Raw genomic sequence first — 115,343 nt, 5'->3', positions numbered from 1 at the left:
ACCTCGTCGTGGCCGCAGCCGCCCGGCTCGGACTCGACATGGACTACGAGCTCAAACGCATCCAGGTCGAGGTGAACACACCGGTCTGCCGCAGCTCGGCCGAGTTGCGCGCGCGTATCGTCGAGGGCCGGACCGTCGCAGCCGCGGCCGCGCGGGAGGCGCACGCGGGTCTGCTCGCGTCGGGTGTGTCGCCCACGCTCCAGAAGCTCGCGTCCGTGACGGATGTGCCGCGCTACCGGACGATGGCCGAGCGGTACGGACGTCTCGCCGAGGAGCAGGAGGTCTGCGGCTGCCACGTCCACGTCGGTGTCGCGGACCGCGAAACCGCCGTCCTGGTGTGCAATCACGTCCGGGTGTGGTTGCCCACCCTGCTGGCCGCGACGGCCAACTCGCCCATCCATCGGGGCCGCGACACCGGGTACGCCAGTTGGCGGGCGATCATGGCCTCCCGGTGGCCGTGCGCGGGTCCTCCCCCGCGGTTCACGTCGGCGGAGCACTACGACGCGATCGTCGCCATGATGATCGAGAGCGGCAACATCCTCGATCCGGGCATGATCTATTGGGACGTGCGTCCCTCGGCGCATCTGCCCACCGTCGAGATCCGGGTGAGCGACGTGCCGGCGACGGTCGACGAGACTGTTCTCCTGGCGATGCTCGTCCGCGCGCTCGTCGCCACCGCCGAACGAGAGGTCCGGGCGGGCATCACTGCTCCTCCGGTCGCCGACGAGGTCGTCCACGCCGCGTACCTGTGCGCTGCTCGTGAGGGGCCGACCGGACGTGCCGTCGACGTGTTCACCGGGCGGCCCACCACCGCGCAGCAGTCCTTCCGCGCCTTCCTCCGGTACATCGGCCCCCGACTCGAGGAGGCCGGCGACCGCCGGTGCGCGGTGGCGATGTGGGAGGCGATCCTCGCCCGCGGCACCGGGGCGATGCTGCAGCGACGCGCGTTCGCCCGCCGTCACGCCGTCGCCGACGTCGTCGACGCGCTCCACCGGGCGTTCGTCGCCGGACCGTAGACCCCTCCACTGTCCGGCGGAGCCCATCCCACCCCGGACGTCCCCGCGCTCTGATCCCGCGACCTGCCGTTTGGAGCGCCTTCCCTCGGGTATTCGCGACCACACGAGCCAGGACGAGGGAGCACGTATGCGCGCGATGGCCTATCGCGGCCCCTATCGGGTCCGCGTCGAAGAGAAGGACATTCCCCGGATCGAGCACCCCAACGACGCCATCGTGCGCGTCGAGTTGGCGGCGATCTGCGGTTCCGACCTGCACCTCTACCACGGGATGATGCCCGACACCCGCGTCGGTACGACCTTCGGTCACGAGTTCGTCGGGGTCGTCCACGAGGTCGGGCCGTCGGTGCAGAGCCTGAAACCCGGCGACCGGGTCATGGTCCCGTTCAACGTCTTCTGCGGGTCGTGCTTCTTCTGCGCGCGCGGCCTGTACTCCAACTGCCACAACGTCAACCCCAACGCCACCGCGGTCGGCGGCATCTACGGCTACTCGCACACCTGCGGCGGCTACGACGGCGGCCAGGCCGAGTTCGTGCGGGTCCCGTTCGCCGACGTCGGCCCAACGATCGTGCCCGACTGGATGGACGGCGAGGACGCCCTGATGCTCACCGACGCCCTCGCGACCGGCTACTTCGGTGCACAGCTGGGTGACATCGTCGAGGGCGACACGGTCGTGGTCTTCGGCGCCGGACCGGTGGGCCTGTACGCGGCGAAGTCCGCCTGGTTCATGGGTGCCGGCCGGGTCATCGTGATCGACCACCTCGAGTACCGGCTGGAGAAGGCCCGGACCTTCGCTCACGCCGAGACCTACAACTTCGCGGAGTACGACGACATCATCGTCCACCTGAAGAAGATCACCGGTCATCTCGGAGCGGACGTCGCCATCGATGCGGTCGGGGCGGAGGCCGACGGCAACTTCCTGCAGCACGTCACGGCCGCGAAATTGAAGATGCAAGGTGGCTCGCCGGTCGCGCTGAACTGGGCCATCGACGGTGTCCGCAAGGGCGGCACCGTCTCGGTGGTGGGTGCCTACGGCCCGATCTTCAGTGCCGTGAAGTTCGGCGACGCACTCAACAAGGGGCTGACCTTGCGGATGAACCAGTGCCCCGTCAAACGTCAGTGGCCCCGTCTGTTCGAGCACGTCCGCAACGGCTATCTGAAGCCGAACGACATCGTCACGCACCGTGTCCCGCTCGAACACATCCCCGAGGCCTACCACATGTTCTCGTCGAAGCTCGACAGGTGCATCAAGCCGATCATCGTCGCCGACGGGAGTTGAGGAGGATCCGCCATGGCCTACACCGCAGACAAGCCCGAACCCCCGGAGACCCCCGACCAACTGCGCGCCCGCATCCCCGGATGGGGAGTCGACCTGGATCCTCGCGATCGGCCCTCGGTGCCGAAGGAACGCTTCGCACCTGAGACGACCGGCGCGCACTGGGACTTCCCCGAACGCCAGCCCGGGTACGAGACCCGCGAACGCTCGATCGAGCATGCCTTCGTCACCCCGGTCTTCGGCACCACGGCGCCGCTGAAGGGACTGTCCGGCGTCGTGCGCAGGCACGCCTACCGCCGCTACAGCGAAGGCCGCGCCGCGCACTGGCTGCTCCTGATCGGCGCCGACCGCATCGACGTCGCCGAGAGCCGGGTCCGGGCCCTGATGCAGGGCCGTCCCGACAATCCCGTGACCGAGAGCGGGATCCGGTCGGAGATCACCGCGCACGGCGGGGCGTCGAGGCGGCGGAGTTCGCGTGCCGACGTCAACCACCAGTGGCTCGATCCGTTCGTCTCCGGCGCACCGTGGATCGCCGCAGCGGGTCTGGGCGCAGCGGTGGTGGTACGCCGGAAAGGGCGCTCACGGAGGTGAGAACCGGCACGTGGGGAGATCCCGAATCCAGCAACGACGCGTCACCTTTTCGACTCGATAGTGCAAAGCGAGAGTCAAGCAGGGGTGTGCGTCGTTCACGATATGAGACCGTCCCTCTTGTGAAGGACACCTCCGACGACCTCCCCCGGGCCCTCTCTCCCGGCTCCTCCGTCGTCGCCGCGGTCCTTCTCGATGCCACCCCCGACTGGGATCGGGTCGCCGCCGTGCTCGCGCCCGGCAACCACGAGTCGCCCAGTTTCCGGCACCGGGTGGTGGAACTGCCGTTCGGGCTCGATCCGCCGCGCCGCGCCGGGCATCCCGACTCGGATCCGCCGTGGCATCTCGAGCGGGTCGCCCTGCCCGCCCCGGCGACTTTCGAGGAGGTACTCGCCTACGCCCGCACGGCCCCCGACCCCTCGGGTCTCCGGCACCCGCGCTGGGAACTGACCTTGCTCGACGGCCTCGGCGGTGGCCAGTCGGCGCTGGTGATCCGGCTCCGGCATCTCGGCTCGGCACCCTCACCCGGTCAGTCCGAGTCCATGTTGTCGTGGGCGAGATCGGTGTCCGAGCAGGGCGTCGAGTCGTTCCGCACCGCGGCGCACATGTTCACCTCGCTGGGCACCGGATTGATCAACGCCCTGCTCGGACGCACCGGTGACCACGAGGAGCCCGCACCCCGCGCGCCGCGACTGCACGTACTCGACGCGGATCTCGCCGCCCTGCGTCACGCCTGCGAACGCGCGGGCTGCCGCGTGTCGAGCGGGTTCTCCACTGCGATGCTCCTCGCGTGCAGCGAGTACCGGCGGCGGCACGGCCGCTCGATCGACGATCTGCGTGTCGTCGTCCCCGGGCCGGACGGCGGGGCGGTGCCTATGGCACCCGAGGACGAGGCGGACATCCACGCGATGGACACGGTCGATCTCATGCGACGCATCGACATCTCGTTCCCGTCCTCCGCCGGAGCACACTCCGACATCGCCGTCGGTCCGCGGGACGTGGTGGTGTCCACGCTCCCCGGTTCCCACGCGCCGCTCTACGTCGGCGGCGCGAAGATCGAGCGGTACTACGGCTTCGGTGCGGCCGACGGCGCGATGATGACCGCGTCGGCGATGTCCTATCGCGACACCTGCTGCATGGGCCTGGCGGTGGACCCCACGGTCGTCCCCAACCGCGATTCGTTCGATTCGTGCCTGCAGGAAGGGATGCGCGCGGTCCTCGGGGAGTGACTCCCCGCGTCGGTACGCTGGAGGACAGGACCCTCCCCCACCGGAAGGATCGGCCCGTGGAACTTCTGCTCATCCTCGCCGCCGTCGGTGCCGTGGTGTACTTCGTCTCCCGCTCCCAGAAGAGCACCACCCGTCACCGCACCGTCACCCTCGACGACGCCAAGGCCGACGCACGGCAGGCGATCGAGCGTCTCGGCGGCCAGATCTACAACCTGACCGGCACCGACGACGCCTCGCGTCAGGCGCTGGCGGACGCCTCCGAGCGCTTCACCGCCGCCGGCTCCCAGATCGAGCAGGCGAACTCGCCGATGCAGGCGCGTCTCGCGAAACAGACCGCGCTCGAAGGTCTGTACTACATCCGAGCTGCGCGCCTGGCGATGGGCATGGACCCGGGGCCGGAGATCCCAACGCTCGACGGACAGAAGTCCGCCGGCGAGGTCACCGAGAAGCGCACCGTCGACTTCGAGGGCCGCACCATCGCCGCGTCGCCGTCACCGTCCTCCGCGACGCCGAACTACTACCCCGGCGGCCGCGTCGCGGGCCGGCCTGTCCCTGCGGGCTGGTATTCGGAGCCGTGGTGGAAGCCCGCCCTGGTCGCGGGCGCGTGGGGCGTCGGCTCGATGCTGCTCTTCTCGACGATGTTCGCCGGGATGGCCGGTGTCCCCTACGACGCGCAGGCATTCGAATCCGGTGTCGGTGATCCGTCGGCGGAGACAGGTGCCGGCGACGACTTCGGCGGTGGTGACGAGTACGGCGGGGGCGACGAGTACGGAGGCGGTGACGACTTCGGTGGCGGAGACGGCGGCGGATTCGATTTCGGGGGCTTCGATTTCTGAGTCGGATCTGCTGAGTCGGGTCAGCTGAGTCGGGTCAGCTCGGCTGACAGACCGGGCACCAGAACAGGTTCCGCGCCTGCATGACCGAGTGCAGAACGGGAGTCCCGCAGATCCGGCAGGGTTCGCCGGCACGGCGGTAGACGTACGTCCGGGGCCTGTTCTTGGCGTAGGCCGGTGCGCCGTGGTCGTGTTCGGGTCGCACGACGTGCATGCGCCCGTGCTCCACACCGACGTTCATCAGTTCGACGAGGTCGGCCCAGATCGCGTCGAACTCTCTGCGGGACAGCTTGTTTCCCGGACGTTCCGGGTGGATGCCGTGACGGAAGAGCACTTCTGCGCGGTAGACGTTGCCGACGCCGGCGATGACGGCCTGGTTCATGAGCAACGCGCCGATCGCGGTGCGTGATCTGCCGATACGGCGCCATGCCCGCTCGGGATCGGCGTCGGGTCGCAGCGGGTCTGGACCGAGCCGGGCCTCGATCGCCTCGACCTCGCCGGGGGTGAGCACCTCGCACGCCGCCGGACCACGCAGGTCGCTGCCGTGGCGCGCGCCGATCATCCGCATCCGCACCTGTCCGACCGGTTCGCCGAGCGGCAACTCGCGGTCGGTGAACTCACCGTAGATACCGAGGTGCACGTGGACGGCGAGACCGCCCTCGTAGTGGTGGAAGAGATGCTTGCCCCACGCGTCCGCGTGGGTCAGGACGCGCCCGTCCACGGCGGCGGCACCGTCGGCGAACCGCCCCTGCGGACTGGACACCCGCACCGGCGCACCCGAGTACCACTCGTGGTGCAGCCGGGCAAGCCGGTGCAGGATGTGTCCTTCGGGCACGGATCAGGCAGGTGCGCCGGGAACTGCCGGAGCCTCGCCGGTCTTCTCGTACTCGGCGAGGATGTCGATACGGCGCTGGTGACGCTCCTCGTTCGACCACTCGGTCGACAGGAAGGCGTCGACGATCGCGAGGGTCTCCTCGAGGCTGTGCATGCGGCCACCGATGCCGATGAGCTGCGCGTTGTTGTGCTCGCGCGCAAGCTTGGCGGTGTCGACGCTCCAGGCGAGGGCGCAGCGCGCACCTCGCACCTTGTTGGCGGCGATCTGCTCGCCGTTACCGCTGCCACCGAGCACGATACCGAGGCTGCCCTCGTCGGCGACGGTGCGCCGAGCAGCCTCGATGCAGAAGGCCGGGTAGTCGTCGAGGGCGTCGTACTCGAACGCACCGCAGTCGATCGGCTCATGGCCGTTCTTCTTCAGGTGCTCGATGATCTCATTCTTCCGTTCGAAGCCCGCGTGGTCGGCTCCCAGGTAAACGCGCATGGGCCGAGTCTAACGAGACTCGTCCGCTCGCCCGCACGCGCCGTTCGCCGTGCGAGGGGCGGGTCGGAGCACACCCCGCCGGGGGCGGGTCAGAGGGCACCACGCCGGGGGCGGGTCAGAGGGCACCGTAGCGCGGCGGGTGGGTGCCGCTGGCAGTCCGGAGGCCGGGAGCCGTGATGCATCACGGTAGTCCGCGCCCGACCCGAAGCCGAGAACCGAATTCGGAGTGAGCACAAGTCTGTACGGCGGAGCGTTGCGACCTTCGGTCCCGAGCGTGGCGAACCCCGCCCCGGCAGGTCAGCGGCGCATCGCCCAGACCTTCGGGCCGCCGTCCGGCAGCTCCACGACACCGGTAACGCCGAATCCGAGACGTTCGTAGAGCGCGACGTTCGCCTCCGAGGAGGTCTCCAGACAGGCCGCGACCCCCTGCCGCTCGGCCGCGCGAAGTCCTGGTTCGAGGACGGCCCGTCCCAGGCCGCGCCCCTGCGAGGCGGGATCGACGCCCACCGTGGCCAGGAACCACCCTGGTTCGCTCGGTTGCAGTTCCGCGGTGGCCTGCTCGGCCAGTTCGGCGGCGCGGGCACGATCACCCCGCAGCTCCGTCACCCGATCGGAGACGGACGTGAACGCCTCCTCGAGTCCGGTGGAGCCGGGCGTCGTCCAGACGGCCACGGCGTCGACGTCGTCGGAGACCCATACCTCGCCGCAGCGCATGCCGATCTCGGCGAGGAAGAGCCCTTGGAGGTCGCGGACCCGGGTCTCGTGGTCCCGGCCGTCGACGGTGTAGCGGGTGAACGGATAGTCGCGGAACGCTCGTCCGAGCGTTGCCGTCGCCTTCTCGACATCGTGCACCGTCGCCGGCCGGACCACATGATCGTTCGACACGCCGTTGCACTCTACCGAGCGCCACGGCGGTGCCCGGTCAGGAGAAGTCGGGCTCCTCGTCGCGGCTGCGCTTGAGCTCGAAGAAGTGCGGGTAGGACGCGAGGGCAACCACACCGTCCCATACCTTGCCGGCCTCTTCCCCGCGCGGGATCTTCGACAGGACGGGCCCGAAGAAGGCGATGCCGTTGACATGGATCGTCGGGGTACCGACGTCCTGGCCCACCTTGTCCATGCCGGCGTGATGGCTCGTGCGCAGAGCCTCGTCGTAGGCGTCGCTGTCGGCGGCCTCGGCCAGCGAGGCGTCGAGGTCGAGCTCGGCGAGCGACGCGGCGATCACGTCCGCGAAGTCCTTGTTGCCCTCGTTGTGGATGCGGGTGCCCATCGCCGTGTACAGCGGGGAGAGGATGTCGTCGCCGTACTTCTGCGCCGCAGCGATCGCGACGCGCACCGGGCCCCAGGCTTTCGTCATCAGCTCGGCGTACTCCTCCGGCAGGTCGCGCCCCTCGTTCAGCACGGCCAGGCTCATGACGTGGAAACGCGCCTCGATGTCGCGCACCTTCGTGACCTCGAGGATCCAGCGCGAGGTGATCCAGCACCACGGGCACAACGGATCGAACCAGAAGTCGGCGATGTCCTTGCCGGTCGAGGACGCGGCGGTCAGGTCGCTCAAGAGATCTCCTCACAAGAGTTCGTACGGGCCGGACAACTACAAGCATGTTCAACACGGCCCCGTCGACGATTCTTCCTGAACCGGGCCGTAGTGCGGGCGGTAGCCGTAACGTCGGAGCCGGGAAGCAGGTCCGGCACGCATCACAGCGGAGGCACCACGATGTCGGGTGAGGAAACGTTTCTGATCGTCGGCGCGGGTCTGGCCGGCGCCAAGCTGGCAGAGGAACTGCGCGCCCGCGACTTTCCCGGGCGCATCCTGCTCATCGGCGCGGAGGAGCACCTGCCCTATGAGCGACCGCCGTTGTCGAAGGACTACTTCGCCGGACGCACGCAACTCGCCGACTTCACGGTGCACGACGGCGACTGGTACCGCGACCACCGCGTCGAACTGCTGCTCGGCACGAAGGTCACCGCGATCGATCCGGCCGCCCACACGGTGACGCTGCCCGACGGGTCGACGCTCCACTACGACAAGCTCGCGCTCGCCACGGGCTCGACGCCCCGCACGGTCCCGATTCCCGGAGCCGACGCCGAACGCGTGTACGTCATGCGCACCATCGAGGACTCCGATGCGCTGCTCACCGCGATCCAGGGCGAGACCGACCACGCGGGATGGCTGGCCGTCATCGGCGCGGGATGGATCGGCATGGAGATCGCCGCGAACGCCCGCGACCGGGGCGCGGGCGTGGTGGTCGCGGAGACCGCGAAGCAACCCCTGTCCGGTGCCCTCGGCGAGGAGATGGGTGCGGTGTTCGCCGACCTGCACCGCGCGCACGGTGTCGATCTGCGGACGAACACCTCGGTGCGCGAGATCGTCGCCTACGACGGTCGCGCGAGCGGCATCCGGTTCGGCGACGACAGTGTGGTGCCCGCCGACGCCGTGCTCGTCGCGGTCGGGGCGCGCCCGAACATCGAGCTGGCCCGCGACGCCGGACTCGCGGTGGACGACGGCGTGCTCGTCGACGCATCGCTGCGGACGAGCGACCCGGACATCGTCGCCGTCGGCGACATCGCGTCGGCGGAGCATCCGCTGCTCGGCACCCGTGTGCGCGTCGAACACTGGGCGAACGCCCTGAACCAGCCGGCCGTCGCGGCCGCGACGATGCTCGGACGTGAGGCGACCTACGACCGGCTCCCCTATTTCTTCACCGACCAGTACGACCTCGGCATGGAGTATGTCGGGCTCGCGCCCCGCGACGCGCGGGTGGTCACCCGCGGCGACGTGCCGGGACGGCAGTTCCTCGCGTTCTGGCTCGACGACGAGCAGCGGGTCCGGGCGGGGATGAACGTCAACATCTGGGATGCCGGGGACGACCTCCGCGCACTCATCGCCTCCGGGCGGCCCGTCGACGTCGGCCGGCTGACGGACACCACGGTGCCGTTGTCCGACGTCGCTCCGTGAGGGTTCGCCGATCATGATGGGATGGACGCCGACCGACATTCCGTCGTGAGAAGGAGTTCTCCCGTGGCACCACCGAATCTGACCCGCGAGCAGGCCGCCGAACGGGCCGCGATCCTGTCCGTCGACAACTACAGCATCGAACTGGATCTCACCGACGGTGCCGGCGCGCCGGGCACCACGACCTTCCGATCGGTGACCACCGTGCGATTCGACGCGACCGAGGGAGCCTCGACGTTCATCGACCTCATCGCGAAGACCGTGCATTCGGCGACCCTCAACGGCGACCCCGTCGACGTGTCCGGATACTCCGAGGAGACCGGCATCGCCCTTACCGGGCTCGCCGCTCACAACGAACTCGTCGTCGACGCCGACTGCCTGTACACGAACACCGGCGAGGGCCTGCACCGGTTCGTCGACCCCACCGACGACGCAGTGTACCTGTACTCGCAGTTCGAAACGGCCGACGCCAAGCGGATGTTCGCGTGCTTCGACCAGCCCGATCTCAAGGCCACCTTCGACCTGCAGGTCACCGCGCCGCAGGACTGGGCCGTGATCTCCAACGCCGACACCGTACAGACGGCGGCCGCGCAGCCGGGTCTGCACATCTTCCGCACCACCCCGCGGATGAGCACCTATCTCGTCGCGCTCATCGCCGGTCCGTATGCCGTGTGGTCCGACGAGTACACCGACGAGCACGGCACCATCCCGCTGCGCATCTTCTGCCGAGCGTCGCTCGCGGAGTACATGGACGCCGACCGGCTGTTCACCGAGACCAAACAGGGCTTCGGCTTCTACCACGCCAACTTCGGGATCCCCTACGCCTTCGGCAAGTACGACCAGCTGTTCGTGCCCGAGTTCAACGCCGGGGCGATGGAGAACGCCGGAGCGGTGACCTTCCTGGAGGACTACGTCTTCCGGTCCAAGGTCACCCGCTACTCCTACGAGCGCCGCGCCGAGACCGTCCTGCACGAGATGGCGCACATGTGGTTCGGCGACCTCGTCACCATGCGCTGGTGGGACGACCTGTGGCTCAACGAGTCGTTCGCGACGTTCGCGTCGGTGCTGTGCCAGGCCTCGGCCACCGAGTACACCAACGCGTGGACGACCTTCGCGAACGTCGAGAAGTCGTGGGCCTACCGGCAGGACCAGCTGCCGTCGACGCACCCGATCGCCGCCGACATCCCCGACCTCGCCGCGGTCGAGGTCAACTTCGACGGCATCACCTACGCCAAGGGCGCGTCGGTGCTCAAGCAGCTCGTCGCCTATGTGGGGCAGGAGCCCTTCCTCGCCGGTCTGCGCGAGTACTTCCGCGACCACGCCTACGGCAACGCCACCTTCGACGACCTGCTCGCCGCGCTGGAGAAGGCCTCCGGCCGCGACCTGTCGGACTGGGGTGCCCAGTGGCTCAAGACCACCGGCCTGAACATCCTGCGACCGGACTTCGAGGTCGACGACCAGGGACACTTCACGCGTTTCGCGGTGGTGCAGGAAGGTGCCCAGCCCGGCGCCGGTGAGTTCCGCGTGCACCGCCTCGCGATCGGTGTGTACGACGACGACGGCTCCGGCAAGCTCGTCCGCACGCACCGCGTGGAGATCGACGTCGACGCCGCCGAGCGCACCGAGGTCCCCGATCTGGTGGGCGTGCCGCGCGGCGCGTTCGTCCTCGTCAACGACGACGACCTGACGTACTGCTCGGTGCGGCTCGACGAGGAATCGCTCGCGACCGTCATAGACCGGGTCGGCGACATCGCCGAGTCGCTGCCGCGCACCCTGGTGTGGTCGGCGGCGTGGGAGATGACCCGTCAGGCCGAGATGAAGGCGCGCGATTTCGTCGCCCTCGTGCAGCGCGGTATCGCCGCCGAGACCGAGGTCGGTGTCGTCCAGCGTCTGCTCATGCAGGCGCACACCGCGCTGGAGAGCTACGCCGACCCGTCCTGGGCCGCGGAGCAGGGCCGGGCGGACTTCGCCAACCGTCTGCTCGAGCTCGCCCGCGAGTCCGTCGCCGGCTCCGACCATCAGCTCGCGTTCGTCAACGCGCTGACCACCGCGTACCTGTCGCCCTGGCACACCGAGGTGCTCGAGGAGCTGCTGGGCGCCGATCCGGCGACGGTCGGCCTGCCCGGGCTGACGGTCGACACCGATCTGCGCTGGCGGATCGTCCAGGCGCTCGCCGCGGCGGGGGAGGTCGACGCCGAGGGCGTGGAGTCGCCGTTCATCGACGCGGAGGCCGAACGCGACCCGACGGCCGCGGGTGCCCGCCAGGCGGCGGCCGCCCGCGCGGCCCGTCCGCAGGAGGCCGTCAAGGAGCAGGTGTGGCAGACCGTCGTGCACGACGACAGCGTCCCGAACATCACGGCGCGCGCCGTGATCGGCGGTTTCGCCCCGGCCGGTCAGGGCGAATTGCTCGAGCCGTACGTCGCGCGGTACTTCGCGGAGGTGCCGGGAGTGTGGGAGCGTCGTTCGAGCGAGGTCGCGCAGACCGTCGTGATCGGGCTCTACCCGTCGTGGTCGATCAGTGAGCAGTCGGTGGCTGCGGCAGACGAGTTCCTCGCCGGCGACCATCCGCCGGCGCTGCGCCGGCTCGTCGTCGAGGGTCGTGCCGGGGTCGTGCGCTCGTTGAAGGCACGCGCGTTCGACGCGTCCTGACGCGCCGACCTCACCGAACGACCGTGGGCGGTGCCCACATGGGACGCCCACATGAGACGACTGTGGCCCGCCGCCTCTCCTTCGCGGAGTGGCAGCGGGCCACAGATGGTCGTGGGCTCCGGACTAGGGAGCGACCATGGCGTTCGCGATGACGCGGACGGCACTGGTGATGCCGTCGAGCAGATTCCCCTGGCCGAAGGACGACACGGCCGCGGTCACGCCGAGCTGCAGCACCCGGTCGGTGGCGCGGTCGGCGGCGGTGCGACCCGAGCGGATCTCGATGCTCCGCTGGTTCGGGAAGACGGCGACGAGGACCGAGTTGTCGGCGTCCGGCGTCGTCGGCAGCAGGGCGTCGGTCGCCGCGGCCGGATTCTCGTCGTCACCGATGTAGACGGTGAACCGCACATTGGTGATCCGCGTCGCGTGCGTGAGCGTGTCGTCGAGGGTGATGAGGTCGCGGTCCTTGAAGGGCGCACCCGTGAAGGCCTGACCGAGACCGCGCACGGCAGAGATGCGTCCGCTCGCGGTGAGTGCCGCACCGTGCGGCAGGTTCTCCGGCGCGACGACCGGACGCTGGATCACGTCACCACTTGCCACTTGCGGTACCTCCGATCAGCTCCGCCGAGGTCAGAGCGGCATGACCGTGACCATGATGCGGGTATTTCCAGGGATGGGTCGATTCGTCGGTCGCGGTCCACAGGAGCGGTCCGTGCTCCCATTTCCGGTCGAGCGTGTACGGGTCGTCCGACGGCGTGGAGCCCGGGTACTTGCTCAGGACGAAGGACAGCCCACCGAAGACCAAGACGATCAGCAGCGGGATGCCGACGAAGATCAGGGTTGTCTCGAGAATGCTCACAGCCAAACGTTAGCCCAGCCGGGCCCGAAAGGCCTCATACGCCCCGGAGAACGGCCCGATCAGGCCGCGCCCTCCCCCAGATAGGGCAGCCAGGTGGGGTGCAACTCGGGCAGGGTGGCGAGCAGGCGCCAGTGCCGGCCCTTGGGCGGATTCGGCACCACACGCAGGGTCCATCCGAGTTCGGTGAGCAGCTTGTCGGCCTTGCGGTGGTTGCACGGCGCGCAGCATGCGACGCAGTTCTCCCAGGTGTGCTCGCCGCCTCGGCTGCGCGGCACGACGTGGTCGATCGTCTCGGCCTTGCCACCGCAGTAGGCGCACCGGTTCAGGTCGCGGTGCATGAGCGCGGCCCGGGTGAGCGGCACCCGCGCGTGATACGGAACGCGCACATAGTTGCGCAGACGGATCACCGATGGCAGCTGCACGGACCATTCTGCCGACCGCACCAGCGGGGCGAGCGGATCGTCGTGCACGGTATCGGCCTTGCCCCCGGCCATCAGGACCACGGCCCTGCGAGCGGGCAGGGCCGTGAGTGGCTCGTAGGTGGCGTTGAGCAGCAACACTCGACGTTTCAACCAGTCGGGTACCGTCGCGGTGCTGTCGTGCACCACGCGCAGTGTGGTAGCCCCCGGCACCCCTGCAGGGGCGTCCGCGGGCGGGAGTTGTCGATGCGAGCTGCTGCTGTGCTTCATACGACCTCCGAAAAGACTGGGAACAGTGGACCACGGATGCTCCCGAATCGCACCCCGAATCAGCGGACCGGTCCAGGTCGGGCCGGTGAACATCCGGTGACGGTCCCGCCCGGCACGGCTCGTCGGGCGGTGTGCGGTCGGGAGCGGGCACAATGGACGGTCGAGAGGGACGGTGAACGAATACAGATGAGTGACGAGCAGACCTTCTACGAGGCGGTCGGTGGCGCCGAGACGTTCCGCCGGCTCACTGCACGGTTCTACGAGGAGATCGCACGGGACGAGATCGTCCGGCCCCTGTATCCCGAGGAGGATCTCGGTCCGGCCGAACGACGCATGCGGATGTTCCTCGAGCAGTACTGGGGCGGCCCGCGCACCTACTCCGAGGAGCGGGGCCACCCGCGGCTGCGCATGCGTCATCATCCCTTCCGGATCGGGCCGCTCGAGCGCGACGCCTGGTTGCGCTGCATGCACACCGCGATCGCGTCGATCGACGAGAAGACGCTCGACGACGAGCACCGCCGGCAGCTCGTCGACTACATGAACATGGCGGCCGACTCGATGATGAATTCCCCCATCTGACCGAGGTCGGCGCAGCTCAGCGGCCCAGAATCCGGCGCAGGCGGTCCTCCACCTTCTGGGTGAACCGCGCCGCCGGCGACAGGTGACGACGCAGGACGGCGTGCTTGCGCACGTATTCGGGGACCTCCCACAGAGCGGTGGTCCCGGCTCGGAAGAGCGCCGCGTCCCCGGCACGCAAGGTGCGCGGCTCGGAGTCTGCGGACGAGACGATGACCGAGCCCTCCACGATGTGAACAATCTCGTCGACGCCGAAATGCCAGTCGAAGCGACCGGCCGTGCAGTCCCACACGTGTGTGGTGGTGGTGCGGTCGGCGCTGGTCGCCCACTGGCCGCTGCGCGCCACGGGCGCGCCCTCGCGGATCCACGCAGGGTCGATCGGGTCGTCGCGCAGCTCCACGTCGTCCAACCGGACCGCGACGATCGATGTCGTATTCATGCCGTTCGTCCTATCATGCGGGCAGGCCCGGACGGAACGGCCGCGGCCACGTTCGCCCTGCCTTTCGCCCTGTCGTCTGACACGATGAGTCCCGTGGCCCACCCCGCAGCACCGACCTCCGGCCGAGGCGACCCGACGGCGCCGTGGTGGCGCAACGCGGTCTTCTACCAGGTCTATCCCCGCTCGTTCGTCGATGCGAACGGTGACGGCATCGGCGACCTCGCGGGGGTGCGCAGCCGCCTCGGCTATCTCGAACTGCTCGGTGTCGACGCGATCTGGCTCAACCCGGTGATGCGTTCACCGATGGCCGATCACGGCTACGACGTCTCCGATCCTCGCGACATCGACCCGCTGTTCGGGGACATTGCCGATCTCGAAGCGCTGGTCGCCGACGCCCACGCGCGCGGCATCCGGGTGGTGATGGACCTCGTGCCGAACCACGTCAGCGTCGAGCACCGCTGGTTCCGGGCCGCGCTCGAAGCCGGGCCGGGCAGCCGTGAACGCCGGCGCTTCCACTTCCGCGACGGGCGCGAACCGGACGGCAGCGCACCACCGAACAACTGGCCGAGCGTCTTCGGCGGGCCGGCCTGGACCCGCATCACCGAACCCGACGGCACGCCCGGTCAGTGGTATCTGCACGTCTTCGCTCCCGGGCAGCCCGATCTGAACTGGGACGACGAGGAGGTCGTCGAGGACCTCGACAAGACCCTGCGGTTCTGGCTGGACCGGGGCGTGGACGGTTTCCGGATCGACGTGGCCCACGGGATGGCCAAGCCCGCAGATCTTCCCGACCACGAGGGGTGGGAGACCAACGAACTGCTCGGGCACTCCCCCGCCGACCCTCGGTTCAACAATCCCGAGGTGCACGACATCCACCGCCGCATCCGGCGGGTCTTCGACGAGTATCCGGACTCGGTGGCGATCGGTGAGATCTGGGTCGACGACCACGAACGGTTCGCCGAGTACCTGCGCCCGGACGAACTGCATCTCGCTTTCGACTTCCACCTGACGCTGTCGGACTGGGACGCCGACGCCGTCCGCGACGCGATCGAGAAGGGCCTGGCGGCGGTGACGGCGGTGCATGCCTCACCGACGTGGACGCTGTCGAACCACGACGTCGACCGCGAGGTCACTCGGTACGGAGGCGGTGAGGTCGGGCTCGCGCGGGCACGCGCGATGATCCTCGTCGCCCTCGCGCTCCCGGGAGCAGTGTTCGTCTACAACGGTGCCGAACTGGGGTTGCCGAACGTCGACCTGCCCGACGAGGTGCTGCAGGATCCGGTCTGGGAGCGATCCGGCCACACCGAGCGCGGACGCGACGGATGCCGCGTGCCGCTGCCGTGGGAGGGCGAAACACCGCCCTTCGGGTTCACCTCCGCCGGGTCCGCGTGGCTGCCCCAGCCGCCGGAGTGGTCGGCGCTCACCGTTGAGAAGCAACTCGAGGATGCGGGCTCGACGCTCTCGCTGTACCGCCAGGCGATCGAGATCCGTACGGAGCGAAGGCGATCCATCAGCACGGAGCGAAGGCGATCCGAGGGCGGTGGGATCGGCTGGTACGGAAGCCCGGCGGGGGGCCTGGCCTTCCGCCGTTCCGACGGCCTGACCTGTGTTCTCAACGCCGGCGACGTCGCGGTCGATCTGCCTCCCGGCGAGGTGCTGCTCGCGAGTGCGCCGCTCACCGGACACGCACTGCCACCGGACACCGCCGCCTGGTTGGCGTGAGGCTCCCTCAGAGGACGCTCAGACCGAGCCCCCCGCCGCGGCGCAGATAGACCGACCCGAAGCGGGCGTCGAGGCGCATCCAGGTGGCGGACGCCCGGACCCGGACCACCTCGGCGGGATCGATACCCGTCGAGTCGACGCTGTCACGACCGGCACCCGGCACGAAGCCCATCGCACCGAGCGCGAACACCATGCGCATCGGCACCCCCACGGTCGTCCCGGCACCGCTCACCTCGAGAACCTCTTGGGCGAGCAACGACGCCGGCGGTCCCTGCGCGCCGTGCTCGCGGGTGAGCGCGACGCCGCGTTGCGCGAGTGCGACGAGGATCCGTGCCGGCACGTCGTCGACGTGGACGTAGCCGTCGTCGGGTGGAAGTGCGCCGCGCCAGGCGGAATCCATCGCCCAGCCCGGGTCGACCTGGGTGCGCGGTTCGGACCCGGCGAGGAGCGCGGCCCGCAGCGACTCGGCGGCCACGCAGGTGTCGGCCGGAGCCACGGTTCCGCGGACGACGCGTCCGGCGAGCACCTCGAAACCGGTGCGTGTCCACACACCGAGCAATCCGTCGCCGCGGCGGCGCAACCGCACCACGGCAGCCTCGTCGAGACGCGCGGCCCGGGCCAGGAATGCGGCGAGGTCGACGCTGTCGTCGGGGTCGGCGAGCGTCAGGAGGCGCTCTGCACGTCGGATCCGGTCGTCGGTCACGTCGGCCTCGTCAATTGCGGTGCCACCGTCAGTTTCGTTGCCACTGACGCAGGAACTCGCGTTCGTCGTCGCTGAGCCGGCGCAGGCGCTGGGTCTCGATGTCGAACGCCGCGATCTGGGTGGACGCGACCACCGCCGGCGCCGAGTCGACCGGGGCACCGCCCGGCCGCACCTCGTACCCGATCGTGAAGTCGACGGCCCGCACCTTCTCGGTCCACATCAGCACGTCGAGCGGACCGTCGTCGTGGCGCAACTGCCCTCGGTAGCGGACGTGGAGGTCGGCGATGACGGCGCCTTCACGCAGATCGCGAGTGGGGCGGCCGTCGGCGAACAGCCACGGGATCCGCGCTTCTTCGAGGAGGGTGACCATCCGCGCGTGGTTGATGTGCTGGAAGACGTCCATGTCGGACCACCGCACCATCACCTCGGTGTGGAAACCGAACTGTTCGCCCGCACCGCTCACTCGTTACCTCCGATCGGATGCGCGCGTGCGCACCATGCCCCTGATCTGTCGTGCCGCCACCGAGAGGGTGGCGAGGTCCAGACTTCCAGACGCGAATATCTCGTCGAGCGCCGCCCTCGCACGGACGAGTTTGGAGCCGTTGGACGACTCCCAGTCCTCGATCATCTCCTCGGTCGACTCCCCGGGTTCGGCGCCGGCGAGCACGTCGAGGACGAGCGACCGCAACGAGCCGTACAGGTCTTCGCGCAGCGCGAGGCGTGCCAGCGAATGCCAGCGGTCGCCCCGCTCGAGACCGGAGACCGCCGTGAGCAGGCGGTCGACGCCGAGACGCGCGTCGAGGGCGTAGTAGAGATCGGCGACCTCCGCCTCGTCGCGCTGCTCTATGTCGGCGATGTCGATGACGTCGAGCAGCGGGAACTGGTCGAGGAGCCGGAAGACGACGCCCGTGAGCTCCTCCGGTGCTCCTCGTTCGAGGAGCGGGCGGGTACGACGAAGGAAGTCCTCGGCGTGGTGCCCGCGCATCCAGTCCGCGACCCGCGGTGCGAGACGCGCGAAGGCATCGCGGTAACGGCTGATCTCGGCACCGACCGCGAGGGGCTGCGGTCGCGTGGCGAGGAGCCGGCGCGACGCTCGGTCGAGCACGCGGCGGGATTCGAGCAGCAGGTCGTCCTCGATGTCGACAGGCAGCCCGGCGGCCCGGATCTCGTCCCACAGGGCCGGTAGCCCGAAGATGGTGGTGACGGCGGTGTAGGCGCGGATGGCGTCGGTCGCCGTCGCCCCGGCCTCCTCGGCGAGCCGGTAGACGTAGGTGGGGCCGCCGTTGTCGACCGTGGTGTTGGCCAGCATGGTCGCAACGATCTGCCGACGCAGCGGATGCGCCCGGATTCCGGCCCGGAACCGCTCGCGCAGAGCGGGCGGGAAGTAGGCGGGCAGGATCGACGCGAAGGTCTCGTTGTCGGGCAGGTCCGTGGCCAGCAGGTCGTCGACGAGGGCGAGCTTGACGTGGGCGAGGAGCTGCGCCAGCTCCGGCGACGTCAATCCCTCCCCCGCCGCTTCACGACGATCGAACTCGGCCTCGTCGGGCAGGGCCTCGAGGCCGCGGTCGAGTCCACGATCGAGTTCCAGGGCTGCGAGCATCCGACGGTGCACCCCCAGCAGGGACGGCGCGACGACCCGCTCGAGTCCGAGCATGGCGTTCTGCGAGATGTTGTCGGCGAGAACGAGTTCGGCGACGTCGTCGGTCATCGACGCGAGCAGCGGATTGCGGTCCTCCGCCGCGAGTTCGCCGGCGGTCACCATAGCGTCGAGGAGAATCTTGATATTGACCTCGTGGTCGGAGCTGTCGACGCCGGCCGAGTTGTCGATCGCGTCGGTGTTGATCTTTCCGCCGGCGCGCGCGAACTCGATGCGGCCGCGTTGCGTGACACCGAGATTGCCGCCCTCGCCCACGACCCGGGCACGCAGTTCCCGCCCGTCGACGCGCACGCCGTCGTTGCTCTTGTCCCCCACGTCCGCATGGGTTTCCGTCGACGCCTTCACGTAGGTGCCGACACCGCCGTTCCACAACAGGTCGACGGGTGCGCGCAGGATCGCGCGGATCAGTTCGGGCGGTGGGAGTGCGGTGACGTCGTCGGGCAGGTCGAGCACCGCACGCACCTCGGGACCGACGGGCACCGACTTGGCCGTCCGGTCCCACACCCCGCCCCCGGCCGAGACGAGTTCGGTCGAGTAGTCCTTCCACGACGACCGCGGCAGTTCGAACAACCGGCGCCGCTCCTCGAACGACCGCTCCGGATCGGGATCGGGATCGAAGAAGATGTGCCGATGGTCGAAGGCCGCGACGAGCCGGATGTGCCGGCTGAGCAGCATGCCGTTGCCGAAGACGTCACCGCTCATGTCACCGATGCCGACGACGGTGAAATCGTCCGTCTGCGGGTCGGATCCGAGTTCGCGGAAGTGACGCCGGACGCTCTCCCATGCACCGCGCGCGGTGATGCCCATCTCCTTGTGGTCGTAACCGGCGGAGCCACCTGACGCGAACGCGTCGCCGAGCCAGTAGCCGTATTCCGCCGCAACGGAATTCGCGAGGTCGGAGAATGACGCGGTGCCCTTGTCCGCGGCCACCACGAGATACGGGTCGTCGTTGTCGTGACGCACGACCCGCTGCGGCGGGACCGTGTCGTTGCGGGCGGCGTCGAGGTTGTCGGTGATGTCGAGCAGACCGGCGATGAAGCACCGGTAGCACCGCTCGCCACGCTCGCGGACGGCGCGCCGGTCCGCCTCGGCGTCACCGGTCGGACGCGGGGCGTGCTTGACGACGAAGCCGCCCTTCGCACCCACGGGCACGATCACCGCGTTCTTCACGGCCTGCGCCTTGGCCAGGCCGAGCACCTCCGTGCGGAAGTCCTCCCGGCGGTCGGACCAGCGCAGACCACCGCGGGCGACGGGACCGAACCGCATGTGGACGCCCTCGACGCCCGGGGCGTAGACGAACACCTCGAAAGCCGGTCGCGGCTGGGGTAGTTCGGCGATCCGTCGCGGATCGAACTTGAGCGACAACGCCCGGCCGTCCGGGCGCTCGTGCCCGATACCGCCGGCCACGTAGAAGTTGGTGCGCAGGGTCGCACGGATCAACGAGAACAGTCCCCGGAGGATGCGGTCGGTGGCCAGGGCGGTCACCTCTGCGATCGTCGTCGTGAGTTCCTCGGCGATCTGCTGTTCGCGTTCGGCGGAGGCGTTCTCCGGATCGAATCGGGACTCGAACAGCCCGACGAGCAGCGCCGCGGTGTGGGGGGCGCCGAGCAGCACACCTTCGATGTTGTACTGGCTGTACGGAAACTCGGTCTGGCGCAAGTACTTCGCGTAGGCGCGGAGAAGCACGACCTGCTTCCAGGTGAGCCCGGCGCGCAGCACGAGCTGGTTGAACCGGTCGGTCTCGACCGCCCCCCGCCAGGCCACGGTGAAGGTGTCGGTGAGACGATCCGCCAGGGTCGGATCGGCCTCCACGATGCCGTGCTCGATGTCCTCGGGCAGACAGAGTCCGAAATCGTATATCCCGCACTCGATTCCGTCCGATCGGGGCAGCCGGTAGGGCCGCTCGTCGACGACCTCGACGCCGAGGCTCTGCAACACCGGGAGGATCCGGCCGAGGGTGACCGTCTCGTCGGCGATGTACAGGGTGAAACGCAACGACAACGGATCGTCGGAACCCGGACGGTACAGGTGCGTGTCGAGATCGCCGGAGTCGAGCGCTTCCAGACGCCGCAGGTCGTCCAGGGCACGTTCGGAGCCGAAGTCCTCCTTGTACGCCTCGGGCACGACCTCGGCGTACCGCTGCACCAGCAACGGATCGAGATCGCCGGTCGCGGCCGCCGCCTCACCGAGCCGATCGGCCCAGTTGCGGGTCACTTCCGCGAGCATCGCCTGGATCCGCAGGCGGTTCTCCTCGGAGGTGTCCACCTCGCGACGTGCGCGCCCGGAGAAACGGATCGTCACGTGCAGCAACGCGAGGTCACGTTCGGAGACCCGCGCGGTGTAGTCGAGTACGCCGCCACCGAACTCGCGCAACAGGATGTCCTGGATCGCCACGCGCACCTTCGTCGTGTAGCGGTCGCGCGGCAGGTAGACGAGGCACGAGATGTACCGCCCGTAGGTGTCGACGCGGACGAACAACCGCACCTGCCTGCGGATGTCGACCACCGCCGTAACGGTCTCGTAGAGGGTGTCGGTGTCCATGGAGAACAGTTCCGCGCGGGGCACCGTCTGCATGATCTCGAGCATCGCCTGGCCGCTGTAGGACGACAGCTCGACCCGCGCCCGCGCGACGACCTCCCGCACCCGGCGCGAGACCACGGGGATGTCGAGGATGTTCTCGTGCAGAGCGGTCACGGTGAGGACACCGAGGAAACGATCCTCCCCGACGAGCGCGCCGTCGGCGTCGAGCCGGGCGACGCCGACGAAGTACGGATAGACGGAACGGTGCACGGTGGCGGGAAGCGCGCCCTGAGTGAGCACGAGCAGCGGGCGGCGGCACGTGCCGACCTCACCGGGCAGGTCGAGCGGGTCCGCGACCGAGGCATCGGTGCGCAGCACTCCCCTGCCGCTGCCGGGCACGGGCGTCGCGCGCACGTTGTCGTCGCCGCCGTCGGGAACGAAGTCGTAGCGCCGGTAGCCGAGAAGGGTGAAGTTCCCGCCGCTCAACCAGCGCAGCAGTTCGGCGGTCTCGGTGAGCTCGTCGGCCGTGTAGTGCGCCGGCGGATCGGCGGCCAGGCCGTCGAGCGCGTCCGCGAGGTCGCGCTGCAGGGCGTGCATCTTCCCGGAGTCCGACGCCACCTGCCGCACATCGGACAGTACGCGCCGCAAGCCGTGATCGATCTCCTCGAGCGATTCGTCGTCGACGGGCCCGCGCAACTCGATGTGCATCCACGATTCGGCGACTCCACCCGAGGCCCGTCCGCCTTCGTCGGCCAGGCGCTCGAGGTCGCCCTCGGCGGTGCGGCGCGCAGACAGGACGGGGTGGATGACCGTCGCCACCGAGACACCCAGCCGGGACAGCAGTGCCAGCACCGATTCGACGAGCAGCGGCATGTCGTCGGTGACGATCTGTACGGCGACACCCATGCCCTCGGTGCGGCGCACACCGACGACAGCGGTGCCCGGTGCGCGGCGACGACCGAGACGGACGTGCTCGAGCGCGGCCGCGCCGTGGTCCGTGGTGAACTCTCCGGAGCCCTGATAGATCCGCTCGAGGACCGCCTCGGGAGAGGCATCACTGTCCGTTGCATTTGTCTGCACCACAGCCGGATCGGCCATCGACACCCTTCCTGCTCTGTCAGGCGGATACACCGCGCGCCGCGGACGGACTCGTGATCGAGCCTATCCGCGGCGCGCAGTCGGGGGGTCGGAACCGGCGGGTCGGGTAACAGCCGGGCCGGTCGACAGGATGTACCCGCTCAGCCGGTGGGCGTGACGGCGCGGTGCCGGTCGAGCACCGCCCGTACCTCGTCTGTCAACGGCTGCGACGTGTCGGTCTCGGGATCGAAGCCGACGAGCACGGTGTCGGCGACCGCGCACACCACGCCGTCCCGGTCGAGGATCGTCTGACGCACCGTGAACGAGCTCGTGCCGAGACGCAGCACCGTCGTCTCGACCTCGATCGGCGCCGAGGAATCCTTGATCGGACGCAGGAACTCGACGTCCATCTTCCGGAGCACGACGGCATCGCGGGCCGGCAGCTCGCTCCGGAAGAACTTGATGCGCCCTTCCTGCAGGTATTCCACGATTTTGGCGTTGTTGACGTGCCCGAGCCGATCGGAGTCGCCCCAGCGCACCTCGACCGGGCACCGGTAGGGCCGGTGGCCGTTGCGCTCAGTCACGCGTGAGCTTCCGGTGCGTGACGCGGTGCGGACGTGCCGCATCGGCTCCGAGACGCTCGATCTTGTTCGCCTCGTAGGCCTCGAAGTTGCCCTCGAACCAGAACCACTTGCCCTCTTCGACGTTGCCCTCCCACGCCAGGATGTGGGTACAGGTGCGGTCGAGGAACCAGCGGTCGTGGGAGATCACGACGGCGCAACCCGGGAACTGCTGCAGCGCGTTCTCGAGCGACGACAGGGTCTCGACGTCGAGGTCGTTGGTCGGCTCGTCGAGGAGGATCAGGTTGCCGCCCTCCTTGAGCGTGAGCGCCAGGTTCAGGCGGTTGCGCTCACCACCGGAGAGCACACCGGCCGGCTTCTGCTGGTCGGGACCCTTGAACCCGAACGCGCTCACGTACGCGCGCGACGGCATCTCGTTCTGCCCGACCTCGATTAAGTCGAGACCGTCGGAGACCACCTCGAAGACCGTCTTCTTCGGGTCGATGTTCGCGCGGTTCTGGTCGACGTAACTCAGCTTGACCGTGTCGCCCACCTTGACGGTGCCGCTGTCGGGCTCCTCGAGACCGACGATGGTCTTGAACAGCGTGGTCTTGCCGACGCCGTTGGGACCGATGACACCGACGATGCCGTTGCGCGGCAGCGTGAACGACAGGTCCTTGATCAGGACACGGCCGTCGAAGCCCTTGTCGAGGTGCTCGACCTCGACAACGACGTTGCCCAGACGCGGCGGCGTCGGGATCTGGATCTCCTCGAAGTCGAGCTTGCGGTACTTCTCGGCCTCGGCTGCCATCTCCTCGTAGCGGGCCAGACGCGCCTTGTTCTTCGTCTGCCGGGCCTTGGCGCCGGAGCGGACCCACTCGAGTTCCTCGCGGAGCCGCTTCTGCAGCTTCTGGTCCTTCTTGCCCTGGACCTCGAGACGCTCGGCCTTCTTCTCCAGGTAGGTGGAGTAGTTGCCCTCGTAGGGGTGCAGCTTGCCGCGGTCGACCTCACAGATCCACTGCGCGACGTGATCGAGGAAGTACCGGTCGTGGGTGACGGCCAGCACGGCGCCCGGGTAGGACGCGAGGAACTGCTCGAGCCACAGCACCGACTCGGCGTCGAGGTGGTTGGTGGGCTCGTCGAGGAGCAGCAGGTCGGGCTTGCTCAGCAGCAGCTTGCACAGCGCGACACGGCGGCGCTCACCACCGGAGAGATGGGTGACGGGCTCGTCCGGCGGAGGGCAGCGCAGCGCGTCCATGGCCTGCTCGAGCTGCGAGTCGAGATCCCACGCGTTGGCATGGTCGAGCTCCTCCTGGAGCTTGCCCATCTCCTCCATCAGCTCGTCGGAGTAGTCGGTGGCCATCAGCTCGGCGATCTCGTTGAACCGGTCGAGCTTGACCTTGATCTCGCCGAGGCCCTCCTCGACGTTCTCCCTGACCGTCTTCTCCTCGTTGAGGGGCGGCTCCTGCTGGAGGATGCCGACGGTGGCCTCCGGATCGAGGAAGGCCTCGCCGTTGCTGGGCTGATCGAGCCCGGCCATGATCTTGAGAATCGACGACTTGCCCGCGCCGTTGGGTCCGACGACGCCGATCTTCGCGCCGTGGTAGAAGCTCATGGTGACGTCATCGAGGATGACCTTGTCACCGTGCGCCTTGCGCACCTTCTTCATCGTGTAAATGAACTCCGCCATGACCACCAGCGTATCGGTCGACGGTCGATAACCCACATCGTGCGAGCACGACAGGTGGGGGCCGGCACCGAGTCCGGCAGGTGCCGGAGCCTCTGTCAGGGTCGCAACAGCTCCGCGACGAAGCCCGTGGTGTCGGGCAGCGACGCGAACATCGTCTCCGAATGACCCGTCGGGTACGTCTTGAACTGCGCGTTCGCGCCACCGGCCCACAGATTCGCGATCAGCTTGAACGCGAGGGGCGCGGGCACCGTCGTGTCGCGCAGGCCTTGGGCGAGGAACAACGGCCGGTCGTATCCGGCGGTCGGCACGGCGAGATAGTCGGTGAACGCCGCGCGGAACCGGTCGTCGTTCAGCGGTCGGGCGAGGACCTCACCGACGCCGACCTCGCCGTATCGGTCGATCAGGTCGTCGTAGCAGAGGCGTTCGGCGGTGTCGACGATCTCCCGTCCGAGGGGCGTGAGGTATCCGTCGAGGTTCAGGGCCGGATCGGCGTCGCGCAGGCCTGCGAAAATGTAGGCAGCGAAGGCGGTGAGTCCGTCGAGGCCGAGATCGGGGAAGCCCGGGAATCCGAGCGGGAACAGGTACTCGAGGTTGGACGGGGCGCCGGTCGTGAGCGTCCCGCGGAAGTCCAGTTCGGGTGCGCGGGTGGTCGCGGCGTGCGCGGTGTGCAGACCGGTGTGCCCGCCCTGCGACTGACCGATCACGACCCAGCGGTCGGACAGCGACGGTTCGACAGCGCGTCCCGCCCGCACGATGTCGATGACGCTGTTCGCGGCGCTCTGCCCGTCCAGATAGCGGTGCAGCCCGTCGGACCCGAGACCTGGATAGTCGGCTGCCACGACGGCATAGCCCTGCCCGAGCCAGTGGTCGAGATAGGCGGTGTCGCGCGGTGTGCGTGGCAACCGCGAGGGTGCGCACGAATCGTCGAGGCCGACGGTGCCGTGCGCCCACGCGACGACGGGCCACCCCCCCTCTGGAGGCGTGCCGTGGGGAAGGAACAACGTCCCGGTCGCGGTGGTGGGAGCGCCGCTGCGCCACTGCGTGGTGTAGGCCAGGGCCCGCGCCGAGGACGCGCCGGGCAGCGACAACCCGGGCTCGAGCGGGGCGACCTCGACGACGGTCCCCGGTGTGTCGACGACGGCCCCCGGCGCCGGACTCGCATGCACCGCGGGAGGTGCGAGGAGTGGTGTCAGCAGTGCCAGGGCACAGGTGAGCAGCAGAGCCGGGACACGCGTTGTACGGGTCACGTCGTGGACGATACGGGCCGTACCGCCGGTGCGTCCGCATTCGTCCGATTCGCCGGACCGGGATTGAGCGATCCGCAGGACGGGCACCCTCCCGGCATGACATCCCACTCCCACGGATCCGCGCCCGCCACATCTCCCGCGACCCGCACCGGTCGCGACATCGCCCGCGTCGTGGCCGTGGCGGTGAGCGCTCCGCTTGCCGTCGTGGTGTCGTTCTTCGGTTCGGGCGCGGCCGGTGGGACGCCGGTCGCGGAGGCCGCGGGTGGTGCGTTGTCGGCGGATGCCACGGCGGTCGCGCCCGGCGGCCCGGCGTTCTCGATCTGGACCCTCATCTACGCCGGTCTGCTCGCGCTCGCGGTGTGGCAGGCACTGCCGGCGAACCACACCGATGCGCGTCAGCGCGCCGCGGGCTGGTGGATCGTCGCGTCGATGCTGCTCAACGCCGCGTGGATCACGGCGATCCAGTTCGATCAGGTCTGGCTGAGTGTCGTGGTGATCGTCGCGTTGCTCGCGGTGCTCGTCCGGGTGTTCCTGATCTTCACGCGCGTGCTGCCGTCGAGCAGGCTCGAAGCGGTGGTCGTCGACGGCACGATGTTCGTCTACCTGGGCTGGGTGTCGGTGGCGACCGTCGCCAACACCGCCGCTGCCCTGCGTTACGAGGACATCGATCCGTTCGGCTGGGGAGCCGACGTGTGGGCGATCATCGTGCTGGCCGTCGTCGCCGCCGTCTCCGTGGTCCTCGCGACGGCAGGTCGGGGCCGGCTGGCCGTGACCGGTGCGCTCGTGTGGGGTCTGGCATGGATCGCGGTCGCCCGCACGGGTGACGGCGGTCTGGTGTCCACTCCCGCAGCAGTCGCCGCCGTGACGGCCGCGGTCATCGCGGTCGTGGCCACCGTGGTGGCGCGCATCGGCGCCGAGCGCTCCCCCACCCGCACGACAGCAGCCGCCTGATTCCCTCGGACGTGCACATCTCGTCGGTCCGCTTCGGCGTGGCGCGACGAGATGTGCACGTCGGAGCGGGTGCGGTCAGCGACCCTCGCGGTCGCGGCGCGCCAGCTCGGCGAACATCGCGTTGTGTGCCGCGAGATCGGCGTCGTCGTCGCGTTCGGCGGCCCGGTCGACACGGCGCGCCGTGCGCCGGTCGCTGCGCGACCACTGGACGAGCAGGGCGAGCATCACGAGCACGAGCGGGATCTCACCGGCCGACCACGCGATGCTGCCGCCGACCTTCTGATCGGAGAACAGGTCGTAGTTCCACGGCAGTGCCAGGCCGCGGTAGTAGCTCTCGGCCATCACCGTGCCCATGCTCATCAGGGTCACACCGAAGAAGGCGTGGAACGGCAGCGAGCCGAAGACCATGGCCAGCTTCGTCACCGGCTGCAGGTCGCGCGGCGACGGGTCGACGCCGATCACCACCCAGTAGAAGAGATAGCCGCTGAGCAGGAAGTGCAGGTTCATCAGGACGTGCGCGGTGTGACTGTCGATGAACGCGGTGAAGATTCCGCCGAGATACAGGGCGTAGAAGCCGCCCACGAACATGACCGACGCGACGATCGGATGCGTGAAGAATCGCGACGGCGGGCTGTGCAGGAACTCGAGGATCCATTCGCGCGGTCCGGGAGGGGCGTTGCGTCCGGCCGGCTTGAACGCACGCAGGGCGAGGGTCATCGCCCCGCCGAGCGCAAGGAGCACCGGGGCGAGCATCGACAGAGCCATGTGCGCGCCCATGTGCACGCTGAACATCGCCGGCGAGTACATCCCGACGCCCGAACTGGTGGCGACGAACAGCACGAAGCAACCCGAGAACCAGGCGATCGACCGGCCGACCGGCCACGAGTCGCCGCGCTTGCGCAGCGTCCACAGACCGATGGCGTAGGCGGCGGCGAACACGAGAGCAGCCGTGCCGAAGATCAGGTCGAAGCGCCACTGGCCGAAGAACAGGCTCACGAACGACGGCGGTACGTCGAGCTGGTAGCCGAGCTCGACCTCCTGGATCGTCGGTACCGAGGCCGGCGGCGGCGGGGGCGTGCGGCCGAGTCCCACGGCCAGGCCGATGGTCGCGGCGAGGACGAACGCTTCGACGAGGGTGAACCGCACGAGCGCGGACCGGCTGGTGGGGTCGGCTTCGAGGGCCGGAAGCGCCCGGCGTCGCTGAGCCCAGCCGAAGATGCCGAGCAGGATCAGCGCGAGGGTCTTCGCGAGCAGCAACCTGCCGTAGGTGGTGGTCGTCAGGTCGTCGAACGACATGCGGACCGCGGCGTTGATCACGCCGCTGACAGCCATCACGACGAACGCGAGTCCGGCGACGAAGGAGAACCGCCGGGCGGCGACATCGGTGTGCTCCCCTCCCCGCATCGAATGGGCGAGCAGCGCGAACAACCCGCCGGCCCAGACGGACGCCGCGCCGAGGTGCAGCACGAGGCTGTTGGTCGCCATATCGTGCGAACCACCCGACGAGGAGTGCCCGGTCAGGGCGATCGGCATGAGGGCGACGAACGACAGCAGCAACAGATACGGCGTCCACGACCAGCGCACTGCGAGTCGGGTCAGCAGCGCGGTGATCAGCGCGAGCACGGTCGTCCAGGCCCAGGCCAGCGCGACCTCCACCTGACCGAGCGCCGAGAACAGGTTCTCCGGACGGATGGCCTCACTCAGCGGACTGCCGGAAGTGTCGGACAAGGTCAGCGGCACCATCAGCGCCGCTGTCACGGCCCACACCGTCGCCGCGACGCCCGCCGTCCGCACGGCGCGATAACCGCCGACGTCGAGTACCCCGCTCCGCTGCGGGGGCACGAGGAAGGCGGCGAAGAACAGCGAGCCGATCGTGATGACCGTCGCGATCTCGGAGATCGCGCGGACCGCCGGGAGACCGTAGGTGGTGAGCGGACCGGGATCGGGGATGCCGAGCAACACCAGAGCCTGCGCAGCGGACAGTCCGACCGCGAACGCCGCGACGAGGGCGGCGAGGAGGCCGAAGAGAATCAGCAGTGCCGGCGGGTTTCCCCTCATGGGGGCGGGCGCCGGAGGCTGCGCGGGAGACGCGAGCTCGGATGTTGCCATGCCTACCAGGGTAGGACGTTCACGCCATGACCTACGACACGCCGTCGGAGTCCCCCGTCCCCCGTATCCGTGGACGTAACAACGTCGACGGCGTGCTGCAGGGCCACGAGTGTGTCGGCCGCCACCATCGCGTCGCAGTGTGGAAGCGCGGCGGACATCGACCCGGTCGAGGGCGTGAAACCGGACTGCCCGGCCCGGGGGTTGAGCCACACCAGCCGGTGCGCGCGACGCCGGATCCTGGCCAGGACGTGGGCGAGTTCGGTGGGATCGTCGCTGTCCCAACCGTCGGACGCGACGACGACGATCGCTCCGCGCATCAGGTGTCCGTGATGGGAGGCGACCACCTCGGCGAGCGAACCGGCGATGCGGGTGCCTCCGAACCGCGTCCGTACCCGCTCGTTGGCGACGCCGATCGCCTGATCGACCGACCGGTGCCGGAGGACCGGCGTCAGACGCGCAGCTGTGGTGGAGAACACGAAGACCTCAGCCGTTCCGGTGTGGGCGAGCGCACGCACGAGATGCAGATACACCCCGATGTAGGGACGCATGGAACGGCTGACATCGCAGAACACGACGACCTGCCGCCGGCGTCGACCCGGTCGCGTGCGGATCAGCCGGAGCGGCTCGAACCCCGTGCCGCGGGAGGCTGCGATGCTCGCGCGGATATCGACGCGTCCGGTGTGGCGTTGCACCCGGCGGCGGGTGCGACGGATCGCCCAGCGCGCTCCGGCCGCCTCGATCCATGTCTCGAGGAGTGCGAGTTGCGCCGGATCGAGGTCGTCGAACCGCTGATCGGCGATCTCGGCCAGTGCGCTCGCCACCTCGCGCCCCGGGCGGCCGGGTGCCCGCTCCCCCTCTGCGGATTCGACGATCGTCCTGGTGACCCATGGAACGTCGTGCCCGGAAGTGGGAACCCCGATGGGCCGGCTGGGTCCGTCCGGTGTCGACGCCCCCGGCGCGCCTTCGTCCTCGGGTCCCGTGCGACGGGCGTGCGGGTCGAGCGGAACTGGTGCCTCGCCGAACACCCGGTCGAAGACCGTATCGAAGGTGGACAGGCTCTCGTACCGGTCGACGAGGGTGAGCCGCGCGGTCCAGTACAACCGAGTCCGCGTGGTTGGCGGACACGCACGCAAGCCGCGCGTGAAGGTCGCCGCTCCGTCCGCCGGGACCACGATCCCGGCGGACCTGAGCCGGTCGACCAACGCGACTGTGAAGGCGGCGTGATCGACCCCGGGGAGCAGCCCGGCGCTCATTACACTTCGGTGGAGACGAAGCGGGTCAGCGCCTCCCCCAGCGCGTCGCCGTCGTCGGGAGTCTTCGCCAGTGCCGCGAGCGACATCGCCGCTTCGGGCCGGACGAGGTCGGTGACACCGAGCGCGGCGAGGGCCGATACCCAGTCGATGGTCTCCGCGATTCCGGGTGCCTTGTCGAGATCGAGTCCGCGGGCCACCGCGACGAAATCTGTGGCACGTTCGACGAGCGCGAGGTTCGCCGATGGCACCGTGCGACGCAGGATCGCCACCGCCCGGGCGCGGTCGGGGTAGTCGATCCAGTGGTACAGGCAACGTCGCCGCAGTGCGTCGTGCAGGTCGCGGCTCCGATTCGAGGTCAGCACGACAACGGGCGGGCGGGTCGCGGTGAGGGTGCCGAGTTCGGGAATGGTGACGGCGAACTCCCCCAGGAACTCGAGCAGCAACGCCTCGAATTCGTCGTCGGCACGGTCGATCTCGTCGACGAGCAGAACGGCGGGTGTGTCGCCGCGGTGGCGGACGCAGCGCAGGATGGGGCGTTCGAGGAGGTATTCCTCGGAGTACAGGTCGGCTTCGGCGGGAACGTCGCCGCGCGCCTCGGCGAGCCGGATCGCGAGCAACTGGCGTTGGTAGTTCCAGTCGTAGAGGGCCTCGGCGACCGACAGTCCCTCGTAGCACTGCAACCGGATCAGCGGGCTGCCGAGAATCTGCGCGAGCACCTTGGCGGCAGTGGTCTTGCCGACCCCAGGTTCGCCCTCGAGCAACAGCGGTCGCCCCAATGCGACGGCGAGGTGGATCGCGGCGGCGGTGCCCTGATCGAGTAGGTGATCGTGGCTGTCGAATCTGGCCATCACGTCGTCGACGCCGGTGAAGATGCCCGGAGAGGACGGGTCGGTCACGCGACGTCGTCCTTCTCGAAGCGGCTGCGGCAACCCGGGCAGCAGAACCACATCGTCCGGCCCGCAACGACGAGGTGCGGGGTGGACTCGGTGATCGTGACGGTCATCCCGCACACCGGGTCGACGGCCGTCTGCGGCTTCGACTCCGTCTCCCTCGGCACCTCGACGCGTCGACAACTCTCCTCGGAGGGGCGGATGAGGCTGCCGCTGCGCGCGACTCGCACGATGTCGGCCACGATCGACAGTCCGATCTCCGCGGGGGTGCGGGCACCGATATCGAGCCCGACCGGGGTGTGCACGTGGGCACGCTCGTCGTCGGTCGGATCCACCTCGTCGAGCACCGCGGCGCCGCGGGTGTGACTGGCGACCAGACCGATATAGCGGCTTCCGGCGTCGAGCGCCGCGCGGATCACACTCCCCTCGTCGCCTCCGTGACTCGCGACGATCACCACCGACGCCTCGGCAGGCACTCGCGTCCCGCGGATCCGTTCCACCGAGTAGTCGACGCGCCGCGCGAAGTCGCTCACGGCGTCGGCCACGGGCGAGTCCCCGAAGACGGCCACCACGAGCGCAGGCATCCGCGGCTCGAGAAAGATCTCGGTGGCCCCACCGGACATGCACGGGTTGACCGCGATCGTCGCCCCCGGGGTGTCGGGGAACTCGGCGGCTCCGGCCGGCAGCACCCGTAGGAGCATGCTCTCCCCTCGCTCGAGCACCGTGCGGGACATTTCGCGCACCGAGTTCTCGGTGCACTGTCCGCCGACGAACCCCTCGATCGTGCCGTCGGCGTGGACGAGCGCCCGGTCGCCCGAGTGCGCGGACGTCGGCGGCTGTGCCCGTACGACGGTCGCTTCCACGAACGGGCGGCGTTCGCTGCGCAACTGTGCTGCCCGCATCGCAAGGTCCATGTCCTCGTACTCCGCTCGTTCCACTCGAATCCTTCTGTCGCGTCGCTCAGATCGGCGGGGTCGCGCGACCCTGCATGGCTTCCCACACCCGCGACGGTGTCAACGGCATGTCGGCGTGCCGGACGCCGAGGGGTTTCAACGCATCGACCACGGCGTTGACGATCGCGGGTGGGGAACCGACCGTGGCGGATTCGCCGATGCCCTTCGCGCCGATCGGGTGATGCGGTGACGGAGTGACGGTGAACGCCGTCTCGAGCGTGGGTACCTCGAGGGCGGTGGGGATCAGGTAGTCCATGAACGACCCGCCCAGGCAGGTGCCGTTCTCGTCGAACGAGATCATCTCCATCAGGGCCATGCCGATCCCGTCGACGATGCCACCGTGCACCTGCCCTTCGATGATCATCGGGTTGATGCGGGTGCCGCAATCGTCCACGGCCAGGAACCTGCGGATCTTCACCTCCGCGGTGCCGGGATCGACGTCGACGACACAGAAGTAGGCGCCATAGGGATAGGTGAGGTTCTCGGGGTTGTAGCAGATCTGCGCCTCGAGACCGCCTTCGAGACCTTCGGGCAGATCGCCGGCGCCGTGGGCCCGCATCGCGATGTCCTGGATCGTGACCGCCGCCGACGGGTCGCCCTTGACTCGGAAGGTGCCCTTCTCCCATTCGAGATCGGCGACGGAGACCTCGAGCATGCCCGATGCGATTATCTTCGCCTTGTCGCGCACCTTGCGGGCTACCAGCGCGGCGGCCGCGCCGGACACCGGTGTCGAGCGGCTTCCGTAGGTGCCGAGCCCGAAGGGGGTGTTGTCGGTGTCTCCGTGGACGACGTCGATGTCGTCGGGCGGGATGCCGATCTCCTCCGCGACGATCTGCGCGAAAGTCGTCTCGTGTCCTTGCCCCTGGGACTGCACCGACAATCTCACCACGGCCTTGCCGGTGGGATGGACACGCAGTTCGCAGCCGTCCGCCATGCCGAGACCGAGGATGTCCATGTCCTTGCGCGGACCGGCGCCGACGGCCTCGGTGAAGAACGACATGCCGATACCCATCAGCTCACCCCGTGCGCGGCGTTCGGCCTGCTCGCGGCGCAGCTCGTCGTAGCCGACGATGTCCATGGCCTTGCGCATGGTGGTCTCGTAGTCGCCCGAGTCGTACTTCCAGCCGGTCTTGCTCGTGTAGGGGAACTGATCAGGGCGCAGGAGGTTTTTCAGGCGCAGTTCCGCAGGGTCCATGTCGAGGTCGTAGGCGAGGCAGTCGACGAGCCGTTCGACGAAGTACACGGCCTCGGTGATGCGGAACGAGCAGGCGTAGGCGACGCCGCCGGGTGCCTTGTTGGTGTAGACCGCGGTCATGTGGGAGTAGGCGGCCTCGATGTCGTAACTGCCGGTGAACACACCGAAGAAGCCGGCCGGATATTTCACCGGGGCCGCGGTGGCGTTGAAGGCGCCGTGGTCGGCGAGGACACGGGACCTGATCGCGAGGATGCGACCTTCCTTCGTCGCCGCGATCTCCCCGACCATAATGTAGTCGCGTGCGAAGCCGGTGCTCATGAGGTTCTCGCTGCGGTCCTCCATCCACTTCACCGGATGACCGGTGACCAGCGACGCGACGATCGCTCCGACGTAGCCGGGGTAGATGGGGACCTTATTGCCGAACCCCCCGCCGATGTCGGGTGAGATGACGCGGATCTTGTGCTCGGGCAGACCCGCCACCAGCGCGTACAGCGTGCGATGGGCGTGCGGGGCCTGTGTGGTGGACCAGAGCGTCAGCTTCCCGGAGATCCGGTCGTAATCGGCGACCGCACCGCAGGTCTCCATCGGCGCGGGATGCACGCGTGGATAGACGATCTCCTGCCGGGTGACGACGTCGGCCTTCGCGAAGACCGCGTCGGTGGCCGCGGCATCGCCGGTTTCCCAGTCGAAGCAGTGGTTGTCGGTCTTGCCGTCGAGATCGGTCCGGATCACCGGTGCCTCGGGCGACAGGGCCGTGCGCACGTCGACGACCGGGTCGAGCATCTCGTAGTCGACGTCGATCAGTTCGAGGGCGTCGCGCGCCGAGTAGTGGTCGTCGGCGACGACGAAGGCGACCTCCTGACCGTGGAAGCGCACCTTGTCGGTGGCCAGCACGGCCTGTACGTCGTTCGACAGCGTCGGCATCCAGGCGAGCCCCTTCTCTGCCAGATCGGCGCCCGTGATCACCGCCCGCACCTTCGGGTGCGCGAGGGCGGCGGACGTATCGATGCCGTTGATGCGCGCATGCGCAACCGGCGATCGGAGCACAGCGAGATGCAGCATGCCGGGCAGCCGGACGTCGTCGACGTAGTTGCCGCGGCCCCGCACGAACCGCGGGTCCTCCTTGCGCAGCATCCGGCCGTGTCCGCACGGCTTGCCATCGTTGTCCTGTTCCTCCGGGCGTGTGTCCGGTTCGACCGCGGTCATCACAACACCTCCGTGGGTTGCGCCTTCGAGGAGTGTTCGGCGGCCCACCGGACCGACCGGACGATGGTGGTGTAGCCGGTGCAGCGGCAGATCTGCCCGGAGATCGCCTCGCGGATCGTCGCCTCGTCGGGGTCGGGATCGCGGTCGAGCAGGGACCGCGCGGTGATCATCATTCCCGGGGTGCAGAAGCCGCACTGCAGTCCGTGGCAGCGCACGAAGCCTTCCTGCACGGGGTCGAGGACACCGTCGCGTTCGAGTCCCTCGACGGTGAGCACCTCGTGGCCGGCGGCCATGACCGCCAGCGTGGTGCACGACTTCACCGGCTCCCCGTCCACGGCGACGACACACGTACCGCAGTTGCTCGTGTCGCAACCCCAGTGGGTTCCGGTCAGACCGAGGTGGTCGCGCAGGAAGTGCACGAGCAGCGTCCGGGGTTCGACGTCGGCGGTGACACTCTCGCCGTTGACCGTCATCGAGATCTGCATCGGTTCACACCCTTTCGGTGACGCCGAGACGTTCGGCGGATTGGCGCAGGGCCCGCACCGTCAACTCCGATGCGAGGTGACGCTTGTAGGCGGCGGTGCCGCGCTGATCGGTCTCGGGATCGCATGCCGACGCGGCCGCCGCTCCCGCCTCGAGGAAGAGTTCCTCCGAGGCCGGCGAGCCGCGCAACAGCTCGGACACCCTCGACAGCGCCGCCTCGTCGGCGCGCACCGCCGTCAGCCCGACACGCGCGTCGGTGATGCGTCCGTCGTCCGACATCCACAGCGCGGCGCCCGCGGCGGCCACCGCCCAGTCGCCGGTGCGACGCTCGACCTTCTCGTACGCACTGGCCCCGGTGCCCTTCCTCGGCAGCCGCACCTCGACGAGCAGTTCGTTCGGGGCGACCGCCGTTTCGTAGGGGCCGAGATGGAAGTCGTGGAAATCGAGCTCGCGCACCCCGCCCGGTCCGCGTACGACACAGGTCGCGCCGAGCACTGCACACACGGTGGACAGATCCTCGGCAGGATCTGCCTGACACAACGACCCACCGAGCGTTCCACGATTGCGGACGACAGGATCGGCGATCACGCGCTCGGCATCGCGGAAGATCGGGAAGATCTCGGCGAGTTCGTCGGATTCGAGAAGCCGGCGGTGCCGGACCAGCGCACCGAGGCGCACGGACCCGGGTTCGAACACGATGTGATCGAGTTCGTCCGCGAGATCGTTGATGTCGATCAAGTACTCCGGATTCGCGAGCCGAAGTTTCATCATCGGCAGCAGACTGTGCCCGCCGGCGACGACCCGGGCCCCCTCTCCGTGCCGGTCGAGCAACTCGACGGCGTGATCCACTCCGGTGGCACGCTCGTACTCGAATGGGCCAGGAACCTGCATGAAGAACTCCCGCCATCAGGTGGCGCGGACCGGTTTCCCCCACCAGCCGCCCACGATTCCCCCTTGGTGCGCTCATAGTAGACCCGACTCGAGATCGATGCGACGAAACGGGCGAATCGGAATCGAATCGTTCCCCTGCGGTCGACGGTGTGTGCCGTAACGCCGCCGTCGTCCGGAGTCCTCGGCGGTGCGAGCGGATAGCGTGGAAGGAGCCGACCGGCGGACCCGACGGGAGCACCACACAGATCCATGGACGTGATCAACGAATTCATCATCGGCCAGGCCGCAGCCCTGTGGGTCTACCCGTTGCTCTTCGCCGTGTGCATCCTCGACGGCTTCTTCCCCCCGGTGCCCAGCGAGACCGTCCTGGTGACCCTGTCGTCCCTCTCCGGCTCGACCGGGCGTCCTTACCTGTGGATCGTCATCGTGCTCGCGGCGCTCGGCGCGATCATCGGTGACAACATCGCGTACGCGATCGGACGGAAGGTCGGTACCGAACGGTTCCGGTGGATGCGCCGCCCGAGGGCACGAGCCGCTTTCGCGTGGGCGCGGCGCGGACTCGACAAGCGCGGCGCCGCAGTGATCCTCACGGCGCGATACATCCCGATCGGCCGGATCGCTGTGAACATGACGGCCGGAGCGACCCGCTACCCGCGGCAGAAGTTCGTGCCGCTCACGATCCTCGGTGGCACGACCTGGGCGCTGTACTCGGCGTTCGTGGGGCGCCTCGTCGGCGGTTGGTTCGAATCGCAGCCGCTGTTCGGCGCCGCGGTCGCCATCTGCGTCGCGGTGGTCCTGGGTGTCGGAATCGACCATCTCATCCAACGGTTCAAGACCGGTCGAGTGGACGTTCCGCGGGGCGAATCGAGCCCCGACGACGAACGGGGCAGCACGCTCGAGCGCTGACCCCGGCGGGTACGAGGGTGTGTGCGGCGACCTCGGGGAGCACCCGCTAAGATTCTGGCCGCGCCTCCGTAGCTCAGCTGGATAGAGCAAGAGCCTTCTAATCTCTAGGTCGCAGGTTCGAGTCCTGCCGGGGGCACCTCGACCGCCGGCGGACCACCCGTCGCGGGGCCGCACATCATACCGGTGAACCGGGCATTTCGCCCGGCAGACAGGCCGTTCGGATCGTGTGTTTCTCATCCCACCTTGCCGCAGGGTTAACACATGCTAAGGGCCACGTCCTATAGTTCTCGTCGTAAATCCCGTGTTACAGAATCCTCACAGAGTCAGGTAGGTGGGCGTGTCGACATCGGACCGCATCGAAGAGATCTACGAGCAGGTCAAGGCCCGCAACGCAGGTGAACCCGAATTCCACCAGGCTGCGGCCGAAGTGTTCGAGTCTCTGCATGTCGTGCTCGAGCGGCACCCCGGATACTTCGAATCCGGTCTGATCGAGCGCCTGTGCGAGCCGGAGCGGCAGATCATCTTCCGCGTGCCGTGGATCGATGATCAAGGTAACGTCCACGTCAACCGTGGCTTCCGCGTGCAGTACAACAGCGTTCTCGGCCCCTATAAGGGCGGGCTGCGCTTCCACCCGAGCGTCAACCTCGGCATCGTCAAGTTCCTCGGCTTCGAGCAGATCTTCAAGAACGCCCTCACCGGCCTGCCCATCGGCGGCGGCAAGGGCGGCTCGGACTTCGACCCCCAGGGTCGCTCCGAGCAGGAGATCATGCGCTTCTGCCAGTCGTTCATGACCGAGCTGCACCGCCACATCGGTGAGTACACCGACGTCCCGGCCGGTGACATCGGCGTCGGCGGCCGCGAGATCGGGTACCTGTTCGGCCAGTACAAGCGCCTCACCAACTCCTACGAGTCCGGCGTCCTTACCGGCAAGGGCCTGACCTGGGGTGGTTCGCAGGTGCGCAAGGAGGCCACCGGTTACGGCGCGGCCTACTTCGTCAACGAGATGGCCAAGACCGCCGGCACCTCGCTCGACGGCCGCACCGCCGTCGTCTCGGGTTCGGGCAACGTCGCGATCTACGCCATCGAGAAGATCCACCAGCTCGGCGGCACCGCGATCGCGTGCTCCGACTCCTCCGGCTACATCGTCGACCGCAAGGGCCTCGACGTCGCTCTCCTCAAGGAGATCAAGGAGGTCCGCCGCGGACGCATCTCCGAGTACGTCGACGAGCGCGGCGACGCCGAGTTCTTCCCCGGCGGCAACATCTGGAACGTGCCGTGCGACGTCGCACTGCCGTGCGCCACGCAGAACGAACTCGACGAGGACTCGGCGAAGACCCTCGTCAACAACGGCGTGAAGATCGTCGCCGAGGGCGCCAACATGCCCACCACCCCGGGCGGCATCAGTGTCTTCCGTGACGCCGGAGTCGCCTTCGCGCCCGGCAAGGCCGCCAACGCCGGTGGTGTGGCGACCTCGGCGCTGGAGATGCAGCAGAACGCCTCGCGCGACTCGTGGCACTTCGACTACACCGACGAGCGTCTCGCCGGGATCATGGCCGACATCCACGGCCGCTGCGTCGAGACCGCCGCCGAGTACGGCAAGCCGGGCGACTACATCCACGGCGCCAACATCGCCGGCTTCGTGAAGGTCGCCGACGCCATGTTCGCACTGGGCGTCATCTGACGCTGTGTTCGCACCGGGCGTCATCTGACGACCGATTCTTCATGCGAAGTGCGGGTACCGACGAGTTCGGTACCCGCACTTCGCGTTTCGGGTGAAGAGTCGTCCCGCCGGAGAGTGCGGGGACGGCGACTCTAGCGGACGATCTGGCGGCGGTCGTCGGGGAGCCGGCGTGTGCGACCCGCCTTGTCGAGCCGGTCGAGCAACGGCAGGACCACCCGCCGTGTCGTTCCCAGGCGTTCGCGCGCGGCACTGGTCGTGAAGGGCTGGTCCAATTCGCCCAGCAGCTCCACGGCCGTGTCGGCGGCGTCGGGGAGCAGGACGATGCCCGGGCCCGCCCGCCACAACCGTCCGCTGCGTTCGGCCGCGCCGAGGGCCCGGTCGTCGAGGCCGAGCTCGCGTAGGCGATCGGCGGTCGGGGCCGCGAACGGGGCGGCCGACAGGTCGCGGCGCACCTGCTCGACGGCTTTGCGGATCTTCGGCGGTAGACCGTCGGCGCCGGGAGCGATCACCCGCCCCCCGACCACTTCGAGCGGAGGTCGCACCAGCGCCCGGACGAGGTCCGGCGTGGGAAGACGCAGCTGCGACGCCAGCACCGTCAACGGCGCCGCCGGATCCAGTGGATGGGTGCGGGCATGGGCCTGCACGAGTGTGGGCAGCCGGTCGGCGACGGCCTTCGCGAGACCGGGTGCGACGAGCCACGGCCCGACCGTCAGGTGCTCTCCCCGTGCGAGTGGGATGCCCAACTGTCGCAACCGTTGCCGGTGCAGGAGTCCGCGGCGGGCGAGTTCGTCGGCCAGGTGCGGTGTCCCGTCGGCCCCTGCCAGTTGCAGCGCGCGGCGTGCCGCCGCGCCGCGACGCCGGAATCGGGGTGGATCGGGGTCGAGAACGTCGGCCCGCCAGATCATCCGGCGGCCCGGGTCGCGCAGCAGGGCGCGGTCGCCGATCCGCAGGGGCAACGGGCCGTCGAGGGTGAGCCGGACGAGATCGTCGCCCAGCGGACGGCACCGGACACCGACGTCTGCGGCTCCGATGTGCAGCACCGGAGCAACGGGCGGCCGGTCGTCGCCGCTGATCCGAACGTCGACGACGGAGGTGTGGTGCCACGCGCCGGGCGTGACGAGCACACTGCCCCGTCCCAGGTCGTCGACCCGGCCGGTGAGATTGAGGGCGACCCGGGCCACGCCGCTCACCGCGGTCCGGTCGCGACCGAGTGCCTGCAGGCTGCGGACCCGCAGCGGTGTGTCCCCGAGCGCGAGGGTGTCCCCCACTCGCACCGTGCCCGCGGGAAGTGTTCCGGTGACGACGGTTCCGGATCCATGCACGGTGAACCGGCGGTCCACCCAGAGTCGGACGTCGGCCTGCGGATCGGGGTCCGGGAGCGAGGCGACCATCGTCGTCAGTGCGCTCCGGAGATCGTCGAGGCCCATCCCGGTCCGCCCGCTCACGGCGACGACGGGAGCCCCCGCCAGACTCGTGCGGGCGACCTCCGCCGCGGCCCGCGCGGCCGCGGGTCCCGGATCGGCGAGATCGGCGCGGGTGACGGCGACGACCGCGTGACGAACGCCGAGCGCGTCGAGCGCTGCGAGGTGTTCGGCCGCCTGCGGCATCCACGGATCGTCGGCGGCCACCACGAACAGCGCGGCGGGGACCGATCCCACTCCGGAGAGCATCGTCGTGAGGAATCGCTCGTGTCCGGGGACGTCGACGAAGGCGACCTCTCCAACCTCGGGCCAGGACGTCCAGCAGTAGCCGAGCTCGATGGTCAGTCCTCGTCGCCGTTCCTCGGCGAGCCGGTCCGGATTCGCACCGGTGAGCGCCTCGACCAGCGTCGACTTGCCGTGATCGACGTGACCGGCGGTCGCGACGACGTGCATCAGGATCCTTCGCGAGCGGCCACGCGCGTCACGGCGTCGATCAGCTCGCCGTCCTCGGCGGGGTCGACCGCGAGCAGGTCGAGCAGCAACCGGCCGCGTTCGACGCGGCCGACGACGGGGTGCTCGCCGAGACGCAACGGAAGAGCGAGGTGTTCGGGCAGGGCGATCGCGATGCTCGGCAGGACGACGTCCGGGGCGCCGCCGCCCCCGACGACGCCGTCGGAGTCGACCACCTCGGGTTGGCACTCCGAGGGCAGCGCCACGCAGATCGCCTGTGCGCGGGCGCGGAGATCTTCCGGGCGGGAGGCCAGCGCCGACGCCACGGGTGGCATCGGTCCCGTCAGGGTCGCTTCGAGAGCGGCCAGGGTGAGCTTGTCGACGCGCAGCGCCCGCGCGAACGGGTCGCGCCGCAGGCGTTCCACGAGTTCGGCCCGTCCGAGCAGCAGGCCGGCCTGCGGACCGCCGAGGAGCTTGTCGCCCGAGGCGGTCACCAGGTCGGCGCCGGCACGCAGCGCGGTGGTGGCGTCGGGTTCGTTCGACAGCCGCGGATGCGGCGCGAGCAAACCCGATCCGATGTCGACCACGACGGGCGGTCCGAGTCCGGAGAGTTCCCGGACCGACACCGACGACGTGAAGCCGCTGACGGTGAAGTTCGAGGGATGCACCTTGAGGACGAAGGCGGTGTCGTCGTCGACGGCCGCGGCGTAGTCGCTCAGGCGCACGCGGTTGGTGGTGCCGACCTCACGCAGCGTCGCGCCCACGGATTCCAGCAGTTCCGGGATCCGGAAGCCGTCACCGATCTCGACCAGTTCGCCCCGTGCGATCACGATCGAGCGACCACCGCGTGTGAGCACCCGGGTGACCAGGGCGAGAGCCGCGGCACCGTTGTTGACGACGTGGATGCCGCCGGCGTCGGGTACCTGTTCGGCGAGTGCTTCGAGGGCGCCGCGTCCTCGCCGTCCGCGCCGACCGGTGGCCAGGTCGAGTTCGACGTCGGTGGCGCCCGCCGCGGTGGACACCGCCTCGACCGCCGCTCGGGACAGCGGGGCGCGACCGAGATTGGTGTGCACCACCACGCCGGTCGCGTTGACGACGCGGCGCAGGGTGGTCGCCTGCTGCGGCAGCGACGCGACCGCGACGTCGGCGACGGCATCGGGCCCGATCTCGCCGTCGCGGCACCGTTGCTGGGCCGCGACGACGGTCTGCTTGACCAGTCGGGCGCCCAGCCGGTCGACGGCCTCGCGCAGGCGCGGATCGGCCAGGACCTGGTCGGTGCGGGGAACGTCCCGTCTCGGATCCGGCACGCGCTCCTCATCCCACGGTCGACGAAAACATTTGGCGGAGGCGGACGGGAATCGAACCCGCCCAGCCCAGATACTGGGCCACAACGGTTTTGAAGACCGCGACCGTCACCAGACGAGAACCACCTCCGCGCTCACCCTAACCGAAGTCGGGCCCTCGGTTACGACTCGCCCGTATGTTTGGGTCCATGACCGCACACGTCGACCTTCCCGAGGGCGCCATCCGACTCACCCAGTACGCCGCCGGCGGCGGTTGCGCATGCAAGGTTCCGCCGGGTGAACTCGAACGGGTGCTCGGCGGTCTGCAGGGTGGACGGGCCGCCGGCGAACTGTTGGTGGGTGTGGAGAACGGCGACGACGGAGCCGCGGTCCGAATCGATCCGGCGCCCGACGGCAGCGGCCGGGCCGTCATCGTGACGGCCGACTTCTTCACCCCGGTCGTCGACGACGCCTACGACTGGGGACGGATCGCCGCCACCAACGCCATGTCCGACGTCTACGCCATGGGTGGCACGCCGATCATCGCGGTCAACCTCCTGGGCTGGCCGCGCGAGCTCATCCCGTTCGAACTCGCCGCCGAGGTGATGCGCGGCGGCGCCGACGCGTGCGCCGAGGCAGGTGCTCATCTCGCCGGCGGGCACAGCATCGACGACCGGGAGCCGAAGTACGGGCTGGCCGTGACCGGTCTGGGCGATCCGGATCGCCTGCTGCGCAACGACGCTGCCACGCCCGGCCTGCCGCTCACCCTCACCAAGCCGCTCGGTCTCGGCATCCTGAACAACCGGCACAAGGCCACCGGCGAGCAGTTCGAGGAAGCGGTCGCGGTGATGACGACACTCAACCGCGAGGCGGCGCAACTCGCGCACGAGGCCGGTGTCCGTGCCGCCACCGACGTCACCGGTTTCGGTCTGCTCGGGCACCTGATGAAGATGATGCGGGCCAGCGGCACGACCGCCGTGATCGACTCCGCGGCCGTGCCGTACGTCGCCGGGGCGCGGGAGTCGCTCGCGGAGGGATTCGTCCCCGGCGGGAGCCGGCGCAATCTCGACTGGGTACGCGACGCGGTCGACTCCGAGGTGGACGACGACGAACTGCTCCTGCTCGCCGACGCCCAGACGTCCGGCGGTCTGCTGGTCGTCGGTGAGTTGCCCGGTCATCCGGTCGTCGGCGAGGTGGTTCCCGCGGGCGAACACGCGATCCGGGTGCGCTGACCCCGTTCATCGTCGGACATGCCGACACACCTGCACCGGATTAACCGGCACGAAGCGGGGGTAGACGGTAGCTTCGGAACGAGAGCGCAGGAAAGGAGCACAGATGGCGGAGAAGGACACGTCCCTCCCCTGGCCCGTCCTGCGCCAGTTCCTCGGGAAGGACCTGCTCGGACGCGGCAAGGCCGCACGGTCCCGTCGTACCGAGGAGATCGAACCGCGCACCTCCACCGCCGATCGTGTCGCCCGCAGCGTGTGCCCCTACTGCGCTGTCGGATGCGGACAGAAGATCTTCGTCAAGGACGACAAGGTCGTCCAGATCGAGGGCGATCCCGACAGTCCGGTGAACCGCGGGCGCCTGTGTCCCAAGGGTTCGGCGAGCAAAAACCTCGTCACCAGCGAGCTGCGCGAGACCCGGGTCCGCTACCGCCGGCCCTACGGCACCGAATGGGAAGACCTCGATCTCGACACGGCCATGGAGATGGTCGTCGACCGCGTGCTGAAGCCCCGCCGCGAGACCTGGCAGGAATTCGACGACAAGGGCCACCGTGTCCGGCGCACGATGGGTATCGCCAGTCTCGGCGGTGCCACGCTGGACAACGAGGAGAACTACCTCATCAAGAAGCTGTTCACAGCGATGGGGGCGGTCCAGATCGAGAATCAGGCCCGCATATGACACTCCGCCACCGTCCCCGGTCTGGGGACCAGCTTCGGGCGCGGCGGTGCCACCGGCTACACGGCCGACCTGGCGAACGCTGACTGCATCATCATCCAGGGTTCCAACATGGCCGAGGCCCACCCGGTGGGCTTCCAGTGGGTCGTGGAGGCCCAGAAACGCGGTGCCCGCGTCATCCACATCGACCCGCGCTTCACCCGTACCAGCGCGGTGGCGGACAAGCACGTCCCGATCCGGGTCGGCAGCGACATCGCCTTCCTCGGCGGCATCGTCAACTACATCCTGAGCAACGAGCTGGACTTCCGCGAGTACGTCGTCAACTACACGAACGCCGCGGTGCTCGTCGGCGACAAGTTCGAGGACACCGACGATCTCGACGGGCTCTTCTCGGGCTTCGACCCCGAGAAGCGGACCTACGATCCGACGAGCTGGCAGTACGACGTGGAGGACGAATCCGGCGACCTGCACAAGTCGCAGGCCAACGGCTCCGAGGAGCACGCCGAGCATCGGGAGACGGCCGCGGGCCTGCAGAACGAGGCGCACGGCATGCAGACGGCGAGCCACCCGAGGCGCGATGAGACGCTGCAGCACCCGCGGTGCGTCTACCAGGTGCTCAAGCGGCACTTCGCCCGCTACACCCCCGAGGTGGTCGAGCAGGTGTGCGGCGTCTCGCAGGAGGACTTCCTCGACGTCTGCCGCACGTGGACCGAGAACTCCGGCCGGGAGCGGACGACGGCGCTCGTCTACAGCGTGGGCTGGACCCAGCACAGTGTCGGTGTGCAGTACATCCGCACCGGCGCGATCCTGCAGCTGCTGCTCGGCAACATGGGCCGCCCCGGCGGAGGCATCATGGCGCTGCGCGGTCATGCCAGCATCCAGGGCTCGACCGACATCCCGACGTTGTTCAACCTGTTGCCCGGCTACCTGCCGATGCCCGACGCGAACAAGCACCACTCGTTCACGGACTGGGTCGACAGCGTGCGCAACCCGGGCAGCAAGGGTTTCTGGTCGAAGGCCGACGCCTACGCCGTGAACCTGCTCAAGGCGTACTGGGGCGACGCGGCGAACGCCGACAACGACTACTGCTTCGACTACATGCCGAAGATCACCGGCGACCACGGCACCTACCGTTCGGTGCTCGACATGATCGACGGAAAGGTCAAGGGCTACTTCCTCCTCGGCCAGAATCCGGCCGTCGGCTCCGCCCACGGGCGCGCCCAGCGGCTCGGGATGGCGAACCTCGACTGGCTCGTGGTGCGCGACCTGTTCGAGATCGAGAGTGCCAACTTCTGGAAGGACTCCCCGGAGGTCGAGACCGGCGAGATCGTGACCGAGGAGTGCGCCACCGAGGTGTTCCTCTTCCCGGCTGCGTCCTACGCCGAGAAGGAAGGCACCTTCACGCAGACCCAGCGGATGCTGCAGTGGCGGGAGAAGGCCGTCGAGCCGCCGGAGGACTGCCGCTCGGAACTGTGGTTCTTCTACCACCTCGGCCGCATGATGCGGGAGCGTCTGGCCGAGTCCACCGACGAGCGCGACCGCCCGCTGCTCGACCTGGCGTGGGACTACCCCGTGCACGGCGAGCACGACGAGCCGAGTGCCGAGGCGGTGCTCATGGAGATCAACGGTTACGACGTCGCGACCCGTCGGCCACTGTCGTCGTTCACCGAGATGAAGAACGACGGCTCCACCCTCGGTGGCTGCTGGATCTACACCGGGGTCTACGCCGACGGCGTCAACCAGGCCAACCGGCGTAAGTCCCGGCACGAGCAGTCGTTCGTGGCTCCCGAGTGGGGCTGGGCGTGGCCGATGAACCGCCGCATCCTGTACAACCGGGCATCCGCCGACCCCGAGGGCAGGCCGTGGAGCGAACGCAAGGCCTACGTGTGGTGGGACGAGGACGCACAGCAGTGGACAGGTGCGGACGTGCCGGACTTCGAGAAGACGAAGCCGCCGAGCTACCGCTCCCCCGACGGCGCCGACGGTGTCGAGGCGCTCGAAGGGATCGATCCGTTCATCATGCAGGGCGACGGCAAGGGTGCCCTCTACGCCCCCCCGGGGCTCGTCGACGGTCCGATGCCGACGCACTACGAACCGGTGGAGTCGCCGTTCCGCAATCCGCTCTACGCGCAGCAGGCCAACCCGACGCGCATGGAGTACCGGCGTGACGACAATCCGATGAACCCCTCACCGCCGGAAGAACACAGCGACGTGTTCCCCTTCGTGTTCACGACGAGTCGTCTCACCGAGCACCACACCGCCGGCGGCATGAGCCGCTATCTCGAACATCTCGCCGAACTGCAACCGGAGATGTTCGTGGAGGTCTCCCCCGCCCTGGCGGCCGAACGCGGACTCGAGCACATGGGCTGGTGCCACGTCGTCACCGCCCGCTCTGCGATCGAGGGCCGGGTCCTGGTGACCGAGCGGTTGCGTCCGCTGAAGGTGGAGGGACGGACCGTCCACCAGGTGTGGATGCCCTATCACTGGGGCAGCGGCGGCATGGTGACCGGCGACTCGACCAACGATCTGATCGGAATCACGCTGGACCCCAACGTACTCATCCAGGAGAGCAAGGTCGGCACGTGCGACGTCCGGGCCGGACGTCGTCCGTCCGGAGCGGCATTGCGGGAGTACGTCGAGGGATATGCACGGCGGGCCGGGGTAACCGATGACGTGTACCCACCCATCGTGACGGTCCCGGACGGCGATACGGCCTCGGACGATCCACGTGACCCGGAGGAGGACGAGTGACCGGTCCCAACAGCTTCTTCGGACCGATCGATCCGGCACCCGATGCCGGGTACGAGGATCCGCCTGCTCGCAAGGGCTTCTTCACCGACACCAGTGTGTGCATCGGGTGTAAGGCCTGCGAGGTGGCCTGCAAGGAGTGGAACGACGTCCCCGAGAACGCCTTTGCGATGCTCGGCACGTCCTACGACAACAGTCATTCGCTCAACGCCAACCAGTGGCGGCACGTCGCCTTCATCGAGCGCCCTGCGGAATCCAAGCCCGCGGTCTCGCTGGGAATGCCGACCGTCGGGGCGACCCCGACGGAGCTCCCGGAGGAGGAGAAGCCGGACTTCCGCTGGTTGATGTCCTCGGACGTGTGCAAGCACTGCACCCACGCGGCGTGCCTCGACGTGTGCCCGACCGGCTCGCTGTTCCGCAGCGAGTTCGGCACGGTGGTCGTGCAGGACGACATCTGCAACGGTTGCGGATACTGCGTGGCCGCCTGCCCGTACGGTGTCATCGACCGCCGCAAGGGCCCGGAGGGCGACCCGAAGGTCGGTATCGCCCAGAAGTGCACCCTCTGCTACGACCGGCTCACCGACGGCCAGACACCGTCCTGCGCGCAGGCGTGCCCCACGGAGTCGATCCAGTACGGCGACGTAGAAGAGTTGCGCGCCCGCGCCGAGGAAAGACTGGCAACCCTGCACGAGCGCGGTGTGAGCGAGGCGCGGCTCTACGGCAACGATCCCGAGGACGGGGTCGGCGGGACCGGCGCCTTCTTCCTGCTCCTCGACGAACCGGAGGTCTACGGCCTTCCGCCGGATCCGGTGGTGACGACCAAGGACCTGCCGGAGATGTGGACGCGCGCCGCCGTCGCGGCCGTCGCGATGCTGGCGGGCGCCGCCGCGTCGTTCCTGAGGAGGCGCGGATGACCCAGGTGCAGCACGGCGGCAGCCCGGGCAACCCCCGCCGGTCCGGTGGCGGTCGCGGCGGCGACCCGGTGATGGTGCCGGAGGCCGACTTCGAGTCCTATTACGGGCGCCAGATCGTGAAACCGGCTCCGTGGGAACACGACATCGCGATCTACCTGTTCACGGGGGGCGTGGCCGCGGGCAGTTCGCTGCTCGCCGCGGGCGCCGATCTCACGGGGCGGCCCGCCCTGCGCCGGGTGGCCCGATTCGGTTCGCTCACAGCGCTGCTCGTCAGTGTCGGTGCTCTGGTCCACGATCTCGGCAAACCCAGTCGCTTCCTCAACATGCTGCGGGTCGCGAAACCGACCTCACCGATGTCGGTCGGGACGTGGATCCTGTCGTTGCACGGTCCGTTCGCGGGTCTCGCATCGGTCGCCGAGATCGCCGAGATGCTCCCCGCCCGGTGGAAGCGCGGGCCGGTACGCCTGCTGCTCGCCCTCGGCCGACCCGCCGGGATCGTCGGCGCGCTGACAGCACCACCGGTCGCCGCGTACACCGGAGTCCTGTTGTCCGACACCGCAACTCCGGCCTGGCACTCCGCCTACAAGGAGATCCCCTTCGTGTTCTGCGGGTCGGCCGCTGCCGCGTCGGGCGGTCTCGGACTGCTGGGCACGCCGGTCGCCGAGGCGGGGCCGGCGCGCGCCTTCGCGGTCGGCGGTGCGCTCGTCGAACTCGCGACCGAGCAGCAGATGGAGAAGTCGATGGGCCTGTCGGCCGAGACGCTCCACCACGGCCGTCCCGGGCGACTGATGAAGGCCAGCAAGGCGTTGACGGTGGCCGGTGCGCTCGGCGCACTCGTCGGTCGCCGCAATCGGGTGGTGTCGGCGGTGTCCGGCGCCGCACTCATGGTCGGTTCGCTGTGCACGCGACTCGGCGTCTACGAAGCCGGCATCGCGTCGGCGAAGGATCCCAAGTACACCGTCGTTCCCCAGCGTGAACGAGTCGATCGCGGGGACCCCGTTCGTTACCGCAGCTGAGATCCGGCTCGCGGGCAGGACGAGGGAGAACGCATGGACTCCGGCAAGCCTACGCGCGAACCACACGGCGACGCCGCGACGGCTCAGCCTCCGGGCAGCTTCCGCTGGCTCCTCGTGGCCGGGGGTCTGTTGCTGCAGTTCTCGATCGGCGCGGTCTACGCGTGGTCGGTCTTCGGCGGAGCCCTCGAGAGCGCCGACTCCTGGCAACTGAGCACGGTCCGGGCCTCACTGCCGTTCACCGTGACCATCGGCATGATCTTCATCGGCACCTATCTCGGTGGCCGACTGCAGGATCTGAAAGGTCCCCGAGTCGTCGCGTTGATCGGCGGCATCATCTATGCGCTCGGCATCCTGCTCGCCTCGTTCACCGACGGAGCCGAGGACTACTGGCTGCTCATCCTCGGGTACGGCATCATCAGCGGTTTCGGGCTGGGCTTCGCGTACATCGTCCCGATCGCCATGCTGCAGAAGTGGTTCCCCGACAAGACCGGTCTCATCACCGGACTCGCTGTGGGCGGTTTCGGGTTCGGCGCGGTGCTCACCTCGCCGGTCGCGCAGTGGCTCATCGACCGGAATCCGGACGATCCCACGAGTGCGTTCCTGCCGTTGGGTATCGCCTACCTCGTGATGTCGCTGGCCGGTGCGGCCCTCTTCCGCAATCCGCCCGAGGGGTACACCGTGCCGGGCTTCGAACCCACCGGCAGCGACGGCAGCGGGAGCGACCGCGGCAAGGAGTACACCCAGGGCGAGGCCTTGCGCACGCCCCAGTGGTACCTCCTGACCGCCATCCTCACCCTGTGCGTGACCGCCGGCATCTCCCTGATCTCGCAGGCGAAGCCGAGCGCATCCGACATCGCCGGTTTCAGCGCCTCCGGCGCGGCGGCGCTCGTGGGTGCGCTCGCGATCTTCAACGGCGCAGGCCGGATCGTCTGGGCGGCGATCTCCGACCGTATCGGCCGGATGAAGACCTTCACCGCACTGCTCGTGCTGCAGGGCGTGTGCCTGATCGTGCTGCCGCACGCCAGTGGCGTGGTGCTGTTCTCGATCCTGGCCGCGATCATCTACCTCTGCTACGGCGGCGCATTCGGCACCATGCCCGCCACCGCCGGCGACTTCTTCGGGGTCCGCAACGCCGGCGCCATCTACGGCCTGATGCTCATCGGGTGGAGCATCGGCGGCATCATCGGCCCGATCATCGCGTCTACGCTCCTCGGCGACGACAAGGCCTATACCCTCGCCTACACCACCATCGGCATCATCGCGCTCGTATCGGTCGTGCTCACGATGATCACGAAGGTACCCGCGGCACGCCGGGAGTCGGCCTCGGCCCGGTCCTGATCCGGAGCGCCGCCCTGCTCGCTCACACTCGGGGCGCTTCGTGGGTGTGCAACCACGAGACGACCTGCGTGCGGGAGTGCACGCCGAGTGTGTCGAGGATCCGTTCCAGGACACCGTTCGCCGCGTCGACTGCAGAGCCGAGGCGCCCGAGATGGAAATGGGCGAGCCCCGAGACCCACAGCGCAGAGGCCTTGTTCCACCGCTCGCCGTGCTGGCCCGCCATCTCGACGACACGAGCACACGCCTTCAGGGCGTCGTCGCGTCGTCCGTCGTAGGTCTGCGCCATCGCCAGCTGGAACAGGCAGGTCAGCTGGGCGGCGTGGTGGCCGTGCGTACGATGCACCCGGGCCGCACGGAGGTAGAGGCCGATCGCCTCGGCCGTCGCCCCGCAGAACAGTGCGTGCAGAGCGCTCCAGTGCGCGACGAGGTGGCCGGGTCCGTCACCCCGCACCACCTCGAGCGTCCCCGCGCGGTAGGAACTCGATCCGCCCTTCCGATCCGCTACTCCGCGGGAGGGGCCGAGCGACGATCCGACGTCGCCGGCCCTTCTCCGCGTTCCTCGTCGTCGCGCGCGGCGCGGGCGGCCTCGCGCATCTCGATCGCGTCGGTGATCAACTCACCGATCTCGCGGGTGACGTCGCGGACCGCTCCGGTGATGATCCCCGCGATCGCGCCGACGTGGGTGGCCGCCGACTCGGTGACCTCCTGGATCGTGTCCTTGTTACGCTCGAATCTTCCCACCATGTTCGACCCCCTCGATCGTGTCGTCCGCGAGGGTACCCGCATCGTCGAGCGGGCGATCGGTGGAGCGGTGACGTTCGATGATCACCCGCGACTCGGGTTCGGGCGCGAACCAGCCGGGAGGGAGAGCAAGCGTGAAGATCTTCTTCCACACCGACGTCACCTGGGCGGTGAAGCCACCGGTGTTGTACGGAAGTCCGTGCTTCTCGCACAGTTCCCTGACCTTCGGCGCGAGCTCCGGATAGCGGTGCGCCGGCAGGTCGGGGAACAGGTGGTGCTCGATCTGGTGCGACAGGTTGCCCGACATGATGTGGAACAACGGCGACCCGGTGATGTTCGCGCTGCCCAGCATCTGCCGGACGTACCACTCACCACGGGTCTCCTCGGCGGTCTCCTCCTCCGTGAAGGACTGCACGCCGGACGGGAAGTGGCCGCAGAAGATGATCGAGTACGCCCACACGTTGCGCACCAGATTGGCGGTCGCGTTGCCGAGCAGCGTCGGGAAGAACATCGGTCCGCTCAGCAGCGGGAAGGCGATGTAGTCCTTGATCACCTGACGGCGCGCCTTGCGCCACCAGCCTTTCGCGATCGGGATCACGTCGCGCCACGAGCGTTTCCCGGCGACGATCCGGTCGACCTCCGCGTCGTGCATCATCACGCCCCACTCGAACAGCAGCATGAGGGCGGTCGCGTAGACCGGGTTGCCGAGATAGTAGGGATGCCACTTCTGGGCCGGGTCCATGCGCAGGATCCCGTATCCTATGTCGCGGTCCTGGCCGAGGATGTTGGTGTAGGTGTGGTGCACGTAGTTGTGCGAGTGCCGCCACTGGTCCGACGGGCACACCGTGTCCCATTCGAAGACACGGGAATTCAGCGACGGCTCGCGCATCCAGTCGTATTGACCGTGCATGACGTTGTGCCCAATCTCCATGTTGTCGAGGATCTTCGACACGCTCAGCGCCGCGACACCGGCGACCCATGCGGGCGGGAGGAATCCGACGAAGAGCAGACCGCGACCGGCGATCTCGAATCCGCGCTGCGCCCTGATGATCCGGTAGAGATACTCACGGTCCTCGTCACCGAGGGATGCGAGCGTCTGCTCCCGCAGTGCGTCGAGTTCGCGGCCGATCTCCTCGACACTGTCGTGGTCGAGGACGAGCGGTTCGTTCTCGACCGAAGAGCTGCGGTCGGACAGGAAGGGCAGGAAGGGAACGGTGGGTAGGGACAATCCGAACATGATGTCCTCCAATGATTTCGGTGGTGTCGCCGGACGGCCGGTTCAGAGTTCGACGGCGACGTCGCCGACCGGGGCGCTGACACAGATCTGGATGCGGCGGCCCGGTTCCGAATCGACGTCGCCGGTACGCACGTCGCGCGTGCACCCCGACAGCCGGACGGCGGTGCAGCTGTGGCAGATGCCCATGCGGCATCCGTGTTCGGGCGTGAGACCGGCCGCTTCGGCCTGTTCGAGCAGCGTCGACCCGGTGTTCTGGGCAACCACGCCGGATTCGGCGAAGGAGATCTCGCCGCCGGCATCGTCCGTCGACACGACCGGTGGTGCGAGGACGAATTCCTCGGTGTTCACCATCGTCTCGGCTCCCTGTTCGGCATAGACCGCGCGGATGCCCGCGACCATCTCCGCCGGACCACACACGAAGGTGGGCGTGTCGGCGTACCAGGGTGCGACGGCCGCGAGGTGGCTGCGGTCGAACCAACCCTGCAGCAGCCCGTCGTCGGAGCGGGTGTGCGCGTGGACGATCTCGATGTTGGGTCGGTCGGCAAGAGCGTCGAGTTCGGCGCGGCGCGGAACATGCCCGGGGGTGCGGGTGTAGTAGAGCAGCACCGCGCACCCGTCGTACCCCTCGGCGACGAGACCGGACAGCATCGACAGCACGGGAGTCAGCCCGGAGCCCGCGGCGACGAACAGCAGACGTCGGGGGCGTGGGCTCGGCAGCACGAACTCGCCTGCGGGAGAACCGAGTTCGATGACGTCTCCGACCTGCGCTCGGTCGTGGAGGTGGCGTGAGACGGTACCCTCGGGATGCCTGCCGATGGTGAACCGCAGGTCGGGCCGGCGCTTCGACTCCGCTTCGACGAGCGTCGGCGAGTAGCAGCGCGTATGCCGCACACCGTCGACACGCACCGACATGGTCACGTACTGCCCGGGTAGGGGTCGGCACGGCTGCGCGGGGCGCACCGTGATCGTGAGCGAGTCGGTGGCACTTCGGTCCACATCTGTAATCCGGGCATAGTTCGCCGACGTGACGAGAAGCGGGTCGGCGAGTTCCAGGTAGCGGTCCGGGTGATGCGGGTAGGACAGCACTCCGAGTGCCTCTACCAGCAATTTTCGCAACGAACCCGAGCGCCGGACGGGCGTCGGACGGGCGCGCACGATCATGTCTGTCCGCCTTTCGGTAGACCTCTGCGTGCTCAGTGAACGAATGTGCACTGAAATCAGTGTGACAGCCGGACACACCCGCCTGTCAACCCCGATGTGACTGCTGACACAGATGTACGGACACCGCTGGGAACGTCATGCCTAGACTCAGGGGGTGTCCACCGCTTCCGCACCTCCGCCGACCACACGCGCCGAACGCAAGGAACGCACACGTCAGGCGCTTCTCGACGCCGCCCTCGACCTGTCCGCCGACCGGGGACTCGGCGGGCTGAGTCTGAGGGAGGTGGCCCGTCACGCGGGCATCGTGCCCACCGCGTTCTACCGGCACTTCTCGTCCATGGACGAGCTCGGCGTCACCCTTGCGGCGGACACGATGCGGGTACTTCGGCGCCTGCTGCGCGACGCGCGTCGCACGCCCGGTCCGGCAGGTGCGCGGCAATCGCTCGACGTGCTGGTCCAACAGGTACGGGCACACAAGGCGGCTTTCCGGTTCCTGGCACGCGAACGCCACGGCGGCGTTCCCGAGGTCGCCACCGCGATCTCCGTCGAACTGCGCCTGCTGACCAGCGAGCTCGCCGCCGACCTGGGCCGCTCCCCGGGCCTCGAGGACTGGGAGTTCGACGATCTCGAGATGGCCGCCGATCTGCTGGTCACCGCGATGCTCGATTTCGTCCTCGACCTGCTCGCCGTCGAACGTCCCGGCAGTGCGCAGGAATCGGAGGTGGTCACGCGCGCGGAGAAACAGATGCGTCTGATCCTGCTGGGCGCGGCGGCGTGGCGGCCGCGACGGACGTCGAACGACCGGTGACGGGTCGGCTCGACGCCGGTTCGTCGAGGTGGCCAGGAAATCCTGTCGCAGACACTCCTCTTCCGTAACGTGGTTCCCATGGCATCGACCGAACCCGCCACCTACGACGACCTGACCTTCGACGTGCGCGTGGCGGGTCCGAGGGACGGCCCACCCGTCGTGCTCCTGCACGGCTTCCCCGAGACATCACGCAGCTGGACGCCGGTGGCGCGCCTGCTCGTCGAGCGCGGTTTCCGCGTGATCGCCCCCGACCAGCGCGGGTACTCCCCCGGTGCCCGGCCGAACGGCGTCGAGCACTACGCGGTGCCGGCGCTCGCCGGTGATGTCCTCGGCCTGCTCGACGAGTTCGGGCTCGATCGCGTCCACCTCGTCGGACACGACTGGGGCGCCGCTGTGGCGTGGTACTTCGCCGCCCACAATCCCGATCGCGTCTCGGCGTTGACCGCGGTCTCGGTCCCCCACCTCGCCGCCTACGGCTGGGCGTTGCGGGAGGACGCCGACCAGCGCGAACGCTCCTCCTACATCGGTCTCTTCCGCGAGGAAGGCAAGGCGGAGACCCTGCTCCTCGCCGATGACGCGCGGCGCCTGCGGGCGATGTTCACCTCCGCAGTCGACCACGACTCGGTCGACCACTACGTCTCCGCCCTGTCCGCGCCGGGCGCTCTCACCGCCGCCCTGAACTGGTATCGCGCCATGACGCGGGATCTCGATTCGACTCCCCCGGTCCGCGTCCCGACGACCTACATCTGGAGCACCGCCGACATCGCGATCGGCCGCGCCGGCGCCGAACGCTGCGGCGAATTCGTCGACGCCGAGTACGACTTCGTGGTCCTGCCCGACGTCTCGCACTGGATTCCGGAGGAAGCGCCGGCCGAGATCGCGAACGCAATCTCGCGGCGACGGAACGGCTGAGAGTCCACCGACCGTGGCTTCCGGCCGCTGCAGCTTCGGTCAGCCCACCACCGGGGCGAGCAGCACCTCGAGTTCGGCGACGACCGCATCGAGCGGAGCCGAACTGCGTTGCGCCGGGGCCGCGACCAGCGCGCCCTCCAGGGCGGCGATGACCAGGCTCGCCAACGACCGGCACGCTCTGCACCGACGCCGGCGGCCGTCAGCGACCGCTCGATCCGGGTGGTTGCCCGGTCCGTCGTCTCTTCGACGAGTTGCGCCTTACCGCCGGGAAAGTGGTGGTAGATCGAGCCGCGCGGCGCCCCGCTGTTCTCGAGCACGTCCCGGAACGACGTGGCCGCGACACCTCGTTCGCTCATCAGCGCGATCGCGCCGGCGATCATCGCCGCGCGCGGTCCGTCCCGCCGTTCTGCAGCGATCACCCGTTCCTCCGGCAGTGGTGGTGGTCCCCCATACTCTGTGTATGTTGTCGTACGGATCCGATCCTGCGCGACACCATCTTCCGAGGAGCCCCTGCCATGACCGACGTCTCGGTGACCACTCACGTCTTCGACGCTGCCGTCGACCTGTTCGAGGTCCGGGACGATCGCACCGAAGGGCACACGCACCCCGCCTACGCGAACATGGTCGGCCCGTTCGGCGGTATCACCGCCGCGACTCTCCTCCGCGCGGTCGAACGACACCCGGACGTCCTCGGCATGCCGCTGTCCCTGACGATCAACTACGCCGGCCCCATCGCCGACGGACCGTTCGACATCGCGGTGCGCCCGGTGCGCACGAACCGGACCACCCAGCACTGGTCGATCGAACTGTCGCAGGGCGGCGAGGTCGCCACCACCGCAACGGCCGTCTTCGGTCTCCGTCGCCCCACCTGGTCGTCGACCGAACTGCAGGCGCCGGCCGCCCCGGCCCCCGACTCGCTCGAGCCGACACCGCTGCCCGACTTCATCGCGTGGGCACGCAACTACGAGATGCGGTACACCGCAGGAGTCGTTCCCGAGGAGGGCAGCGCGGAGGTCGCCGACTCCACGTCGACGCTGTGGGTCCGCGACGTCCCGTCGCGCCCGCTCGACTTCGCCTCGCTCACCGCGATGTGCGACATCTTCTACCCCCGGGCATTCCTGCGTCTGGGTCGGGTGCTGCCGGCCGGCACGGTCTCGATGACCGTCTACTTCCACGCGGACCCGGAGACCGTTGCCGCGCAATCCGACAGCCCCGTGCTCGCGACCGCACGTGCGAATCGGTTCGAACAGGGCTTCTTCGACCAGAGCGCACAACTGTGGGGTCGCGACGGCGTTCTGCTCGCGACCTCGCACCAGATCGTCTACTTCAAGGCATGAGCGGGACGCTCGGTATTCGATCGACCCGACCGGTCGGCATTCGGCGCCCGCTCCGGTCACCGGCACACCTGTAGCCTCGGAAACATCCACCCACCGGATTGCGAGGTCCACTGTGACGATGCCGAGACTTCTCCGACGGTCGGGGGTCATCGCCTGCGCCGCAATCGCGTTCACGACCGTGGGCACGGTCGCCTGCGCCGACACGCAGGACATGCCCCCGGCTGCGGACTACGCGTCGTACGTCGCCCTGGGAGACTCGTTCACCTCCGGGCCCGGCATCCCGCCGCAGACCGACGGCGATCCGTGCGGGCGGTCGGCGAGCAACTACCCCACCCTCGTCGCGACCGATCTCGGTATCGAGGACTTCGTCGACGCGTCGTGCGGCGCCGCCACCTCACTCGACTTCGCGATGCCGCAGACCACCTTCCGCGGCGCGACGGTGCCACCGCAGTACGACGCGCTGCGCCCCGACACCGAACTCGTCACTGTGGGTATCGGCGGCAACGACATCGGTCTCGTCCAGCTGGCGCTGGGATGCGTCAATCTCTCGGCGCCACCCGATGGCGCGTCGTGCGCGATCACGAACACCCCGGACGGCACCGACCGTGTCGACGCCGCCATCGACGCCTTCGCGCCCGTCTACACCACGGTGATCGACGAGATCCGCCGGCGTTCCCCGGAGGCACGCATCGTGCTCGTCGGCTATCCCACCGGAATCCGCGACGGCGGGTGCTTCCCCGAGCAGCGGATCTGGCCCGACGACGCGACCTACCTGCAGGAGAAGATCGACCGGTTGAACACCGTCATGCGCGAGCAGGCCGAGGCCGCGGACGTGGACTACGTCGATCTGCGCGATTCGAGCCGCGACCACGACGTGTGCGCCGATCCGGAGACCCGGTGGATGGCCGGCCTGCAGCCGGCCGCCGGATCGATCCCGCTGCATCCGAACGCGGCCGGGCACCGCAACGCCGCCGACCAAGTGCTCGCCACGATCACCGACTGAGCCGGTTCACGCCTGCTCCGGCGTCTCGGGAGCCCGCACGGCGAGCAACGACACCAGGCCCGCGCCGAGCACGATCAGCAACCCCACGATCCCCGCTCGGTCGGTGCCGAACCACCACACGAAGAACCCGAACAGCGTCGGTGCCAGAAACGACACCGCACGTCCCGTCGTCGCGTAGAGACCGAACATCTGCCCCTCCCGTCCCGGCGGGGTCAGGCGCGCCAGGAAGGTCCGCGCCGACGACTGGGCCGGACCGACGAACAGACACAGCACCAGACCGAAGATCCAGAACATCGTCGGACCCGACACCACGAGCAGGACGATGCTGGTCGCGATCATCGCGACCAGCGAGCCCACGATGACCGCCTTGGGCCCGACCCGGTCGTCGACGCGTCCGGCCACCAGTGCGCCCACCGCGGAGACGACGTTCGCGGCGACACCGAAGATCAGCACGTCGCCCGCTCCGATCCCGTAGACCGTGACGGCGAGGACCGCCCCGAAGGTGAAGACGCCGGCGAGACCGTCCCGGAACAACGCCGACGCCCCGAGGTACCAGATGGTGCGACGATCCGCCCGCCACAACTCCGTCAGGTCGCGCCACAGCACGCGGTAGGACTCGACGAAACCGGCGCGGCGGGCGACGTCGCCACGCGCGACCGGCTTCTCCGGGACGGCGAGCAGCACGGGCACAGCGAACACCGCGAACCATACGGCCGCGAACAGCGCGACGAGCCGGATGTTGGTGCCGCCCTCGGTGGGAACACCGAGGAAACCGCGGGTGTCGCCGTCGCCGGCGATGAACCCGGTGTAGCACAACAGCAGGAGCACGATGCCACCGAAATAGCCCATCGCCCAACCGAAGCCCGACACCCGTCCGATGTCGTCCGGCGTCGACACCTGGCGCAGCATCGAGTTGTACGGGACCTGCGCGAGCTCGGCCATCACGGATGCCACGCCGAGCAGGACCAGCCCGAGCCACAGATAGTGGTAGTCGTCGCGCACGAAGTACATCGCCGCCATCGCCGCGACGGTGACCCCGGTGAGGATGCCCAGCGACCATTTCCGTCGCCCGACTGCGTCGTACCGCTGGCCCGACACCGGCGCGGTCACGGCGATGACGAACCCGGCGATGCCGAGCGACCATCCGAGCCAGGTGCTCGCCGAGATCCCACCCGGCAGGTCGTCGCCGACCGCGTCGGTGAGATAGACGGAGAATACGAACGTCAGGATCACGGCGTTGAACGCCGCGGAACCCCAGTCCCACAGACCCCACGAGACGACCTGACGACGTGTCGTGGCCTCCCCGGCCCCGCTCGCCGTGTCCGTGAACGCATTCATGCCCCGGAGCCTAGGCTTCCGGAGCTGCGGTGGCATGGAACGACTCCGTCGCGCGGCACCGAACGACTCGGCCCCATGGCCGGGGCGGGCCCGGTCGCCGCTCCCGAGCCTGCCGCTACGCTGACCCACTGTGACTCTGCCGAATCCCCATCCCGATGCCCGTGCCGTCGTCACCGGAGCGTCCTCCGGCATCGGCGAGGCCCTCGCAACCGAACTCGCCACCCGCGGCCATTCGCTGATCCTGGTCGCCCGTCGCGGAGAGGTGATGGAGGTCCTCGCCGAGACCCTGCGCGCGAAGCACGGCGTGACCGTCGAGGTGCGCGCCTGCGATCTGTCGGACCGCGACGCACGGACACCACTCGCCGACGAACTCGGACGTAGGCGCATCAGCATCCTGTGCAACAACGCCGGTATCGCCACCTTCGGCGCGGTCGCCGAGCTCGACGCGGCCTACGAGCGGGCACAGGTCGAGCTCAACGCCGTCGCCGTCCACGACCTCACCCTCGCGGTGCTGCCGCAGATGGTCGAGCGGAACTCCGGCGCGATCCTCATGGTGGGTTCGGCCGCAGGCAACATGCCGATCCCGAACAACGCCACCTACGCCGCGACGAAGGCGTTCGTCAACACCTTCTCCGAGTCCCTGCGCGGTGAGCTCAAGGGCACCGGCGTGCATGTCACGCTGCTCGCCCCCGGCCCGGTGCGCACCGAGGAACCCGACCCGGCCGAGGCGTCGATCGTCGACAAGCTGGTCCCGGACTTCCTGTGGATCTCGAGCGAACACACCGCGAAGGTGTCGCTCGACGCGCTCGCCGCGAACCGGATGCGCATCGTGCCCGGTGTGATCAGCAAGGCCATGTCGGCTGCCGGTCAGTTCTCGCCGCGGTCCATCTCGGCCCCGATCGCCGGCGCGTTCTACAAGAAGCTCGGCGGCAGCTGACGGGCCACCGCCCAACGAATCGTTCCTTCACCGCCTTCGGCGGCGTCCTGTGCCGAATAGGCTCCGGCCGATCTCCCGGCCGGCTGCGGACGCCGCCGAGCGGATGAAGCTGCGCACGGCTGCGCTGCCGAGCACCTGCTCCACGACCGACGCCCCGGCATCGTCCGGCGCCTGCGACGGCATGTCCGGGATCGGTTCGATGTCGGTGGCCCCGACCACCGATGCGGTGAGCTTCTCGTAGGCCGATTCCCGGTCGATGGTGCGGCCGTACTTCCCGTAGAGCGGGTTCGCTTGCGCCGACGCACGCATCGCGCTCTCCCCCACTGTGCCCATCAGCGAGCGCGGCGGTCGCAGACGCGTCCAGGCGACGGGCGTGGGCGTGCCCAGTTCGGACAGGACCGTCACGATCGCCTCCCCGGTCGCCAGACCGGTCAGAGCGTCGGCGAGATCGTAGGCGTCGGTCTTCGGGAAGGTACGCACCACCTTCGCGAGCGCGGCCTCGTCCTCGGGGGTGAAGGCGCGCAACGCGTGCTGGATCCGCGCTCCCAGTTGTGAGAGCACGCTCCGGGAGATATCGGTGGGCGACTGCGTACAGAAGACCACACCGACGCCCTTGGACCGGATGAGCTTCACGGTCTGTTCGATCTGCTGCAGGAACGCCTTCGACGCATCGGTGAAGAGCAGATGCGCCTCGTCGAAGAAGAACACGAGCCGCGGTGTGTCGACGTCGCCGACCTCCGGTAGCGACTGGAACAGGTCGGCGAGCAACCACATCAGGAATGTCGAGAACAGCGCGGGTCGAGTGGCCTCGTCGCCGAACTCGAACAGATTGATCGTGCCCTGACCGTCGATCACCCGCAGCAGGTCCTCGACCTCCAGTTGGGGTTCGCCGAAGAATCCGTCCCCACCCGCGTTCTCGAGGTTGACGACCGCGCGGAGGATGACGCCGGCGGTCGCGGGCGACACGGCACCGAGATCGTCGAGTGCACCGCGCCCTTCGTCGCTCGTCAGGTGGCGGATCACCTGCCGCAGGTCGGCGAGATCGAGCAGCGGCAGGCCGTTGCGGTCGGCCCAGTGGAAGACCAACCCGAGAGTCGACTCCTGAATGACGTTGAGCCCCAGCACCTTCGAGAGCAGGATCGGCCCGAACGAGGTGACGGTGGCGCGGACGGGGATACCGACCCCGTCGGTACCGAGCGAGTAGAAGGCCACAGGGTGCCCCGTGGGCGTCCAGTCCTCGTCGCCGGTGTCGCCCGCGCGGTTGAGCACCGCATCGTCGGGCTCGCCGGCGGCCGACAGGCCCGACAGATCGGACTTCACGTCGGCCATCACCACCGGCACGCCCGCCGCCGACAGTTGTTCGGCCATGACCTGCAGCGTCTTGGTCTTGCCCGTGCCGGTCGCACCGGCGACCAGCGCGTGACGATTCAGAGTGGCGAGCGGGATGCGCACCGGCGCGTCGGGATCGGCGACGCCGTCGAGCACGACGGTGCCCAGTTCCAGCGCCTCGCCGATCACCTCGTACCCGGCCGCGATGGTCGCGGCGGTGATCTCCGGCTTGTCGGTCATGCTCGCCCCCTCCGGCCTCGACCTCGCCCACTGCGACGGTACCGGGCCGTCGAACCCACGGAAGAACCGTTCTTATCGGATGCCGGAATTGTCGCATTACAGTGATTCCGATCACAACCGCAGCGGCACGGTTTCCCAGCTAGTACACCGCGTTGACCTGCACTTTCTCTACGAGAATCCGTTCCGTCGACGACGTGAGGATCGTTCGCAAAAACAACGACGTGTGCTAGCAACGAACTACGCGACATATTCCACGAACACAGGAGAAACACATTGACGCCCAAGATCGCCATTCTCGGAGCAGGTCCCAGTGGACTCGCACAGCTGCGCGCTTTCGAAGCAGCCCGAAAGGCCGGTCTGGAGCAGATCCCCGACATCGTCTGCTACGAGAAGCAGCCCGACTGGGGAGGAATGTGGAACTACACCTGGCGCACGGGACTCGACGAGCACGGTGAGCCCGTCCACGGGAGCATGTACCGCTACCTGTGGTCCAACGGCCCGAAGGAATGCCTCGAGTTCGCCGACTACTCCTTCGAGGAGCACTTCGGACGCCCCATCCCGTCGTACCCGCCGCGCGCCGTCCTGCTCGACTACATCATGGGTCGCGTCGAGAAGAGCGACGTGCGCAAGTACATCCGGTTCAACACTGCGGTGCGGTGGGTCGAGTGGTCCGACGAGACGCAGAAATTCACCGTGACGGTGATGAACCACGACCGGGGCGCGCTGGAGTCCGACGAGTTCGACCACGTCGTCGTCGCCACCGGACACTTCTCCACCCCGCAGGTCCCCCACTTCGACGGTCTCGACCGGTTCCCGGGACGTGTGCTGCACGCCCACGACTTCCGCGACGCCCGCGAGTTCACCGGCAAGCGACTGCTGCTCGTCGGCAGCAGCTACTCGGCCGAGGACATCGGAACGCAATGCATCAAGTACGGCGCCGAACAGGTCACCTTCAGCTACCGCAGCGCACCGATGGGTCACCACTGGCCCGAGCAGTTCTCCGAGGTGCCGTTGCTCACCCATGTCGACGGCAAGGTCGCCCACTTCCGTGACGGCAGCACCCGCGTGGTCGACGCCATCGTGCTGTGCACGGGGTACAAACACCACTACCCGTTCCTGCCCGACGAACTCGCACTGCGCACCGACAACCGGCTCTACCCGCGCGACATCTACAAGGGCATCTTCTTCCAGCGCAACCCGAAGCTGATGTACCTCGGCGCACAGGACCAGTACTTCACGTTCAACATGTTCGACGCCCAAGCCTGGTACGCACGCGACTTCATGCTCGGCCGCGTCGACCTGCCCGACCTCGACACCCGCGAGCAGGACATCGACCACTGGCGGGCACGCGAGGAGAAGCTGTCGTCGCCGGTGGAGGAAATCGACTTCCAGGCCGCGTACATCCGCGATCTCGTCGACCGCACCGACTACCCCGAGTTCCACGTCGAACGCCAGGGGGAGGTGTTCAAGCAGTGGAAACAGGACAAGAAGCGCGACATCATGGGCTACCGCAACAACAGCTACCCCTCGACGCTCACCGGCACCGTCGCTCCGCCGCTGCCGGCACCGTGGATGGAGATCCTCGACGACTCCCCCGAGTCCTTCCTTCGGCACGACTTCACCGCCCCGGAAGTGAGCACAGTGGGCCGGACCCTCGACCGGCAGTACACCCCGGCGGCACGTCGTTCCACCCGTCCGGCGGCGCCGCGCACGGCCTCCGTGAAGGCGTGAGGGTGCCCGTTTCCTACCGGACCGTCGACGCCGCGCCTCATGGGTGCGGCGTCGGTGGATAGTCTGTCTGTCGTGCAGGACAAACTGGTATGGATCGACTGTGAGATGACGGGGCTGCGTCTCGGCAGCGACAAACTGATCGAGATCGCGGCTCTGGTCACCGACAGTGATCTCAACGTGCTCGGCGAGGGCGTGGACATCGTGATCCACGCCGATGACGACGCCCTCGCCGACATGCCGGAAGTCGTGCAGCAGATGCACGAGCGGTCCGGCCTCACCGAAGAGGTGCGCCGCTCGACGGTCAGCCTCGCCGAAGCGGAGAAGCAGGTCCTCGCGTACATCCGGGAGCACGTCACCGAGGCGGGCACGGCGCCGCTGGCCGGCAACTCCATCGCGACCGACCGCGCGTTCATCACCCGCGACATGCCCGAGCTCGACAACTACCTGCACTACCGCATGGTGGACGTCAGCTCGATCAAGGAGCTGTGCCGGCGCTGGTATCCGCGCATCTACTTCGGCCAGCCGGAGAAGGGCCTGTCGCACCGGGCACTAGCGGACATCAAGGAGTCGATCCGCGAACTGCGCTACTACCGGCGCACGGCCTTCGTGGCGCCTCCCGGCCCCACTCCGGCCGATCTTGCAGCCGTCGTAAAGGACCTGGGACCGGCCTGACCAGCCGATTCGTCTTTTTCGTCTTCGTCAGGCTAGTATCTGTACCGCAGGCGCAAGCCACCGAAAGGTTGCCGGCGAATGCAATGGTGAGTGTAGTTCAGTTGGTAGAGCACCAGGTTGTGATCCTGGCTGTCGCGGGTTCGAGTCCCGTCACTCACCCCGAAGAGAACCCCCGATCGGATTTCCGATCGGGGGTTTTCTCGTTCCCGGAAGAATCCTCACGCACAGCGGTTCTTCACGCGCAGGCCGGTCTATTCGAACGAGCGCGTCACGAAGGCGTCGACGTCGGCCCGGGAGCGCTCCACCGTCGTGTAGTGCCCGGCCATATAGACGCGGTAGTCGACGTCCGCCCCTGCGACCTTCATATCGGCGGCGAGCGCCGCGGACAGCGGCAACGGGACCATCACGTCGTGGATGCCGTGCGCGAGGAAGACCGGCCGGTCGTAGCCGTCCACCGGGGCGGCGAGATAATCGGCCAGCAGCGACGGCATCGGACCCTCGGCCAGCGGGCGCGCGAGCAGATCCCCGACCGGGATGTCGCGCACCGACTCCTCGAGATCGTCGTAGCAGAGCTCTTCGGCGCGATCGACGACCTCACGGCCGATCGGGGTCAGGTAGCCCTCGACGTCGGCCTCGGGGTAGGCGTCGCGCAGCCCAGCGAAGATGTACCCGCTGAAGCTGACGAGGCCCCACAGTCCAGGATCGGGGAAGCCCGGGACGCCGATCGTGAAGGCCCGTTCGAGGTTCGCCGGAGCACCCGTCGCGACCGTTCCGCGGAAGTCGAGTTCGGGAGCGCGGGAGGTCGCGATCGCAGCGGTGTGCAGCGCCGCGTGTCCTCCCTGCGACTGCCCCATCACGATCCAGCGCTCCGACAGCGGCGCCCCACCGTCGCGGGCGGCCCGGACGATGTCGACGATGCTGTTCGCGGCGCTGGGGCCGTCGAGATAACGGTGGAGACCCTCGGAGCCCAGACCCGGGAAGTCGGCCGAGACGACCGCGTACCCGGAATCGAGCCAGTGCTGCAGATAGGTCCGCTCGAGATCGGAACGCGGCGTGCGGGTCGTGAGCGCGCAGTCGTCGCCCACACCGGTCGTGCCGTGTGCCCACGCGATGACGGGCCAGCCCCCCTCGGGGGCATCCCCCCCGGGCAGGAACAACGCGCCCGTGGCGACGGTCGGCTCCCCCGACCGCCACTCGGTGGCGTACTCGAGCTTGATGGCCGTCGCGGCACCGGGCACCGACAGTTCGTCGGGCAGCGGCAGCTGCGAGACCACCGAACCCGGTGCCGGAGCGGACGACGAGGCGACCGGCGAGGCCGCCGCCCCTGCCGGTGTCAGCGCCGCGAGCAGCACGGCACCGCAGAAGGCAGCGCTCCACCATCTCCCCCGAACAACCATCGATCCCCCTTCACCCGTCACGCCGCAGCGTTGCCGGCTTTCCATGTCGACCACGGGATGTTCCAGTCACCGAGTCCGTCCGTTCCGGGGAGAGTGCCGCCCACGGTGTTGCGGACCACGACGATGTCGCCGCGCTTGGTGTTGTCGAAGATCCACTTGGCGTTGGCGGGGCTGAGGTTCAGGCAGCCGTGACTGACGTTGCGCACACCCTGGTCGCCGAGCGACCACGGGGCGGAGTGGAAGAAGATGCCGCTGTAGGACATCCGCGTCGCCCACTCGACCGGCGTGCGGTAACCCTGCGCCGAGTCGGAGGGGACGCCGTAGGTGGACGAGTCCATGATCATGGACTCGAACCGGTCGCCGATGATGTAGACGCCGTTGGGCGTGGGCGTGGAGTCCTTGCCGAAGGAGGTCGGCATCGCGATGACGTCGACGCCGTTGCGCGTGACAGTGACCTGCTTGGTCGCGTCGTCCGCCGTGATGACCACCGCATCGCCGATAGTGAAGGACGAGTGGACGTCGGACTGACCGAAGAGGCCGTCGCCGAGATCCTTGCCGTAGACGTTCACATCGACGGTGATGGCGGTGCCGGGCACCCAGTAGTTCTCCGGCCGCCACCGCACCTCGCGGTTGTTGACCCAGTAGAAGGCGCCCTCGACGGGCGGGTTCGTGGTGACGGTGATGGCCGCCTCGGCCGCGAGCCGATCCGGGATGTTCTCGTCGAACTGCACGGCGATCGGCTGGCCGATACCCACGATCGAACCCTCACCGGGCAACACGTAGGGCTGGGTGAGATTGGCCGGCGACGAGGTGGTGAAGGCCGCCGTCGACGTGGTCGCGCCGCCGAGTCCGTACGCGACGGTCTCGAGCGTGTAGGAGCGGTTGTAGCCGAGCGGTGCGGTGTTCACCCAGGTGAGTCCGTCGTCGGCGAGTTCGCCCTGCACCGGCTCCCCTGCAGGGTTGAGCAGGGTCACCGAGTCGAGCTTGCCGTTGACCACCGAGACCGTCACCGGGTCGATCGGCGAGAAGCCGACCGATCCGTCGGCGACACTCGACGACACCGTCGGCTTGATCAGCGCCGCCACGGGATTGGAATCGATGGGCACTTCTTCGGCGCCCGTTCCCGAACCGCCGGCGCATCCCGTGACGAACGCAACAACGCCGACGACGACCACTCCGAGGATTCCCCGTACCCGACGACCCCCGGGGTTCCCCGCACTCGACTCCGTCACTTCCATACTCCGATCCCGCCTCCCCCAAGGCACCGAAAACGCACGTCACAACACCGAACACGATGATGCCAGCTTCTCTTGCGGCCGACCCGACGCGACTCCCCCGTACGTCGGTAACGTTCGAATGACAATCGCTCCGACCGTCCGATCCGTTACCTCCACAACCTTACAGAAACATTCTGACCAGCCGATTTGGCGCGTCGCGCGACGGTGTGTAATGTTCTTCTCGTTGCTGGGACGGCATCCCGGGAATACATCGTCAAGCGCCATTAGCTCAATTGGCAGAGCAGCTGACTCTTAATCAGCGGGTTCGGGGTTCGAGTCCCTGATGGCGCACAACACGAAGGCCGGACACCCAGTGTCCGGCCTTCGTTCTGGCGGTGACACCGTCCTCCGCGTCGTCCGGCGACGACCGGGAGACACATCGCCACGCGCCATTAGCTCAATTGGCAGAGCAGCTGACTCTTAATCAGCGGGTTCGGGGTTCGAGTCCCTGATGGCGCACAACACGAAGGCCGGACACCGGAAACGGTGTCCGGCCTTCGTCGTTCGCGGCGGTTCGGCCCCGGAACGAGGAACACCCACGCCGGGTCGGCGTGGGTGTTCCTGTGTGCAGCCGGGGATCAGCGCAGGATTCTGCGCAGTACCAGCAATCCGACGACCGTGCCGGCCGCGATCGCCGCGTACTTCTTCACCTGCGGCTGGTTCACCTTCGCGAGGATGGTCTGCTTCGTGCTTGCCACCAGATTCTTCGGGTTGGCGCGGACGCTCAGTTCGTCGAGTGTGCTCGCGAGCTGATTGCGGGCCTTCTCGATCTCCCGCTCGATGTCCTCGGTGTCCCTAGCCACGTGTCCTCCAGAAGGTCGCTGCAGTGTGCTGCGACCACGGTAATGGACGCGCGCCGGGAATGGCTGCACGGTCCACTACTGTCGCCTCCATGACCGAGAACAGCAGACTCGCCCCCGGTGATCCCGCACCCGATTTCACCCTTCCCGATGCCGACGGCAACGAGGTGTCGCTGTCGGATTATCGCGGACGCAAGGTCATCGTGTACTTCTACCCAGCCGCGAGCACCCCGGGATGCACGAAGCAGGCGTGCGACTTCCGCGACAGTCTCGCCGAGCTGAACGAGGCGGGCCTCGAGGTGATCGGCATCTCGCCCGACAAGCCTGCCAAGCTCGCGAAGTTCCGCGACGCCGAACAGCTGACCTTCCCGCTGCTGTCGGATCCCGAGAAGATCACCCTCCAGGCATGGGGTGCCTTCGGCGAGAAGAAGATGTACGGCAAGACCGTCACCGGCGTCATCCGCTCGACCTTCCTCGTCGACGAGGACGGGAAGATCGAGGTCGCGCAGTACAACGTCCGCGCGACCGGGCACGTGGCGAAGCTGCGCCGCGACCTGTCCGTCTGACGCCCGGGTGCCCGGCCGGCAGCGTTACCGCGGCGCCAGCGAGGTCAGCAGCAGCGCCTCGGCTACGGCGAGATTCTCGATCTCGGTGGGGTCGACGCTCTCGTTCGGCGCGTGGATGACGCAGCGCGGTTCCTCGACGCCGATCAGGGCGATCTCGGCCCGCGGCACGGCGCGGTGCAGCGCGGTGCACAGCGGGATCGATCCGCCCTGCCCGGCGGTCCCGACCTCCCGGCCGTAGGCGGCCTCGAGCGCCGCGCGCAGTGCGGCGTAACCCGGACCGTCCGTCGCCGCCCGGAAGGGTTCGCCGAGGACGTCGCGGTCGATGCTCAGATGCGCTCCCCACGGGACGTGGGCCTCGAGATGGGCAACGAGCGCGTCCTGGGCGGTGCGGGCGTCGATGCCGGGCGGCACGCGCAGGTTCAGGCGTGCGGACGCGCGTGGCACGACCGCGGCGGCCGATCCGACCATCGGCGGAGCGTCGATCCCGAGGACGGTCAGTGCCGGTCGCGCCCACACCGCGTCGGCGACGGTTCCGGAGGTGGGGAGCGAGACACCGTCGAGCACGCCCGCGTCGGCGCGGAAACGGTCTTCGGGATAGGGCACACCGTCCCAGGTCGCGGTGCAGTCCAGTCCGTCGACGACGGTGTTGCCGCGCTCGTCGCGCAGGGTGCCGAGCAGATGGATCAGCGCGGCCAGCGCGTCGGGGGCCGCTCCCCCGTACATCCCGGAGTGGATCTCGCCCTTCAGCGTCTCGATGTGGACGTCGACGTTCGCGATGCCCCGCAGCGTCGTGGTGAGGGTGGGCCGGCCCACCTCGGCGTTGCCGCTGTCGCCGATGACGATGAGATCGGCGTCGAACATCTCGGGTCGTTCGGCGACGAGGTGGTCGAGGCCGGCGCCGCCCATCTCCTCCGAGCCCTCGACGACGATGCGGACACCGACGGGCAGTGGGCCGTCCGCACACAGCGCCCGCAGTGCGAGCAGGTGCATAACGACGTTGCCCTTGCAGTCGGCGGCGCCGCGGCCGTACCAGCGGCCGTCCCGTTCGGTGAGCGTGAAGGGCTCGCTGCGCCAGAGTGATTCGTCGCCGGGCGGCTGAACGTCGTAGTGGCTGTAGAGCAGAACCGTCGGGGCGCCGTCGGGGGCGGGCGTGTGTCCGAGTACGGCGAGCGAGCCGTCGGCGGTTTCGATCGTCTCGACGCTCTCGATTCCCGCCTCGGTGAAGGCATCCCGCACCCAGTTCGCTGCACCGACGCATTCCTCCACCGGGAACTGGCGCGGATCCGCGACGGAACGGAACGCGACGAGCCGCGCGAGATCGTCGCGCGCAGCCGGCATCGCCTCCCGGATCCGCTCGCGGATGCGCTGCGTCGCGTCGGTGTCTGTCGCTGTCATGATCCGTCCTCCGCACGTCGGATGAGTACGTCGATTCCGTCCAGCAATCGTTCGAGACCGAAACGGAAGTCCTGCTCGTGCCATACTGCCTCGTCGTCGGCGTCGCTCCCGTCGGGGTCGAACGCGCCGCCCTCGACCGCCGCCAGCACCGAGGGGTACTTCTCGGGATCGAGGATGCGCCGCAGCATCGCCGGGGTGTCGGCCGGGTCGTCCGCGACATCGGTTCCGAGTTCCCACGAGAAGCGTGCGCGACCGATGGCGTAGAGCGAGATCATCATCACCACCTGCACCTTCGCAGGTTCGTCGAGTGGGGTGGCGGACAGCGCGCCGAGTCCCGCGTCGAGCCAGAGCAGGTTGTTGGGATAGTACGGCGCCGTGCGGATCGGGTACTGCGTCAGCCACTTGTGCGCGCGCAGACTCCGGTACTCGGCCATCGCCCATGCCTCGAGCCGTTCCCGCCAGTCGCCTCCGACCGGTAGCTCGGGGGGCGACCCGATGGCGCGGTCCCACGCGAGTTCGACGAGCTGGTCCTTGTTGCTCACGTAGCGGTACAGCGACATGGTGGTGAAACCCAGTTGCTTGGCCACCCGGCTCATCGAGAGCGCTTCGAGCCCTTCGGCGCCCGCCACCTCGATCGCCGCATCGAGGACTTGTTCGAGCGTGAGTCCCCGTCGCGGGCCCCGGGTGCCGGTATCGCTCAATCCCCATGCCAGCTGCACACTCTGCGGCAGCGGATCGTCGGGCTCGGGACTGCTCATGCTCCTCCAGATTTCGGGTCTTGCCGCCATCCTAAAACTGCGTACGATATACACATCGGTATATTGCATACACAGTTAGTGAGATGTCATGACTCGTTCCGTTCCCGCCATCGACGTCCGGGGCCTACGCAAGTCGTTCGGCCCGACCACCGTTCTCGACGGCGTCGACCTCCGGGTCGACACCGGATCCGTCTTCGCACTGCTCGGCGCGAACGGCGCCGGCAAGTCCACCACCGTCCGCATCCTGACCACCCTGTTGCGCCCCGACGCGGGCACCGTCACCGTGGCCGGCCTGCCCCTCCCCGGCCGCGCCCACGCCGTGCGCGAGAACATCGCACTCACCGGCCAGTACGCCGCGATCGACGACGTCCTCACCGGCACGGAGAACCTCCGTCTCGCAGCGCGCCTCGCGCACCTGCCGTCGGCCGCGATTCCCGGTCGCGTCCGTGACCTGATCGAACGTTTCGACTTCGCGCACGTCGCCGACCGGCGCGCCGGCACGTACTCCGGCGGCACGATGCGACGCCTCGACATCGCCATGAGTCTCGTCGCGTCCCCGCAGGTGTTGTTCCTCGACGAACCCACGACCGGGCTCGACCCGCGCAGCCGCCTCGTGATGTGGGAGGCGATCCGCGAACTCGCCGGCGACGGCGTCACCATCTTCCTGACCACCCAATACCTCGAGGAGGCCGACCGACTCGCCGACCGCATCGCCGTCCTCGACGGCGGGCGGGTCGTCGCCGAGGGCACACCCGACGAACTCAAGTCGCTTGTGCGCGGCGGCTATCTCGAACTGCGCTTCTCCACCGACGCCGACCTCACCCATGCCGCGTCGGTGCTCGACGGCGAGATCGACCGGGCAGCACTGACACTGCAGGTCCACACCAAGGGCGATCTGCCCCACGTCGCCGCCCTGCTCGACCGCCTCGCCGCCGAGGCGGTCCCCGTCGAGAAGTTCGGGCTGCACTCCCCCACCCTCGACGACGTCTTCCTCACCCTCACCGGCTCCACCGACGAAACAAAGGTCGTCCGATGACACTCCTCGCGCACTCCACCCCGCTCCGCTTCGCCGCGCGCGACCACGCCGCCGTGACCGGCAGGAACCTGCGGCGGATGCTCCGCAGCCCCGACGCGCTGCTGATGGGTCTCGCACTGCCGGTCCTGCTGCTCGTGTTGTTCGTCTACGTCTTCGGTGGCGCGATCGACACCGGCACCGACTATCTCAACTACGTCGTGCCCGGCATCGTGCTGTTGTCGGCGTCCTTCGGGGCGGCACAGACGGCCGTCGCGGTCGCCTCCGACATGCACCGCGGCATCGTCGACCGGTTCAGGTCCATGCCCATCGCCCGCTCCGCCGTGCTCACCGCGCACGTCGTCGCGAGTCTGGTCCGCAATCTCGCCAGCACCGTCGTGGTGTTCGTGGTGGCCGCACTCATGGGATTCCGGCCCGACGCCCACCTCGTCGAATGGGTGGCCGCCACCGGTGTCATCGCGTTGTTCGTCCTGGCGATCTCCGCCGTCTCGGCCGCGCTCGGGATGCTCGCGGGCAATGACGAGGCCGCGAGCGGGTTCACCTTCCTCCTGCTCTTCCTCCCCTACGTGAGCAGCGCGTTCGTCCCGCCCGAGACGATGCCCGGATGGCTGCGCGGTTTCGCCGAACACCAGCCGGTCACCCCGGTGATCGAGACCGTCCGGGGACTGCTCACCGGCACCGGGATCGGGTCGTCCGCGATCGTCGCGATCGGGTGGTGCGCGGCGTTCACCGCAATCGGCCTGGTCGCCGCCACAGCACTGTTCCGACAGCGGACCGCACGCTGACCTGTGGCTGCCCGGTTTGTGACACTCTGACTCACAACAAGTATTCGGGAAAGCACGGACGTCCGGCTAGCCTGGGCGCGTGGAGTCAGCAACGAACGGCCGCCGCGCCCCGCGCCGGATCGATCCGGCGCTCGAGGTTCAGGCCGAGCCCCAGGAGCTCGTGCCGCGTCGGCGGCCCACCCAGGAACGGAGCCGCCGCAAGTTCGACGCCCTGTTGGCCGCCTCGCGTGAACTGCTCACCGAGGTCGGCTTCGAGTCGTTCACCTGTGAGGAGGTCGCGTCCCGCGCCGACGTCCCCATCGGCACGCTCTACCAGTTCTTCGCCAACAAGTACGTGATCGTGTGCGAGCTCAACCGGCAGGACCTCGTCGGCGTCCAGAGCGAACTCGCCCAGTTCAACGGCAAGATCCCGTCCGTCGACTGGTTGCGCTTCCTCAACAGCTTCGTCGATCACCTCGCCGGACTGTGGACCACCGATCCGTCCCGCCGCGAGGTGTGGCTCGCGATGCAGTCCACCCCGTCCACCCGGGCCACCGGCGCCATCCACGAGCGCGAGTTCGCCGAGCAGGTCGCGCGGATGCTGGCACCGCTCACCCCGGACACCCCGCGACCGCGCCGGAAGCTCATGGCCGAGGTGCTCGTCCACATCGTGTATTCGATGCTCAACTTCTCGGTGCAGGACGACCAGACCCACGCCGACGCCGTCGTCGAACTCAAGCGCATCATGGTCGCCTACCTGCAGATCGCCGAACAGGACTCACGCGCTCAGGCCAAGCGACGCCAACGCCGCGAGGAACGCGAGGAATCCGCACGCGGACAGGCCGGCCGGCAGGACACCGAAACGGATCAGGCCGAGGAAGCCAGCGCTCCCTCGTCCTGAGTCCCCACATCTACGTACGCCGGCCGTCGACCTCATCGAGGACGACGAACGCGCCGGCCATGTCACCGTCGTGGGTCAACGACACATGGATCCGGACGCCGGTCAGCTTCTCGGCGACCTGCCGGTGCAGCCGGATGCTCGGGCGACCCCACGCGTCCGAGACCACTTCGATCTGCTGATGGATCGTCTCCGGTAGCACCGGTGGGCTGCCGAACAGCGACGCCGACCACGCCTTGATCACCGCCTCCTTCGCCGCCCACCGGGCGGCGAAGTGCCGGGCGGGATCGGAGCTGCGGGTGTTCGCGTCGCGACGCTCACCCGGTGTGAAGTTCGCCAGCATCGTCGTTCCCGTCCGACCCAGCTGTTCCGCGAACTCCGGCACCGACACGAGGTCGAACCCGACACCCGCAACTCCCATCCCGAGACCCGTGCCTACTTGCAGCCGGGAAGACCGGAGCGGTACACGTCGTCCTCACCGAGGCGAGCCTCCGGCGAGAGCAGCATGTCCGCCTCGAGCTGACGCGTGGCCGAAGCCGGCACGTGATCGTCACCGAGACGACGATCCGCGGGCCGCTGGTAGAGCGACGCTCCACCGGTCATCGCGTCCACCAGGCGACGCTTGCCGGCGACGGTGCGCTCGGCCGCCTTCGCCAGGTAGACCTCCCGGCGCTCCGCCGGGATCGCCTCGACGAACGCCTGCGGATGGACCACCGCGATCAGACCCGACACGTGCCCGAAGCCGAGGCTCGTGAGCAGACCCGCCTTGAGCGGGAGCTGCTCGCCGAACCGGATCGGCGTGCGCGGCCACACCAGGTGCTCGAACTCCGCCATCTTCTCGTCGACACAGTCGAGGCTGCGGTTCGGCGGAACCACACCCTGCGCGAGGACCTGGCACAGGCCGATCAGCTGGAAGGCGGCGGCGCCACCCTTGGCGTGACCGGTCAGCGACTTCTGCGAGACCACGAACATCGGGTTGCCCTCGCTGCGGCCCAGCGCACCGGCCAGACGCTCGTGCAGCTCGGCCTCGTTCGGGTCGTTCGCGGCGGTCGAGGTGTCGTGCTTGGAGATCACCGCGATGTCGTCGGCCGTGAGACCGAGCTTGCGCAGTTCCTTCGCGAGACCCGACTCGCGTCCACCGCGACCCGCACCGAGCGCACCGATGCCGGGCGCCGGGATCGAGGTGTGCACACCGTCGGCGAACGATCCGGCCCAGGCGACCACACCGAGCACCGGCAGGCCCATCTCGAGCGCGACATCGCCGCGGGCGAGCAGGATCGTGCCGCCACCGGCCGACTCGACGAATCCACCGCGACGACGGTCGTTGGCGCGGGAGAAGCGACGATCGCTGATGCCCTTGGCCTGCATGTCCTCCGACTTGGCGGTCGCGGACATGTCACCGAAGCCGACGATGCCCTCGATACCGAGATCGTCGAAACCACCGGCGACGACCAGATCGGCCTTGCCGAGCTTGATCTTGTCCACGCCCTCCTCGACGGAGACCGCAGCCGTGGCGCACGCCGCGACCGGGTGCACCATCGCGCCGTAGCCGCCGACGTACGACTGGACGACGTGCGCGGCGATGACGTTCGGCAGGGCCTCCTGCAGGATGTCGTTCGCCCGCGACTCGCCGAGCAGCGTGTCGATGTACAGCGACCGCATCGAGGACATGCCACCCATGCCGGTGCCCTGCGTGTTGGCGACCATCGACGGGTGTACCCAGCGCAGCAGCTCGGACGGGGTGAAGCCACCGGTGAGGAAGGCATCGACCGTGGTGACGATGTTCCACAGACCCACCCGGTCCACCGAGTCCGCCATGTCGGCGGGGATGCCCCACTTGGTGACGTCGAAGCCGGTCGGGATCTGGCCACCGACCGTGCGGGTCAGCTTCGCCTTGCGCGGCACGCGGATCTCGGTGCCTGCCTTGCGGGTGACCGTCCAGTCGCCCGACTCGGCGTCGACCGACGCGACCGTGTTCTCCGGATCGGAGTCGACAAACGCGCGGGCCTCGGCCTCGGAACCGACGACGAAGGACAGGTCCTTGTCGAGGAAGACCGAGGTCAGCAGCGGAGCCGTGTTGTCGATCATCGCACCGTCGTCGCCGTAGCGGCGGATGCCGCAACGCTCGACCACCGCGTCGTGGTAGCGGTCGGCAATCTCCGCCTCGGGCACCAGCTCACCGGTCTCGGTGTCGTAGAAGCCCGGCTTGGGATCGTTCTCCCAGCCGATCAGGCCCGTGACCCACGCCAGCTCGAGCACACCGGCGGCCGACAGTTCCTCGTCGACCTCCATCTCGAAGCGGGTGCGAGCGGAGCCGTAGGGGCCGAGCTCGCCGGCACCGACGATGACGACCGTGTCGGCGAGGTCGGCGGTGACCGTGCCCCACTCGGGGGTCGGCAGCTCCTCGGCGCGCGGAGGCTCGGGCAGCGCCGCGATGGTCGCGGTGCCGTCCTCGTCGGCCTCGACGGCGTCGGCCGCCTCCTGCGCCTGCTTCGCGAGCGCCGGCAGGTCGACGTCCACCTCGGACAGTCCACCGGTCAGGTCCGCGACGAGCGGAGCCTCGGCAGCGAGACGCGTGGCCTCCGGTCCGACCAGCTTCAGCAGCTCGTCGGCCATCTCGTCCGTCGACCAGGTGCGGACACCGGCAGCCTCGACAGCCTCGACCAGCGGGTCGTTGCCGCCCATCAGGCCCGTGCCGCGCACCCAGCCGATGAGGGCGTGGGCGAGGGTGACGCGCTCGGCCCAGGTGCGCTCGGCGCTCCAGCGGTTGATGACCGCGTCGAGTGCGGCTTTGGCCTCACCGTAGGCACCGTCGCCACCGAACTTGCCGCGGTTCGGCGAACCGGGCAGCACGACGTGCAGGTGGGTGTCGACGTCGCGGTCGTACCCGATCTTCGACAGTCCGGCGATCAGTCGCTCGACCGACCACAGCAGCACCCGCATCTCCATCTCGGCCCGCGCACCGGCGTCGGCGAGCGAGCCCGCCACGCGCGGCGCGGCGAACGGGAAGAGCAGCGTCGGGGTGAGCGCGTCCTTGATGAGCTTCTTCGCACCACCGGCGACCTCGACGGTCTCGGTGCCGATCCACTCGATCAGGGCGTCGACGTCGCTGTAGGACGCCATGTTCGCGGGAACCACCCACAGCGCGGCGCCGGCACGAGCGTTGCGTGCGTACAGCTCCTTGTAGAAGCCCAGGCGGCTGTCGTTCAGCGAGGACGTGGTGACGACGACCGTCGCACCGCCGGCGAGCAGCTTCGCGGCGACGGCTGCGCCGATACCGCCCTTGCTGGCGCCGGTGACCACGGCGACCTCGTCCGCGTACTCGGCACCCTCGGTGACGACGGCGGTCTCGGCGATCGCCGCGTAGGTCTGCGCGAGCTCCGTACGGCCGGCCTCGGTGGCCTTGCGGCCCCAGAACTCGGCGTGCGCAGCCACGGTCCGACCCGCACCGATGAAGCGTTCGACGTCGAAGCTGTTCGAACCCCCCGTCGCTCCGCTCGCCCCTTCCCCGAGCCAGACGCGGGCCAGGTCCTCACGGGCGGTGGCCCAGCGGTCGTCGATCAGGACGGCCTTGCGCTCGTCGAAGGCAGGAGCGACCAGACGCGGCCAGTCGGAGCCGAGCTCCGCGGAGACCAGGTCGACGAGTTGGTCGTCGGCCTTGTCGGCCAGGCCCGAGACCTGCTCGGTGTGGCCGAGCTGCTCGAGCACGAGACGTGCGGCACTGGCGAGAACCCCGTCGCGGCCGGTGATCTGCTCGGCGAACTCGCCGAGGGCAGCGGCGTCGACCGTCGCTCCCCCGCCGCCACCGGCGGACGGCATCGACACGGCGATTCCGCGACGCGAGGCCACCGACTGCACGGCGGCGTCGATCAGCTTGTCGACCGAAGCGGCATCCGCGAGGGCACCATCGGTCAGGCCCCCCAGGTCGCCGCCGCGGACGGACGAACCGTCGCGGCTGCCGAGAGCAGCTTCGGCGGTGACGTGCGACGCCCAGCCCTCGCCCAGACCCCACACCTTGGCGACGCGGTCGGCGACGTAGGCGGGACGCTTGCCCGACGGACCGAACACCTTGCGCAGGTGATCGTTGATCGAGTCCGACAGCACCGGGCCGAAGGGGCGGTAGGTGCGGGCGAGACGGTCGACCGTGCCGGCGAGGGCACCCATGTCGGCGTCGGCGGCACCGTCGATCGCGCCGAGCGAGAGCTCGGAACCGAGGTCGACGAGCAGCTGGTTGCGACGCGAGGACACGCCGTCGCACAGCGCCTCGATCGTGTCGGCGGGGCCGATCTGATCCGGGCGCAGCTTCGTCCACAGGGCGATGAGCACCTTGGTGGCGTCGGCGGCCTTGAACGCGATGTCGTCCGGGGTCGGGCCACCGGCCGGCGCAGCGGGAGCCGCGGCGGGTGTCGGGGCCGCAGCAGCGGCGGGAGCGGACTCGGCAGCCGGTGCGACCGGCTCGTCGTCCTCGACCGGAGCGGGATCGGTGTCGGTCGAGTACACGATCGACGCCTCGCGCTCGATGTTGAGCACCTCGACGGGCTGACCGAAACGACCGGGCAGCTTCAGCGTCTGCGACGCGAGGTTCGCGACGGTGGGCGCGCCACCGAGGCCTACCTCGACGAACCGCTCGACACCGAGACCACCGTCGGTCTCGTCGGCGAACAGCAGATCCTGGGTCTCGATCCAGCGCACCGGCGACGCGAACTGCCAGGCCAGCAACTCGGCGAGCACCACGCGGGTGAGCTCGACCGGCTTTGCCGACCAGCTGTCGAAATCCGCGAGGACGTCGGCGAGCGGCTGCGACGGCACCAGGTCGGCGATCTCCTGGATGAACTCGCGACCCAGGTTGAACGGCTTGGGCACGAGGTTCGGGATGTACCGGCCGATGAGGATGTTCGGGTCGATCTCCTGCGGCAGCAGGGCGAGCAGACGTTCACGGAAGTCGTCGACACCGCCGCGCAGCACGGTCGAGTGGAACGGCACGTCGATGCCCGGGACGAGGATGAACGCGCGCTTGCCACCGAACTCGGCGACCTTGCGCTCGATCACGGATTCGAGGGCTTCGAGGCCGGCGACCGTGCCGGCGATCGCGTACTGCGAACCGCGCAGGTTGAGGTTGACGATCTCGAGGAACTCCCCGGTCTCCTCGGCGACACCGGCGACGAAGGCCTGCAGGTCGGCATCGTCCACACCGAACTGCGACGGCCGGATCGCGGCCATGCGGTAGTTCGAGCGGCCCTGCTCGTCGCGCGGCACGAGAGCGTGCATCGCGGAGCCACGCTGGAAGACGACCTCGAGGACGGCCTCGAGCGGCAGCACACCGGCGACCGCGGCGAGCGCGTTGTACTCGCCCACCGAGTGACCGGCCAGGAAGGCGTCGTCGACGAACGCGCCGGCCTCCTTCAGCTCGGCGATCTGCGCGACACCGAGGGTCGCCATCGCGACCTGCGTGAACTGGGTCAGGTGCAGCACGCCGTCGGGATGCTTGTGGGTGACACCGCGGGCCTTGAGGACCGTCGGGTTGTCGCGGACCACGGCCAGGATCGAGAAGCCGAGGGCCTCGCGGGTGTGCTTGTCGGCGCGCTCCCAGATCTCGCGGGCGGCCTTCGAGCGGGCACGGGCGTCGAGGCCCATGCCGGGACGCTGGATGCCCTGGCCCGGGAACGCGTAGACGGTCTTCGGCGCGGCGATACGGCCGGTCGCGACCATCACCAGATCACCGTCGACGCGGCAGCCGACCTCGACGACCTCGGCACCACCGTCGGTGGCGATGCGGTCGACGCGCACGTCGATCTTCGCACCCGGACGGACCATGCCCAGGAAGCGAGTGGTCCATGCCGTCAGGCGACGGACCGGCAGCTTCGCGTCCTTCTCGATCGCGGTGACGACCTGCTGGGCCGCAGCCGACAGCCACATGCCGTGGACGATCGGGCTTCCGAGACCGGCGAGCAGCGCGGCGTTGTCGGAGGTGTGGATCGGGTTGTGGTCGCCGGAGACCTTCGCGAAGGCGCTCATGTCGGTCGGCGCGACGATCACGGCATCGCGGCGGCGACGACGCGGCGTGTCGGTGACGGCCTCGGTGAGAGCGCCACCGGCGCGAACCGGATCGGCGAGATCGGCGGTGCCGGTGCGGCCGCGGATCGCGAACCGCTCGGCCAGGGTGGCGACCACCCGGTCGCCCGAGCCGTCACCGCTGTCGGCGGTGATGACCACGTCGACCTCGACGACGCGACCCAGGTCGGTGTCGGAGACACCGGTGACCTCGGCCTTGACGCCCAGGAAGGCGGGATCGGTCGGCAGACCGTTCTTGACGTCGATCGCGTGGTCCAGGTGGACCAGGTCGAGCATGCCCTCGATGACCGACAGGTCGGTCTCGGTGCGGGCGGCGCCCAGCGCGGCGAAGACGGCCGGCCAGCAAGCACCCACGAGCACATCGGGCACACCATTGCCGCTCGGCGTCAGGGTGGCGGGCAGACCCGAACCGGTGACACCGGCGTGGTCGGCGATCTTCTCCGGCAGCCAGCCGAGAGTGATACGGGCAGCGCCCTTCCTGACCTCGGGCAGTTCCTGACCGGCGGCGACACCGAGCAGAGCGGACATCGACGCATCGGCGTCGGCCTCGGTGACGACAGGCGCGCCACCGGAGACGACCGAGGCGGGCACGGTCAGGCGGATCTCGACGGCCTTGTCGCGCACCAGCGGAACCCGCAGGCCGACGTGCTCGTCGTCGAGGATCGTCAGGGTCGCACCCGTCGGGGCGTGCGAAGCAGCGGTCTCCGACTCGACGGTCCACTCGTCCAGATCACCGAGACGGTGGATCGGGTTGCGGGTCTGGCGACCCGCCCACGAGACGTCCGGCGAGGACAGCACGGCGTCGAGCAGACCCGGCGCGATGTCGCGGTGACGACGCGCGGCGAGCTCCACCGGCTCCGCGCCCTCGGCGACGAGCTCGTCGGCCGTGGCCTTCTCGAAACGGTCGAGGAGTTCACCGACCGGCTCGTCGACACGGGTGATGCCGGCAACGGCGACGGTGCCGGGGATCACGCACACCTGGTCGGCGGAGTAACGCGGATCGTGGGCCTGCCACAGCGAATCCGAACGCCACCAGCGACGCACGTCCTGGTCGACGACCGGAACGAAGTTGACGGGCTTGCCGGGGGTGCGGCACAGCGACACGAAGAACGGCACGTCGGCGGGATGCAGCACGACGTCACCCGCGTCGGGATACTGCGCGAGCAGCGACTTGATCGCGGCGTACGGGCGCTCGAGCACCGCGTCGTCGTCGAACAACGTCGGGATCGGGCCCCGGCAGACGGGATGCAGGCGGGCCTCGGCGCGCTGCAGCATGTCGCGGAAACGCTCACGCCACGACACGTCCAGCCACGGGCTGGTGTGCGCCTCGGCGAGGACGTCCGCCAGATCGGTGCCGCAGTCGAACTCGGCACCGTTGTCCGCGCCGACCGCCAGCTCGAGGTAGCGCTCGAGCCACTGCAGGTAGGTCATGGTGTCGAGGTCGCCGAAGTACGGCTTCGCCGTTCCGTTCAGCGCATCGACGATCTCGGCTCGGCGCGCGGCCACGGCGTCGGCATCACCGGCGACCTCGTCGAGGAGGCGGCCCGTGCGCGAAGCGGCGTTGTCGATCTCGTGGATGTCGGCGCCGAGCTGGCTGCGACCGGAGGCCATACCGCCGGTCGCGGTGCCGGCGGCAACCCAGTCGGGAGTGCCGGGGGTGTCGACGAGCAGCTGCTTGACCTCGGGAGCCGTGGTGGCCTCGAGGGTCGCCATCGCGGCGGTACCGACGAGGATGCCGTCGAGCGGCATCGCCGGGAAACCGTAGACGGTCGACCAGCGACCGGTCAGGTACTCGGCAGCCTTCTCCGGCGTGCCGATCCCACCGCCGACGCACAGCACCAAGTTCGGGCGCGTGCGCAGCTCGGCGTAGGTGTCGAGGAGCAGATCGTCGAGGTCCTCCCACGAATGGTGACCACCGGCGCGGCCGCCCTCGATGTGGGCGATGACCGGATAGTCCGGGACCTCGTTGGCGATACGGATCACCGAACGGATCTGCGCCACCGTGCCCGGCTTGAAGGCGACGTGCTCGATGCCGGCCTCACGCAGGTCGGAGATGATCTGCACGGCCTCGTCGAGCTCCGGGATACCGGCGGTGACGACGACACCGTCGAAGGGCGCACCGGCCGCGCGGGCCTTGGGTACGAGGCGCTTGCCGCCCACGTGCAGCTTCCACAGGTAGGGGTCCAGGAACATCGAGTTGAACTGGACGGCGCGGCCCGGCTCGAGCAGCTCGGTGAGCTCGGCGACGTGGTCGGCGAAGATCTGCTCGGTGACCTGACCGCCGCCGGCGAGCTCGGCCCAGTGACCGGCATTCGCGGCCGCGGCGACGATCTTCGGATCGACGGTCGTGGGGGTCATGCCCGCGAGCAGGATCGGCGAGCGGCCCGTCAGGCGGGTGAAGGCCGTCTCGACGGCGATACGGCCGTCGGGCAACGCGACCGGCTTCGGAGCGAACTCCGACCAGGCACGCGGAACCTCGGGCTCGGCGCCCGGGGTGAGGAGGTTGCGCTGACCGCCGCGGGTCGCGGCGGCGATGATGCCGACGCCCTGACCGCGCAGGCCCGAGCTGGTCATGCGGGTGAGGAGCTCGCCCGGACCGAGGTCGAGGATCCACGAGGCACCGGACGCGACGACGGAGTCGACCTGCTCGACCCAGTCGATCGGGGCGACGAGGATGGCCTGCGCCAGGCTGCGCGCGAGCTTGGAGTCGAGCTCGCAGCGGGCGGCCCAGTCGGCGACCTGCTCCACGGCATCCGCGAAGGCGGGGTGATGGAAGCCGACCTCGGCCGCGACGGGCTCGAAGGTCGGGGAGAACACGGCGCCACCGCGCTTCTTGGCCTCGCGCTCACGGGTCTCCGCGGCGGAGATCTGCTCGCAGCGTTGCTGCACGCGCTCGAGAGCGGCGGGCGGGCCCGACAGCACGACGCGACGACGGGCGTTGCGGATCGCGACGACGGCGCTGTGCTCGGGGTCCTGGCCCTCGAAGACCTCGGCGACGATCGCGCGCAGGCGCTCGGGGTCGACGTTGGCGACGGCGAGCATCGGGTACTTGCCGGCGCCGGAGATCAGGCCGCGGCGGCGACCGACGAGGGTCGCGGCGGCACCGATGAGCTGGGCGATCGCGAGGATTTCGGCGTCCTTGCGGCCGGCGGCGGCGACGGACTCGACGGCGAGGACGCCCTGCGAGTGGCCGATAACCGCGCTCGGTGCGACGGAGTCGACGTCGAGGCCCTGGTTCGCGAGCGCGCGCAGCGCGGCGACCTGGGTGAGGAAGACGCCGGGCAGCGACACGGCGGCAGAGGTGAGAGCTGCTTCGGAGGGGCCGGCGGGCGCGTCGTCCTCGTCGGCGAGTTCGGCCTCGAGGATCCACGCGACGGGGTCGAAGCCCGTCGGGCGGACCACGACGAGGTCGCCCGCGACCGGGGCGAGGTGCGCGGTGGCGCGGTTGACCAGGTCGGTGAGGACCGGTTCGAGTCCGTTGTCGCGGCTGAGCTCCTCGAGCGAGGTGAGCCAGGGGGCACCCTGGCCGCCGAAGGCGAGCGCGTAGGGCTCACCCGCGAGGAGCTTGTCGACCAGGGCACGGGCCGGAGCGGCTGCCGTGGACCGATCGGTGGTGCGTCGTGATGCCTTCGAGTTCCGTCCGTTGTCGCCTGGTGTGGTCTCGTCGATCGTCACGCGTGTGGTTCCTCTCCTGAACACCCCGGCGTCGAGGCTTCGTGTGTCAGCGCTGCGCGCCGGTGTGCTGCTGGACTAGTGGTCCGCTGTTCGGGCACGCCCAGGTTCGCACAAAATCATGAGGGGTTCCTCATGTTTTGTTTCGCGCAGTTTGCCCGGCACCCCTCCCACCAGTGATTTCGCTCACACACTCGCTCGAAAGTAACTGGTCGGTAACCCGAGTCACTCCTGGCTGCGCCGATGCGTGGACGTCCATGAACCCGAGGAATCCCTCACGTTTTTCGTTATCAAATCGTTACCTGTTGACGGGCGTCGCGGATCGTGCATCGCAAGATCGAAAAGGTGTCGGACCCCCTCGATAGCCTTTCGGGCGAATCGAACAAATATTCGATAGGGGGCTCGGTGGGGAGAAGGGTGAAGTACACGCGGGAGGTTCTCGAGGAGGCGGTACGCAGTTGCTCCAACTTCGCCGAAGTCATGCGGCACTTGGGGCTCAGACCCAACGGTGGGCACCACACCCACTTGAGTCGCAGGATCAAGGCACTGGGCATCGACACGTCCCACTTCACTGGACAGGCTCATCAGAAAGGCAGGCCTGCACGGAATCGACTCCACTGGTCCGAGGTGCTCACGCTCGCACCGGCCGGCGCGAACCGGAAGGAGGGCAAGATCCTCAGGCGCGCCCTCCTGGAATACGGACGGCCGCACAAGTGCGAGAAATGCGGTACAGGCCCGGAATGGTTCGGATCTCCACTTGTGCTTCACGTCGATCACATCGACGGCCACCCGCACGACTCTCGACCCGAGAACGTGCGCTTTCTATGTCCGAACTGCCATAGCCAGACACCGACCTGGGCCGGACGACGCCGTGGCGTCGATCCCCTCGTACAAGCACCCCTCAGTTCGAGTCTCCGGCCGCGGACGAAGGCACGATGATGCGGCCGGTCAAATACACGAAGGAGATCCTGGAAGAGGCAGTCGTGAAGTCCACCAGCGTGGCGGGGGGGCTGCGACATCTCGGGCTGAAACAGTCGGGCGGCGCTCATACACATATCAGCCGCCGAATTCGCAGACTCGGCATCGATACGTCTCATTTCACCGGACAGGCCCACCAGAAGGGCCGACCACCGAGAAACCGACTCGCATGGACCGAAATTCTCCCCCTCAAGCCGGTCGGATCCAATCGACAGTCCCCGAAACGGTTGCGTCGCGCACTCGTCGAGTCGGGACGTCCCCACAAATGCGAGGGATGCGGAATCGAGCCGATGTGGTGCGGAGCGCCTTTGACGTTCCACATCGACCATATCGATGGCAATCCCCACGATTCCCGACCGCACAACGTCCGCTTTCTCTGCCCGAACTGCCATAGCCAGACGCCCACCTGGGCCGGGCGACGCCGGTTCACCTTCGGCGAGGAGGACCAACTCTCGTGACGTATTGTGTCCGTGACGCGCGAGTGGCGGAATGGCAGACGCTCCAGGCTTAGAACCTGGTGCCCGTACGGGCGTGGGGGTTCGAGTCCCCCCTCGCGCACCACGTGACCTCACCCACGGTGCACCGACCGGTCTTGGTAGGTCGGTGCACCGTTCGGGTACCGTCGAGGGCGTGTCCGAGCATCGCCCTCCCCGCCGGTTGGCCCTGATCATCCTGGTCCTGGTGGCCGCGGCCGGATGCCTCGGCCTCGGTTACTGGCAGTGGGTCCGGTTCGAAGCGGTCGGCGGCACCTACCAGAATCTCGGCTACGCCCTCCAGTGGCCGGCCTTCGCCTTCTTCTGCGTCTACGCCTACCGGCGCTTCGTCCGCCTCGAGGCCGAGGAGCAGGAAGCCGAGAGCACCGGCGGACGACGCCCCTCCGAGCCGGACGAGCCCACCGAGATTCCCGAGGATCTTCTTCCCACCCGTCCGCGCACGCTCGCTGAGGCACGCGAGCAGGAGGCCGCGGATCCCGACGCACAACAGATCAACGAGTACAACGAGTACCTCGCGCAGCTCGCGCGCAGGTCCGATAGGAGCGCTCAGTGAGCACGACCCCCGAGCAGGCGTCCGGCCAGGCCACCACGCCGCGCGTCGTCAGTGAGGCCGACCGCAAGAAGATCCGGTCGGCTCTGCTGCGTTACCGCGTGCTCGCCTACGCGACCGGTATCTGGCTGCTGATCCTCACCGGTGAGATGGTCGCCAAGTACATCATCGGTGTCGAGAACGTGCCGGCCTGGATCGCGATCGTGCACGGCTGGGTGTACGCGGTGTACCTGGTCCTCACCTTCGACCTGTCGATCAAGGTGCGCTGGCCGATCGCCCGGACGGTGTGGACGCTCCTGGCGGGCACCATCCCGTTCCTGTCCTTCTTCGTCGAGCACAAGCGCACCCAGCAGGTGAAGGCCGACTTCGGCGTCTGAGCCGGTAACCTCCACGAACACGAATCGGGCGGATCCTCTCGAAGGATCCGCCCGATTTCGTTGCGAACGAGCGCGCTCAGCGTCGCGGCAGGCGCACCACCTGCACGAAGAACTCGTCGATCTGGCGCACCGCGTGGATGAACTGATCGAGGTCGACCGGCTTCGTCACGTACGCGTTGGCGTGCAGCTTGTAGCTGCGGAGGATGTCCTCTTCCGCTGCCGAGGTCGTGAGGACGACGACGGGGATGTCGGTGAGGTCGGTGTCGGACTTGACCTGCTCGAGGACCTGCCGTCCGTCGTACTTGGGCAGGTTCAGGTCGAGGAGGATCAGGTCGGGCCGAGGGGCGCTCTCGTACTCTCCGCGCCGGTAGAGGAAGTCGAGTGCCTCCTCGCCGTCGCGGACCACGTGAAGGGTGTTTCCGATCTTGTTGTCCTCGAACGCTTCGCGCGTCATCAATTCGTCGCCGGGGTCGTCCTCGACGAGGAGGACGTCGATCGGCCGCCCGGAAACGCTCATGCAGATGCCCCTTTCAGAGCGACTTCGGTTGCAGACATGTCGTCGCCTGCCTTGGGAATCGTAAAGCAGAATCGACTGCCTTCCCGATACTGCGGGTCGAGCCAGATCTCTCCACCGTGGTATTCGACGATCTTGCGGCAGATGGCCAGGCCGATGCCGGTGCCGGTGTAGACGTCCCGGCCGTGCAGCCTCTGGAAGATCACGAAGACCTTGTCGGCGAACTCTTCGGCGATACCGATTCCGTTGTCCTGCACGGAAAATCGCCAGAACTCGTCGTCCCCGTCGACGATCTCCTCGCAGTCGACCCGGATCTCCACGGGCCTGTCCTCGTGGCGGAATTTGATCGCGTTGCCGATCAGGTTCTGCCACAACATGATCATCAGTGTGGGATCGCCCACGATCGTCGGCAGGGACTCGGGCCGGGTGATCTCCGCCCCGGATTCCTCGACCGCCTGGGAGATGTTCGTCAGAGCCGCGTCGAGGGTCACATCCAGTTCGGTGCGGACGTGCGCGTCGCTGACGCGTCCGACGCGGGAGAAGGTCAGCAGGTCGTTGATGAGCACCTGCATACGCTTCGCGCCGTCGACCGCGAAGGCGATGTACTGGGTGCCGCGTTCGTCGAGCTTGTCGCCGTAACGCTTCTCGAGTAGCTGACAGAAGGACGCGACCTTGCGCAGCGGCTCCTGCAGGTCGTGGGAGGCGACGTAGGCGAACTGTTCGAGTTCGGAGTTCGAGCGCCGCAGTTCCGTCGTCTGGTTCTCGAGTTGCTCCTCACGCTCGTGCGCGACCTGCAGTTCGCGCACGATCCGCTCGCGCATGTCCTCGACGTCGCGACCCAGCGCATAGATGTCGGCGGGGCCCTGCGGCTCGATCTCGCGCTCGAAGTTCTGGCCCGCGACGACGCTGCGCGATGCCTGTCGCAGACGCTGGATCGGACGGACCATGATCATCTGGAGCAGGACTGCCAGGCCCACGCCGGCGAGCAGGAAAACCACGACCATGCCGGCAAGGATGCGGTCGCGCGTGGTGCGGGTGTCCTCGAGAGTCGCGATGCCGTCCTCTCGGGCCTGCGTGAGATCGGCGTTCTGGACCTCGAACGCTGCCCGGATCCGGTCGAAGGCGTCCCGGCCGGCCGCGACGACGGCCGGGTCGACGAACTGCGGCTCCCCCGGTACGACCGTGGAGATGAGAGGTTCGGCATACACGCGTCGCCATTCCGCCGCGTGCGCTTCGATCGCTTCGAGGTCCGCCATGAGCGTCTCCTCGTCGCCGACGAGAGCTCGCAACTCGGCGGCCGCGGCCTCCTCGTCACGTCTCCCCTCTTCGTAAGGCATGAGAAAATCCGGATCGGCGGCGAGGATGTAGCCCCGCGCGCCCGTCTCCTGGTTGATCAGCGCCGATTGCAACCGGTACGCCTCGACGCGGGCGGGCTGGATCCGGTCGCGCACGTAGTTGGAGTATTCGGTCGTCTCACGGAGGAAGTGGCTGCCGACCACGGTGCCGACGACCACCAACACACCCATCACGCCGAGTACGAGCAGGAACCATGCCTGGACCGTCATCCTGCGAGAGGGAGGGCGACGCACGTCCCCCGTCTCCGCCGTTGCGTCGCTGTTCGTCATGCGGTGATGATCACTTCCTGTTCCATTGCACGTGGACGACTGCCACGTCGTCGGACAGCCCTCCCCTACTGTCCGCGAGTTTCTCGGCACCGTCGATCAGCGAGTCGGTGAACTCGGCAGCCGGCAGATGGGCGCGTTCGCGCGCGAGCTCGAGGAGTCCTTCCTCACCGAGTCGTTCCGGGCCGTCGCCTCGATGACCCTCGAACAATCCGTCGGTGAACAACACGATCGCGCCGTCCTCGGGCAGATCCAACTCGTGGACGGGCCAGGTGGCCACTCCCGGCAGCAGGCCGAGAGCGGGACCACCGGGCGCTTCGATCCAGTCGATGGTTCCGCGGTGGCGGAGCAGCAGCCCGGGATGACCGGCCCGCATGACCTCGACGGTGCCGTGGTCGGCACACATCGTGAGGTTCGTCATCGACGCGAAGAAGCGACTCTCCGTGCGCTCGGCGACGAGCAGTTCCTCGAGTTGGTGCAAGCGGCGGGGACCGTCTACCCCGCTGAGCACGAGCGTGCGCCACGCGATGCGCAGGCCCACGCCGAGGGCGGCCTCGTCGGGGCCGTGACCGGAGACGTCGCCGATGAGGACGTGGACGGTGCCGTCGCCGGTCTGCACGACGTCGTAGAAGTCGCCGCCGAGAAGAGCAGACGACCGGCCGGGTCGGTAACGGGCGACGACGTCGAAGTCCTGCCCGTCGCGCAGGAGTGGGGACGGGAGCAGGCCGCGTTCGAGTCGGGCGTTCTCCTGCGCGTGAAGCTGGCTCGCCTGGAGTTCCGCCGCAGCGATCTCGGTCTGCTTTCGCTGGATGGCGTAGCGGACGGCGCGGCCGAACAGATCGGGTTCGACGCGTCCCTTGACGAGATAGTCCTGGGCGCCGACGGACAGCGCGGCGAGGCCGGTCTGTTCCTCCGCGAGGCCGGTGAGGACGACGATGGGGACGGAATCGGTGATTTCCTGGATGCGGGCGACGGCTTCGAGGCCGCTCGCATCGGGCAGGTGGAGGTCGAGAAGTACGCAGTCGGGAGCCGACGTGGCGAGTTCGTCGCGGGCCTGCGCAAGTGTCTGCACCCACACGACGGTCATCTCGGGGGCACTGTCGACGACGAGTTCCTCCACGATGAGCGCGTCGCCCGGATCGTCCTCGATGAGGAGCAACGACGGTGGTTCGACCGACTCGCTCTGCGCTCGGTGCATGTCCACTCGGCGCCCCTCCCTCCCTGCTCGAAAGGGAACATTACAGACTCGGCGACAGCATGGTCACAGGGTGGTCACGGCGGGTCGCGGCCTCGGCCGACGGACCGATATGTGCATCTATCGGCACGATCTTGCATGATGGCAAGGTGAACGATCCCATGACCGCGCATCCGCATATGACTGTTTCCACGACCCGTATCGGCTCCGTGGCCGTACTGTCCGTCAACGGCGAAGTCGACATGACGAGTGCCCCCCTCCTCGAGCAGGAAGCCCTTGCACTCCTCGACACCGACATCTCCGGACTTATCGTCGACCTCAGCGGGGTTGATTTCCTCGCTTCGATGGGTATCGCTCTGTTGGTCGAGTTGTCCAAGCGAGCCGGCGACAACACCGGTTTCGCCGTCGTGGCACATGGCAGCGCCACGGCACGCCCGCTCGAACTCCTCGGCCTCGGAGAGGTCCTGGCGATCCATCCGAAGCTCGACGACGCGCTCGTCGGCCTCGGTAACTCGCCGGAAGGCGTCTCCGAGTAGACCGCCGTACCCGACGAACCGAGGAGCCATGTCGTCTGCGCCCGAGGAGTCAGCTTTGCTTTTTCCCGACGAGATCCGTTCGTCGGGTGTACGAGCCGACCCGACCGAGATTGCAGGCCTGCGGGTCGTCACGAGGCGGTGGCTGGCGAAGCTCCCCCTCAGCGAGGACCAACGACAGGACATACTGCTCGCGAGCTACGAAGCGCTCGCGAATGCCGTCGAGCACGCCTATGCGCCGGACGACGCGCACGGCACGCTCGACTACGAGGCGACGTATCTGCCCAACGAGGGTGAGGTGGTCGTGCGGGTCGTCGACCACGGCTCCTGGCACGACGCCGTCGACAGCGACGCCCGACGTTCACGCGGTCACGGGCTGACGCTGATCCGCAATCTGGCCAGCGACGTCCAGGTCTCGGCCGGCCCGAAGGGCACGGTCGTCGAGATGCGCTGGGTCCTCGAGGAGACGGACAGGGCAGAGAACGACAGGGTAGGGGACGACAGGGCAGGGGACGAACTCTCGTCCCACGACGCGAGCTGACTGCGCGGTAGGCGCGCGTCGCGAGTTCCCGATCGAAGCGGCCGCGGGAGGAGCACCATGCTCCTCCCGCGGCCGCTTTCGTCATACCTGCAGGGCACCCACGTCCGGCTTCGCGGGACCGAACTTCGGTGCCAGTTCGCGGCGTGCCGCACGGTCGCCGAGGTGTTCGAGCAACCGGCGCCCGGGAGCCGATCTCGTCAGGACCATGTCGCTGCGTTTCCATCTCCGCGGACGCGGTAGCCGCCCTGTGGAGGCGATCGCGTGGATCTTCGTGCGCACGGTCGAGAACGTGGCCGTCTCCTGTGTTCTCGACCGTCCCCCGGTGGATCGGGACGTCGTGGCCGACGAGCTCACCGCCATGGTCACGGCGTATCTGCGGGACATGTCGCTCCCCTGACGGGGCGAACCAGGTGTTCCTCGCTATCGTGGCGGGAACCCTGTGGCCCTGACAGGGGGTTCCCGCCGGACCCTTCGGTTCGAAGGGTCCGATGCGGGACGGTGAGTGAGGAGGCGGCGATGGCGCGTTGGAATCCACGGGTGGTACTGGACTGGTTGCGTGCGGGATATCCCGAGGGGATCCCGGCCAAGGATCACTTCGCGTTGCTTGCCGTGCTCGAGCGTCGGCTCACCGACGAGGAACTTCTCGAGGCGATCGAGACGGCGGCGGCGACCGCGTCCGAGCACCCGGAGCGGCAGGGCGACCACGACACCCTGCGGAAGATCGTGGCAGGGGGGATCCACGAGGAACCGGACCCGCAGGACGTCGAGCGCGTCCGTGAGCAGCTGGTCGCTGCGGGCTGGCCCGTTGTGGGCGGTGAACTCTCCCGCGGCGACGAGGCGACCGAACCCGTCGAACCGGATACGCAACCGACGACCGGGACGACTGCGGCGCCGGCATCCGACGCTGTTGCTGCATCGGATACCGGCGCCGCGGAACCCGTGCGCGAGGAACGTGGGACGCAGGCCGGCGCGTGTTAGCGACTCGCGGCGAGCCGCGAATCAGGCGCTTGCGGCGAGCGCAGCGAGGGCGGGCACGAGCTGGGCGAGTGCCCGTCCTCGATGCGACTGTGCGTCCTTCTCCTCCGCGGACAGTTCCGCGGCGGTGCGTTCCTCGCCTTCGGGGCGGAAGACCGGGTCGTAGCCGAAACCGTTCTCGCCGCGCGGCTCGCGCACGATGCTGCCGCGCCATTCGCCGCGCACGACGGTCGTGACGAATCCGTCGTCCGACGGCACCACGAGCGCGCACGCCGACACGAAGGCCGCGCCGCGACGCGCGTCCGGCACATCCTGCATCTGGCCGAGCAGCAGTGCGGTGTTCGCCTCGTCGTCGCCGTGGCGTCCGCTCCAGCGCGCCGAGAGCACGCCGGGCATGCCGCGCAGGGCGTCGACCTCGAGACCGGAGTCGTCGGCGACGCAGGGCATCCCTGTGGCGGCTGCGCCGTCGCGGGCCTTGGCTCCGGCGTTCGCGTCGAAGGTCTCCCCCGTCTCGGGTGCCTCCGGGTAGGGCGGGACGGTGTCGAGACCTACGAGTTCGATGCCGTCGATCCCGGCGCGGTCGAGCACGCGCTGCAGTTCGCGCAGCTTCTTCGCGTTGCGACTTGCGACCAGCACCCGCACGTCAGACTCCGAACTTCTTCTTGACGACCTCCGCCTCGACCGGCTCGGGCAGGGTGCCCAGGTACGGCTCGGCGAGCACCTCGCGCTGGATCCGGCACAGTTCCTCGATGCCGGCGAGCGAGGAGTCGAGCATCGCGTCGAGCGTGGAACGCGGGAAGGTCGCGCCTTCGCCGGTGCCCTGGACCTCGACGAGGGTGCCTGTCTCGGTGGCGACGACGTTCATGTCGACCTCGGCGCGCACGTCCTCCTCGTAGGGCAGGTCGAGACGGACACGTCCGTCGACCACGCCGACGCTGACGGCGGCGATCTGGCACGAGATGGGCTGCGGGTCGGCGAGGCTGCCCGCGGCACGCAGGTAGGTCACCGCGTCGCACAGTGCGACATAAGCGCCGGTGATCGCCGCGGTGCGGGTGCCTCCGTCGGCCTGCAGCACGTCGCAGTCGATCGCGATGGTGTTCTCGCCAAGGGCGGCGAGGTCGATGCATGCGCGCAGCGACCGGCCGACGAGCCGGCTGATCTCCTGGGTGCGGCCGCCGAGCTTGCCCTTGACCGATTCGCGTCCGCTGCGGGTGTGGGTGGCGGCGGGAAGCATCGCGTACTCGGCGGTGAGCCAGCCGAGACCGGAGCCCCTACGCCACCGCGGCACGCCTTCCTCGACGCTGGCGGTGCACATCACGCGGGTCTGTCCGAATTCGACGAGCACGGAGCCCGCCGGGTGGTTGGTGAAACCCCGGGTGATGCGAATGCTCCGGAGTTCGTCGTCCGCTCTGCCGTCTTCTCGTGTCGTCACTCGTCCGAGCCTAGGCGATCCGGGGGCGGGCCTTTCAGATGCGGTACACGTCTCCGGCGGTGACCGCGTGGACCGGTCCGGAGTACTCGGCCTTGGCCTCGGCGATGACGTCCTCGCGGGAGGTCCACGGCGGGATGTGGGTCAGGAGGAGTTCGCCGACACCGGCGAGGGCCGCGACGCGACCGGCCTCGGCGCCCGAGAGGTGCACGCCCTCGGGGCGTTCCCCCGGCGCGTGGGTCCACGACGCCTCGGCGAGCAGCACGTGGGCGCCGCGGGCGAGTTCGACGACCGAATCGCACATGCCGGTGTCGCCGGTGTAGACGAGGGTGCGGCCGGAGTCGCTGGTGATGCGGAAGCCGTAGGCCTCCGGCGGGTGGTGGACGCGGCCGGGGCAGATGGTCAGGCTCCCGAACCGGATCTGCTCGCCGTCGCCGAGCATCCGGACGTCCAGGGTGTCGCTGACGTCGTCGACCTCGCCGGGGATCTCCGCGGACGCCACACCGATGCGGTGGGCGGTGCCGGCGGGACCGTAGGTGAGGACGCGGCCCTGCGGCGGGGACGGCGAGTAGCGGCGCCAGACCAGCAGACCGGGCAGGTCGAGGCAGTGATCGGCGTGCAGATGGGACAGGAGGATCGACACTTCGCCGGGGTCGGCGTGGCGCTGGAGCGCGCCGAGGACGCCGGGACCGAAGTCGATGACCAGGGGCGGGGTGTCCGGTGCCGTCAGCAGGTAGCCGGAGGCTGCGGAATCCGGCCCGGCCACACTGCCCGAGCACCCCAGAACGGTCATGCGCATATCAGCCATGCTGCCATGCCGAAGGTCCCTCGATGAAGCCAACGCGCGTATTGCGGCGCAGACTCACAGTGGCCGGGAAGGTGTGACGCGCGGATCGTTCGGCCACTTCGCGCGGCCGATCGGCGGGTTGTCGGCGCGGGTGGTCAGCGCGGCACGACCGAGGGGGTGGTGCGACGGGCGCGACGCGCGTCCGCGGACAGCGCCCACGCCGCGAGAACGCCGCCGACCGCACCGAAGAAGTGCCCCTCCCAGGAGATCCACGGTTCGCTCGGCAGCACCCCCCACAGCATGCCGCCGTAGAGGAACAGCACCACGACTCCCAGCAGGATCTGCCCGGCCTTGCGGGTGAACACTCCGCGCACGATCAAATAGGTGAGCCACCCGAAGATCAGGCTCGACGCTCCGATGTGGGTCTCGCCCGAGCCCGCGATCAGCCACGTCCCCACTCCTGCGACGACCCAGATGATCGCGGTCGCGGCCAGGCCGCGCCCGATGCCGGAGAGCAGCACCAGGAAGCCGAGGACGAGCGCGGGCACGGTGTTGGCGGTGAGGTGGGCCCAGTCGGCGTGCAGGATCGGCGCGAACAGCACGCCCCACAGCCCGTCGGCGGTGCGGGGTTCGACACCGGCCGCGTCGAGATCGGCGGGGAGCACCGCATCGACGGTCTCGATGCCGTAGAGCATCGCGACGAACCCGCCGATCCACAGTCCGGCACGTTGCCAGATCGGCCGGATGCGGGTGTCGGCGCCGGTGCCGCTGGGAATGGTCATGGCACCATTCTGCCGTCACGTACCGGTCAGTGGCCGAAGACCGAGGGCAGCACGTCGCGATAGGCGGGGATGTCGGCCACGGAGGTCGCGGACAGGATCGCATCGACGATCGCGCGTTCGACCACCACCGCGGCGGCCTCGCACACCGCGGCGAGGATCGGCAGTTCGGCGGCGAAGGCCAGGATCGACGAGGCGTCGCCCAGTGCGTCGGAGACGTCGGCGGTGCCGGTCGAGAGGGCGAAGATCGTGTCGCCGTCGAGCGGTGAGTGCGCGGGACGGATCGCGCGGCCGAGACCGTCGTGCCCGGTGACCGCGACGCGACGGCACGCCGCCTTCGACAGCGGTGCGTCGGTGGCGACCACACCGATCGTGGTGTTCAGGACGGTGCCCTTGTCGCCGAGCGCGCGGGCCGCGGCCAGATCCGCCGCAGAGGGCGACGACAGTCCGAGTTCTTCGGCTCGCGCGGCGTCGACGCCCCAGGGCAGTCCGGTCACGGGGTCGAACACCGAGCCGATGGGGTTGGCGACCATCAGTGCCGCCACGGTCACCCCGGTCGCGGGACCGTCCGTGATCCGCACGCTCGCCGAGCCGATGCCGCCCTTGAGCGCCCCGGCGCGGGCACCGATGCCGGCGCCGACGCTGCCGCGCTCGAGGTGCGTGGAGCTGGCGGTGGCCGCGGCGGTGCATCCGGAATCGGCGGTCGGGCGCGCGGACCACTGACCCACCGGCAGGTCGAAGATGACGGCGCCGGGGACGATCGGGACGACCGCGCCGGGCGCGCCCATCGGGATGCCCTTGCCGTTCTTCTCGAGATAGCGCATCACGCCGTCGGCGGCGGCCAGCCCGTATGCGCTGCCACCGGTGAGGAGGACCGCGTCGACACGCTGCACGGAATGACTCGGATCGAGCAGGTCGGTCTCCCGGGTGCCCGGTCCCCCGCCGCGCACGTCCACCGATGCGACGGCGGACGGGTCGGCGAGCACGACGGTGCATCCCGTGGCGGCGCCCGTACCGGGAATCTCGGGGGTGCCGACGGTGACCTCGGGATCGAGGCGCTGCCAGTGACCGACACTCAGACCCGCCACGTCGAGCAGCGAATCGGTCGGCCCCGGCACGGTCACGGCTGAAGCGCCTGGACGAGGGAGTCCTGCATCCATGTCAGCCAGTGGTAGACGTCGAGATGCGGGGCACGCGGATCGTCGTCGTCGAGGACGTCGGGGGTGTCGGCGTCGATGCCGAGGGTGGTGCCGAGCGCGAGCCGCACGTCGTTGAGCCCGTACAGCCAGGCTTCGGCCTGTTCGGGATTGAGCACCACCTTGCCGCCGCCTTCGGGCACGGTGCGCAGGATGACCGCGCCGGCGGCGAGCTTCGCATCGATGATGCTCGGTTCGTGCAGGCTCCGCATCGCACCGTTGAGGTCGGCGGCGTCGTCGCCGACATCGGCGACGGCATCGGTGTCGGGGCGGTGGAAGTCGGGAAGGAGTCGTCGCAGCGCCGGGATCTCGGGCGGGGTGGCGTTACCGGTGCGCAGGCCGGTCAGCGCCGCGAGGTCGTCCTGCGGGGTCTGTCCGGCGCGTTCCTCGAGCATGCCCAGCACGGAGGACACGAGCGACCGCAGCACCGACGCTTCGTGGGCGTCCATCTCCGACCGGAGCTTGGGGCCGCTGAGCGAGTTCTTCCTGGTCCACTGCCGCACGTCGGTCGGGCCCTCCTGTGGGGATCATTCGTCGCGTTGCATCGTCGCCCACAGTCCGGCGGCGTGCAGACGCTGCACGTCGTGTTCCATCTTGTCACGCGAACCACTCGACACGACGGCCTTGCCCTCGTTGTGGACCTTGAGCATGAGCTCGGTGGCCTTGGCCTTGCTGTACCCGAACAGCTTCTGGAAGATGAACGTCACGTAGTGCATGAGGTTGACGGGGTCGTCCCAGACCACGGTCACCCATGGCCTGTCGACCGCTTCGATCTCCTCGACGATTTCGGCCTCGGCCGGAACGGCCTGTCCCGCCATGGCCGGAACGGCCTGGCCGGCCATGAATCGGACGTCGAGCGGAGTGGTCGTACTACACGGCGCCATGTTCCCAGGGTACGACTTCGGAGCACGGCGAAAACCCCGCCTCGGAGGCCGTGGCTCTACAGTGATCGGGTGCCCGAAGCCATTCACCGTGCCGGTCGTCCCGGCACCGCACTGTTCACGGACAAGTACGAGTTGACCATGCTCGAGGCTGCCCTGGCGGACGGCACGGGCGACCGCCCGTGCGTCTTCGAGGTCTTCGCCCGGCGTCTTCCCCCCGGCCGGCGGTACGGCGTCGTCGCAGGCACCGCGCGGTTGATCGAGGCACTCGGATCGTTCCGGTTCGACGAGGCCGAACTCGAACTCGCCGCCGGTTTTCTCGCTCCGCGCACCGTCGAGTGGCTGCGCGACTTCCGGTTCTCCGGCGACATCGACGGCTACCGCGAGGGCGACTTCTACTTCCCGGGTTCACCGATCCTGTCGGTGAGCGGCACCTTCGCCGAGTGTGTGCTACTCGAGACGCTGACGCTGTCGATCTTCAACCACGACAGTGCGATCGCCTCTGCGGCGGCGCGCATGGTGAGTGTGGCCGACGGCCGCGCGCTCATCGAGATGGGGTCGCGGCGTACCCACGAGGAAGCGGCGGTCGCCGCGGCGCGCGCGGCCTATCTCGCGGGCTTCGACTCGACGTCCAATCTGCAGGCCGCACAGCGGTACGGCATCCCCGCAGCGGGTACCGCCGCGCACGCGTTCACCCTGCTGCACACCACGACGGCTGGTCGCGACGAGGCGTCCGCCTTCCGCAGCCAGGTCGAGAGTCTCGGTGTGGGCACGACCCTGCTGGTGGACACCTACGACATCACCGAGGGCGTGAACACGGCGATCGCGGTGGCCGGCCCCGAACTCGGTGGCGTGCGGATCGATTCGGGCGATCTCGGTGTGCTCGCCCGCCAGGTGCGCGAACAACTCGACGGACTCGGCGCGACCCGCACGAAGATCGTGATGTCCGGTGATCTCGACGAATACGGGATCGCGGGTCTGCGCGCCGAACCGGTCGACGGCTACGGCGTCGGCACCTCGCTGGTGACCGGCTCGGGGGCTCCGACGGCGGGCATGGTCTTCAAGCTCGTGGAGGGCGACGGCCTCGCGGTCGAGAAGCGCAGTGCGTCGAAGGAGTCCCGAGGGGGCGCGAAGCGGGCCGTCCGGTACGCGCGGAGGACGGGCACGCTCGTCGAGGAGGTCGTGTACCCGGCCCGCGCCGAGCAGGTCCCGCCGGGCGAGGGTTCACAGGTCCACGAACTGATGATCCCGCTGGTCCGCGGCGGCGAGGCGGTCGGCGATCTGCCTACCCTGGAGGAGAGCCGTGAGTACCTCCGGCAGGGCATGGTGCGTCTGCCGTGGGAGGGCCTGACGCTCTCGGCCGGGGATCCCGCCCTCCCCACCCGCTTCGTCCGTGAGGGGTGAGTGCCATGCGCGCATTGCTGGTGGTCGACGTCCAGAACGACTTCTGCGAGGGCGGTTCGCTCGCCGTGGAGGGCGGCTCGCGGGTGGCGTCCGACATCACCCGGTTCCTGCAGGCGCACGGTGACGACTACGCGTACATCGCCGCAACCCGCGACCACCACGTCGATCCCGGAGACCATTTCTCTCCCGAACCCGATTTCGTCGACTCGTGGCCGCCGCACTGCCGGGCAGGGACGCCGGGCGCGGACTTCCACCCCGAACTGACTACGGACCGGTTCGAGGCCGTCTTCTCGAAGGGTGCCGACGACGCCGCCTATTCGGGCTTCGAAGGAATCGACGACGAGGGCACGACGTTGGCGTCGTGGTTGCGCGACCGCGGCGTGACGGACGTCGACATCGTCGGGATCGCCACCGACCACTGTGTGCGGGCCACCGCGCTCGACGCGATCGCGGAGGGTTTCGGCGCCCGGGTGCTGCTGCCGTACACCGCTGGGGTGTCGGAGACGACGATCCGCCCAGCCCTCGAGCGGATGCGCGAGGCCGGTGTCGAGCTGGTCACCGACCTTCCCTGCGTCACCGATATCACCGAGGTCACAGGTAGCTGGGCCGCAGACCGAAGGTGACGGTGGGGACCGATAGCCTGTGCCGGTGCCGGATCTCCCCGAAGTCCCAGAATTGCTGCGAACCGCGGTGCACGCGCTGGGCGGTAAGGAGCGGCGCAACCAGCTGACGATGGCCTCGGCCGTCGCGCACAGCATCGATACCGGCGAACACCTCGCCGTGCAGGCCGGCACGGGTACCGGCAAGTCGCTGGCCTATCTCGTGCCGAGCATCCGCTACGCGGTGAAGACGGGTCGCACCGTGGTGGTCTCCACTGCGACCATCGCGCTGCAGCGGCAGCTCGTCGAGCGCGACCTGCCGCGACTCGCCGACGCCCTCGCCGGTTCGCTCGGCCGTCGCCCGCGTTTCGCGATCCTCAAGGGTCGCGGAAACTACCTGTGTCTGAACAAGATCCATACCGGTCTCGCCGAGGAGACGCCCGACGCCGAACTGTTCGACGCGTTCGCCCTCTCGCGCATCGGCCGCGAAGTGCGGCGGGGGACGGAGTGGTCGTCCACCACCGAGACCGGCGACCGCGACGACCTGTCCCCCGGTGTCTCCGATCAGGCGTGGCGTCAGCTGTCCGTCACCGCCCGCGAGTGCCTCGGCAAGTCGCGGTGCCCGGTGGGAGAAGACTGCTTCGCCGAGATCGCGCGCGCCGAGGCCGCGCAGGTCGACGTGGTCGTCACCAACCACGCGCTGCTCGCGATCGATGCGATCACCGGCATCTCGATCCTGCCCGAGCACGATGTCGTGGTCGTCGACGAGGCCCATGAACTCGTCGATCGGATCACGAACGTCGCCACGGCCGAGTTGTCGCCGGGCACGGTGTCGGCGGCTGCGCGGCGCTGCGTCAAGCTCGTCGAGGACCAGGAGATCGACCGGCTCGACGGTGCCGCCGAGAACTGGGAGTCGTTCCTCGAAGAACTGCCGGCTGGGCGCTGGGACGAACTGCCCGAGGGCGCGGCGGCCGCGCTGGCCTCGATCCGCGATGCCGCCTGGGCCGTACACACGGCGATCGGACCGGCCAAGCCCGGCACCGATCCCGAGGTCGCCGCGGCCCGCAGTCAGGCGCTCGCGGAGATCGACGAGGTGCACGACTGCGCGGTCCGGGTGCTGACGACCTTCGAGCAGCGAGACCCTTCGCAGCGACCCGACGTCGTGTGGCTTGCCGCCGACGAGTTCCGCGGCAACGTGCGCCGCACCGTGCGGGTCGCGCCGCTGTCGGTCGGTGGGTTGTTGCGCAGCCGGTTGTTCGGTGAGTCCACCGTCGTCCTCACGTCCGCGACCCTCACGGTCGGCGGGTCGTTCGACGGCCTCGCGGTCAACTGGGGTCTGCCGCCGCAGTCGCCGGCCCGCAGCGACACCACCTCCGCCTCGGGTGCCGAACCTCCTTCCGACAAGGGCGATCTCGCGTGGAATGGGATCGACGTGGGGTCGCCCTTCGATCACGCGAAGGCGGGCATCCTCTACATCGCCAAGCATTTGACGCCACCCGGCCGCGACGGTCTGCCGCCCTCGCATCTCGACGAGATCGCCGAACTGGTCACCGCCGCCGAGGGGCGCACGCTCGGGTTGTTCTCCTCGATGCGCGCCGCGAAGGCCGCCACCGAGGCGCTGCGCGAGCGTCTCGACACGCCGATCCTGTGCCAGGGCGACGACGCGACCGGCGCGCTGGTCGAGAAGTTCGCAGCCGACGACGCGACGAGCCTGTTCGGCACCCTGTCGCTGTGGCAGGGCGTCGACGTTCCGGGCCCGTCGCTGTCGCTGGTGATCATCGACCGGATTCCGTTCCCCCGCCCCGACGATCCGCTGCTGGTCGCCCGGCAGCGCGCCGTGGAGGCTCGCGGCGGCAACGGGTTCATGGCGGTCGCCGCCAATCACGCCGCTCTGCTGTTGGCGCAGGGTGTCGGGCGACTGTTGCGCAGCACCGACGACCGGGGCGTGGTGGCGGTGCTCGACTCGCGCCTGGCGACCGCACGGTACGGCGGTTATCTGCGTGCGTCGCTGCCGCCGTTCTGGGAGACGGCCGATCCGGCGGTGGTCCGCCGGGCACTCACGCGTTTGCGCGGCTGAGCACCCGGCGGGTCCTGATCTCCTACGGGAGCGCGACCATGCCGAGTTCGGCGGGGGAGGCGAGCAGCCCGTGCCTGGGCAGCACCCGCACCGTGTAGCCGACGGCGCCGGCGAGCGGCAGCGGCACGGTCGCGGTGAACTCCTCTCCCAGCGGGTCGGTACCGATGTGCTGCATCGGCACGGTGACGGGGTCGCCGATCGTGTCGTCGGAGCCCACGCGTCCGACCACGGCCTGCACCTCGACATCTTCCGGGGTCAGGTCGCCGAGTTGGACGTGCGCGGTCAGCCCCAGCGGCAGACCGATCTGCGGCACGTCCGGAATCGGCGTCGAATCGACCTGCGCGACACGCACTCCCGGCCACGCCGCCTCGATGCGGTGCCGGTAGTCGGCCAGCGCCCGCGCACCCGCGTAGTCGTCGGCGGTCACCTTCGAGGCTGCCGCGGCCGCGGGGATGTAGTAGTCGACGGCGTAATCGCGCACCATGCGCGAGGCGAGCACCTTCGGGCCGAGATCCTCGAGCGTGTGGCGCACCATCTCGATCCAGCGGGCCGGCACACCGTCGGAGTCGCGGTCGTAGAAGCGCGGCAGCACCGAGCGTTCGAGCAACTCGTACAGCGCGGCGGCCTCGAGATCGTCGCGGCGGGTGTCGTCGACCCCGTCGGCGGTGGGGATGGCCCAGCCGTTCTCGCCGTCGAACATCTCGTCCCACCATCCGTCGCGGATGGACAGGTTGAGACCGCCGTTGAGAGCCGACTTCATGCCCGACGTACCGCACGCCTCGAGCGGGCGCAGCGGGTTGTTCAGCCACACATCGCAACCCCAGTACAGATAGCGGGCCATCGACATGTCGTAGTTGGGCAGGAAGACGATTCGGTGCCGCACGTCGTACTCGTCGGCGAACCGCACGACCTGCTGGATGAGCGCCTTGCCGGCGTCGTCGGCGGGGTGGCTCTTGCCGGCGACGACGAGCTGCACGGGCCGTTCGTCGTCGAGCAGCAGGGCGCGCAGCCGTTCGGGGTCGCGCAGCATCAGGGTGAGGCGCTTGTAGGTGGGCACGCGCCGCGCGAACCCGACGGTGAGGACGTTCGGATCGAAGACCGACTCGATCCAGCCCAGTTCGGCCTCGGTGGCGCCGCGTTCGAGCCACGACTCGCGCAGCCGGCGACGCACCTCGGCGACGAGCTGGGCGCGCAGCGCGTTCCGGGTGGACCACAGTTCCTTGCGGTCGATGGTCTGGAGCAGTTCCCAGCCGCGGGCCTCCTCGACGCGGTCGGGTCCGGCGAGGCGGTTGGCGAGCGCGATCCATTCGCGCGCGGCCCAGGTGGGGGCGTGCACACCGTTGGTGACGGAGCCGATGGGCACTTCGGCGGCGTCGAATCCGGGCCATAGTCCTTCGAACATGCCGCGGCTGACCTCGCCGTGCAGCTTCGACACACCGTTGCAGCGCTGGCCGAGGCGCAGACCGAGATGTGCCATGTTGAACACGTTCGGGTTGCTCTCGCGTCCGAGCGCGAGGATGCGGTCGACGGTGAGGCCGGGCAACAGTGCCGACTCGTTCTCGCCGTTGGTGCCCGAGAAGTAGTGGCGCACGAGATCGATCGGGAAGCGGTCGATACCCGCGGGCACGGGGGTGTGGGTGGTGAAGACCGTGCCGGCCCGCACGGCGGCGAGCGCTTCGTCGAAGTCGAGTCCGGCGCCGGTGACGAGTTCGCGGATGCGTTCGGCGCCGAGGAAGCCCGCGTGTCCCTCGTTCATGTGGAAGACATCGGGGTCGGGCAGGCCGTGGATGCGCGTGTAGGCGCGCACCGCGCGGACACCGCCGACGCCGGCGAGGATCTCCTGCTTGATGCGGTGGTCCTGGTCGCCGCCGTAGAGGCGGTCGGTGACCCCGCACAGCTCCTCGTCGTTGGACGGGATGTCGGAGTCGAGCAGCAGCAGCGGGACGCGCCCGACCTGGGCGATCCAGATTCGCGCGTCGAGTGTGCGCCCGCCAGGCACGGCGACCTGCACGAGCGCGGCGGTGCCGTCGGCCTCGGTGAGCAGTCGCAGCGGCAGGCCCTGCGGGTCGTAGGAGGGGTAGTGCTCCATCTGCCATCCGTCGGCGCTGAGCGACTGCCGGAAGTAGCCGGACCGGTAGAGCAGGCCGACGCCGATGAGCGGCAGGCCGAGATCGGAGGCGGCCTTGAGGTGGTCGCCGGCAAGGATTCCGAGGCCGCCGGAGTAGTTCGGCAGCACCTCGGTGACACCGAACTCCATGGAGAAGTAGGCGATGCCGGCGGGCAGTGTCGTGCCGCGCTCCTGCTGTTCCTGGAACCAGCGGGGGCGGGTGAGGTAGTGCTCGAGGTCGGCGGCAGCGGCGTCGAGCCGGGCGAGGAAGTCGCCGTCCTCGGCGAGCGCATCGAGTCGGGCCGGCGGCACCTCGCCGAGCAGTCGGACAGGGTCATTGCTGCACCGGCGCCACAGGTCCGGGTCGACCGATTCGAACAGGTCCTGGGTCTGCGGGTGCCACGACCATCTGAGGTTGGCCGTCAGGGCTCCCAGCGCAGCCAGCCGCTCGGGAAGATGGGCTCGTACGGTGAACCGGCGCAGTGCTTTCACGGGGTGCACACTACCGACCGACCGAGCTTCGTGACGGCCGGGCGGCGGATCTCATGTGCCCGGATCCATGCCGGTCGCGGACAGGATCGCCCGGCACCCGGAGAGGGCCACACCGCGGGGCCTTCTCTCCTGCGGCCGACCTCCCGTCGACCGGTGGACTCAGAGTCCGCCGAGGAGCAGGTGCAGCAGGTCTCCGACGACTCCGATCAGCCCGGCAACCAGACCCATGTGTTCTTCCCTTCGTCGTGCCTCCGAGGAGGCTGTTGTCCTCTTGCAGAACAAACAGTAGGGAGCGGGGTGTTGCCGTCCGGTCAATTGAAGTGAACGGTGAGTTACAGATAATTTCGCCGCTGCAGAGGGGATCCTTCGCGGGTCCCGCCGCATGCACAGCCGCGCGGCGCGACCTCCATTACGGTGGTTCGAGACACGGTCGTTGCCCCCATCGGCCCTGCTCGTCCACCCGGACCCGCACGGAACGGAGCTAGCGTGACAGGTCGGCTCGCCATCGACGACGTACAACCCTCCATCGACGGAGGGCGTTATCCGACGAAGGCGGTCGTCGGGGAGGTGGTGCCGGTCTCCGCCGTGGTGTGGCGCGAGGGCCACGACGCGATCGCCGCGACACTCGCCGTTCGAGGACCGGCCGACGATCCCGAATCCGCCGGCAGGCTGGTGCGGATCCCGATGGTTCCGGGCACCGAACCCGACACCTTCCACGCCACCTTCTCCCCCACGAGCGTCGGTGCGTGGACCTACCGGGTCGAGGCGTGGAGCGACCCGGTGGCGACCTGGCGGCACGCGGTCACCGCGAAGACCGACGCCGGGCAGGACGCCGCCGAACTCGCGAACGACCTCGAGGTCGGCGCACGGATCTTCGAGAAGGCCGCGAAAGGCGCACCGCGCGGCAACCGTCCCGCTCTCCTCGCGGTCGCTGCGTCCCTGCGCTCCGACCGTCCGCTGGCCGAGCGCATCGCCCCGGCCTTCGCCCCCGACGTCACCGAGATCCTCCGCGCCCATCCGCTTCGCGAGCTGATCACGCGTGGAAAGGCGTTCACGGCGTTCGCCGATCGTCGCCGCGCGCTGTTCGGCTCCTGGTACGAGTTCTTTCCCCGGTCCACCGGAGGCTGGTACGAGGACGGAACCCCGCGGCACGGCACCTTCGCCACGGCCGCCGCAGATCTGCCGCGCATCGCGGCGATGGGCTTCGACGTCGTCTACCTCCCCCCGATCCATCCGATCGGCAAGGTCAACCGCAAGGGACCGAACAACACCCTCGTCGCCGGCCCGGACGACGTCGGGTCGCCCTGGGCGATCGGTTCCGACGAGGGCGGCCACGACGCCATCCACCCCGAACTCGGCACCGAGCAGGACTTCCGCGATTTCGTCGCCCGCGCGAAGGAACTCGAGCTCGAGGTCGCCCTCGATCTCGCCCTGCAGTGCGCCCCCGACCACCCGTGGGCGCGTGAGCATCCGGAATGGTTCACCGTGCTGCCCGACGGCACGATCGCGTATGCGGAGAACCCGCCCAAGAAGTACCAGGACATCTATCCGATCAACTTCGACGACGACCCCGAGGGCATCTACGCCGAGGTCCTGCGCGTGGTCCGGCACTGGATCCGGTTGGGCGTCGACATCTTCCGCGTCGACAATCCGCACACCAAGCCCCCGAACTTCTGGGAGCAGCTCATCGCCGAGATCAAGCGCACCGATCCCGACGTGCTGTTCCTGTCGGAGGCGTTCACCCGGCCCGCCCGCATGTATGGGCTCGCGCGACGCGGATTCACGCAGTCCTACACGTATTTCACGTGGCGGGTCGCGAAATGGGAGCTCACCGAGTTCGGTACCGAGATCGCCGCGAAGGCCGACGAGGCCAGGCCGAACCTGTTCGTCAACACCCCCGACATCCTGCACGAGACCCTGCAGCACGGCGGACCGGGCATGTTCGCGCTGCGCGCGGCGCTCGCCGCCACCCTGGCTCCCTCGTGGGGCGTGTACTCGGGGTACGAACTGTTCGAGCACCTCGCGGTGCGGCCGGGCAGCGAGGAGTACCTCGACTCGGAGAAGTACCAGTTGCGGCCGCGCCGATACGACGAGGCACGCCGGCGCGGCGAGTCGCTCGAACCGTGGCTGACCACCCTCAACCGCATCCGGCGCGCGCATCCGGCGTTGCAGCAACTGCGCAACATCGCCTTCCACCACGTCGACAACGACGCGCTCATCGCCTACTCGAAGTTCGATCCGTCCACCGGGGACTGCGTCCTCACGGTGATCAACCTCAACCCCTATGGGGCCGAACAGGGCACGGTCTGGCTCGACATGCCGGCGATCGGGCACGACTGGCACGACCACTTCCCTGTTTACGACGAGGTGAGTGGGGAACAGTACTCGTGGGGACAGGCCAACTACGTGCGCCTCGAGCCGTGGCGGGCGGGGGCGCACATCCTGGTCCTGCCCCCGATCGGCATCCCCACCCGCACAACGCTCGCCTACAGGAGGCAGTCGTGACCGTGCCGCCCCAGACGCCGGGCGCCGATGTTCCGCGCCGGCGCCACAGCCCGCGACCGGAGGACCTCGACCTGCTCGCCGCCGGTGAGCACCACGATCCGCACGCGGTGCTCGGGGCTCATTCGCATCCGGAGGGGACGGTCATCCGGGCACTGCGCCCCGGGGCCGAGAAGGTCGCCGCCCGGATCGGTGGTCGCGACCATCCGCTCGAACCCGTGGGCGAGGACGTCTTCAGCGCCCTGATCCCGGTCTTCGATCTCGCCGACTACCGGCTCGTGGTGACCTACCCGTTCGATCACGTCGAGGTCGTCGCGGACGGTTACCGTTTCATGCCGACGCTGGGCGAGCTCGACCGTCACCTGCTGAGCGAGGGCCGGCACGAACGGCTGTGGGAGGGGCTCGGCGCCCATCCGCGGACCTATGAGACCCCGGACGGCCCGGTGACGGGCACGTCCTTCGCCGTGTGGGCACCGGGCGCACGCGGGGTCACCGTCGTCGGCGACTTCGACGGCTGGGGTGGACGCACCGCCCCGATGCGGGTGCTCGGCTCGAGCGGTGTCTGGGAGGTCTTCGTTCCCGGTGTCGAACCGGGCGCGCTGTACAAGTACCGGGTGCACGGCCGCGACGGATCCGTCCGCGACAAGGCCGACCCGATGGCGTTCGCCACCGAGGTGCCCCCCGCGACCGCGTCGAGGGTCACGGAGAGTCGCTACACCTGGAACGACGACGACTGGGTCGCGACCCGCGAGAAAGCGCAGCCCTGGCAGGAACCGATGGCGGTCTACGAGGTGCACCTCGGTTCGTGGCGCCCGGGCCTGAACTACGTCGAACTCGCCGATCAGCTCGCCGAGTACATCCTCGAGACCGGTTTCACGCACGTCGAGCTGCTGCCGGTCGCCGAGCATCCCTTCGGCGGGTCGTGGGGTTACCAGGTCACCTCCTACTACGCTCCCACCTCCCGGTTCGGCACTCCCGACCAGTTCCGCGCGTTCGTCGACCGTCTCCACGCCGCCGGGATCGGCGTGATCATGGACTGGGTGCCCGCCCACTTCCCGAAGGACGAGTGGGCGCTCGCGCGCTTCGACGGCAGCCCCCAGTACGAACATCCCGATCCGCGCCGCGGCGAACAGCTGGACTGGGGCACCTACGTCTTCGACTACGGCCGGCCCGAGGTGCGGAACTTCCTCGTTGCCAACGCCCTGTACTGGATCGAGGAGTTCCACATCGACGGTCTGCGCGTCGACGCCGTGGCCTCGATGTTGTACCTCGACTACTCGCGCCCCGAGGGCGGCTGGACGCCGAATATCTACGGCGGGCGCGAGAACCTCGAGGCCGTTGAGTTCCTGCAGGAACTCAACGCCACCGTCCACAAGCACTATCCGGGGATCGTGACGGTCGCGGAGGAGTCGACCTCCTGGCCGGGCGTGACCCGCTCGACGAACGTCGGTGGGCTCGGCTTCAGCATGAAGTGGAACATGGGCTGGATGCACGACACCCTCGGCTATCTCGGCCGCGATCCCGTGCACCGCACCTACCACCACCACGAGATCACGTTCTCGCTCGTGTACGCGTGGAGCGAGAACTTCGTACTCCCCATCAGCCACGACGAGGTCGTCCACGGCAAGGGCACGCTGTGGACGCGACTGCCGGGCGACGACGCCACGCGTGCAGCCGGCCTGCGGTCGATGCTCGCCTACATGTGGGCGCATCCCGGCAAGCAGTTGCTGTTCATGGGCCAGGAGTTCGGGCAGGTCGCCGAGTGGTCCGAGGAACGCGGCCTCGACTGGTGGCAGCTCGACGAACCGCTCCACGCCGGTATCCACCGCCTGGTGTGCGATCTCAACGGCATCTACCGCTCGCACCCGGCGCTCTACACGCTCGACACCACGCCCGGCGGATACTCGTGGATCGACGCCAACGATGCGCACAACAACGTCCTGTCGTTCCTACGCTACGGCAGCGACGGCTCGGTGGTCGCGTGCCTGCACAACTTTTCGGGCACGACCTACGGCGACTATCGTGTCGGATTGCCCGAACCGGGCACGTGGGAGGAAGTGCTCAACACGGACGCGACCGCCTACCAGGGCAACGGAGCGGGCAACTTCGGGGCCGTGGAGGCCGACGAACATTCGTGGCACGGGCGTCCCGCCTCGGCTCGGGTGACCTTGCCTGCGCACGGTGCCATCTGGTTGTCGTTGCGGAGGTGACGCTGCCCGACGACAGGAGCACAACGACATGCGACGGACGCATCGGTTCGCGCGACTGGTGGTGCCCGCACTGACCGTCGTCCTGCTGGCGGGTTGCGCCCAGCGGATCGAAGGAACGGCGGTGTCGATCTACGACAACCCCTTCACCGTGGCGGGGCTGCCCGTCACCTCCGGGGCGTCGGGTCCGCGCAGCGGGGTGCCCGATGCGGACATCGAGATCGAGAACACCGACGGCGGTCCCGTCGACGTCCTGGCCGGCAACGCGATCGCCGACATCGAGGAGTACTGGCGTCAGGAGTTCGCGTCGGTCGCCCGGGGCACCTTCCGCCCGGTCGAGACGATCGTGTCGTGGGATCCGTCCGAGCGACGGGGCCCGCGTTTCTGCGGCAAACCCACCTACGACTTCATCAACGCGGCCTACTGCAGCGGTGGTGACGAGATCGGATGGGACCGCACCTACCTGATGCCGCAGCTCATCGACAGCTTCGGACCGATGGCCGCGGTGACGGTCCTCGCTCATGAATACGGGCACGCCGTCCAGCACACGGCGGGGCTGGTCGCCGAGGACGACCCCGGCATCGTGTTCGAGCAGCAGGCCGACTGTTTCGCCGGTGCGTTCATGCGGCACGTCGCGGAGGGCCGGTCGACGCACTTCCAGCTCGACACCTCCGACGGGCTGAACAACGTGCTCGCGTCGATGGTGCTCTTCCGCGACGCCGATCCGAACGACCCCGACTCGATCCACGGCTCGGCCTTCGAACGCGTGACGGCCGTGCAGATCGGATTCACCGACGGGGCCGGCTCATGTGCACGCATCGACGCCGCCGAGATCGAGTCGCGCCGCGCCGACCTGCCGCAGTACTACAACTCCGCAGACGACGGCGAACTGCCGGTCACCGACGAGTCGGTCGAGGCGATCTTCGAGTCGTTCCACCAGGTCTTCGACCTGGACGCCCTGCCGCAACTCGATCTGTCGGGCGCCGACCTCGGGTGCTCGGACGCCCGGGCCACCTCACCGGTGTCGTACTGCCCCGCGACGAACACCGTGGGCGTCGACATGGAGGAACTGAGCGAGCGCGGTACGGCCGCCCCGCCGGGAAGCGGCTTCGATCCCGGTGTCCGCGGCGACTACAACGCCTACGTGCTCGTCGCCTCCCGCTACGCTCTCGCGGTGCAGAAGGAGGCCGGCCAGTCGCTCACCGAGCCGCGCACGGCGCTGCGGGCGGCGTGCCTGTCGGGGGTCATCAGTGCCGCGCTGAGCCCGGACAGCACCCTCGCCTCGAACGTCGACCCGAGCCAGGTGCTGGTGTGGCTGTCCCCCGGCGACCTCGACGAGGCGGTCTCGGGCCTGCTCACCGACGGTCTGGCCGCGAGCGACGTCAACGGCAACACGGTGCCGAGCGGGTTCGCGCGGGTGGATGCCTTCCGCACCGGCGTCCTCGGCGGCGAGGCGGCCTGCACCGGCCGTTACCGCTGAGACGACACCGGCCGCCCACCACGAGTGGTGAGCGGCCGGTCCGGCGGATCGGTACGGATCAGTAGAGGGCCATCGCGAGCTTGCGGCGCGACGACACCACGACCGGATCCGCGGCATCGAACAGTTCGAACAGTTCGAGGAGCCGGGTGCGTGCCGCGGTGCGTTCGTCCCCGGCGCTGCGACGCACGAACTCGATGAGACGACCGAAGGCCGCCTCCGGCTGCTGCGCGAACAGTTCGGCGTCGGCCGCGGTGAACTGGGCTTCGAGGTCGTTCGGAGCGGCATCGGCGCGCTCGATCGCATCCTCGGGAATCTTGTTCGCGCGGGCCAGGAAACGCACCTGGCGCAGCGCGGCCTGCGCCTCGGTGTTGTTCGGCTCGGAGTTCAGGACGAGCTGGTAGGCCGCCTCGGCGCCCTCGAAGTCGCCGTTCTCGAGTGCCTGCTCGGCAGCCTCGAAACGCGGGTCGGCGGGCTGTTCCTCCGGCTCGGCGCCGGGCGGGCCCGACAGCTTGCCTGCGACGGCGTTCCGGATGGCGTCGAGCCACTGACGCAGCGCGGGCTCGGGCTGCACGCCCTGGAAGTCGGCGAGCGGCTGGCCGGCCGCGATAGCGACGACCGTGGGCACCGACTGGACGCCGAAGGCCTGGGCGATCCGCGGGTTCGCGTCGACGTCGACCTTCGCAAGGACCCACGCACCGTTTGCCTCGTTCGCGAGCTTCTCGAGAACGGGTGAGAGCTGCTTGCACGGTTCGCACCAGGTCGCCCACAGGTCGACGATCACGGGCACCTGCATCGACCGCTGCAGCACCTCGGTCTCGAACGTCGCTTCGGTGACGTCCACGATCGGGGCGGTGGCACCGGGTGCGGCGCCGTCGCCACCGGACGGAGGCGGAGGCGGCGGCGCGGAGGCTCTCTCCTTGAGCGGTGAGAGATCCACCGCGCCGGACATCGCCGCGGCGACGGCGGCAGAACGTGCTGGACGGGAACCGGGTCGAGTCACGTCCACCATTTTGTCACGAGTGGTCCGAATCGTGCTGCGCGGACCGGGGGACGTCGCCGTGAGGTCAGACGGTCGCGGTGGCGTCCTCGCGGGTGGCGGGAGCGGACAGCTCTCCGAGGCGACCGGTGCGCACGGCCCAGCGCTCGAAGACGATCGTGCCGAACGGGGGCACGCTCGAGACGAGGGCGAGGAAGGTCGTCTTGAGATCCCACTTCAACGACCACGCCGTGAGGAGCGCGATGAGCACGAACGGGATGAAGCCGGCCACGCCGTGCACCATGCCCGGGATCGCGATGGCCTCTTCGTAGCCGAGCACCCACTTGAAGAACATGGCGATCAGGAGGGCGAGCCAGGTCACCGCTTCCCAGATCGCGATCAGCCGGAATCGTTTCGCGGGCGTGGACACGTCGAGGATGTTGGTCATGCGGCCATTGTGCCGAAAGGCCTACGACAAGCCGTAGTTCAGTGAGAGACATCACGGCCCCGGCATGCTTGCGCCGGGGCCGTGATCATGCTTCAGAGAAAGGGGTCAGTTCTCGGGCACCCGCACGATGAGCGCGTCGCCCTGGCCGCCACCACCGCACAGGGCGGCAGCGCCGACACCGCCGCCGCGGCGCTTCAGCTCGAGCGCCAGGTGCAGCACGATGCGCGCGCCCGACATGCCGAGCGGGTGGCCGAGCGCGATCGCACCGCCGTTGACGTTCACCTTCGCGGGATCGATGCCCAGCTCACGGGCTGAGACGATGCCGACGGCGGCGAACGCCTCGTTGATCTCGATCAGGTCGAGGTCCTTCGGGTCGACGCCCTCACGCTCGCAGGCCTTGGCGATCGCCCGTGCCGGCTGCGACTGCAGGGTCGAGTCCGGTCCGGCGACGACGCCGTGGCGGCCGATCTCGGCGATCCAGCTCAGCCCGAGCTCGGTGGCCTTGGCCTTGCTCATCACGACGACCGCGGCGGCACCGTCGGAGATCTGCGAGGCCGAACCGGCGGTGACGGTGCCGTCCTTCGAGAAGGCCGGACGCAGCGAGCCGAGCGACTCGGTGGTGGTCTCCGGGCGGATGCCCTCGTCAGCGGCGAAGACGATCGGGTCGCCCTTGCGCTGCTTGATCGACACCGGCACGACCTCGTCCTCGAACAGGCCGTCCTTCCAGGCGCGGGCGGCCCTCTGATGCGAGGCGGCGGCGAAGGCGTCCTGCTCCTCGCGGGAGACGAAGCGGTCGCCGGAGTTGGCCGACTCGGTGAGGTTGCCCATCGCCTGGTCGGTGAAGATGTCGTGCAGACCGTCGTAGGCCATGTGGTCGCGCAGGGTCACGTCGCCGTACTTGAAGCCGGCGCGGGACTTCTCGAGCATGTGCGGGGCCTGGCTCATCGACTCCTGGCCGCCGGCGACGACGACGTCGAACTCGCCCGCGCGGATCAGCTGGTCGGCCATCGCGATCGCGTTGATGCCCGACAGACACACCTTGTTGATGGTCAGCGCCGGGACGTCCATCGGGATGCCGGCGGCGACGGCCGCCTGACGGGCCGGGATCTGGCCGGCGCCGGCGGTGAGCACCTGGCCCATGATGACGTATTCGACCTGTTCAGGAGCCACACCGGCGCGCTCGAGCGCACCGGAGATCGCCACGCCACCGAGATCCGATCCGGAGAAATCCTTGAGCGAGCCCTGAAGACGCCCCATGGGCGTACGGGCTCCGGCGACGATGACAGAACTGCTCACGGGACATTCCTCCGAAAGATCGGCATGTGATCGGAAAACTCCACTCGGATATTCACCTGAATCCCGATAGGAGTGCACTCAACGGTACCGCTACCGTCTAGAGCATGACCGAGACCTCTCCCACATCCGCTCCGGCGGCGTCCGTTCTCGCTTCCGGACTCGTCACCGCCATCGATCACGTCGGCATCGCAGTGCCCGACCTCGATGCCGCTCTCACCTGGTACGCCGAGAACCTCGGTCTCGTGTCCACCCACGAGGAAGTCAACGAGGAGCAGGGCGTGCGCGAGGCGATGCTGGCCGTTCCGGGGACCTTCGAAGGGTCCACCATGATCCAGCTGCTCGCCCCGCTGAACGAGAAATCCACGATCGCGAAGTTCATCGACCGCAATGGCCCGGGTCTGCAGCAGCTTGCCTACCGCGTCTCCGACATCGATGCCGTCTCCACTGCGCTTCGTGAGCGCGGCGTCCGCTTGCTGTACGACGCACCCCGTCGCGGCACCGCCGATTCGCGCATCAACTTTTTGCATCCGAAGGACGCGGGCGGCGTCCTCGTCGAGCTCGTCGAGCCGGCTGCACATCCCGCTCACTGACGGCCGTTCCGGTGCGCTCCCGAAGACGGATGGGGCGGGAGCGCATCCGGGTCGTACCCGCAGGGACCGGGTAGATTGTCTCCATGGTCTTCGATCGTGATCGCGCACCCAGCCACCTGCCGTTCTCCATCGTGCGGAAGGGATTCGACCGCGACGAGGTGACCAACTACTTCGCCCGGTTCGAGGCCGAGCTGCGCGTGACTGCCACCGACCGCGACGCCGCCGCCGCGCAGGCCCGCGATCTGGCCCGTCAGCTCGAGAACGCCCGCAACGAGATCGACGAACTCCGCAAGGACGTCGACCGTCTGTCGGTGCCGCCCACCACCGCCGAGGGCATGAGCGACCGCATCTCCCGGATGCTGCGTCTCGCCTCCGACGAGGCCTCCGAGCTGCGGGCCCGCGCCGAGGCCGACGCCGCCGAGATGATCTCGCTGGCGGAGCAGGAGGGCATCCGCCTCCGGGGCGACTACGAGAAGAAGCTCGCCGAACTCGAGGACACCCGCGTCGCCTTCGCGGCCGAGCACGAGCGGACGATGACTGCGGCCCGCGCCGAGGCCGAGCGGATCGTGGCTGCTGCCCGCGCGGAGGCCGAGCGACTCGACGCCGAGGCCGAGGCCAAGCGCGAGCAGGTGCAGCAGGACTTCGAGATCACGATGTCCGAGCGTCGCACGAAGCTGCTCGGAGCCCTCGACGAACTCGAACGGACGAGTAAGGCCGAAGCCGAGCGCCGCATCGAGGAAGCCACGCAGGAAGCCGAACGACGGCTCGCCCGCGCCACCGAACAGTCCGAGCGGAAGGTTGCCAACGCGCGCGACCTCACCGAGGAGCTCCGCGTGCTGCGCGGACGCATCCTCGGCCAGCTCGACGCCGTTCGCGAGCAGCTCGACGACGTCCCCACGCTGCTCGCGGGCATCAACCGCGAGGGCGAACTGCTCGACCGGGAGATCTCCCTCGACGAGCCCCGCACGACCGTCCTCGGTACGGCGCGCGACAACAAGCAGGGGGGCGACAAGCAGAGTTCGGACGACGAGAGTCCGAAGGAGCCGGCATCCCCCGAGGCCGACGCGAAGGCGGACAAGACCGCGCCGCTGCCGCAGACCGACAAGACCACGCCCATGCCGCAGGCCGACCGGACGGCGCGGATCCCGAAGAGCGATGCCTCCGGCTCGGCCTCCGACCCGAACTCGGCCGCGCAGCCGAACAGCGGCGCACAGGGATCCCAGTCCACTCCACGCACGCCGAACCCCTCGGCACCGAATCGCTCCCCCTCGGTCGGTTCCGGTGTGCAGGGTCGCTCGCCCGCCGTGGCCAGCAAGGTCCGCAACTGACGGTCGCCGGCCGTCGGGCTTGACCTTCGAGTCGGTCGAAGCTCCATGATGGGCCGGTGACCGACCCGGAGATGATGTCGATCGGCGTGTTCGCCGAGCTCGTCGGACTGACCGCGAGCGCATTGCGGTTCTACGACGATGCCGGCCTGCTGCGTCCCGAGCAGGTCGATCCGTCGACGGGATACCGGTTCTACAGCCGCTCCCAGGTCCCGCGTGCGTGCCGGCTGCGGCAGTTACGGGAGATCGGGATGCCGCTGCCCGCCATCGGTGAGTTCTTCGCCGCCGACGCGGACGAGGCCGCGCGACTGCTCGACGACCACGTCACCGGGATAACCATGGAGGCCGAGCGGCTCCGACGGGCCGCCGAGACCCTCGCGGCGTCCCTGCGTGCCGAATCGCGCCGCGTGATCTGCACGGTGCCGGGACCCGTCCTTGCCGGCGCCGTCGATCAGGTCTCCGCCTCCACCGGTCACGACCCCGACATCCCGGTACTGAACGGCGTGCACATGGAAACCGGATCCGGCTGCGTGAGGCTGACCGCCACCGACCGGTACCCGCTAGCCACCCGGACGCTCGCGCCCACCGATCCGACCTGCACGACGATCCCGCCGAGTCCCTGGTCTGGAATATCCGCGCCCTCGACGCTGCCGATGCCCTCACCGACGAGCGCGCCCGGGAACACCACGAATCTCTCCGCGTCGCGGGCTTCTATCCGAGCCTGCACCTGAACCTGGCCGACGACTTCCGTCGTCTCGGGTCGTTCCGGGCAGCCACGGAACACCTCGACCGCGCGCAGGACCACCTGTCCGCACTCCCCGACGATCCCTACCGCGACATCATCCGCACGGCCGTCCACGAGGTGCGTCGGGCGATCGCCGACCGCGACACCGCACAGCGAGCATCTGCGCCGGGCACCGTCCGCTAACGGGTGCCCTCGGACCGGCGTGCAGCGACCGGTGCGTGGTGGCTAGGACCAGCGTCGCGTGGGCCGGCGGGTCCCGCGTCCCGCCCAGCATCCGCTGTGCCAGTGCCGCCGGTCCTCCGCACCGCCGAGCGCATCGGTCGGCCACGCGACGACATGGGGTGTTCCCGGCGCGATCTCGTGATCGCATCCCGGACACCGGTACGGCTTGGTGGCACGCGAACCCGGCACGGTGCGCACGGTGAAGCGTTCCCCGTCGGCCCCCGCGGGACCGTTCTCGGTGCGCACCGTCGCCCCGAAGTAGGTCGGGGATTCGTCGGCCGCCCCGCCGCGCTTGCGGCCGGTGCGGGATCTGTTGCGGCGCGGCACGATCAGAACAATCTGAACTCGGTGCTCTCGGTACCCCGCAGCGCCTCGTAGTCGAGCACGAGGCAGCGGATGCCGCGGTCCGTGGCCAGCGTCCGCGCCTGCGGCTTGATCTGCTGGGCCGCGAACACGCCACTGACGGGTGCGAGCAGCGGATCCCGGTTGAGCAGTTCGAGATACCGGGTGAGCTGCTCCACGCCGTCGATCTCGCCGCGGCGCTTCACCTCCACGGCGACGGTCGCTCCGTCGGCATCACGGCACAACAGGTCCACAGGGCCGATCGCCGTGGGGTATTCGCGCCGGATCAGGGTGAAGCCCGTCCCGAGGGTCTCGACGTGCTCGGCGAGAAGTTCCTGCAGGTGCGCCTCGACACCGTCCTTGATCAGACCGGGGTCGACACCGAGCTCGTGGCTCGAATCGTGGTCGATCTCTTCGAGAGTGATGCGCAGCTGCTCGCCCGCCTTGTTGGTGACGACCCACAGGGCCTCGGCGTCCTCGACGGACTCCTCCTCGAGCCAGCAGGGCGGGCTCATCCAGTTCAGAGGCTTGTAGGCACGGTCGTCGGCGTGGACACTCACCGAACCGTCGGATTTGACGAGGAGGAGACGTCGGGCCGTCGGCAGATGAGCCGTCAGGCGTCCGATGTAGTCCACACGGCAACGGGCAATCACAAGACGCACACAGCCACCCTAGAGGATCGACTCGACTAGTCTCGAACGACCATGCCCGCACGCAGTCACCGCACGGCCCCGCTCGGATCGGCCATCCTGGGAGAGCCTGCCGAACCGATCCGACGGCAACGCATCAGGATCCAGACCCTGTTGACGTTCTCCCTGATCGGTACGCATCTCGTCGGTGCCCTGATCGTGGCCGCTCTCATCAACGTCGTGATCCCGGGCCCGTCCGTACTGACCTCCGACTTCCTCGTCATCACCGCGATCCTCGCTCCTGTCTACGTGGTCTCGGCCGTCGTGGTCGGATCGGTGCTCGGTACCCGGGCGACCCTCCGCAGGCTGCGGTGGGCGCTGGAGAACCGGCCGCCCACCCTGCAGGAACAGCGGATCGCGTTGCGGATGCCCTGGCGTACCACCCTCCAGCAGGGAGCACTGTGGTTCATCGGGTTGATCCTGTTCACCGTCGGGTTCGGGGTCATCGACCCGCAGACGATCCCGAAGGTCGCGCTGACCATCACCCTGGCCGGTGTCACGGTGTGCGGATTCGCGTACATGTTCACCGATTTCGCGCTGCGCCCCATCGCGGCGCGCGCGCTCGAGGTCGGGACGCCTCGTCGCCCGCGCCTGGCCGGCACCACCGGACGCGTGATGCTCGCGTGGGCCCTGGGCAGCGCGGTGCCCGTTGTCGGTCTGCTGTTCATCGCGGTGTTCAGCTTCATCCGCCCCGTCACATCGACGCGCCTGGCGATCACGATCCTCGCCATCGGCGGACTCGGTCTGCTCACCGGCTCGCTGCTGATGTTCCTCACGATCCGGTCGACGATCGCGCCGATCGAATCGGTGCGCGCCGGGATGCAGCGCATCGCGTCGGGCGATTTCGATACCGCGGTCGTCGTCTACGACGGAACCGAATTGGGGCAGCTGCAGACGGGGTTCAACCGGATGGCCGAAGGCCTGCGCGAACGCGAGAAACTGCGCGACGTGTTCGGCCGCCATGTCGGACGGGAGGTCGCGGCTGCGGCGCTGGCCAATCCCGGTGTCCTCGGCGGTGAGGAGCGGGACGTCGCGGTGTTGTTCGTCGACATCGTCGGGTCCACCGCGTTGGCCGCAAGTCGCCCACCGACAGAGGTGGTAGCGCTGCTCAACCGCTTCTTCGCGGTCGTCGTCGAAGAGGTGCACGCGGCCGAAGGATTCGTCAACAAGTTCGAGGGCGACGCGGCGCTCGCGATCTTCGGGGCGCCGGTCGCCCTCGACAACGCCGCCGGTTCCGCGCTCGGCGCCGCGAGGAGGATGGCGCGACGTCTCGCCGAGGAAGTCCCGGAGTGTCGCGCGGGTATCGGGGTCACGGCAGGTCGTGCGGTCGCCGGGAACATCGGCGCGCAGGAACGCTTCGAGTACACCGTGATCGGCGATCCGGTCAACGAAGCAGCGAGGCTGTCGGATCTCGCGAAGACCGTTCCGGGTTACGTCGCGGCGTCGGCCCGCACCGTGCAGCTCGCCCCCGAGGACGAACGCGCACGGTGGGAACTGGGTGAGGAGATCACCCTGCGCGGTCGTTCCGAGCCGACGCGCCTGGCGATTCCGCGCGCGGACTGACGGCAGGCCTCACTCTCCCGCCAGCACCGCGTCGAGGAACTTGCGGGTGCGTTCCTCCCGGGGGCTGGTGAAGATGCGCTCGGGCGGCCCCTCCTCCACGATGCGACCCCGATCGAACATCAGCACTCGATCGGAGACGTCGCGGGCGAAGTGCATCTCGTGCGT

99 protein-coding genes, 6 tRNA genes and 2 pseudogenes (2 of these 107 only partly in view) are annotated in these 115,343 nt (G+C 68.9%); 51 read left to right on the top strand and 56 right to left on the bottom strand.

Annotated elements, in window-relative coordinates:
- The 5 genes from IM25_RS14525 to IM25_RS26455 form a co-directional block, all read left to right on the top strand.
- On the top strand, positions 1–1,016 hold the 3' portion of the coding sequence (locus tag IM25_RS14525) for a carboxylate-amine ligase (protein WP_052039960.1). It extends 88 nt beyond the left edge of the window; only the last 1,016 of its 1,104 coding nucleotides appear in the window; its start codon lies beyond the left edge, outside the window; the stop codon is at positions 1,014–1,016.
- Between the two features lie 127 nt (positions 1,017–1,143).
- Positions 1,144–2,292: a zinc-dependent alcohol dehydrogenase gene (locus tag IM25_RS14520; RefSeq protein WP_033096454.1), complete on the top strand. Its 1,149-nt coding sequence runs from the start codon at positions 1,144–1,146 to the stop codon at positions 2,290–2,292.
- A 12-nt stretch (positions 2,293–2,304) separates the two neighbouring features.
- Positions 2,305–2,880 carry a hypothetical protein gene (locus IM25_RS14515; protein WP_024100567.1) on the top strand — a complete coding sequence of 192 codons (576 nt, stop codon included), beginning with the start codon at positions 2,305–2,307 and terminating at the stop codon, positions 2,878–2,880.
- A 119-nt stretch (positions 2,881–2,999) separates the two neighbouring features.
- Positions 3,000–4,106 carry a wax ester/triacylglycerol synthase domain-containing protein gene (locus tag IM25_RS14510; RefSeq protein WP_006551136.1) on the top strand — a complete coding sequence of 369 codons (1,107 nt, stop codon included), beginning with the start codon at positions 3,000–3,002 and terminating at the stop codon, positions 4,104–4,106.
- A 56-nt stretch (positions 4,107–4,162) separates the two neighbouring features.
- Complete coding sequence (locus tag IM25_RS26455) at positions 4,163–4,942, top strand: hypothetical protein (RefSeq protein ID WP_033096453.1); 780 nt, start codon at positions 4,163–4,165, stop codon at positions 4,940–4,942.
- Between the two features lie 34 nt (positions 4,943–4,976).
- Here the strand turns inward: IM25_RS26455 and IM25_RS14500 are convergent, their stop codons facing one another.
- The 4 genes from IM25_RS14500 to IM25_RS14485 form a co-directional block, all read right to left on the bottom strand.
- Entirely contained in the window at positions 4,977–5,774 is a 798-nt protein-coding gene (locus tag IM25_RS14500; RefSeq protein WP_024100566.1) for an Fpg/Nei family DNA glycosylase, read from the bottom strand.
- A gap of 3 nt (positions 5,775–5,777) precedes the next feature.
- Positions 5,778–6,257 (bottom strand): ribose-5-phosphate isomerase, encoded by a 480-nt coding sequence (locus IM25_RS14495; RefSeq protein WP_006551133.1) that lies wholly within the window; start codon positions 6,255–6,257, stop codon positions 5,778–5,780.
- Between the two features lie 297 nt (positions 6,258–6,554).
- The gene (locus IM25_RS14490) at positions 6,555–7,142 is read right to left on the bottom strand and encodes a GNAT family N-acetyltransferase (protein ID WP_033096452.1); all 588 of its coding nucleotides are present in this window, start codon (positions 7,140–7,142) and stop codon (positions 6,555–6,557) included.
- A gap of 37 nt (positions 7,143–7,179) precedes the next feature.
- On the bottom strand, positions 7,180–7,812 hold the full coding sequence (locus IM25_RS14485; RefSeq protein ID WP_006551131.1) for a mycothiol-dependent nitroreductase Rv2466c family protein: 633 nt from the start codon (positions 7,810–7,812) through the stop codon (positions 7,180–7,182).
- Positions 7,813–7,971: 159 nt separating this feature from the next.
- Between IM25_RS14485 and IM25_RS14480 the strand changes: the two genes are divergently transcribed.
- Entirely contained in the window at positions 7,972–9,213 is a 1,242-nt protein-coding gene (locus IM25_RS14480) for an NAD(P)/FAD-dependent oxidoreductase (RefSeq protein WP_033096451.1), read from the top strand.
- A gap of 63 nt (positions 9,214–9,276) precedes the next feature.
- On the top strand, positions 9,277–11,859 hold the full coding sequence (pepN, locus tag IM25_RS14475) for an aminopeptidase N (RefSeq protein WP_019289038.1): 2,583 nt from the start codon (positions 9,277–9,279) through the stop codon (positions 11,857–11,859).
- Between the two features lie 123 nt (positions 11,860–11,982).
- On the opposite strand, the gene IM25_RS14470 is transcribed toward pepN, so the two are convergent.
- Genes IM25_RS14470 through IM25_RS14460 form a run of 3 tightly spaced genes read right to left on the bottom strand, consistent with a single transcriptional unit; the run spans position 11,983 to position 13,404 of the window.
- Positions 11,983–12,456 carry a DUF5130 domain-containing protein gene (locus IM25_RS14470; protein WP_006551128.1) on the bottom strand — a complete coding sequence of 158 codons (474 nt, stop codon included), beginning with the start codon at positions 12,454–12,456 and terminating at the stop codon, positions 11,983–11,985.
- Entirely contained in the window at positions 12,443–12,715 is a 273-nt protein-coding gene (gene ctaJ, locus IM25_RS14465) for an aa3-type cytochrome oxidase subunit CtaJ (protein ID WP_006551127.1), read from the bottom strand. The genes IM25_RS14470 and ctaJ overlap by 14 nt, the downstream gene beginning before the upstream one ends.
- Positions 12,716–12,774: 59 nt before the next feature.
- Positions 12,775–13,404, bottom strand: a complete 630-nt coding sequence (locus IM25_RS14460; RefSeq protein ID WP_024100561.1) for an HNH endonuclease — start codon at positions 13,402–13,404, stop codon at positions 12,775–12,777.
- A gap of 186 nt (positions 13,405–13,590) precedes the next feature.
- Here IM25_RS14460 and IM25_RS14455 point away from each other — a divergent pair, with 186 nt between their 5' ends.
- On the top strand, positions 13,591–13,983 hold the full coding sequence (locus IM25_RS14455; protein ID WP_006551125.1) for a globin: 393 nt from the start codon (positions 13,591–13,593) through the stop codon (positions 13,981–13,983).
- Between the two features lie 16 nt (positions 13,984–13,999).
- Here the strand turns inward: IM25_RS14455 and IM25_RS14450 are convergent, their stop codons facing one another.
- Positions 14,000–14,419 (bottom strand): cupin domain-containing protein, encoded by a 420-nt coding sequence (locus tag IM25_RS14450; RefSeq protein WP_006551124.1) that lies wholly within the window; start codon positions 14,417–14,419, stop codon positions 14,000–14,002.
- Between the two features lie 84 nt (positions 14,420–14,503).
- On the opposite strand from IM25_RS14450, the gene IM25_RS14445 reads away from it, so the two are divergent.
- On the top strand, positions 14,504–16,141 hold the full coding sequence (locus IM25_RS14445) for a glycoside hydrolase family 13 protein (protein ID WP_065996531.1): 1,638 nt from the start codon (positions 14,504–14,506) through the stop codon (positions 16,139–16,141).
- A 7-nt stretch (positions 16,142–16,148) separates the two neighbouring features.
- On the opposite strand, the gene IM25_RS14440 is transcribed toward IM25_RS14445, so the two are convergent.
- The 6 genes from IM25_RS14440 to IM25_RS14415 all read right to left on the bottom strand — a co-directional run bounded on the left by IM25_RS14440 (position 16,149) and on the right by IM25_RS14415 (position 25,595).
- Positions 16,149–16,844: a hypothetical protein gene (locus tag IM25_RS14440; protein WP_084295017.1), complete on the bottom strand. Its 696-nt coding sequence runs from the start codon at positions 16,842–16,844 to the stop codon at positions 16,149–16,151.
- A 28-nt stretch (positions 16,845–16,872) separates the two neighbouring features.
- A complete protein-coding gene (locus tag IM25_RS14435; protein ID WP_016691845.1) occupies positions 16,873–17,307 on the bottom strand; it encodes an acyl-CoA thioesterase in 435 nt (144 codons plus the stop codon).
- Positions 17,308–17,310: 3 nt separating this feature from the next.
- Positions 17,311–22,119, bottom strand: a complete 4,809-nt coding sequence (locus IM25_RS14430; RefSeq protein ID WP_033096450.1) for an NAD-glutamate dehydrogenase — start codon at positions 22,117–22,119, stop codon at positions 17,311–17,313.
- A 140-nt stretch (positions 22,120–22,259) separates the two neighbouring features.
- Positions 22,260–22,682, bottom strand: a complete 423-nt coding sequence (locus tag IM25_RS14425; RefSeq protein ID WP_033096449.1) for an acyl-CoA thioesterase — start codon at positions 22,680–22,682, stop codon at positions 22,260–22,262.
- A complete protein-coding gene (gene ettA / locus IM25_RS14420) occupies positions 22,675–24,348 on the bottom strand; it encodes an energy-dependent translational throttle protein EttA (RefSeq protein ID WP_033096693.1) in 1,674 nt (557 codons plus the stop codon). Before ettA ends, IM25_RS14425 begins: the two co-directional genes overlap by 8 nt.
- 95 nt (positions 24,349–24,443) lie before the next feature.
- Positions 24,444–25,595, bottom strand: coding sequence for a lipase family protein (locus tag IM25_RS14415; RefSeq protein ID WP_232333331.1), 1,152 nt, complete (start codon positions 25,593–25,595; stop codon positions 24,444–24,446).
- Positions 25,596–25,691: 96 nt separating this feature from the next.
- On the opposite strand from IM25_RS14415, the gene IM25_RS14410 reads away from it, so the two are divergent.
- Positions 25,692–26,546: a tryptophan-rich sensory protein gene (locus IM25_RS14410; protein ID WP_033096448.1), complete on the top strand. Its 855-nt coding sequence runs from the start codon at positions 25,692–25,694 to the stop codon at positions 26,544–26,546.
- A gap of 75 nt (positions 26,547–26,621) precedes the next feature.
- Here the strand turns inward: IM25_RS14410 and IM25_RS14405 are convergent, their stop codons facing one another.
- From IM25_RS14405 to IM25_RS14375, 7 genes are read right to left on the bottom strand one after another with little or no spacing between them, the layout of a single operon-like run.
- A complete protein-coding gene (locus tag IM25_RS14405; RefSeq protein ID WP_033096447.1) occupies positions 26,622–28,655 on the bottom strand; it encodes a cytochrome c oxidase assembly protein in 2,034 nt (677 codons plus the stop codon).
- A 2-nt stretch (positions 28,656–28,657) separates the two neighbouring features.
- On the bottom strand, positions 28,658–29,908 hold the full coding sequence (locus IM25_RS14400; protein WP_019289028.1) for a vWA domain-containing protein: 1,251 nt from the start codon (positions 29,906–29,908) through the stop codon (positions 28,658–28,660).
- Entirely contained in the window at positions 29,908–30,756 is an 849-nt protein-coding gene (locus IM25_RS14395; protein ID WP_138845521.1) for an AAA family ATPase, read from the bottom strand. Before IM25_RS14395 ends, IM25_RS14400 begins: the two co-directional genes overlap by 1 nt.
- Before the next feature lie 44 nt (positions 30,757–30,800).
- Complete coding sequence (locus IM25_RS14390) at positions 30,801–31,712, bottom strand: XdhC family protein (RefSeq protein WP_033096691.1); 912 nt, start codon at positions 31,710–31,712, stop codon at positions 30,801–30,803.
- A gap of 46 nt (positions 31,713–31,758) precedes the next feature.
- Positions 31,759–34,152 (bottom strand): aerobic carbon-monoxide dehydrogenase large subunit, encoded by a 2,394-nt coding sequence (locus IM25_RS14385; RefSeq protein WP_006551114.1) that lies wholly within the window; start codon positions 34,150–34,152, stop codon positions 31,759–31,761.
- The gene (locus IM25_RS14380; RefSeq protein WP_006551113.1) at positions 34,152–34,637 is read right to left on the bottom strand and encodes a (2Fe-2S)-binding protein; all 486 of its coding nucleotides are present in this window, start codon (positions 34,635–34,637) and stop codon (positions 34,152–34,154) included. Before IM25_RS14380 ends, IM25_RS14385 begins: the two co-directional genes overlap by 1 nt.
- Positions 34,638–34,641: 4 nt before the next feature.
- Positions 34,642–35,526 (bottom strand): FAD binding domain-containing protein, encoded by an 885-nt coding sequence (locus IM25_RS14375; protein ID WP_033096446.1) that lies wholly within the window; start codon positions 35,524–35,526, stop codon positions 34,642–34,644.
- 249 nt (positions 35,527–35,775) lie between these two features.
- On the opposite strand from IM25_RS14375, the gene IM25_RS14370 reads away from it, so the two are divergent.
- The 3 genes from IM25_RS14370 (at position 35,776) to gdhA (ending at position 38,113) form a co-directional block, all read left to right on the top strand.
- A complete protein-coding gene (locus tag IM25_RS14370) occupies positions 35,776–36,432 on the top strand; it encodes a DedA family protein (RefSeq protein WP_006551111.1) in 657 nt (218 codons plus the stop codon).
- A 62-nt stretch (positions 36,433–36,494) separates the two neighbouring features.
- A tRNA-Arg gene (locus tag IM25_RS14365) sits at positions 36,495–36,568 on the top strand.
- 201 nt (positions 36,569–36,769) lie between these two features.
- Entirely contained in the window at positions 36,770–38,113 is a 1,344-nt protein-coding gene (gene gdhA / locus IM25_RS14360; protein WP_065996530.1) for an NADP-specific glutamate dehydrogenase, read from the top strand.
- A 131-nt stretch (positions 38,114–38,244) separates the two neighbouring features.
- Here gdhA and selB read toward each other — a convergent pair whose 3' ends face one another.
- The 3 genes from selB to IM25_RS14345 all read right to left on the bottom strand — a co-directional run bounded on the left by selB (position 38,245) and on the right by IM25_RS14345 (position 41,418).
- Complete coding sequence (selB, locus tag IM25_RS14355) at positions 38,245–39,987, bottom strand: selenocysteine-specific translation elongation factor (RefSeq protein ID WP_033096445.1); 1,743 nt, start codon at positions 39,985–39,987, stop codon at positions 38,245–38,247.
- Positions 39,987–41,291 carry an L-seryl-tRNA(Sec) selenium transferase gene (selA, locus tag IM25_RS14350; protein WP_033096444.1) on the bottom strand — a complete coding sequence of 435 codons (1,305 nt, stop codon included), beginning with the start codon at positions 41,289–41,291 and terminating at the stop codon, positions 39,987–39,989. The genes selB and selA overlap by 1 nt, the downstream gene beginning before the upstream one ends.
- Positions 41,292–41,323: 32 nt before the next feature.
- Positions 41,324–41,418, bottom strand: a tRNA-Sec gene (locus IM25_RS14345).
- A gap of 58 nt (positions 41,419–41,476) precedes the next feature.
- Between IM25_RS14345 and selD the strand changes: the two genes are divergently transcribed.
- From selD to IM25_RS14315, 5 genes are all read left to right on the top strand, one after another.
- On the top strand, positions 41,477–42,499 hold the full coding sequence (gene selD, locus IM25_RS14340) for a selenide, water dikinase SelD (RefSeq protein ID WP_006554389.1): 1,023 nt from the start codon (positions 41,477–41,479) through the stop codon (positions 42,497–42,499).
- A gap of 103 nt (positions 42,500–42,602) precedes the next feature.
- Positions 42,603–45,920, top strand: coding sequence for a formate dehydrogenase (gene fdh, locus IM25_RS14330; protein WP_232333330.1), 3,318 nt, complete (start codon positions 42,603–42,605; stop codon positions 45,918–45,920).
- Positions 45,917–46,831 carry a 4Fe-4S dicluster domain-containing protein gene (locus tag IM25_RS14325; protein ID WP_019289017.1) on the top strand — a complete coding sequence of 305 codons (915 nt, stop codon included), beginning with the start codon at positions 45,917–45,919 and terminating at the stop codon, positions 46,829–46,831. Before fdh ends, IM25_RS14325 begins: the two co-directional genes overlap by 4 nt.
- The gene (gene nrfD / locus IM25_RS14320; RefSeq protein ID WP_065996135.1) at positions 46,828–47,847 is read left to right on the top strand and encodes an NrfD/PsrC family molybdoenzyme membrane anchor subunit; all 1,020 of its coding nucleotides are present in this window, start codon (positions 46,828–46,830) and stop codon (positions 47,845–47,847) included. Before IM25_RS14325 ends, nrfD begins: the two co-directional genes overlap by 4 nt.
- Positions 47,848–47,880: 33 nt before the next feature.
- Positions 47,881–49,185, top strand: coding sequence for an L-lactate MFS transporter (locus IM25_RS14315; protein ID WP_033096441.1), 1,305 nt, complete (start codon positions 47,881–47,883; stop codon positions 49,183–49,185).
- A gap of 22 nt (positions 49,186–49,207) precedes the next feature.
- Here the strand turns inward: IM25_RS14315 and IM25_RS14310 are convergent, their stop codons facing one another.
- The 4 genes from IM25_RS14310 to IM25_RS14295 are packed head-to-tail and all read right to left on the bottom strand — an operon-like array spanning position 49,208 to position 52,324.
- Positions 49,208–49,636, bottom strand: coding sequence for a hypothetical protein (locus IM25_RS14310; RefSeq protein ID WP_232333329.1), 429 nt, complete (start codon positions 49,634–49,636; stop codon positions 49,208–49,210).
- Positions 49,637–49,686: 50 nt separating this feature from the next.
- A complete protein-coding gene (locus tag IM25_RS14305) occupies positions 49,687–49,929 on the bottom strand; it encodes a hypothetical protein (RefSeq protein ID WP_006554382.1) in 243 nt (80 codons plus the stop codon).
- Positions 49,907–51,163, bottom strand: coding sequence for a fatty acid desaturase family protein (locus IM25_RS14300; protein ID WP_033096439.1), 1,257 nt, complete (start codon positions 51,161–51,163; stop codon positions 49,907–49,909). The genes IM25_RS14305 and IM25_RS14300 overlap by 23 nt, the downstream gene beginning before the upstream one ends.
- Before the next feature lie 42 nt (positions 51,164–51,205).
- On the bottom strand, positions 51,206–52,324 hold the full coding sequence (locus IM25_RS14295) for a ferredoxin reductase (protein WP_033096438.1): 1,119 nt from the start codon (positions 52,322–52,324) through the stop codon (positions 51,206–51,208).
- A 154-nt stretch (positions 52,325–52,478) separates the two neighbouring features.
- Here IM25_RS14295 and IM25_RS14290 point away from each other — a divergent pair, with 154 nt between their 5' ends.
- Together IM25_RS14290 and IM25_RS14285 are read left to right on the top strand one after the other, a co-directional pair.
- Entirely contained in the window at positions 52,479–53,132 is a 654-nt protein-coding gene (locus IM25_RS14290; RefSeq protein WP_033096437.1) for a TetR family transcriptional regulator, read from the top strand.
- A gap of 78 nt (positions 53,133–53,210) precedes the next feature.
- Positions 53,211–54,044, top strand: coding sequence for an alpha/beta fold hydrolase (locus tag IM25_RS14285; protein WP_024100537.1), 834 nt, complete (start codon positions 53,211–53,213; stop codon positions 54,042–54,044).
- A 39-nt stretch (positions 54,045–54,083) separates the two neighbouring features.
- On the opposite strand, the pseudogene IM25_RS27625 reads toward IM25_RS14285, so the two are convergent.
- Positions 54,084–54,424 (bottom strand): annotated as a pseudogene (locus IM25_RS27625) (helix-turn-helix domain-containing protein).
- A 135-nt stretch (positions 54,425–54,559) separates the two neighbouring features.
- Here IM25_RS27625 and IM25_RS14275 point away from each other — a divergent pair.
- Together IM25_RS14275 and IM25_RS14270 are read left to right on the top strand one after the other, a co-directional pair.
- A complete protein-coding gene (locus IM25_RS14275) occupies positions 54,560–55,381 on the top strand; it encodes an acyl-CoA thioesterase (RefSeq protein WP_019289008.1) in 822 nt (273 codons plus the stop codon).
- A gap of 112 nt (positions 55,382–55,493) precedes the next feature.
- Positions 55,494–56,384, top strand: a complete 891-nt coding sequence (locus tag IM25_RS14270) for an SGNH/GDSL hydrolase family protein (RefSeq protein WP_006554375.1) — start codon at positions 55,494–55,496, stop codon at positions 56,382–56,384.
- 6 nt (positions 56,385–56,390) lie between these two features.
- Here IM25_RS14270 and IM25_RS14265 read toward each other — a convergent pair whose 3' ends face one another.
- On the bottom strand, positions 56,391–57,722 hold the full coding sequence (locus tag IM25_RS14265; protein ID WP_019289006.1) for an MFS transporter: 1,332 nt from the start codon (positions 57,720–57,722) through the stop codon (positions 56,391–56,393).
- Between the two features lie 130 nt (positions 57,723–57,852).
- Between IM25_RS14265 and cmrA the strand changes: the two genes are divergently transcribed.
- Entirely contained in the window at positions 57,853–58,659 is an 807-nt protein-coding gene (gene cmrA, locus IM25_RS14260; protein WP_006554373.1) for a mycolate reductase, read from the top strand.
- A 27-nt stretch (positions 58,660–58,686) separates the two neighbouring features.
- On the opposite strand, the gene IM25_RS14255 is transcribed toward cmrA, so the two are convergent.
- Positions 58,687–60,228, bottom strand: a complete 1,542-nt coding sequence (locus IM25_RS14255) for a helicase HerA-like domain-containing protein (RefSeq protein ID WP_033096436.1) — start codon at positions 60,226–60,228, stop codon at positions 58,687–58,689.
- 273 nt (positions 60,229–60,501) lie between these two features.
- On the opposite strand from IM25_RS14255, the gene IM25_RS14250 reads away from it, so the two are divergent.
- From IM25_RS14250 to IM25_RS14240, 3 genes are all read left to right on the top strand, one after another.
- Positions 60,502–61,959: a flavin-containing monooxygenase gene (locus tag IM25_RS14250; protein ID WP_019289004.1), complete on the top strand. Its 1,458-nt coding sequence runs from the start codon at positions 60,502–60,504 to the stop codon at positions 61,957–61,959.
- 72 nt (positions 61,960–62,031) lie between these two features.
- Complete coding sequence (gene orn, locus IM25_RS14245; RefSeq protein ID WP_024100533.1) at positions 62,032–62,631, top strand: oligoribonuclease; 600 nt, start codon at positions 62,032–62,034, stop codon at positions 62,629–62,631.
- Between the two features lie 86 nt (positions 62,632–62,717).
- Positions 62,718–62,790: transfer RNA gene (locus IM25_RS14240), tRNA-His, on the top strand.
- A gap of 92 nt (positions 62,791–62,882) precedes the next feature.
- Here IM25_RS14240 and IM25_RS14235 read toward each other — a convergent pair.
- Positions 62,883–64,028, bottom strand: a complete 1,146-nt coding sequence (locus tag IM25_RS14235) for a lipase family protein (protein ID WP_033096689.1) — start codon at positions 64,026–64,028, stop codon at positions 62,883–62,885.
- A gap of 17 nt (positions 64,029–64,045) precedes the next feature.
- Positions 64,046–65,266: a L,D-transpeptidase gene (locus IM25_RS14230; protein ID WP_198162494.1), complete on the bottom strand. Its 1,221-nt coding sequence runs from the start codon at positions 65,264–65,266 to the stop codon at positions 64,046–64,048.
- A gap of 257 nt (positions 65,267–65,523) precedes the next feature.
- On the opposite strand from IM25_RS14230, the gene IM25_RS14225 reads away from it, so the two are divergent.
- Together IM25_RS14225 and IM25_RS14220 are read left to right on the top strand one after the other, a co-directional pair.
- Positions 65,524–65,596: transfer RNA gene (locus IM25_RS14225), tRNA-Lys, on the top strand.
- Positions 65,597–65,691: 95 nt separating this feature from the next.
- Positions 65,692–65,764, top strand: a tRNA-Lys gene (locus IM25_RS14220).
- A gap of 119 nt (positions 65,765–65,883) precedes the next feature.
- Here IM25_RS14220 and IM25_RS14215 read toward each other — a convergent pair.
- A complete protein-coding gene (locus IM25_RS14215) occupies positions 65,884–66,108 on the bottom strand; it encodes a DUF3618 domain-containing protein (RefSeq protein ID WP_006554762.1) in 225 nt (74 codons plus the stop codon).
- Positions 66,109–66,197: 89 nt separating this feature from the next.
- Between IM25_RS14215 and bcp the strand changes: the two genes are divergently transcribed.
- The gene (gene bcp, locus IM25_RS14210; protein WP_006554761.1) at positions 66,198–66,671 is read left to right on the top strand and encodes a thioredoxin-dependent thiol peroxidase; all 474 of its coding nucleotides are present in this window, start codon (positions 66,198–66,200) and stop codon (positions 66,669–66,671) included.
- Between the two features lie 24 nt (positions 66,672–66,695).
- Here the strand turns inward: bcp and IM25_RS14205 are convergent, their stop codons facing one another.
- Positions 66,696–68,066: a dipeptidase gene (locus IM25_RS14205; RefSeq protein ID WP_033096435.1), complete on the bottom strand. Its 1,371-nt coding sequence runs from the start codon at positions 68,064–68,066 to the stop codon at positions 66,696–66,698.
- Positions 68,063–68,824 (bottom strand): TetR/AcrR family transcriptional regulator, encoded by a 762-nt coding sequence (locus tag IM25_RS14200; protein WP_033096434.1) that lies wholly within the window; start codon positions 68,822–68,824, stop codon positions 68,063–68,065. The genes IM25_RS14205 and IM25_RS14200 overlap by 4 nt, the downstream gene beginning before the upstream one ends.
- 88 nt (positions 68,825–68,912) lie before the next feature.
- Here IM25_RS14200 and IM25_RS14195 point away from each other — a divergent pair, with 88 nt between their 5' ends.
- The 3 genes from IM25_RS14195 (at position 68,913) to IM25_RS14185 (ending at position 71,522) form a co-directional block, all read left to right on the top strand.
- Positions 68,913–69,860, top strand: coding sequence for an ATP-binding cassette domain-containing protein (locus IM25_RS14195; protein WP_065996134.1), 948 nt, complete (start codon positions 68,913–68,915; stop codon positions 69,858–69,860).
- Positions 69,857–70,642, top strand: a complete 786-nt coding sequence (locus IM25_RS14190; protein ID WP_024100527.1) for an ABC transporter permease — start codon at positions 69,857–69,859, stop codon at positions 70,640–70,642. The genes IM25_RS14195 and IM25_RS14190 overlap by 4 nt, the downstream gene beginning before the upstream one ends.
- Positions 70,643–70,721: 79 nt before the next feature.
- Entirely contained in the window at positions 70,722–71,522 is an 801-nt protein-coding gene (locus tag IM25_RS14185; RefSeq protein WP_033096432.1) for a TetR family transcriptional regulator, read from the top strand.
- 10 nt (positions 71,523–71,532) lie between these two features.
- Here the strand turns inward: IM25_RS14185 and acpS are convergent, their stop codons facing one another.
- Positions 71,533–71,940, bottom strand: coding sequence for a holo-ACP synthase AcpS (acpS, locus tag IM25_RS14180; RefSeq protein WP_006554757.1), 408 nt, complete (start codon positions 71,938–71,940; stop codon positions 71,533–71,535).
- 14 nt (positions 71,941–71,954) lie between these two features.
- Positions 71,955–81,266: a type I polyketide synthase gene (locus IM25_RS14175; RefSeq protein ID WP_065996133.1), complete on the bottom strand. Its 9,312-nt coding sequence runs from the start codon at positions 81,264–81,266 to the stop codon at positions 71,955–71,957.
- Positions 81,267–81,680: 414 nt separating this feature from the next.
- On the opposite strand from IM25_RS14175, the gene IM25_RS26905 reads away from it, so the two are divergent.
- The 5 genes from IM25_RS26905 (at position 81,681) to IM25_RS14155 (ending at position 83,662) form a co-directional block, all read left to right on the top strand.
- On the top strand, positions 81,681–82,202 hold the full coding sequence (locus IM25_RS26905; RefSeq protein ID WP_033096430.1) for an HNH endonuclease signature motif containing protein: 522 nt from the start codon (positions 81,681–81,683) through the stop codon (positions 82,200–82,202).
- Positions 82,199–82,699, top strand: a complete 501-nt coding sequence (locus tag IM25_RS26450) for an HNH endonuclease signature motif containing protein (protein ID WP_084295015.1) — start codon at positions 82,199–82,201, stop codon at positions 82,697–82,699. Before IM25_RS26905 ends, IM25_RS26450 begins: the two co-directional genes overlap by 4 nt.
- A gap of 17 nt (positions 82,700–82,716) precedes the next feature.
- Positions 82,717–82,802: transfer RNA gene (locus tag IM25_RS14165), tRNA-Leu, on the top strand.
- Between the two features lie 69 nt (positions 82,803–82,871).
- Positions 82,872–83,288: a hypothetical protein gene (locus tag IM25_RS14160; RefSeq protein ID WP_024100522.1), complete on the top strand. Its 417-nt coding sequence runs from the start codon at positions 82,872–82,874 to the stop codon at positions 83,286–83,288.
- On the top strand, positions 83,285–83,662 hold the full coding sequence (locus IM25_RS14155; RefSeq protein ID WP_006554752.1) for a DUF3817 domain-containing protein: 378 nt from the start codon (positions 83,285–83,287) through the stop codon (positions 83,660–83,662). The genes IM25_RS14160 and IM25_RS14155 overlap by 4 nt, the downstream gene beginning before the upstream one ends.
- Before the next feature lie 76 nt (positions 83,663–83,738).
- Here the strand turns inward: IM25_RS14155 and IM25_RS14150 are convergent, their stop codons facing one another.
- The 3 genes from IM25_RS14150 to IM25_RS14140 form a co-directional block, all read right to left on the bottom strand.
- Positions 83,739–84,179, bottom strand: coding sequence for a response regulator (locus IM25_RS14150; RefSeq protein ID WP_006554751.1), 441 nt, complete (start codon positions 84,177–84,179; stop codon positions 83,739–83,741).
- The gene (locus tag IM25_RS14145) at positions 84,176–85,741 is read right to left on the bottom strand and encodes a sensor histidine kinase (RefSeq protein ID WP_033096429.1); all 1,566 of its coding nucleotides are present in this window, start codon (positions 85,739–85,741) and stop codon (positions 84,176–84,178) included. Before IM25_RS14145 ends, IM25_RS14150 begins: the two co-directional genes overlap by 4 nt.
- 70 nt (positions 85,742–85,811) lie before the next feature.
- Positions 85,812–86,996: a PP2C family protein-serine/threonine phosphatase gene (locus IM25_RS14140; RefSeq protein WP_232333466.1), complete on the bottom strand. Its 1,185-nt coding sequence runs from the start codon at positions 86,994–86,996 to the stop codon at positions 85,812–85,814.
- A gap of 59 nt (positions 86,997–87,055) precedes the next feature.
- Here IM25_RS14140 and IM25_RS14135 point away from each other — a divergent pair, with 59 nt between their 5' ends.
- Both IM25_RS14135 and IM25_RS14130 read left to right on the top strand, forming a co-directional pair.
- A complete protein-coding gene (locus IM25_RS14135) occupies positions 87,056–87,529 on the top strand; it encodes an STAS domain-containing protein (RefSeq protein WP_231913075.1) in 474 nt (157 codons plus the stop codon).
- A 55-nt stretch (positions 87,530–87,584) separates the two neighbouring features.
- The gene (locus IM25_RS14130; RefSeq protein ID WP_024100519.1) at positions 87,585–88,067 is read left to right on the top strand and encodes an ATP-binding protein; all 483 of its coding nucleotides are present in this window, start codon (positions 87,585–87,587) and stop codon (positions 88,065–88,067) included.
- A gap of 81 nt (positions 88,068–88,148) precedes the next feature.
- Here IM25_RS14130 and IM25_RS27375 read toward each other — a convergent pair whose 3' ends face one another.
- Positions 88,149–88,274, bottom strand: coding sequence for a hypothetical protein (locus IM25_RS27375; protein WP_019288990.1), 126 nt, complete (start codon positions 88,272–88,274; stop codon positions 88,149–88,151).
- Here IM25_RS27375 and IM25_RS14125 point away from each other — a divergent pair.
- Together IM25_RS14125 and IM25_RS27620 are read left to right on the top strand one after the other, a co-directional pair.
- On the top strand, positions 88,273–88,464 hold the full coding sequence (locus IM25_RS14125; protein ID WP_019288989.1) for a hypothetical protein: 192 nt from the start codon (positions 88,273–88,275) through the stop codon (positions 88,462–88,464). The two genes, IM25_RS27375 and IM25_RS14125, sit on opposite strands and share 2 nt — an antisense overlap.
- A gap of 119 nt (positions 88,465–88,583) precedes the next feature.
- Positions 88,584–88,877 (top strand): annotated as a pseudogene (locus tag IM25_RS27620) (DUF3349 domain-containing protein); the annotation flags it as partial.
- Between the two features lie 189 nt (positions 88,878–89,066).
- Here IM25_RS27620 and rdgB read toward each other — a convergent pair.
- From rdgB to clpS, 7 genes are all read right to left on the bottom strand, one after another.
- Complete coding sequence (gene rdgB, locus IM25_RS14115; protein WP_033096684.1) at positions 89,067–89,678, bottom strand: RdgB/HAM1 family non-canonical purine NTP pyrophosphatase; 612 nt, start codon at positions 89,676–89,678, stop codon at positions 89,067–89,069.
- A gap of 7 nt (positions 89,679–89,685) precedes the next feature.
- Positions 89,686–90,474, bottom strand: coding sequence for a ribonuclease PH (gene rph, locus IM25_RS14110; RefSeq protein ID WP_006554744.1), 789 nt, complete (start codon positions 90,472–90,474; stop codon positions 89,686–89,688).
- Between the two features lie 34 nt (positions 90,475–90,508).
- Positions 90,509–91,270: a cyclic nucleotide-degrading phosphodiesterase gene (locus tag IM25_RS14105; RefSeq protein ID WP_033096427.1), complete on the bottom strand. Its 762-nt coding sequence runs from the start codon at positions 91,268–91,270 to the stop codon at positions 90,509–90,511.
- 143 nt (positions 91,271–91,413) lie between these two features.
- Positions 91,414–92,040, bottom strand: a complete 627-nt coding sequence (locus IM25_RS14100) for a rhomboid family intramembrane serine protease (protein ID WP_006554742.1) — start codon at positions 92,038–92,040, stop codon at positions 91,414–91,416.
- A 26-nt stretch (positions 92,041–92,066) separates the two neighbouring features.
- Complete coding sequence (locus IM25_RS14095; protein WP_052039958.1) at positions 92,067–93,197, bottom strand: P1 family peptidase; 1,131 nt, start codon at positions 93,195–93,197, stop codon at positions 92,067–92,069.
- Positions 93,158–93,736, bottom strand: coding sequence for an oxidative stress transcriptional regulator AosR (aosR, locus tag IM25_RS14090; RefSeq protein ID WP_033096425.1), 579 nt, complete (start codon positions 93,734–93,736; stop codon positions 93,158–93,160). The genes IM25_RS14095 and aosR overlap by 40 nt, the downstream gene beginning before the upstream one ends.
- 24 nt (positions 93,737–93,760) lie before the next feature.
- Positions 93,761–94,117 carry an ATP-dependent Clp protease adapter ClpS gene (gene clpS / locus IM25_RS14085; protein WP_024100510.1) on the bottom strand — a complete coding sequence of 119 codons (357 nt, stop codon included), beginning with the start codon at positions 94,115–94,117 and terminating at the stop codon, positions 93,761–93,763.
- Positions 94,118–94,186: 69 nt separating this feature from the next.
- Here clpS and IM25_RS14080 point away from each other — a divergent pair, with 69 nt between their 5' ends.
- The 3 genes from IM25_RS14080 to IM25_RS14070 are packed head-to-tail and all read left to right on the top strand — an operon-like array spanning position 94,187 to position 98,194.
- Positions 94,187–95,518: a nicotinate phosphoribosyltransferase gene (locus tag IM25_RS14080; RefSeq protein ID WP_065996132.1), complete on the top strand. Its 1,332-nt coding sequence runs from the start codon at positions 94,187–94,189 to the stop codon at positions 95,516–95,518.
- Positions 95,519–95,523: 5 nt separating this feature from the next.
- Entirely contained in the window at positions 95,524–96,141 is a 618-nt protein-coding gene (locus IM25_RS14075; RefSeq protein WP_033096423.1) for a nicotinamidase, read from the top strand.
- 25 nt (positions 96,142–96,166) lie between these two features.
- Positions 96,167–98,194 carry an ATP-dependent DNA helicase gene (locus IM25_RS14070; protein WP_198162492.1) on the top strand — a complete coding sequence of 676 codons (2,028 nt, stop codon included), beginning with the start codon at positions 96,167–96,169 and terminating at the stop codon, positions 98,192–98,194.
- Between the two features lie 22 nt (positions 98,195–98,216).
- Here the strand turns inward: IM25_RS14070 and glgP are convergent, their stop codons facing one another.
- Positions 98,217–100,793 carry an alpha-glucan family phosphorylase gene (gene glgP / locus IM25_RS14065; protein ID WP_024100507.1) on the bottom strand — a complete coding sequence of 859 codons (2,577 nt, stop codon included), beginning with the start codon at positions 100,791–100,793 and terminating at the stop codon, positions 98,217–98,219.
- Positions 100,794–101,279: 486 nt separating this feature from the next.
- On the opposite strand from glgP, the gene IM25_RS14060 reads away from it, so the two are divergent.
- From IM25_RS14060 to IM25_RS14050, 3 genes are read left to right on the top strand one after another with little or no spacing between them, the layout of a single operon-like run.
- Positions 101,280–103,298 (top strand): maltotransferase domain-containing protein, encoded by a 2,019-nt coding sequence (locus IM25_RS14060; protein WP_065996130.1) that lies wholly within the window; start codon positions 101,280–101,282, stop codon positions 103,296–103,298.
- On the top strand, positions 103,295–105,505 hold the full coding sequence (gene glgB / locus IM25_RS14055) for a 1,4-alpha-glucan branching protein GlgB (protein WP_084295014.1): 2,211 nt from the start codon (positions 103,295–103,297) through the stop codon (positions 105,503–105,505). The genes IM25_RS14060 and glgB overlap by 4 nt, the downstream gene beginning before the upstream one ends.
- A 28-nt stretch (positions 105,506–105,533) precedes the next feature.
- A complete protein-coding gene (locus tag IM25_RS14050; protein WP_033096420.1) occupies positions 105,534–106,982 on the top strand; it encodes a neutral zinc metallopeptidase in 1,449 nt (482 codons plus the stop codon).
- Between the two features lie 58 nt (positions 106,983–107,040).
- Here the strand turns inward: IM25_RS14050 and IM25_RS14045 are convergent, their stop codons facing one another.
- From IM25_RS14045 to IM25_RS14035, 3 genes are all read right to left on the bottom strand, one after another.
- The gene (locus tag IM25_RS14045) at positions 107,041–107,931 is read right to left on the bottom strand and encodes a tetratricopeptide repeat protein (protein WP_033096683.1); all 891 of its coding nucleotides are present in this window, start codon (positions 107,929–107,931) and stop codon (positions 107,041–107,043) included.
- Positions 107,932–108,046: 115 nt separating this feature from the next.
- Entirely contained in the window at positions 108,047–108,406 is a 360-nt protein-coding gene (locus tag IM25_RS14040; protein WP_006554730.1) for a DUF3817 domain-containing protein, read from the bottom strand.
- A gap of 105 nt (positions 108,407–108,511) precedes the next feature.
- Positions 108,512–109,702 (bottom strand): acetyl-CoA C-acetyltransferase, encoded by a 1,191-nt coding sequence (locus IM25_RS14035; protein WP_024100503.1) that lies wholly within the window; start codon positions 109,700–109,702, stop codon positions 108,512–108,514.
- Between the two features lie 104 nt (positions 109,703–109,806).
- Here IM25_RS14035 and mce point away from each other — a divergent pair, with 104 nt between their 5' ends.
- The 3 genes from mce (at position 109,807) to IM25_RS14020 (ending at position 112,348) form a co-directional block, all read left to right on the top strand.
- On the top strand, positions 109,807–110,292 hold the full coding sequence (gene mce / locus IM25_RS14030) for a methylmalonyl-CoA epimerase (RefSeq protein ID WP_033096419.1): 486 nt from the start codon (positions 109,807–109,809) through the stop codon (positions 110,290–110,292).
- 83 nt (positions 110,293–110,375) lie between these two features.
- Entirely contained in the window at positions 110,376–111,620 is a 1,245-nt protein-coding gene (locus IM25_RS14025) for a hypothetical protein (RefSeq protein ID WP_033096418.1), read from the top strand.
- Between the two features lie 56 nt (positions 111,621–111,676).
- Entirely contained in the window at positions 111,677–112,348 is a 672-nt protein-coding gene (locus IM25_RS14020) for a MerR family transcriptional regulator (RefSeq protein WP_442971903.1), read from the top strand.
- Positions 112,349–112,587: 239 nt separating this feature from the next.
- Here the strand turns inward: IM25_RS14020 and IM25_RS14015 are convergent, their stop codons facing one another.
- A complete protein-coding gene (locus tag IM25_RS14015; RefSeq protein ID WP_033096417.1) occupies positions 112,588–112,911 on the bottom strand; it encodes a hypothetical protein in 324 nt (107 codons plus the stop codon).
- A gap of 2 nt (positions 112,912–112,913) precedes the next feature.
- Positions 112,914–113,588, bottom strand: coding sequence for an endonuclease NucS (gene nucS, locus IM25_RS14010; protein ID WP_006554723.1), 675 nt, complete (start codon positions 113,586–113,588; stop codon positions 112,914–112,916).
- A gap of 42 nt (positions 113,589–113,630) precedes the next feature.
- On the opposite strand from nucS, the gene IM25_RS14005 reads away from it, so the two are divergent.
- Positions 113,631–115,178, top strand: coding sequence for an adenylate/guanylate cyclase domain-containing protein (locus IM25_RS14005; protein ID WP_033096416.1), 1,548 nt, complete (start codon positions 113,631–113,633; stop codon positions 115,176–115,178).
- Positions 115,179–115,187: 9 nt separating this feature from the next.
- On the opposite strand, the gene ehuA is transcribed toward IM25_RS14005, so the two are convergent.
- Positions 115,188–115,343: the final stretch of an ectoine/hydroxyectoine ABC transporter ATP-binding protein EhuA gene (ehuA, locus tag IM25_RS14000; RefSeq protein ID WP_198162578.1), read on the bottom strand. Its footprint extends 609 nt past the window's final position; only the last 156 of its 765 coding nucleotides appear in the window; its start codon lies beyond the right edge, outside the window; it ends in the stop codon at positions 115,188–115,190.

Source organism: Rhodococcus sp. p52 (genome assembly GCF_000763325.2).
Classification (GTDB): Bacteria; Actinomycetota; Actinomycetes; order Mycobacteriales; family Mycobacteriaceae; genus Rhodococcus; species Rhodococcus pyridinivorans.
Note: the sequence above shows the minus strand (reverse complement) of the source record. Positions and strands in the feature narration are given on the sequence as shown.

What these genes read in the sequence shown, in the direction of transcription:
- IM25_RS14255 (WP_033096436.1), bottom strand. Translation starts at nt 60,228, where the DNA reads ATGACCGACAAGCCGGAGATCACCGCCGCGACCATCGCGGCCGGGTAC.
- IM25_RS14305 (WP_006554382.1), bottom strand. Translation starts at nt 49,929, where the DNA reads ATGGTGGGAAGATTCGAGCGTAACAAGGACACGATCCAGGAGGTCACC.
- IM25_RS14515 (WP_024100567.1), top strand. Translation starts at nt 2,305, where the DNA reads ATGGCCTACACCGCAGACAAGCCCGAACCCCCGGAGACCCCCGACCAA.
- IM25_RS14230 (WP_198162494.1), bottom strand. Translation starts at nt 65,266, where the DNA reads ATGGAAGTGACGGAGTCGAGTGCGGGGAACCCCGGGGGTCGTCGGGTA.
- selB (WP_033096445.1), bottom strand. Translation starts at nt 39,987, where the DNA reads ATGCACGTCGTCGCGACCGCCGGTCACGTCGATCACGGCAAGTCGACG.
- IM25_RS14450 (WP_006551124.1), bottom strand. Translation starts at nt 14,419, where the DNA reads ATGAATACGACATCGATCGTCGCGGTCCGGTTGGACGACGTGGAGCTG.
- IM25_RS14125 (WP_019288989.1), top strand. Translation starts at nt 88,273, where the DNA reads ATGTCGCTGCGTTTCCATCTCCGCGGACGCGGTAGCCGCCCTGTGGAG.
- IM25_RS14045 (WP_033096683.1), bottom strand. Translation starts at nt 107,931, where the DNA reads ATGTCCGGCGCGGTGGATCTCTCACCGCTCAAGGAGAGAGCCTCCGCG.
- IM25_RS14480 (WP_033096451.1), top strand. Translation starts at nt 7,972, where the DNA reads ATGTCGGGTGAGGAAACGTTTCTGATCGTCGGCGCGGGTCTGGCCGGC.
- IM25_RS14370 (WP_006551111.1), top strand. Translation starts at nt 35,776, where the DNA reads ATGGACGTGATCAACGAATTCATCATCGGCCAGGCCGCAGCCCTGTGG.
- IM25_RS14190 (WP_024100527.1), top strand. Translation starts at nt 69,857, where the DNA reads ATGACACTCCTCGCGCACTCCACCCCGCTCCGCTTCGCCGCGCGCGAC.
- ettA (WP_033096693.1), bottom strand. Translation starts at nt 24,348, where the DNA reads ATGGCGGAGTTCATTTACACGATGAAGAAGGTGCGCAAGGCGCACGGT.
- IM25_RS14410 (WP_033096448.1), top strand. Translation starts at nt 25,692, where the DNA reads ATGACATCCCACTCCCACGGATCCGCGCCCGCCACATCTCCCGCGACC.
- nrfD (WP_065996135.1), top strand. Translation starts at nt 46,828, where the DNA reads ATGACCCAGGTGCAGCACGGCGGCAGCCCGGGCAACCCCCGCCGGTCC.
- IM25_RS14005 (WP_033096416.1), top strand. Translation starts at nt 113,631, where the DNA reads ATGCCCGCACGCAGTCACCGCACGGCCCCGCTCGGATCGGCCATCCTG.
- IM25_RS14205 (WP_033096435.1), bottom strand. Translation starts at nt 68,066, where the DNA reads ATGACAGCGACAGACACCGACGCGACGCAGCGCATCCGCGAGCGGATC.
- IM25_RS14285 (WP_024100537.1), top strand. Translation starts at nt 53,211, where the DNA reads ATGGCATCGACCGAACCCGCCACCTACGACGACCTGACCTTCGACGTG.
- IM25_RS14105 (WP_033096427.1), bottom strand. Translation starts at nt 91,270, where the DNA reads ATGCGCATGACCGTTCTGGGGTGCTCGGGCAGTGTGGCCGGGCCGGAT.
- IM25_RS14150 (WP_006554751.1), bottom strand. Translation starts at nt 84,179, where the DNA reads ATGAGCGTTTCCGGGCGGCCGATCGACGTCCTCCTCGTCGAGGACGAC.
- IM25_RS14265 (WP_019289006.1), bottom strand. Translation starts at nt 57,722, where the DNA reads ATGAATGCGTTCACGGACACGGCGAGCGGGGCCGGGGAGGCCACGACA.
- IM25_RS14520 (WP_033096454.1), top strand. Translation starts at nt 1,144, where the DNA reads ATGCGCGCGATGGCCTATCGCGGCCCCTATCGGGTCCGCGTCGAAGAG.
- IM25_RS14455 (WP_006551125.1), top strand. Translation starts at nt 13,591, where the DNA reads ATGAGTGACGAGCAGACCTTCTACGAGGCGGTCGGTGGCGCCGAGACG.
- IM25_RS14100 (WP_006554742.1), bottom strand. Translation starts at nt 92,040, where the DNA reads ATGACCATTCCCAGCGGCACCGGCGCCGACACCCGCATCCGGCCGATC.
- IM25_RS14145 (WP_033096429.1), bottom strand. Translation starts at nt 85,741, where the DNA reads ATGACGGTCCAGGCATGGTTCCTGCTCGTACTCGGCGTGATGGGTGTG.
- IM25_RS14315 (WP_033096441.1), top strand. Translation starts at nt 47,881, where the DNA reads ATGGACTCCGGCAAGCCTACGCGCGAACCACACGGCGACGCCGCGACG.
- IM25_RS14025 (WP_033096418.1), top strand. Translation starts at nt 110,376, where the DNA reads ATGGTCTTCGATCGTGATCGCGCACCCAGCCACCTGCCGTTCTCCATC.
- IM25_RS14430 (WP_033096450.1), bottom strand. Translation starts at nt 22,119, where the DNA reads ATGGCCGATCCGGCTGTGGTGCAGACAAATGCAACGGACAGTGATGCC.
- IM25_RS14390 (WP_033096691.1), bottom strand. Translation starts at nt 31,712, where the DNA reads ATGGACCTTGCGATGCGGGCAGCACAGTTGCGCAGCGAACGCCGCCCG.
- IM25_RS14385 (WP_006551114.1), bottom strand. Translation starts at nt 34,152, where the DNA reads ATGACCGCGGTCGAACCGGACACACGCCCGGAGGAACAGGACAACGAT.
- IM25_RS27375 (WP_019288990.1), bottom strand. Translation starts at nt 88,274, where the DNA reads ATGGTCCTGACGAGATCGGCTCCCGGGCGCCGGTTGCTCGAACACCTC.
- IM25_RS14460 (WP_024100561.1), bottom strand. Translation starts at nt 13,404, where the DNA reads ATGAAGCACAGCAGCAGCTCGCATCGACAACTCCCGCCCGCGGACGCC.
- IM25_RS14400 (WP_019289028.1), bottom strand. Translation starts at nt 29,908, where the DNA reads ATGAGCGCCGGGCTGCTCCCCGGGGTCGATCACGCCGCCTTCACAGTC.
- IM25_RS14380 (WP_006551113.1), bottom strand. Translation starts at nt 34,637, where the DNA reads ATGCAGATCTCGATGACGGTCAACGGCGAGAGTGTCACCGCCGACGTC.
- IM25_RS14050 (WP_033096420.1), top strand. Translation starts at nt 105,534, where the DNA reads ATGCGACGGACGCATCGGTTCGCGCGACTGGTGGTGCCCGCACTGACC.
- IM25_RS14295 (WP_033096438.1), bottom strand. Translation starts at nt 52,324, where the DNA reads ATGATCGTGCGCGCCCGTCCGACGCCCGTCCGGCGCTCGGGTTCGTTG.
- IM25_RS14235 (WP_033096689.1), bottom strand. Translation starts at nt 64,028, where the DNA reads ATGGTTGTTCGGGGGAGATGGTGGAGCGCTGCCTTCTGCGGTGCCGTG.
- IM25_RS14395 (WP_138845521.1), bottom strand. Translation starts at nt 30,756, where the DNA reads ATGGCCAGATTCGACAGCCACGATCACCTACTCGATCAGGGCACCGCC.
- IM25_RS14040 (WP_006554730.1), bottom strand. Translation starts at nt 108,406, where the DNA reads ATGACCAACATCCTCGACGTGTCCACGCCCGCGAAACGATTCCGGCTG.
- IM25_RS14140 (WP_232333466.1), bottom strand. Translation starts at nt 86,996, where the DNA reads ATGCACCGAGCGCAGAGCGAGTCGGTCGAACCACCGTCGTTGCTCCTC.
- IM25_RS14075 (WP_033096423.1), top strand. Translation starts at nt 95,524, where the DNA reads ATGCGCGCATTGCTGGTGGTCGACGTCCAGAACGACTTCTGCGAGGGC.
- clpS (WP_024100510.1), bottom strand. Translation starts at nt 94,117, where the DNA reads ATGGCGCCGTGTAGTACGACCACTCCGCTCGACGTCCGATTCATGGCC.
- IM25_RS14195 (WP_065996134.1), top strand. Translation starts at nt 68,913, where the DNA reads ATGACTCGTTCCGTTCCCGCCATCGACGTCCGGGGCCTACGCAAGTCG.
- selD (WP_006554389.1), top strand. Translation starts at nt 41,477, where the DNA reads ATGACCGCACACGTCGACCTTCCCGAGGGCGCCATCCGACTCACCCAG.
- IM25_RS26450 (WP_084295015.1), top strand. Translation starts at nt 82,199, where the DNA reads ATGATGCGGCCGGTCAAATACACGAAGGAGATCCTGGAAGAGGCAGTC.
- IM25_RS14275 (WP_019289008.1), top strand. Translation starts at nt 54,560, where the DNA reads ATGACCGACGTCTCGGTGACCACTCACGTCTTCGACGCTGCCGTCGAC.
- mce (WP_033096419.1), top strand. Translation starts at nt 109,807, where the DNA reads ATGACCGAGACCTCTCCCACATCCGCTCCGGCGGCGTCCGTTCTCGCT.
- IM25_RS14095 (WP_052039958.1), bottom strand. Translation starts at nt 93,197, where the DNA reads ATGGATGCAGGACTCCCTCGTCCAGGCGCTTCAGCCGTGACCGTGCCG.
- IM25_RS14200 (WP_033096434.1), bottom strand. Translation starts at nt 68,824, where the DNA reads ATGAGCAGTCCCGAGCCCGACGATCCGCTGCCGCAGAGTGTGCAGCTG.
- IM25_RS14495 (WP_006551133.1), bottom strand. Translation starts at nt 6,257, where the DNA reads ATGCGCGTTTACCTGGGAGCCGACCACGCGGGCTTCGAACGGAAGAAT.
- IM25_RS14445 (WP_065996531.1), top strand. Translation starts at nt 14,504, where the DNA reads ATGAGTCCCGTGGCCCACCCCGCAGCACCGACCTCCGGCCGAGGCGAC.
- IM25_RS14375 (WP_033096446.1), bottom strand. Translation starts at nt 35,526, where the DNA reads ATGCAGGTTCCTGGCCCATTCGAGTACGAGCGTGCCACCGGAGTGGAT.
- IM25_RS14135 (WP_231913075.1), top strand. Translation starts at nt 87,056, where the DNA reads ATGGTCACAGGGTGGTCACGGCGGGTCGCGGCCTCGGCCGACGGACCG.
- IM25_RS14405 (WP_033096447.1), bottom strand. Translation starts at nt 28,655, where the DNA reads ATGGCAACATCCGAGCTCGCGTCTCCCGCGCAGCCTCCGGCGCCCGCC.
- bcp (WP_006554761.1), top strand. Translation starts at nt 66,198, where the DNA reads ATGACCGAGAACAGCAGACTCGCCCCCGGTGATCCCGCACCCGATTTC.
- acpS (WP_006554757.1), bottom strand. Translation starts at nt 71,940, where the DNA reads ATGGGAGTTGCGGGTGTCGGGTTCGACCTCGTGTCGGTGCCGGAGTTC.
- IM25_RS14300 (WP_033096439.1), bottom strand. Translation starts at nt 51,163, where the DNA reads ATGTTCGGATTGTCCCTACCCACCGTTCCCTTCCTGCCCTTCCTGTCC.